This is a genomic window from Aeromicrobium sp., from assembly GCF_023146395.1.
Taxonomy (GTDB): domain Bacteria; phylum Actinomycetota; class Actinomycetes; order Propionibacteriales; family Nocardioidaceae; genus Aeromicrobium.
Genome location: NZ_JAGLCD010000001.1, coordinates 1 through 113120 on the forward strand (window position 1 = coordinate 1; position 113120 = coordinate 113120).

110 protein-coding genes, 2 tRNA genes and 1 riboswitch (1 of these 113 running past the window's edge) are annotated in these 113120 nt (G+C 71.2%); of the genes, 79 read left to right on the top strand and 33 right to left on the bottom strand.

What is annotated here, in order from left to right; genetic code table 11:
• Nucleotides 1–274: 274 nt before the first annotated feature.
• A complete protein-coding gene (locus KAG51_RS00005) occupies nt 275–1225 on the bottom strand; it encodes a L,D-transpeptidase family protein (RefSeq protein WP_290579337.1) in 951 nt (316 codons plus the stop codon).
• A 28-nt stretch (nt 1226–1253) separates the two neighbouring features.
• Here KAG51_RS00005 and KAG51_RS00010 point away from each other — a divergent pair, with 28 nt between their 5' ends.
• From KAG51_RS00010 to KAG51_RS00020, 3 genes are all read left to right on the top strand, one after another.
• Nucleotides 1254–3809: a right-handed parallel beta-helix repeat-containing protein gene (locus KAG51_RS00010; RefSeq protein ID WP_290579339.1), complete on the top strand. Its 2556-nt coding sequence runs from the start codon at nt 1254–1256 to the stop codon at nt 3807–3809.
• A 145-nt stretch (nt 3810–3954) separates the two neighbouring features.
• Nucleotides 3955–4521, top strand: a complete 567-nt coding sequence (locus KAG51_RS00015) for a sigma-70 family RNA polymerase sigma factor (protein WP_290579341.1) — start codon at nt 3955–3957, stop codon at nt 4519–4521.
• A complete protein-coding gene (locus KAG51_RS00020; protein ID WP_290579343.1) occupies nt 4518–5156 on the top strand; it encodes an anti-sigma factor in 639 nt (212 codons plus the stop codon). Before KAG51_RS00015 ends, KAG51_RS00020 begins: the two co-directional genes overlap by 4 nt.
• Nucleotides 5157–5192: 36 nt before the next feature.
• On the opposite strand, the gene KAG51_RS00025 is transcribed toward KAG51_RS00020, so the two are convergent.
• The 4 genes from KAG51_RS00025 to KAG51_RS00040 form a co-directional block, all read right to left on the bottom strand.
• On the bottom strand, nt 5193–6188 hold the full coding sequence (locus KAG51_RS00025) for a DUF4349 domain-containing protein (protein ID WP_290579345.1): 996 nt from the start codon (nt 6186–6188) through the stop codon (nt 5193–5195).
• Nucleotides 6185–6736: a sigma-70 family RNA polymerase sigma factor gene (locus KAG51_RS00030; protein WP_290579347.1), complete on the bottom strand. Its 552-nt coding sequence runs from the start codon at nt 6734–6736 to the stop codon at nt 6185–6187. The genes KAG51_RS00025 and KAG51_RS00030 overlap by 4 nt, the downstream gene beginning before the upstream one ends.
• 85 nt (nt 6737–6821) lie before the next feature.
• The gene (locus KAG51_RS00035) at nt 6822–8417 is read right to left on the bottom strand and encodes a pilus assembly protein TadG-related protein (protein ID WP_363316117.1); all 1596 of its coding nucleotides are present in this window, start codon (nt 8415–8417) and stop codon (nt 6822–6824) included.
• Complete coding sequence (locus KAG51_RS00040) at nt 8414–8899, bottom strand: TadE/TadG family type IV pilus assembly protein (RefSeq protein ID WP_290579351.1); 486 nt, start codon at nt 8897–8899, stop codon at nt 8414–8416. The genes KAG51_RS00035 and KAG51_RS00040 overlap by 4 nt, the downstream gene beginning before the upstream one ends.
• Before the next feature lie 338 nt (nt 8900–9237).
• Between KAG51_RS00040 and KAG51_RS00045 the strand changes: the two genes are divergently transcribed.
• The 11 genes from KAG51_RS00045 (at nt 9238) to KAG51_RS00095 (ending at nt 17503) form a co-directional block, all read left to right on the top strand.
• On the top strand, nt 9238–9399 hold the full coding sequence (locus KAG51_RS00045) for a hypothetical protein (RefSeq protein WP_290579353.1): 162 nt from the start codon (nt 9238–9240) through the stop codon (nt 9397–9399).
• A gap of 142 nt (nt 9400–9541) precedes the next feature.
• The gene (locus KAG51_RS00050; RefSeq protein WP_290579355.1) at nt 9542–9745 is read left to right on the top strand and encodes a Flp family type IVb pilin; all 204 of its coding nucleotides are present in this window, start codon (nt 9542–9544) and stop codon (nt 9743–9745) included.
• Between the two features lie 147 nt (nt 9746–9892).
• Nucleotides 9893–10573, top strand: a complete 681-nt coding sequence (gene cpaB / locus KAG51_RS00055; RefSeq protein WP_290579357.1) for a Flp pilus assembly protein CpaB — start codon at nt 9893–9895, stop codon at nt 10571–10573.
• Nucleotides 10570–11766 (top strand): P-loop NTPase, encoded by a 1197-nt coding sequence (locus KAG51_RS00060; protein ID WP_290579359.1) that lies wholly within the window; start codon nt 10570–10572, stop codon nt 11764–11766. Before cpaB ends, KAG51_RS00060 begins: the two co-directional genes overlap by 4 nt.
• Nucleotides 11766–13160 carry a CpaF family protein gene (locus KAG51_RS00065; RefSeq protein WP_290579361.1) on the top strand — a complete coding sequence of 465 codons (1395 nt, stop codon included), beginning with the start codon at nt 11766–11768 and terminating at the stop codon, nt 13158–13160. The genes KAG51_RS00060 and KAG51_RS00065 overlap by 1 nt, the downstream gene beginning before the upstream one ends.
• Before the next feature lie 2 nt (nt 13161–13162).
• Nucleotides 13163–14101, top strand: coding sequence for a type II secretion system F family protein (locus KAG51_RS00070; RefSeq protein WP_290579695.1), 939 nt, complete (start codon nt 13163–13165; stop codon nt 14099–14101).
• Nucleotides 14102–14110: 9 nt separating this feature from the next.
• A complete protein-coding gene (locus tag KAG51_RS00075; protein ID WP_290579363.1) occupies nt 14111–14989 on the top strand; it encodes a type II secretion system F family protein in 879 nt (292 codons plus the stop codon).
• Nucleotides 14990–15147: 158 nt separating this feature from the next.
• Complete coding sequence (locus tag KAG51_RS00080; protein WP_290579365.1) at nt 15148–16425, top strand: alkane 1-monooxygenase; 1278 nt, start codon at nt 15148–15150, stop codon at nt 16423–16425.
• A gap of 1 nt (nt 16426) precedes the next feature.
• A complete protein-coding gene (locus tag KAG51_RS00085) occupies nt 16427–16702 on the top strand; it encodes a rubredoxin (RefSeq protein WP_290579367.1) in 276 nt (91 codons plus the stop codon).
• Nucleotides 16699–16866, top strand: coding sequence for a rubredoxin (locus KAG51_RS00090; protein WP_290579369.1), 168 nt, complete (start codon nt 16699–16701; stop codon nt 16864–16866). Before KAG51_RS00085 ends, KAG51_RS00090 begins: the two co-directional genes overlap by 4 nt.
• 31 nt (nt 16867–16897) lie before the next feature.
• Nucleotides 16898–17503 (top strand): TetR family transcriptional regulator, encoded by a 606-nt coding sequence (locus tag KAG51_RS00095; RefSeq protein WP_290579371.1) that lies wholly within the window; start codon nt 16898–16900, stop codon nt 17501–17503.
• 12 nt (nt 17504–17515) lie between these two features.
• On the opposite strand, the gene KAG51_RS00100 is transcribed toward KAG51_RS00095, so the two are convergent.
• Together KAG51_RS00100 and KAG51_RS00105 are read right to left on the bottom strand one after the other, a co-directional pair.
• Nucleotides 17516–17830 carry an SMR family transporter gene (locus tag KAG51_RS00100; protein ID WP_290579373.1) on the bottom strand — a complete coding sequence of 105 codons (315 nt, stop codon included), beginning with the start codon at nt 17828–17830 and terminating at the stop codon, nt 17516–17518.
• An 11-nt stretch (nt 17831–17841) separates the two neighbouring features.
• A riboswitch (guanidine-III (ykkC-III) riboswitch) is annotated at nt 17842–17905 on the bottom strand.
• Nucleotides 17906–17933: 28 nt separating this feature from the next.
• The gene (locus tag KAG51_RS00105; RefSeq protein ID WP_290579375.1) at nt 17934–19412 is read right to left on the bottom strand and encodes a phospholipid carrier-dependent glycosyltransferase; all 1479 of its coding nucleotides are present in this window, start codon (nt 19410–19412) and stop codon (nt 17934–17936) included.
• A 191-nt stretch (nt 19413–19603) separates the two neighbouring features.
• On the opposite strand from KAG51_RS00105, the gene KAG51_RS00110 reads away from it, so the two are divergent.
• From KAG51_RS00110 to KAG51_RS00145, 8 genes are all read left to right on the top strand, one after another.
• A complete protein-coding gene (locus tag KAG51_RS00110) occupies nt 19604–20548 on the top strand; it encodes a hypothetical protein (protein ID WP_290579377.1) in 945 nt (314 codons plus the stop codon).
• A 165-nt stretch (nt 20549–20713) separates the two neighbouring features.
• Nucleotides 20714–21541 carry a 16S rRNA (cytidine(1402)-2'-O)-methyltransferase gene (gene rsmI, locus KAG51_RS00115; protein ID WP_290579379.1) on the top strand — a complete coding sequence of 276 codons (828 nt, stop codon included), beginning with the start codon at nt 20714–20716 and terminating at the stop codon, nt 21539–21541.
• 27 nt (nt 21542–21568) lie between these two features.
• Nucleotides 21569–23158, top strand: a complete 1590-nt coding sequence (gene metG / locus KAG51_RS00120; RefSeq protein WP_290579381.1) for a methionine--tRNA ligase — start codon at nt 21569–21571, stop codon at nt 23156–23158.
• A complete protein-coding gene (locus KAG51_RS00125; RefSeq protein ID WP_290579383.1) occupies nt 23155–24078 on the top strand; it encodes a TatD family hydrolase in 924 nt (307 codons plus the stop codon). Before metG ends, KAG51_RS00125 begins: the two co-directional genes overlap by 4 nt.
• A 76-nt stretch (nt 24079–24154) precedes the next feature.
• Entirely contained in the window at nt 24155–25321 is a 1167-nt protein-coding gene (locus KAG51_RS00130; RefSeq protein ID WP_290579385.1) for a resuscitation-promoting factor, read from the top strand.
• 20 nt (nt 25322–25341) lie between these two features.
• Nucleotides 25342–26196 (top strand): 16S rRNA (adenine(1518)-N(6)/adenine(1519)-N(6))-dimethyltransferase RsmA, encoded by an 855-nt coding sequence (rsmA, locus tag KAG51_RS00135; RefSeq protein WP_290579387.1) that lies wholly within the window; start codon nt 25342–25344, stop codon nt 26194–26196.
• A 120-nt stretch (nt 26197–26316) separates the two neighbouring features.
• The gene (locus KAG51_RS00140) at nt 26317–27231 is read left to right on the top strand and encodes a 4-(cytidine 5'-diphospho)-2-C-methyl-D-erythritol kinase (RefSeq protein WP_290579389.1); all 915 of its coding nucleotides are present in this window, start codon (nt 26317–26319) and stop codon (nt 27229–27231) included.
• On the top strand, nt 27228–29021 hold the full coding sequence (locus KAG51_RS00145; protein ID WP_290579391.1) for an ABC-F family ATP-binding cassette domain-containing protein: 1794 nt from the start codon (nt 27228–27230) through the stop codon (nt 29019–29021). The genes KAG51_RS00140 and KAG51_RS00145 overlap by 4 nt, the downstream gene beginning before the upstream one ends.
• Before the next feature lie 33 nt (nt 29022–29054).
• Here the strand turns inward: KAG51_RS00145 and KAG51_RS00150 are convergent, their stop codons facing one another.
• On the bottom strand, nt 29055–29591 hold the full coding sequence (locus tag KAG51_RS00150; RefSeq protein WP_290579393.1) for a MarR family transcriptional regulator: 537 nt from the start codon (nt 29589–29591) through the stop codon (nt 29055–29057).
• A gap of 76 nt (nt 29592–29667) precedes the next feature.
• Here KAG51_RS00150 and KAG51_RS00155 point away from each other — a divergent pair, with 76 nt between their 5' ends.
• The 4 genes from KAG51_RS00155 to KAG51_RS00170 all read left to right on the top strand — a co-directional run bounded on the left by KAG51_RS00155 (nt 29668) and on the right by KAG51_RS00170 (nt 32783).
• Entirely contained in the window at nt 29668–31023 is a 1356-nt protein-coding gene (locus tag KAG51_RS00155) for an amidase family protein (protein ID WP_290579395.1), read from the top strand.
• Nucleotides 31020–31790: a methyltransferase domain-containing protein gene (locus KAG51_RS00160; protein WP_290579397.1), complete on the top strand. Its 771-nt coding sequence runs from the start codon at nt 31020–31022 to the stop codon at nt 31788–31790. Before KAG51_RS00155 ends, KAG51_RS00160 begins: the two co-directional genes overlap by 4 nt.
• Nucleotides 31791–31805: 15 nt before the next feature.
• A tRNA-Gln gene (locus KAG51_RS00165) sits at nt 31806–31887 on the top strand.
• Nucleotides 31888–32090: 203 nt separating this feature from the next.
• Nucleotides 32091–32783 carry a type II CAAX endopeptidase family protein gene (locus KAG51_RS00170; protein ID WP_290579697.1) on the top strand — a complete coding sequence of 231 codons (693 nt, stop codon included), beginning with the start codon at nt 32091–32093 and terminating at the stop codon, nt 32781–32783.
• Between the two features lie 27 nt (nt 32784–32810).
• Here KAG51_RS00170 and KAG51_RS00175 read toward each other — a convergent pair whose 3' ends face one another.
• Complete coding sequence (locus KAG51_RS00175; protein ID WP_290579399.1) at nt 32811–33725, bottom strand: NAD(P)H-binding protein; 915 nt, start codon at nt 33723–33725, stop codon at nt 32811–32813.
• Nucleotides 33726–33784: 59 nt separating this feature from the next.
• On the opposite strand from KAG51_RS00175, the gene glmU reads away from it, so the two are divergent.
• From glmU to KAG51_RS00195, 4 genes are read left to right on the top strand one after another with little or no spacing between them, the layout of a single operon-like run.
• Nucleotides 33785–35239, top strand: coding sequence for a bifunctional UDP-N-acetylglucosamine diphosphorylase/glucosamine-1-phosphate N-acetyltransferase GlmU (gene glmU, locus KAG51_RS00180; protein WP_290579401.1), 1455 nt, complete (start codon nt 33785–33787; stop codon nt 35237–35239).
• A 2-nt stretch (nt 35240–35241) separates the two neighbouring features.
• Nucleotides 35242–36246: a ribose-phosphate diphosphokinase gene (locus tag KAG51_RS00185; RefSeq protein WP_290579699.1), complete on the top strand. Its 1005-nt coding sequence runs from the start codon at nt 35242–35244 to the stop codon at nt 36244–36246.
• 7 nt (nt 36247–36253) lie between these two features.
• Nucleotides 36254–37204, top strand: a complete 951-nt coding sequence (locus KAG51_RS00190; protein WP_290579403.1) for a glycoside hydrolase family 6 protein — start codon at nt 36254–36256, stop codon at nt 37202–37204.
• 58 nt (nt 37205–37262) lie between these two features.
• Nucleotides 37263–38306 carry a response regulator gene (locus tag KAG51_RS00195; RefSeq protein ID WP_290579405.1) on the top strand — a complete coding sequence of 348 codons (1044 nt, stop codon included), beginning with the start codon at nt 37263–37265 and terminating at the stop codon, nt 38304–38306.
• 57 nt (nt 38307–38363) lie between these two features.
• Here KAG51_RS00195 and KAG51_RS00200 read toward each other — a convergent pair whose 3' ends face one another.
• The 4 genes from KAG51_RS00200 to KAG51_RS00215 form a co-directional block, all read right to left on the bottom strand.
• Nucleotides 38364–39101 carry a hypothetical protein gene (locus tag KAG51_RS00200; RefSeq protein ID WP_290579407.1) on the bottom strand — a complete coding sequence of 246 codons (738 nt, stop codon included), beginning with the start codon at nt 39099–39101 and terminating at the stop codon, nt 38364–38366.
• Nucleotides 39102–39154: 53 nt separating this feature from the next.
• The gene (locus tag KAG51_RS00205) at nt 39155–40570 is read right to left on the bottom strand and encodes a glycosyltransferase family 2 protein (RefSeq protein WP_290579409.1); all 1416 of its coding nucleotides are present in this window, start codon (nt 40568–40570) and stop codon (nt 39155–39157) included.
• Nucleotides 40571–40673: 103 nt separating this feature from the next.
• Nucleotides 40674–41798 (bottom strand): diguanylate cyclase, encoded by a 1125-nt coding sequence (locus tag KAG51_RS00210; protein WP_290579411.1) that lies wholly within the window; start codon nt 41796–41798, stop codon nt 40674–40676.
• Complete coding sequence (locus tag KAG51_RS00215) at nt 41795–43453, bottom strand: PAS domain-containing sensor histidine kinase (RefSeq protein WP_290579413.1); 1659 nt, start codon at nt 43451–43453, stop codon at nt 41795–41797. The genes KAG51_RS00210 and KAG51_RS00215 overlap by 4 nt, the downstream gene beginning before the upstream one ends.
• A gap of 206 nt (nt 43454–43659) precedes the next feature.
• Between KAG51_RS00215 and KAG51_RS00220 the strand changes: the two genes are divergently transcribed.
• From KAG51_RS00220 to KAG51_RS00260, 9 genes are all read left to right on the top strand, one after another.
• The gene (locus KAG51_RS00220; RefSeq protein ID WP_290579415.1) at nt 43660–44319 is read left to right on the top strand and encodes a 50S ribosomal protein L25/general stress protein Ctc; all 660 of its coding nucleotides are present in this window, start codon (nt 43660–43662) and stop codon (nt 44317–44319) included.
• Entirely contained in the window at nt 44316–44882 is a 567-nt protein-coding gene (gene pth / locus KAG51_RS00225; protein ID WP_290579417.1) for an aminoacyl-tRNA hydrolase, read from the top strand. Before KAG51_RS00220 ends, pth begins: the two co-directional genes overlap by 4 nt.
• Before the next feature lie 36 nt (nt 44883–44918).
• A complete protein-coding gene (gene mfd, locus KAG51_RS00230) occupies nt 44919–48458 on the top strand; it encodes a transcription-repair coupling factor (protein WP_290579419.1) in 3540 nt (1179 codons plus the stop codon).
• Between the two features lie 49 nt (nt 48459–48507).
• Nucleotides 48508–49140 (top strand): MazG family protein, encoded by a 633-nt coding sequence (locus KAG51_RS00235; RefSeq protein ID WP_290579421.1) that lies wholly within the window; start codon nt 48508–48510, stop codon nt 49138–49140.
• Between the two features lie 87 nt (nt 49141–49227).
• Nucleotides 49228–50505 carry a phosphopyruvate hydratase gene (eno, locus tag KAG51_RS00240; RefSeq protein WP_290579423.1) on the top strand — a complete coding sequence of 426 codons (1278 nt, stop codon included), beginning with the start codon at nt 49228–49230 and terminating at the stop codon, nt 50503–50505.
• 199 nt (nt 50506–50704) lie between these two features.
• On the top strand, nt 50705–51118 hold the full coding sequence (locus KAG51_RS00245; protein WP_290579425.1) for a septum formation initiator family protein: 414 nt from the start codon (nt 50705–50707) through the stop codon (nt 51116–51118).
• Between the two features lie 26 nt (nt 51119–51144).
• Nucleotides 51145–51660 (top strand): DUF501 domain-containing protein, encoded by a 516-nt coding sequence (locus KAG51_RS00250; protein ID WP_290579701.1) that lies wholly within the window; start codon nt 51145–51147, stop codon nt 51658–51660.
• Nucleotides 51661–51863: 203 nt separating this feature from the next.
• Nucleotides 51864–52793: a Ppx/GppA phosphatase family protein gene (locus tag KAG51_RS00255; protein ID WP_290579427.1), complete on the top strand. Its 930-nt coding sequence runs from the start codon at nt 51864–51866 to the stop codon at nt 52791–52793.
• A 28-nt stretch (nt 52794–52821) separates the two neighbouring features.
• A tRNA-Leu gene (locus KAG51_RS00260) sits at nt 52822–52895 on the top strand.
• Nucleotides 52896–52908: 13 nt separating this feature from the next.
• Here the strand turns inward: KAG51_RS00260 and trmB are convergent.
• Nucleotides 52909–53643: a tRNA (guanosine(46)-N7)-methyltransferase TrmB gene (gene trmB, locus KAG51_RS00265; protein WP_290579429.1), complete on the bottom strand. Its 735-nt coding sequence runs from the start codon at nt 53641–53643 to the stop codon at nt 52909–52911.
• 49 nt (nt 53644–53692) lie between these two features.
• Between trmB and KAG51_RS00270 the strand changes: the two genes are divergently transcribed.
• Together KAG51_RS00270 and KAG51_RS00275 are read left to right on the top strand one after the other, a co-directional pair.
• Complete coding sequence (locus KAG51_RS00270) at nt 53693–54220, top strand: DinB family protein (RefSeq protein WP_290579431.1); 528 nt, start codon at nt 53693–53695, stop codon at nt 54218–54220.
• A gap of 139 nt (nt 54221–54359) precedes the next feature.
• Nucleotides 54360–55226, top strand: a complete 867-nt coding sequence (locus KAG51_RS00275) for a Bax inhibitor-1/YccA family protein (RefSeq protein ID WP_290579433.1) — start codon at nt 54360–54362, stop codon at nt 55224–55226.
• A 73-nt stretch (nt 55227–55299) separates the two neighbouring features.
• Here the strand turns inward: KAG51_RS00275 and KAG51_RS00280 are convergent, their stop codons facing one another.
• Nucleotides 55300–56214, bottom strand: coding sequence for an SGNH/GDSL hydrolase family protein (locus KAG51_RS00280; RefSeq protein WP_290579435.1), 915 nt, complete (start codon nt 56212–56214; stop codon nt 55300–55302).
• Between the two features lie 63 nt (nt 56215–56277).
• On the opposite strand from KAG51_RS00280, the gene KAG51_RS00285 reads away from it, so the two are divergent.
• The 5 genes from KAG51_RS00285 to KAG51_RS00305 all read left to right on the top strand — a co-directional run bounded on the left by KAG51_RS00285 (nt 56278) and on the right by KAG51_RS00305 (nt 60921).
• Nucleotides 56278–56973 (top strand): tyrosine-protein phosphatase, encoded by a 696-nt coding sequence (locus KAG51_RS00285; protein WP_290579437.1) that lies wholly within the window; start codon nt 56278–56280, stop codon nt 56971–56973.
• Nucleotides 56970–57893, top strand: coding sequence for a pirin family protein (locus tag KAG51_RS00290; protein WP_290579439.1), 924 nt, complete (start codon nt 56970–56972; stop codon nt 57891–57893). The genes KAG51_RS00285 and KAG51_RS00290 overlap by 4 nt, the downstream gene beginning before the upstream one ends.
• A 258-nt stretch (nt 57894–58151) precedes the next feature.
• On the top strand, nt 58152–58979 hold the full coding sequence (locus tag KAG51_RS00295; protein WP_290579441.1) for an SDR family NAD(P)-dependent oxidoreductase: 828 nt from the start codon (nt 58152–58154) through the stop codon (nt 58977–58979).
• Between the two features lies 1 nt (nt 58980).
• Nucleotides 58981–60492 carry a cytochrome P450 gene (locus tag KAG51_RS00300; RefSeq protein WP_290579443.1) on the top strand — a complete coding sequence of 504 codons (1512 nt, stop codon included), beginning with the start codon at nt 58981–58983 and terminating at the stop codon, nt 60490–60492.
• Nucleotides 60493–60591: 99 nt separating this feature from the next.
• Nucleotides 60592–60921, top strand: coding sequence for a Uma2 family endonuclease (locus KAG51_RS00305; protein WP_290579445.1), 330 nt, complete (start codon nt 60592–60594; stop codon nt 60919–60921).
• Nucleotides 60922–61111: 190 nt separating this feature from the next.
• Here the strand turns inward: KAG51_RS00305 and KAG51_RS00310 are convergent, their stop codons facing one another.
• Nucleotides 61112–61582 carry an Hsp20/alpha crystallin family protein gene (locus KAG51_RS00310; RefSeq protein ID WP_290579447.1) on the bottom strand — a complete coding sequence of 157 codons (471 nt, stop codon included), beginning with the start codon at nt 61580–61582 and terminating at the stop codon, nt 61112–61114.
• A 176-nt stretch (nt 61583–61758) separates the two neighbouring features.
• Complete coding sequence (gene msrA / locus KAG51_RS00315; RefSeq protein ID WP_290579449.1) at nt 61759–62394, bottom strand: peptide-methionine (S)-S-oxide reductase MsrA; 636 nt, start codon at nt 62392–62394, stop codon at nt 61759–61761.
• Nucleotides 62395–62467: 73 nt separating this feature from the next.
• On the opposite strand from msrA, the gene KAG51_RS00320 reads away from it, so the two are divergent.
• Together KAG51_RS00320 and ilvA are read left to right on the top strand one after the other, a co-directional pair.
• Nucleotides 62468–63589, top strand: coding sequence for an AI-2E family transporter (locus tag KAG51_RS00320; RefSeq protein WP_290579451.1), 1122 nt, complete (start codon nt 62468–62470; stop codon nt 63587–63589).
• On the top strand, nt 63586–64791 hold the full coding sequence (ilvA, locus tag KAG51_RS00325) for a threonine ammonia-lyase (RefSeq protein WP_290579453.1): 1206 nt from the start codon (nt 63586–63588) through the stop codon (nt 64789–64791). Before KAG51_RS00320 ends, ilvA begins: the two co-directional genes overlap by 4 nt.
• A gap of 47 nt (nt 64792–64838) precedes the next feature.
• Here ilvA and greA read toward each other — a convergent pair whose 3' ends face one another.
• Nucleotides 64839–65342, bottom strand: coding sequence for a transcription elongation factor GreA (gene greA, locus KAG51_RS00330; RefSeq protein ID WP_290579455.1), 504 nt, complete (start codon nt 65340–65342; stop codon nt 64839–64841).
• A 67-nt stretch (nt 65343–65409) separates the two neighbouring features.
• Nucleotides 65410–65787 carry a DUF4307 domain-containing protein gene (locus KAG51_RS00335; RefSeq protein ID WP_290579457.1) on the bottom strand — a complete coding sequence of 126 codons (378 nt, stop codon included), beginning with the start codon at nt 65785–65787 and terminating at the stop codon, nt 65410–65412.
• A 68-nt stretch (nt 65788–65855) separates the two neighbouring features.
• Between KAG51_RS00335 and mca the strand changes: the two genes are divergently transcribed.
• Genes mca through KAG51_RS00350 form a run of 3 tightly spaced genes read left to right on the top strand, consistent with a single transcriptional unit; the run spans nt 65856 to nt 68999 of the window.
• Nucleotides 65856–66728, top strand: coding sequence for a mycothiol conjugate amidase Mca (gene mca, locus KAG51_RS00340; protein WP_290579459.1), 873 nt, complete (start codon nt 65856–65858; stop codon nt 66726–66728).
• A 4-nt stretch (nt 66729–66732) separates the two neighbouring features.
• Nucleotides 66733–66999 carry a hypothetical protein gene (locus tag KAG51_RS00345; protein ID WP_290579461.1) on the top strand — a complete coding sequence of 89 codons (267 nt, stop codon included), beginning with the start codon at nt 66733–66735 and terminating at the stop codon, nt 66997–66999.
• 8 nt (nt 67000–67007) lie between these two features.
• Nucleotides 67008–68999, top strand: a complete 1992-nt coding sequence (locus tag KAG51_RS00350; RefSeq protein WP_290579463.1) for a thioredoxin domain-containing protein — start codon at nt 67008–67010, stop codon at nt 68997–68999.
• Between the two features lie 123 nt (nt 69000–69122).
• Here KAG51_RS00350 and KAG51_RS00355 read toward each other — a convergent pair whose 3' ends face one another.
• A complete protein-coding gene (locus tag KAG51_RS00355; protein WP_290579465.1) occupies nt 69123–69821 on the bottom strand; it encodes a hemolysin III family protein in 699 nt (232 codons plus the stop codon).
• Nucleotides 69822–69839: 18 nt separating this feature from the next.
• Here KAG51_RS00355 and KAG51_RS00360 point away from each other — a divergent pair, with 18 nt between their 5' ends.
• The 7 genes from KAG51_RS00360 to KAG51_RS00390 all read left to right on the top strand — a co-directional run bounded on the left by KAG51_RS00360 (nt 69840) and on the right by KAG51_RS00390 (nt 77935).
• Nucleotides 69840–70598: an isoprenyl transferase gene (locus tag KAG51_RS00360; protein ID WP_290579467.1), complete on the top strand. Its 759-nt coding sequence runs from the start codon at nt 69840–69842 to the stop codon at nt 70596–70598.
• Nucleotides 70599–71015: 417 nt separating this feature from the next.
• Nucleotides 71016–72323, top strand: coding sequence for a PhoH family protein (locus KAG51_RS00365; protein WP_290579469.1), 1308 nt, complete (start codon nt 71016–71018; stop codon nt 72321–72323).
• Nucleotides 72324–72395: 72 nt separating this feature from the next.
• On the top strand, nt 72396–73637 hold the full coding sequence (locus KAG51_RS00370; protein WP_290579471.1) for an extracellular solute-binding protein: 1242 nt from the start codon (nt 72396–72398) through the stop codon (nt 73635–73637).
• A complete protein-coding gene (locus tag KAG51_RS00375) occupies nt 73634–74491 on the top strand; it encodes a sugar ABC transporter permease (RefSeq protein ID WP_290579473.1) in 858 nt (285 codons plus the stop codon). Before KAG51_RS00370 ends, KAG51_RS00375 begins: the two co-directional genes overlap by 4 nt.
• Nucleotides 74488–75471: an ABC transporter permease subunit gene (locus KAG51_RS00380; RefSeq protein WP_290579475.1), complete on the top strand. Its 984-nt coding sequence runs from the start codon at nt 74488–74490 to the stop codon at nt 75469–75471. Before KAG51_RS00375 ends, KAG51_RS00380 begins: the two co-directional genes overlap by 4 nt.
• Entirely contained in the window at nt 75468–76625 is a 1158-nt protein-coding gene (locus KAG51_RS00385) for an ABC transporter ATP-binding protein (RefSeq protein WP_290579477.1), read from the top strand. Before KAG51_RS00380 ends, KAG51_RS00385 begins: the two co-directional genes overlap by 4 nt.
• The gene (locus KAG51_RS00390; protein WP_290579479.1) at nt 76622–77935 is read left to right on the top strand and encodes a DUF2079 domain-containing protein; all 1314 of its coding nucleotides are present in this window, start codon (nt 76622–76624) and stop codon (nt 77933–77935) included. Before KAG51_RS00385 ends, KAG51_RS00390 begins: the two co-directional genes overlap by 4 nt.
• A gap of 174 nt (nt 77936–78109) precedes the next feature.
• On the opposite strand, the gene KAG51_RS00395 is transcribed toward KAG51_RS00390, so the two are convergent.
• Complete coding sequence (locus KAG51_RS00395) at nt 78110–79495, bottom strand: class II fumarate hydratase (RefSeq protein ID WP_290579481.1); 1386 nt, start codon at nt 79493–79495, stop codon at nt 78110–78112.
• Between the two features lie 14 nt (nt 79496–79509).
• Nucleotides 79510–80124, bottom strand: a complete 615-nt coding sequence (locus KAG51_RS00400) for a hypothetical protein (protein ID WP_290579483.1) — start codon at nt 80122–80124, stop codon at nt 79510–79512.
• A gap of 164 nt (nt 80125–80288) precedes the next feature.
• Between KAG51_RS00400 and KAG51_RS00405 the strand changes: the two genes are divergently transcribed.
• From KAG51_RS00405 to KAG51_RS00430, 6 genes are read left to right on the top strand one after another with little or no spacing between them, the layout of a single operon-like run.
• Nucleotides 80289–81074, top strand: a complete 786-nt coding sequence (locus tag KAG51_RS00405; RefSeq protein WP_300233030.1) for an ABC transporter ATP-binding protein — start codon at nt 80289–80291, stop codon at nt 81072–81074.
• Nucleotides 81071–81946 carry an ABC transporter ATP-binding protein gene (locus KAG51_RS00410; RefSeq protein WP_290579487.1) on the top strand — a complete coding sequence of 292 codons (876 nt, stop codon included), beginning with the start codon at nt 81071–81073 and terminating at the stop codon, nt 81944–81946. Before KAG51_RS00405 ends, KAG51_RS00410 begins: the two co-directional genes overlap by 4 nt.
• Nucleotides 81943–83859 carry an AMP-binding protein gene (locus KAG51_RS00415; RefSeq protein ID WP_290579489.1) on the top strand — a complete coding sequence of 639 codons (1917 nt, stop codon included), beginning with the start codon at nt 81943–81945 and terminating at the stop codon, nt 83857–83859. Before KAG51_RS00410 ends, KAG51_RS00415 begins: the two co-directional genes overlap by 4 nt.
• Nucleotides 83856–84743, top strand: coding sequence for a branched-chain amino acid ABC transporter permease (locus KAG51_RS00420; protein WP_290579491.1), 888 nt, complete (start codon nt 83856–83858; stop codon nt 84741–84743). Before KAG51_RS00415 ends, KAG51_RS00420 begins: the two co-directional genes overlap by 4 nt.
• Nucleotides 84740–85921 carry a branched-chain amino acid ABC transporter permease gene (locus KAG51_RS00425; protein ID WP_290579493.1) on the top strand — a complete coding sequence of 394 codons (1182 nt, stop codon included), beginning with the start codon at nt 84740–84742 and terminating at the stop codon, nt 85919–85921. Before KAG51_RS00420 ends, KAG51_RS00425 begins: the two co-directional genes overlap by 4 nt.
• A gap of 31 nt (nt 85922–85952) precedes the next feature.
• Nucleotides 85953–87245, top strand: a complete 1293-nt coding sequence (locus KAG51_RS00430; protein WP_290579495.1) for an ABC transporter substrate-binding protein — start codon at nt 85953–85955, stop codon at nt 87243–87245.
• Between the two features lie 154 nt (nt 87246–87399).
• Here the strand turns inward: KAG51_RS00430 and KAG51_RS00435 are convergent, their stop codons facing one another.
• The 3 genes from KAG51_RS00435 to glpX are packed head-to-tail and all read right to left on the bottom strand — an operon-like array spanning nt 87400 to nt 89981.
• Nucleotides 87400–88005, bottom strand: a complete 606-nt coding sequence (locus KAG51_RS00435) for an FMN-binding negative transcriptional regulator (RefSeq protein WP_290579497.1) — start codon at nt 88003–88005, stop codon at nt 87400–87402.
• Nucleotides 88006–88025: 20 nt separating this feature from the next.
• Complete coding sequence (locus KAG51_RS00440) at nt 88026–88967, bottom strand: alpha/beta hydrolase (RefSeq protein ID WP_290579499.1); 942 nt, start codon at nt 88965–88967, stop codon at nt 88026–88028.
• Nucleotides 88968–88997: 30 nt separating this feature from the next.
• Entirely contained in the window at nt 88998–89981 is a 984-nt protein-coding gene (glpX, locus tag KAG51_RS00445; RefSeq protein ID WP_290579703.1) for a class II fructose-bisphosphatase, read from the bottom strand.
• Nucleotides 89982–90128: 147 nt separating this feature from the next.
• Between glpX and ftsE the strand changes: the two genes are divergently transcribed.
• The 7 genes from ftsE (at nt 90129) to KAG51_RS00480 (ending at nt 96264) form a co-directional block, all read left to right on the top strand.
• Complete coding sequence (gene ftsE / locus KAG51_RS00450) at nt 90129–90818, top strand: cell division ATP-binding protein FtsE (RefSeq protein WP_290579501.1); 690 nt, start codon at nt 90129–90131, stop codon at nt 90816–90818.
• 7 nt (nt 90819–90825) lie between these two features.
• Nucleotides 90826–91737, top strand: a complete 912-nt coding sequence (gene ftsX / locus KAG51_RS00455) for a permease-like cell division protein FtsX (RefSeq protein WP_290579503.1) — start codon at nt 90826–90828, stop codon at nt 91735–91737.
• Nucleotides 91738–91868: 131 nt separating this feature from the next.
• Entirely contained in the window at nt 91869–93152 is a 1284-nt protein-coding gene (locus KAG51_RS00460; protein ID WP_290579505.1) for a M23 family metallopeptidase, read from the top strand.
• Between the two features lie 41 nt (nt 93153–93193).
• Nucleotides 93194–93667, top strand: coding sequence for an SsrA-binding protein SmpB (gene smpB, locus KAG51_RS00465; protein WP_290579507.1), 474 nt, complete (start codon nt 93194–93196; stop codon nt 93665–93667).
• 2 nt (nt 93668–93669) lie between these two features.
• Entirely contained in the window at nt 93670–94563 is an 894-nt protein-coding gene (locus tag KAG51_RS00470) for an amidohydrolase family protein (RefSeq protein WP_290579509.1), read from the top strand.
• A 77-nt stretch (nt 94564–94640) separates the two neighbouring features.
• Entirely contained in the window at nt 94641–95675 is a 1035-nt protein-coding gene (locus KAG51_RS00475) for a MaoC family dehydratase (RefSeq protein ID WP_290579510.1), read from the top strand.
• A 16-nt stretch (nt 95676–95691) separates the two neighbouring features.
• Nucleotides 95692–96264, top strand: a complete 573-nt coding sequence (locus tag KAG51_RS00480; RefSeq protein WP_290579511.1) for a histidine phosphatase family protein — start codon at nt 95692–95694, stop codon at nt 96262–96264.
• Nucleotides 96265–96273: 9 nt separating this feature from the next.
• Here the strand turns inward: KAG51_RS00480 and KAG51_RS00485 are convergent, their stop codons facing one another.
• Nucleotides 96274–96576 (bottom strand): hypothetical protein, encoded by a 303-nt coding sequence (locus tag KAG51_RS00485; protein WP_290579513.1) that lies wholly within the window; start codon nt 96574–96576, stop codon nt 96274–96276.
• A 24-nt stretch (nt 96577–96600) separates the two neighbouring features.
• On the opposite strand from KAG51_RS00485, the gene KAG51_RS00490 reads away from it, so the two are divergent.
• Nucleotides 96601–97428, top strand: a complete 828-nt coding sequence (locus KAG51_RS00490) for a PHP domain-containing protein (RefSeq protein ID WP_290579515.1) — start codon at nt 96601–96603, stop codon at nt 97426–97428.
• Between the two features lie 103 nt (nt 97429–97531).
• Here the strand turns inward: KAG51_RS00490 and KAG51_RS00495 are convergent, their stop codons facing one another.
• Together KAG51_RS00495 and KAG51_RS00500 are read right to left on the bottom strand one after the other, a co-directional pair.
• Entirely contained in the window at nt 97532–98365 is an 834-nt protein-coding gene (locus tag KAG51_RS00495; protein ID WP_290579517.1) for an alpha/beta hydrolase, read from the bottom strand.
• Nucleotides 98362–99120 (bottom strand): SDR family NAD(P)-dependent oxidoreductase, encoded by a 759-nt coding sequence (locus tag KAG51_RS00500; protein ID WP_290579519.1) that lies wholly within the window; start codon nt 99118–99120, stop codon nt 98362–98364. Before KAG51_RS00500 ends, KAG51_RS00495 begins: the two co-directional genes overlap by 4 nt.
• A 49-nt stretch (nt 99121–99169) precedes the next feature.
• Here KAG51_RS00500 and KAG51_RS00505 point away from each other — a divergent pair, with 49 nt between their 5' ends.
• Nucleotides 99170–99931, top strand: a complete 762-nt coding sequence (locus tag KAG51_RS00505) for a ParA family protein (RefSeq protein ID WP_290579521.1) — start codon at nt 99170–99172, stop codon at nt 99929–99931.
• A gap of 70 nt (nt 99932–100001) precedes the next feature.
• Here the strand turns inward: KAG51_RS00505 and KAG51_RS00510 are convergent, their stop codons facing one another.
• A complete protein-coding gene (locus KAG51_RS00510) occupies nt 100002–101504 on the bottom strand; it encodes a DEAD/DEAH box helicase (RefSeq protein WP_363316120.1) in 1503 nt (500 codons plus the stop codon).
• 140 nt (nt 101505–101644) lie between these two features.
• On the opposite strand from KAG51_RS00510, the gene KAG51_RS00515 reads away from it, so the two are divergent.
• Entirely contained in the window at nt 101645–102364 is a 720-nt protein-coding gene (locus KAG51_RS00515) for a ferritin-like fold-containing protein (RefSeq protein WP_290579523.1), read from the top strand.
• Nucleotides 102365–102408: 44 nt separating this feature from the next.
• Here the strand turns inward: KAG51_RS00515 and KAG51_RS00520 are convergent, their stop codons facing one another.
• Nucleotides 102409–102642, bottom strand: a complete 234-nt coding sequence (locus tag KAG51_RS00520) for a DUF3107 domain-containing protein (protein ID WP_290579524.1) — start codon at nt 102640–102642, stop codon at nt 102409–102411.
• Between the two features lie 74 nt (nt 102643–102716).
• Nucleotides 102717–103364, bottom strand: a complete 648-nt coding sequence (locus tag KAG51_RS00525) for a TetR/AcrR family transcriptional regulator (protein ID WP_290579525.1) — start codon at nt 103362–103364, stop codon at nt 102717–102719.
• A 183-nt stretch (nt 103365–103547) separates the two neighbouring features.
• Between KAG51_RS00525 and moeZ the strand changes: the two genes are divergently transcribed.
• The 4 genes from moeZ to KAG51_RS00545 are packed head-to-tail and all read left to right on the top strand — an operon-like array spanning nt 103548 to nt 111349.
• A complete protein-coding gene (gene moeZ, locus KAG51_RS00530; protein WP_363316123.1) occupies nt 103548–104708 on the top strand; it encodes an adenylyltransferase/sulfurtransferase MoeZ in 1161 nt (386 codons plus the stop codon).
• 7 nt (nt 104709–104715) lie between these two features.
• Nucleotides 104716–105021, top strand: a complete 306-nt coding sequence (locus tag KAG51_RS00535; protein WP_290579528.1) for an MGMT family protein — start codon at nt 104716–104718, stop codon at nt 105019–105021.
• Nucleotides 105022–105059: 38 nt separating this feature from the next.
• Entirely contained in the window at nt 105060–108185 is a 3126-nt protein-coding gene (locus KAG51_RS00540; RefSeq protein WP_290579530.1) for an ATP-dependent DNA helicase, read from the top strand.
• Entirely contained in the window at nt 108182–111349 is a 3168-nt protein-coding gene (locus KAG51_RS00545) for an ATP-dependent DNA helicase (RefSeq protein ID WP_290579532.1), read from the top strand. Before KAG51_RS00540 ends, KAG51_RS00545 begins: the two co-directional genes overlap by 4 nt.
• On the opposite strand, the gene KAG51_RS00550 is transcribed toward KAG51_RS00545, so the two are convergent.
• On the bottom strand, nt 111339–111899 hold the full coding sequence (locus tag KAG51_RS00550) for a mismatch-specific DNA-glycosylase (protein ID WP_290579534.1): 561 nt from the start codon (nt 111897–111899) through the stop codon (nt 111339–111341). The genes KAG51_RS00545 and KAG51_RS00550 overlap by 11 nt on opposite strands.
• Nucleotides 111900–111943: 44 nt before the next feature.
• Between KAG51_RS00550 and nudC the strand changes: the two genes are divergently transcribed.
• On the top strand, nt 111944–112810 hold the full coding sequence (nudC, locus tag KAG51_RS00555) for an NAD(+) diphosphatase (RefSeq protein ID WP_290579536.1): 867 nt from the start codon (nt 111944–111946) through the stop codon (nt 112808–112810).
• 135 nt (nt 112811–112945) lie between these two features.
• Here the strand turns inward: nudC and KAG51_RS00560 are convergent, their stop codons facing one another.
• On the bottom strand, nt 112946–113120 hold the 3' portion of the coding sequence (locus tag KAG51_RS00560; RefSeq protein ID WP_290579538.1) for a DUF4235 domain-containing protein. Its footprint extends 131 nt past the window's final position; the window shows 175 of its 306 coding nt (coding positions 132–306); its start codon lies beyond the right edge, outside the window; it ends in the stop codon at nt 112946–112948.

A 113120-nucleotide genomic window follows, 5' to 3' on the forward strand; every position in this document is an offset into this window, starting at 1 on the left:
GGGGTCTCGGTACGCCGCTCGCAGAGCTCGCGTGCACTCGACCAGCGGGATGGTGCGCCCCCGGTGGTCGAGTGGGCCCGAGGAACGAGGGCCCGTATCGAGACCCGGCCAGGTGGCGGTGCCCGGAGGTGCCGGCCGGTGGCGGGCGGGTGCCGTGACCTGCGGGGGTCTCGGTACGCCGCTCGCAGAGCTCGCGTGCACTCGACCAGCAGGGTGGTGCTCGCCAGTGGAGGGGAGTCGTCGACCGGTCGGGTGGTGGCGCCGGACGGGAGCGTCAGGCGCGGATGGTGACGGGGGTGCCGAGGGGGAGACCGATCGTCTCGACCAGGGCGGTGATCTGCTCGTTCGGCAGCCGGATGCATCCCGAGCTCGCGTCGGAGCCGACCAGCTCCGGTTCGTTCGTCCCGTGCACGCCGATGACCCCCTCGCCGCCGGCGAACTCGGTCAGGACGTTCGAGTATCCCGACAGGCCGTAGGCGTACGGCCCGTAGACACCGTTCGGGTCGGGTGGCTGCAGGAGCTCCTTGATGTAGTAGTCGCCGCCCGGCGTCGGTCGATCCGTGCGTCCCACGCCCACGGGCGTGCGCAGCACCTCCTCGCCCGCCTGCGTCACGACCAGCTCGTGGTCGGTGAGCGCGATCTCCATCGCGAAGGAGTGGTTGCTCAGCCGGACGTCGCGGGCTCGGACGTAGCCGGTCGTGCCGTTCGGTCGGACCGGAAGCTGGACGTGCAGCCACGCACTGCCCACCTCGAGCGCCAGCAGCACGACCTCGCCGGAGGCCTCGTCGCCACGGTTCAGCACCATGGCCTCGGCGCCCTCGCCGCCGGGGGTGTCCAGATCGCCCGGGGCGTCGTACACCTGGAGGGCGGGAACGATCGACGTCGCGACCGAGGTCACGTCCGGGTCGCTCGTGGCGGTGGGGGACGGGCCGGGCTTGGCGTCGGACTCGGAGTCGTCGGAGCAGCCGACGAGCGAGACGAGCGCCAATCCACCGGCAGCCGCGAAGAGCGAACGACGCGTCAGCCGCGGCACGGGGGTCTCGGTCATGGCCCACACGCTACGACCCGGCACCTCAACCTGCTGGTCAGTGATCCGCTCGTGGACGATCCGCAGATTCACGTGTGACGAACCGGCCCCGACGGTCATGTAGGTCGTGAGGGCGCGACCGCCGTCCTTGCCCAACGTCGAGAGGGTCAAGTCAATGCGCAGATGGATGTTCGCCACGGGGGTAGCCGCCCTCGTCGGAGGAGTCATGACCGCGATACCGACGACGGCGAGTGCCGCGTCGTTCACCGCGTCGAGCACCGCCGACGACCCGGCCGACCCGACCACGTTGCGCGGCGCGATCGCCGTGGCTGAGGCGAACGGCGAGGCCGACGTCATCACGCTCCAGAGCGGGGCCACCTACACGCTGACGGACGCCGAGGGCGACCTCGACATCACGACCGAGATCACGATCGAGGGCAACGGGGCGACGATCGACGCCTCGGGCCTCGGCGATCGAGCCTTCCACGTGCTCGCCGGTGGCGACCTGACCATCTCGGACGTCACGGTGACCGGTGGCCGTCCCGGTGACGCCCCGTCGGCCGCTGGCGGCGGCTCCGGCGGCGCCTTCCTGAACGCCGGCACGCTGTCGATCTCCGGCTCCGTCCTGGACGACAACTCGGCCGATCGCGCCGGTGGCGCGATCGAGGCCTCGGCCGGCAGCACCACGACCCTGGCCAACACCGACCTGACGAACAACGCCACCGGCGCGGCGCCGGGCAACGGCGGTGGTCTCCACCTGACCGGCGCGGGCACCGTCTCGATCACGGGCGGAACCGTCTCGGGCAACACCGCGGCCGCCGAGGGTGGTGGCCTGTGGAACTCCGGCGCCGGCACGATGACGGTCGACGGCACCACCGTCACCGGCAACACGGCCTCCGGTGCCACCGCCGACCAGGGCGGCGGCGGCCTCTTCCAGGAGGCCGGGGGCGGAACGCTCACCGTCCGCAACGCGTCGATCACCGAGAACGTCGCCGATGGCGCCGCTGGATCGGGCGGCGGAATCCTGAACGACCAGAGCGCCGTCACGGTGCAGAACTCCACGATCTCCGGCAACACCTCGGTGCGAGCCGGCGGCGGCATCGAGGCCAACGTCGGCACGACCAACCTGTCCGGTGTGACGCTCGACAGCAACAGCACCGGCGGATCGCCGGGCAACGGGGGCGGACTGCACATCACGGGTGCCGGCAATGCCGAGATCACCGGTTCGACGGTCACGGGCAACACGGCGACGCTCGAGGGCGGCGGCCTGTGGAACGGATCGGGCACGATGACGGTCTCCACCACCGAGATCACGGGCAACACCGCATCCGGTGCCGGCGCGGACGACGGCGGCGGCGGACTGTTCAACAACGGTGGCACGCTGCAGATCTCCGGCAGCACGATCGAGGGCAACGAGGCTGACGGCGCTGCCGGTTCCGGAGGTGGCGTGCTCACGCTCGGCGGCACCCTCGAGGTCACGAGCTCCTCGATCGACAACAACACCGCGGTGCGCGCCGGCGGTGGCATCGAGGCCACCGAGGGCAGCACGACGACGATCTCGGGCGGCAGCCTCAGCGAGAACGTCGCGGGTGCCGGACCGGGCAACGGCGGTGGCCTTCACCTGACCGGCGCCGGCACGGTCGACGTCGACGGTGTCGTCGTGGCGGGCAACCTGGCCGCCAACGAGGGCGGCGGACTGTGGAACTCGGCCACCGGCACGATGACGGTCACGTCGTCGACGATCAGCAACAACACCGCCTCGGGCGCCCCCGCGGATGCAGGCGGCGGTGGCCTGCACAACGACGGCGGCGAGCTGTCGGTCGAGGGCTCGGTCATCGAGGGCAACAGCGCCGACGGTGCAGCTGGCTCGGGCGGCGGCATCCTCAACGCCGGCGGCGGAACCCTGACGGTCACCGGTACCGACATCCTCGGCAACGACGCGGTCCGCGCCGGCGGTGGCATCGAGGCCACGGGCGACGGGTCGGTCACGACGGTGAGCGACGTGCTGCTGCAGGGCAACTCGACGGGCTCCGGCCCCGGCAACGGCGGCGGCCTGCACCTGACCGGTGCCGGCACGGTCACCGTGGACGCCTCGCTGGTCAGCCAGAACAGCGCCACCAACCAGGGTGGCGGTCTGTGGAACTCCGGTACCGGGACGATGACGGTCACGCGCACCACGCTGACCGCCAACACGACCGCCGGCCAGGGTGGCGCGCTGTACAACGTCGGTGGTGACCTCACCGTCGAGGGCAGCACGATCAGCGCGAACACGGCTGCCGTCGGCGGCGGTGTGGCGACCGATCCCGGCGCTGCTGACGACGCCACGACGTTGATCCAGGTGACCGTCACGGACAACTCGACCGGTACGGCCGGACCCGTGACGCTGGGCAACAGCATCCTGTCGGGCAACGACGGTGACGACGCCGTCACCGCCGTCACATCCCTCGGCGGCAACGTCGTGGGCACGGCCGTCGACACCGACGACGACAGCGACGTGCAGACCGACGACCCGCGGCTCGGGGCGTTGGCTGACAACGGTGGTCCGACCCCGACCCACCTGCCCGCAGCCGGTAGCCCGGCGATCGAGGCGGGCGTCGACGGTCTGGGTGACCTCGACACCGATCAGCGTGGGTTCGCCCGCGTGGTCGGTGCGGCGCCGGACGCCGGTGCCGTCGAGGTCGGCGCGGCCGCTGACGGCGGCGGCGACCGAGCCGGCAACGACGGTGGCGCGCCGGCGGCTCCGGCGCGGGCCACCACCCGCCAGCCCACCTACACGGGCTGACTCCACGAGGTCGGCGTGCGTCAGGGCCAGGGGACTGGTCGTCACGTACGCCGACCTCGTGACGGCGTGGTCGGACGCGCCGAGCATGAGGTGCCGGAGCGTGCGGCGGAGGAAGGGAGCAGCGCGGGTGCGTATCATCGGGTCCGTGGAGTCAGGCACGTCGGAGCGTGACCTGCTGACCCGGTTCCGCGATCTCGATCCTGACGCCTGGGAGACCGTCTACCGACGGTCGTACTCGCGCCTCGTGGAGTACGCGCGCCGCCGGCTGCCCAGCGGCTACGACCCGCACGACGCGGTTAGCGAGTGCCTGGCCCGCGCGGTCGACCGGATCGACGACCTCGCCGACCAGGGGGCCCGGGTCGAGGCCTGGCTCTACGGGATCCTGCGCCTGGTGGTGCTGGAGCAGATTCGGCGCTCGGGCCGACAGGAGCGGGAACGTCCGGTCGCCGGAAGCCCGCTCGGACTGGCCGAGGTGGCGGACGACCGAGGTCCGCTCGAGCACGTGCTGCGCGATGAACAGGTCGGGTCGGTACGGACGGCCTTCGAGAGACTCTCGGTCGACGACCAGGAAGTGCTCTGGCTCCGGCAGGTCGCCGAGCTCTCGGTCGCCGAGGTGGCCGCGGTCCTGAAGAAGGGGCACGGCGCGGTCAGGCAGGCTAATTCCCGGGCGCTCGCGCGCCTCCGGACGCTCATCGAGGAGGTGGACGCATGACGCACGAGGACGAAGGCCCGGCCGACGACATGAATGACGCCGAGGCGGAGCTCGAGCGCTTCCTCGGTGCGGAGCTTCGGCGGGCGTTCCCCGACTCGGGCGCCGGACCGACCTCGGAGCAGGTGGCCGCGTTGCGCGACCACGTGGCCGCCTCGCGTCGTCGACCGGCGCGCGGCGGGTGGCGTCTGCTTGCCGCAGCCGTGGCACTCGTCGTCGCGGGTGCCGGCATCGGCGTGGGCGTCGCCACCTCGATCCGTGGTGGTGACGACGGTCTCCTGGCTCGCGGCTCGGACGAGTTCGTGGCCGAGCTGAGCGGCCCGGCCGGGGCGCGCGTCGCGATCGAGGGTGCCGCAGCACCTGAGGGACGCATCATCACGCTGAGCTCCGACACGTTGCCGGTCGTGCCGTACGAGCAGTACTACGAGCTGTGGTTCCTGAGCGACGAGAGCGGCTCGACGTGGGTCTCGGCGGGCACGTTCCATCCGGACGACGAAGGCAACACCGTCGTCGTGCTGCACGCCGCGGTCGATCCCCGCACCACGAGCGAGATCCGGATCACGCGTGAACCGCGCGACGGGTCACCGGCTCCGTCCGGCGACCTGGTGGCGTCGGGCCCGGTCGACCTGATCGACTGACCGACTCCCGCCAGGGTGGTGAGCCCGTGAACGTCCTCAGTGCGTCCGCCGACGACGGGCGATGACCCACGCACCGACACCGAGCACGAGCACGATCGCGAGCCACGGGGTGGCCACGCCAGCCGCAGTGACGACGCCGTTGACGGTCCCCACGACGCTGTTCCAGCCGGTGCGCAGACCGCCGAGGAAGCCGTCGGGCTCGACCGTGGCGGTCGTCGGCGTCTCCGCGAAGCTCACCGAGAGGGAGGCGAGGTCGACCTGCTCCCCCAGGGCACTGCGCTGGGCGACCAGCCCGTCGAGCTCGGCCTGGCGCTGCGTCAGGTTCGACTCGGCCGCGACGACGTCGGCCGTGGTCGTCGCCTCGCTGAGGATCGCGGTGAGGCGGGCGATCGAGGTCTGCAGCGCCGCGATGCGTGCATCGAGGTCCACGACCTGGGCGGTGACGTCGACGCGGTCGAGCGACGACGACTCGAGCTCGCCCAGGTCTCGCAGCTCGTCCAGTGCGCCGTTGACACCACCGGCGGGCACCCGCACGGTCAGAGACGTGCGGGCCTTCTGGTCCGACCGGCTGTCGATCCGGCCCCCTGCGCCCTCGACCCACGTGCCGAAGTCGGTGGCGGCGCCCGCCGGGTCGTCGACGACGACGGCTGCGGCGCCGGTCGTGACGACACTCCGCTCGGCTGCTGTTCCCGGCTCGGCCGGGAGCACCTGCGGTCCCTGGCCCTCGGTCGCCGTGAGGTCGCTGAGGTCGGCCGGTACCGGGGTGTCGTCGCGATAGCTCAGGACGTCCGGCGAGATCTCGGGCCCTGACGCCGGTGCGGGGAACGACGAGAATTCGCTCGTCGCCCCGGTCTCGGTGGTGATCGCGGCGGTGCCCACCACCAGTCCGACCGCGACCACGGCAGCGGCAACGCCACCGGCGGCGACGCGAGTGCGGCGGCCGCGCCGGCGGATGTCGGCGTCGACATCGGCCATGACGCGGGTGCGGATGTCGTCGATGCGCTGGTCGTCGAGGACGGTGCCGGTGCTCATGCGGTCTCCCGGAGGGCTCGAAGGTCGGAACGCAGCCGGGCGCGCAGGCGGGAGAGCCGGTTGCGGACGGAGGCATGGGTCAGGCCGAGCCGCTCGGCGGCCTCGGCGTAGGTCAGGCCGTCCTCGAGACACAGCTCGTACAGTGCGCGGTCGGTGTCGGCCAGCCCCGCGACGGCGCGGTCGATCTCGGCCCGCACGTCGGCGGCCTCGACGATGGCAGGCACGTCGTCCGCGGCCACGATCTCGTCCGGCAGCTCGGTCGTGCGCCGCTCGCGTCGGACGGTGCCCCGGCGGGCGTTGAGGGCGACGTACCGTGCCGTGACCAGCAGCCAGGGGAGCGCCGACCCGGCGGTCGAGATCGCGCCGAGCCGCCGCCAGGCGGTCACGAAGGTCTCCTGGGTCGCGTCCTCAGCGGCCGAAGCGTTGCCGAGCACGGCGTACGCCTGCCAGTACACGGGGCGCACGTGGCGGTCGTACAGCTCGCCGAACGCGCCACGGTCGCCCGTGCGGGCGCGACGGATCAGCGTCGCGTCGGTCACGTCGTCCACGGCACACCTTCCGTCAGGTCGATCTGACCATAGGTGTCCGGAGGGCACCGGGCCGTCTCACCCGAGACGAAGACGGTCCGGACGCTCACCCGACCAGGCGAACGCCGTTGCACGAGGGGCGGCCGAGCATCGTGACGTCCATCGTTCCGAGGCGAATGCCGAGCAGGGACAGGACAGGGTCCAGCAGGGGTTCGACGACCGAGTTGGCCAGTGAGAGCACCGGGTTGACGACGAGACCGAGGAGGGTCCCGAGGCCCAGCAGGCTGTCGTCGGTGATCCGAAGCTTGAGGTTCACCGCGCTGCCGTAGGTCCGCATGCCGGGGGAGGACCCATCGGCCTGAGGAGGGTAGGTGAACGACTGCTCGGAGCTCGATTGGGCGACTCCACCCGTGAGGCCGACCTGGATCGCAGGCAGCGGCCAGAGCTGCAGCACCGTGAGCCGCGCGCTGCCCGTGCCGCCGTAGCCGACGACACTCGCCACGGAGGTGTCTCCCACGATGGATGCGCTCGGGTTGCCGCTGCAGTTGAGCCGGCTCAGGGTGGCCGTGCCCGACGCGACCCTGACCCCCAAGGACAGGTTGGCCGCCTGGATCCCCAGCCCGCCGGTGCTGAGTCCGGTCTGCAGGTCGACGCGGACCTGCGCGGTCTTGGCCTGTACCCCGACCTTGCCGCACGCGATCTGGGGCGGTTCGATGACCGTGATCTTGGCGTCGGCGAGGCTGACCGGTCCGACGGACAGCCCGAGGCTGGAGATGTTGAGGGCATTCTTGCCGTTCGACGCCTCCACTGCGGCGCTCACGATGGCCGAACCCACGAGGTCGAGGGCGTCGACCGTCGTGGTCAGGCCTGACGCGCCGCTTGTGCCCAGGTTGAGGATGTCGGTCACGCTGATCGTCAGCGCCCCGACATTGGCGGCGAGGGTCCGGAGCACCTGCGCCCGGACCGCGTTGCCGTGCTGCTCCAGGACGGAAGCACTGGCGAGGAGGAACCCGCCGAGCGAGACGTTCGCGTTGTCGACAAGGGCGTGACCAGTGCCGGCCTTGAGCGCCGTGTCCAGCTCGGCGATCGGGATCGAGAGGCCGTGGAGGCCGACGAGACCGCTGTCGTAGCCGACGAGTCCGAGGTTGATCGTGAGGATGTTCCTGAGGATCGGTCCGAGCGCGCTCTGGTTGGTGTTCAGCACCAGGGCCGTCGTGCCCGCGGAGAAGCAGACGGCGGGCGCGTCGGTCGACCCGACGGCCGCGCGGGAGGCGCGGCCGGAGTCGGTGCCGATCACCGGGGCGAACGCGAAGTCGACCGTGGTCGCGGCCACGATGCGGACGGCGTCGCAGGCGCCGGCATTCGACCCGGCGACGAACTGCCGGGTGGTGGGATCGAGATGTCCGGGGGTCACGACCAAGGGCGAGGACCGGCCGATCGATGTCCCCTGCCGCGCCAGGCTCTTGGTCGCCGCTGCTGTCAGTGCCGTCTGGTCGCAGCTCGTCAGCCCCGGATCGCGGGCCGTGTCGAGCGCGACGGCATCGGCGACGGCCTGCATGTCGCGGACCGCCGCGCGTTGCAGCCCGAGATCGACCGCGAAGGCCGTGAAGGCGAGGACCACGACCATCAGAAGGGCGGCCATCGGGACGATGGCTCCGCTCTCGTCCCGATCGTGGCGACGCGAGAGTCGCGGAGACCTCATGAGTTGACCTGCACCGTGGTGTTGTAGATGAGGGTCTCAGGCAGGACGACGCCCAGGCCGGGGAATGACGGGATCAGCGGATTCGCCCGGTACGAGTAGCGGAGGTCGACCTTGACGCACTTCGTGGCGGCGTTGTTCGTGCACGCGGTAGCCGTCGACGGGACCGAGCACGTGCCGACGGTCGCCCCGTTCCTCGTCAGGGTGCCGGCCGCCGTGCACGTGACGCTGTACGAGCTGAGGCTGCGGTTGATCGCCGCGATGGCGGCATCCTTCGTGCTCAGGCTTCCGGTCGTGCTGACGCCGACCGTCGGAGCCACGGCGAAGACCCGCGCTCCTTCGGCTGCCGCCTGACTCATGCCCTGGCGAAAGCTCAGCATGTAGCCGTAGCTGATGATGCCGAAGACGAGGGCGATGAACAGTGGCGCGATGAGGGCGAACTCCACCGCTGCCACGCCGTCCTCACGATGGCGTCGTCGAGTCATGACAACTCTCCCTGTGTTGTCTGCTCCGCTCCTGTCTCTCCTCAGGGGCGGGTCGCAGGTCGTGCTCCGTGGGCGGTCTCCCCACCGCTCACGGGACCTACTACCCGCCCGATACTAGGTACTGAGGTGAGGAGGGTCACTGGTCCTTTGGGACTAAACCACCGGAAACGACTGGGGCTCCCGGGTTCGGGCGACCAGGTCCAGGTCAGTGGTGATGACCAGGTGCGCGGCGCGTGCTGAGTCCCGGGCTGTGACGGGACCTTTCGCAGGAGCGCGAATCGGCGGACACCGCCCCAGCTCGGGTCTACAGTCGAGTCGACCGAGGGAGGAGGGACCCCATGGAACCCTCGCAGGGCTCGAGCCCCGACGATCGTGGTGCCAGCGCCCTTGAGTACGCGCTCCTGGTCGCATTCGTGGCCGGCGTCGTCGTCGGTGGCGTGATGCTGCTCGGCGAGCTCGTGCCGGCGCTGTACGAGGTCGCCTTCCCCGTCGGTGGGTGACGTGGGTCACATCATCTAGTCGCAACGGACTACGCCAAGATGGCCCGTAACTTCTATGGCCGACGAGTCGTTAGTCCCCCTACGTTTCTTCCCAGGGAGAGTCACCACACGGTGACTGGAACAACACTGAGGGAGAAATATCATGACCAAGCTCTACGCCACGATGCTGTCGTTCATCGCCACCGCGCCGAAGCGTGACGAGAAGGGTGCGACCGCCGTCGAGTACGGCCTGCTGGTCGCCCTGATCGCCGCCGTGATCGTCGCCGTCGTTGCTCTGCTCGGCACGCAGATTCGGACCGCCTTCACCACCGTTCTCACGAACATCGGTGGCACGGCCCCGGCCTGATCGACATCCTGGCCGGGGCGTGGCGGGCAGCTGCCCGCCACGCCCCGGCAGCTTTTTGGGACTTCGAGTCCCCGACCGCCCTCGCGCGGTCACCCCGCTGGCGTAGGGAGACGCCGGCGGTTCCACTTCAGATCTGAGGGAGCAGAGATGAAGAAGCAAGTCATCGCCATCATCGTGGCGGCGGTCCTGGCCCTGCTGGCCGTCGTCGCACTGGTCGTCTACGCCAATAACGCCGATGACCGGGCCCTGGAGGGCACCGAGACCGTCGAGGTCCTGCAGGCCACGGAGGACATTCCGGTCAAGACGCCGGCCAGCGAGCTCGCCGGCAAGGTCGAGCTGGTCAAGATCCCCAAGTCGGTCCAGGTCCCGGGCGCGCTCGCCTCGCTCGACGACCTCGAAGGGCAGGTCACCGCCGTCGCGATGGTGGCCGGTGACCAGCTGTCCGAAGCGAAGTTCGACGACCCGGAGTCGGTCAAGGGCCCCGCCGCGCTGCCGGACGGGATGCAGGAGCTCACGATCCAGATCGACGGCGCGCGGTTCGTCGGCGGTGCCGTCAAGGTCGGCGATCGCGTGGGTGTGTTCACGTCGTACCAGGCCGGCCAGGTCACCTCGAACCCGATCAACCAGCTGTTGGTGCTGCGGGTCGACACCGGTGTGGCCGGGTCAGAGGCCGCCACCGGGACGCTCGTGACGGTCGCGGTCGACACGCTGCAGGCGCAGCAGATCGTGAACGCGTCGGAGTTCGGCACGATCTGGATGACCCTCCAGAACGACACGACCGACGTCAACGGCCCCGGCACGATCAACCAGACGGGGGTGGCCCCGTGATCGGCATCGTGCTGGTCGTCGGCACGGACGACGAGACGGCCGAGAACATCGGCGCCGCCATCGGCTACCGCGCGGTGGCTCTGAGCGCGGCCTCGGTCTCGGCTCCGAGCGTGAGTCTGCTGCGGGGCATGGACGCCGCTCAGCTGCCGGGCGTCATGGTGTTCACCGACGAGGTGCCCTTCGAGCGGTCGATCTCGATGGCGGCCGAGGTGCACGCGGTGCGACCCGACATCGTGATGGTGCTCGTCTCGAACGGCGAGGCCCCGGTGCTGATCGAGGCCATGCGCGCCGGCATCCGTGACGTCGCGTCGTCGCTGGAGGACGCGACGTTCCTGTCCAACCTGCGGGCCACGCTCGACAGCCAGGGCGGCGCGAACGCCGCCGGCCTGGCGCCGTCGCGCCCGTCGCAGCCCGTCGACTTCACGTCCCGCACCATCACGGTGCTCTCGCCGAAGGGCGGCGTGGGCAAGACCAACATCTCGGTCAACCTCGCGGTGGCCCTGGCCGAGCAGTCGCCGATGGACGTCGTGCTCGTGGATCTCGACCTGATGTTCGGCGACGTGTCGACGGTGCTGGACCTGCACCCCACTCACACCTTGGAGGACGCCTTCAAGGCGGGGGGGCGCGACAGTTTGCTCCTCAAGACGTTCCTGACGGTGCACGACCGGGGCTTCTACGTGCTGTGCGGTGCCGAGTCGCCCGCCGCGAACGACAACGTGTCGGGCGCAGACGTCGCCGAGCTCATCCGCCAGCTGCAGTCGCAGTTCCGCTACGTCGTGGTCGACACCTCGGCCGGCCTGGACGACGCGACGCTCGCGGCGCTCGAGGTCAGCCACGACGCCGTGGTCGTGACCACGATGGACATGGCGTGCCTGCGCAGCGTGCGCAAGGCCGTGGAGCTGCTCGGAGAGCTCACCCTGCTGCCCGCCTCGAAGTACGTGGCCGTCAACTTCGCCGACAAGCAGTCGGGACTGCGGATCAAGGACGTCGAGGCCGTCATCGGCCTGCCGGTCGACATCGTGCTGCCGCGCACGCCCGAGGTGCAGGCGGCCGCCAACCGCGGGGTGCCGGTCCTGACCGTCATGAAGAGCGGTCCGTTCGTGAAGTCGATCCGCAGCCTGGCGAAGCGGATCTTCGACCGTGCGCGGGAGATGGAGTCCAAGCCCGGTCACAAGAGGTTGGAGGTGGCCTGATGGCGCTCAGTGACCGGCTCGCGACAGCGCGCGAGATGAGTGCGGCCCGGCTCGAGGCCGTGGAGGTCGAGGACGCGCCGGACCTCGATGGTTCGATCGCGGCGATGTCGGCGGCCAACGAGGCCTTCGCCGAGATCAAGACCCGGACCTCGGTAGCTCTCTTCGAGCGACTCGGCACGCGGGTCAACGACTCGTCCCTGACCGACGAGCAGCTGCACGAGATCGTGCGTGACGAGCTGACCGAGATCATCGAGGAGGACCAGCAGCTGCTCTCGCCCGACGAGCGGCGGCGGCTGGTGCGTGACGTCGAGAACGACGCGCTCGGCCTCGGCCCGCTCGAACGCCTGCTGGCTGACGACAGCGTCACCGAGATCATGGTCAACCGCTACGACCAGGTGTACGTGGAGCGCGGCGGAAAGCTCACGCTCGCGGCGATGCGGTTCACGTCCGAGGACCACCTGCGCCGCGTGATCGACCGGATCGTGTCGCGCATCGGGCGCCGCGTCGACGAGTCGTCGCCTCTGGTCGACGCGCGTCTGGCCGACGGCTCGCGCGTCAACGCCGTCATCCCGCCCCTCGCGGTCGACGGCTCGTCGCTCACGATCCGCAAGTTCTCCAAGACGCCGCTCCAGGTCAGCGATCTCGTGGCGTACGGCAGCATGACCGAGCAGATGGCCAGGCTGCTCGAGGCCTGCGTGCTCGCGAAGCTCAACATCCTGGTGAGCGGTGGTACCGGCACCGGCAAGACGACCCTGCTCAACGTGCTCTCGGCCTTCATCCCGCCGGGGGATCGCATCGTGACGATCGAGGACGCGGTGGAGCTCAACCTCCAGCAGCCTCACGTGGTGCGTCTCGAGAGCCGGCCCCCCAACATCGAGGGCGCCGGCGAGGTCAAGATCCGTGACCTCGTGCGCAACTCGCTGCGCATGCGACCCGACCGCATCGTCGTGGGCGAGGTCCGTGGCGGGGAGGCGCTCGACATGCTGCAGGCCATGAACACGGGCCACGACGGCTCGCTCTCGACCCTGCACGCCAACAGCCCGCGGGACGCGATGGCGCGCTTGGAGACTCTCGTGCTGATGGCCGGCATGGATCTCCCGCTGCGGGCGATCCGCGAGCAGGGAGCCTCCGCGGTCGACCTGATCGTGCAGATCGCCCGTCTGCGCGACGGCAGCCGGCGCATCACCCACGTCACGGAGGTGCTCGGCATGGAGGGCGACACCGTGGTGCTCCAGGACGTGTTCACGTTCAACTTCGCCGCCGGTGTCGACGAGCACGGCAAGTTCCTCGGCCACGCGAAGCCGACCGGGGTCCGGCCGCGCTTCAGCGAGCGGTTCGCCGACGAGGGCATCCACTTCGACCTCGCCAACCTCTCCGACCACGGGGGGTGGTGACGATGCTGGTCGTCCTCGCCTTGCTCCTGATCATCGGGGCTCTCACGTCGTTCTGGATCGGCCTCTCCGGAGGTCCCGTGCGGCGCGTCGACCGGCAACGGGTCGCGGCCTACGCCGTGGTCGAGCAGCCGACCGTGCTCAATCGCGTCGCCACGGCGGTCGAGGGCAAGGTCGACACGGCCATGAAGCAGAGCGGGGGTCGCCTGTTCACGGCCGAGGAGCTCGCGATGGCGGGCATCGCGATGCCGGTGCCGAGTCTCGTGGTGCTGATGGGGTGCGGAGCGGTCGTGGCGATCGCCGCCGGCCTGCTGCTGCTCGGCAGCATCGTCATCGGCGTGCTCCTGGCCGCGGCCGTCCCGATCATGACGAAGATCGCGGTGCGGTGGCGCACGGCGCGCGTTCGCCGCCGGTTCTCCGACCAGCTGCCGGGCACGCTGCAGATGATGGCGGCCTCGCTGCGGGCCGGGCACAGCTTCCCGCGGGCGCTCGACGCGGTGGCCAAGGAGTCGGACGCGCCGATGGGACCCGAGCTGGCCCGCGTGGTCAACGAGACCCGCGTCGGTCGCGACATCCTGGTCTCCTTGGACGAGGTGGCGATGCGCATGCAGAGCGAGGACTTTCGGTGGGTGGGCGCCGCGATCGGGGCGCAGCGCGAGACCGGCGGCAACCTCAACGAGATCCTCGACCAGGTCGCCGCGACGATCCGCGACCGTCAGCACGTGCGCATGCAGGTGATCTCGCTCTCGGCCGAGGGTCGGCTCTCGGCCATGATCCTGATGGCCCTGCCGGTGCTGATCGGCGGCTACTACACACTCGTGGCCGGCGACCAGATGGCGGTGTTCATCGACTCCGGGATCGGGAAGTTGCTGCTCGCCGGGAGCCTCGTGGCCTACGTCCTCGGCGGCTTCTGGATGCGCTCCATCGTCCGGATCGAGTTCTGAGGAGATGTCATGATTCTCATCGCCGCCGTCCTGCTGCTCGGTTCGCTCTCGGCCCTCGCCGTGGGTCTCGGTGTCGTCGCGACCCCCAATGGCGAGGTCCAGCGTCGCGCCCGCGCCCTCGCCGAACGCCCCGAGAAGAAGAAGGCCTCGGGCAAACGCGTCATGACGGTCAACCGCCTGCCGCGCGGCTTTCTCGCCAGCCTCACGCCGCAGCGGATGCTCGACAAGGTCGAACGCAACCTCGTGCTGGCGGGCCGGCCTGACTCGTGGTCGCTCGACAAGGTCGTGCTCTACAAGCCGATCGGCCTGGCCTTCGGGATCTTCTTCTTCCTGGTCATGGTCGCGAACGGGTCGGCCATGCTGGTGCTGTTCGGGCTCGCGATGGTCCCGCTGGGCTACTTCGTGCCCGACCTGCTGATCCACAACCTGGCGATCAAGCGCCAGCACCTGATCCAGAAGGAGCTGCCCGACCTGCTCGACCAGATCGTCATCTCGATCGAGGCCGGCGTGGGATTCGAGCAGGCCCTGGGGCGCGCGGCCGAACGCAACTCCGGTCCCCTGGCCGAGGAGATCCTGCGGCTGACGCAGGACATGACCGTGGGCCTGTCGCGGCGGGAGGCCTACCTGGCCCTCGCCGACCGCACGACCGTCGACGACCTGCGCAACTTCTGTCGGGCCGTCGTGCAGGCCGAGGAGTACGGCATCTCGATCTCCTCAGTCGTGCGGAGCCAGGCCGTGGAGCTGCGGCACGCGCGGAAGATGCGGGCCGAGGCCCAGGCCCAGAAGGTTCCCGTCAAGATCCTGATTCCCTTGATGCTCTGCGTCCTGCCGGTGCTGTTCGTCATCGTGCTCGGACCTGCCGTGGTGTCGGCGTACGCACAGAACTGACCCACGCCCCATGAACCCGCTCCCTCGGGGGCACGGCCCGGACCCATCCTGTGAGGGAGGTGGGTTCGGGTTCGTGTCGTTGCGGGCGATCTGTGGCTCGCTGCCTCGCTCCGCTCGGCGCATTTGACAGATCACACACTCTTGTCAAGTCGCTTGACATGTCATACCTTGGTGTCAAGCGAGCCGAGGAGATCAACATGACGGTGTCAGCCGTGGTCGACGGTCAGAAGATCGAGTGGACCGACAAGAAGCGATACCTCTGGATCATGGGAGCGGTCATCCCGCTCATCCCCATGATGATCTGGGGGCTGGTCGCCGCGACGGAGTGGCACGTCTGGTGGTACTTCGGCCCGTTCTTCGTGTTCGTGCTGATCCCGCTGTTCGATCTCGTGGCGGGTCTCGACCCGAACAACCCGCCGGACGAGCTCATCGAGGCGCTCGAGGAGGACCGCTACTACCGCTGGGTGACGTTCGCGTTCATCCCGCTGCAGATCGCGGGCTTCCTCTGGGGCTGCTTCCTGCTGGGCAACGGCACGATCTTCGGCTGGGACCCCTTCGCCACGTCGGTGCTCCCCGGGATCGCCGAGAACCTCACGTGGTACGACAAGGTCGGCCTCGCCACGGGCATGGGCATGGTGGCCGGCATCGGCATCAACACCGCCCACGAGCTGGGCCACAAGAAGGAGGAGCTCGAGCGCTGGTTCGCCCGCGTCGCCCTCGCCCAGACCGCGTACGGGCACTTCTACATCGAGCACAACCGCGGTCACCACGTCCGCGTCGCCACCCCCGAGGACCCGGCGTCGAGCCGCATGGGCGAGACGGTCTGGGAGTTCATGCCGCGCACCGTGGTGGGCAGCCTGCGCAGCGCGTGGGAGCTGGAGAAGAAGCGCTTCGCCCGCCTCAAGAAGTCGCCCTACAGCCTCAAGAACGACCTGATCAACGCCTGGATGTTCACGGTCCTGCTCTGGGGCTTCGCGATGGCCGCCTTCGGCCCGGAGATCTTCCCCTACCTGATCATCCAGGCCATCCTCGGTATCTGGCTGCTGGAGAGCGTCAACTACCTCGAGCACTACGGCATGAAGCGCGCCAAGCTCGAGTCCGGCCGGTACGAGCGGGTCAACCCCTCGCACTCGTGGAACAGCAACAACATCGGCACGAACGTGCTGCTCTACCACCTGCAGCGTCACAGCGACCACCACGCCAACCCGACGCGTCGGTACCAGGCGTTGCGCGACTTCAAGGAGGCTCCGGTGCTGCCCACCGGGTACGCCGGCATGATCGTGGCCACCTGGGTGCCGCAGATCTGGCGCAAGGTCATGGACGACCGGGTCCTGTCGCACTACGACGGCGACGTCACGCAGGCGAACGTGCACCCGCGCCTGAAGCAGAAGTACTACGCCCGCTACGGTGCGACGCCCGAGGAGGTGACGGTCTGACATGGCGAAGTTCATCTGCCCCAACTGCGAGTTCGTCTACGACGAGGCCGCGGGCATCCCCCGCGAGGGCTGGCCGGCCGGCACGCCGTTCGACGAGGTCGACCCGGACTGGACCTGCCCGGACTGCGGCGTGCGCGAGCAGGTCGACTTCCTCCCGATCGAGGAGTTCGTCCGCAATGATCAGGACGGCAACGTCATCAGCCAGGAGACCCGCGAGCAGGCGCTCGCCCGTCAGCGGGCCGAGCTGCAGCGGGAGAGGGACGAGGAGAACGCGTGAAGGTCTGGGAGTGCCAGCAGTGTGGATTCATCTACGACGAGGCGCAGGGCTGGGAGGAGGAGGGCTTCCCACCGGGCACGAAGTGGGAGGACATCCCCGATGACTGGACCTGCCCCGACTGCGGTGCTGCGAAGGTCGACTTCGCCATGACCCAGGTCGGCTGATGCGCGACCGAGTGCCGGGTACGGTCACGGCATGACCGTCACGACGTTCCGGGCCTCGGTGCAGGGCCAGCTCCGCGATCGTCTGCTCGACTCCGCCCAGGCGCAGATCGAGAAGCGCGGCTGGTCGTCGGTCACGATGTCGCGCATCGCCGACGAGGTCGGCGTCAGCCGTCAGACGGTGCACAACGAGCTCGGCACCAAGCGGCAGCTGGCCGAGCACCTCGCGATGCGCGAGCTCGCCCGGTTCCTCGAGGTCGTGCGCGATCGTATGGCGGGGCAGGCCGATGTGGTCGACGCCGTCGTGGCGGCCTGCGAGGGCGCGCTCGAGCTGGGGGAGCGCAGCCTGCTGGTCCGGACGATCGTCGGATCGGTGCCGGGCGAGCACGACCCCGACCTCCTGGCGATCCTCACGGTCGAGTCCGGCGAGATCATCGAGACAGCCAGTGCGGCGGTCAAGCAGTGCATCGCCGACGGTGCGTTCGACCTGCCGCTGACCGATGCCGAGGTCGACGTCGCGGTCGAGAGCGTCGTCCGCCTCGTCCTGTCGGCGATCACCCGCCCCTCGAAGCCGCCGGCCGAGGCAGCCGCCGACATCGGCTGGATCCTTCGGCTGGCGCTCAGGGGCGCGCGCGGCTGAGCGTGCGGGCGCTCAGTGCGCGAGCTTGAGTCCCACGACGCAGGCGACGATGCCGAGCAGCAGCAGGATCTTCGCGACCGAGACCGCCTCGTCGCCGCTGGCCATCGCGTAGCCGGCGGTCAACGCGGCCCCGATGCCGACCCAGACCGCGTAGGCCGTCCCGACCGGCAGCGTGCGCATGGCCCAGGCGAGGCCGGCCATGCTCGCGACGAGCGCCGCGGCGAACACGACGCTGGGCGTCAGCCGGGTGAATCCCTCCGTGCGGCCGAGGGCCGTGGCCCACACGGCTTCCAGCACACCGGACACGATCAGGACGATCCAGGGCATGGCGACGCTCCTTGGCATCGTCTTGTCGCTGGCCGGGTACGACGCGCCTCGTCCGGGTGCCCGTGCGGGCAGGTGTGACGCTAGCAAATCGCGACGACGGGGGTCAGATCCAGGACCGGAACCACATGCGCGCCTCCCACGCGGACCGCGGGATGACCTCGCCGGTCAGGATGGGGTGGAACCACCAGAACAGGCCCACCGTGACCGCGACGTAGGCCAGCACCCCGCCCACGAGAACGCGCCGGGCGAGCGGGCCGGCGCTCTGCCAGACATCGCCCAGCACGAGGCAGATCGCCGCGATGAGGAAGGGCAGCATCGCCACGGCGTAGAACGAGAAGATCGGGCGGTCGTCGAACCGGAACCACGGAAGCCAGAGGGCCGCGAGCATCGTCAGCACCAGTCCGTGCTTCCAGGACCGCTCCCAGAGCCACATCGCGGCGCTCGCCACGACGGCGGCCGAGCCGAGCCACCACACGAGCGGGTTGCCGAGCAGCGTGATGACCGCGATGCAGGAGTCGCCGTCGCTCGCGCCGCACATCGACGCCGGGAGGTCGTTCTGCGCGTCGACGGCGACCGGACGGCTCAAGATCGTCCACCCCCAGGCGTCCGACTGGTACGGGTGGGTCTGGCCGGCGAGGTAGTCGCCGGTGTGGAAGCGGTAGTCGAGCAGGTGGAACTGCCAGAGCTGGCTGAAGCGGTTGCCGTCGCCGAGGTCGAAGCGTGCGGCGTAGATCTCGTGGTGCATCAGCCAGCCCGTCCACGTGGCGACGTAGACGACGAGGGCCACCACGACGAGCGAGACGAACGCGGGCCCGCCCACGAAGACCAGGGCCCGGGCCCACCAGGCGGCCCGCGGCGCCTCCGGATCGCGCAACGGCGAGCGCCAGCGGAGCAGGAGCTCCCAGCCGACCACGAGGAGCCCAGCGACCGCGAGGGGAAACAGGCCGCTCCACTTCGTGGCGACGGCCATGCCGAAGCAGACGCCGGCCAGCAGCTGCCAGGGGCGCAGGGGGCGCCAGGCGAGGCTCGTCTCGAGATGCCGCGCGAGGTGGTCGCGATCGGCGACGAGACAGGCGACGGCCGAGACGATCCAGAAGGTCAGGAATCCGTCGAGCAGCGCCAGGCGCGACATCACGAAGTGCATCCCGTCGACGCACAGCAGGAGTCCGGCGAGGCAGCCGAGCCAGGTGGAGCCGGTCAGGCGCCGCACCAGGCGAGCGAGCACCAGGACCGTCAGGGCCCCCACGACCACCGCGCTGATGCGCCAGCCGAAGCCGTCGAGACCGAAGAAGTGCTCGCCGAGGGCGATCATCCACTTGCCGCCCTCGGGGTGGGCGACCTGGGTCGGGAGCTCGCCGAAGAGCCGGGTCGTCTCGCCCGCGGCGATCCTGCCGTCGGCGCCCTCGGTGGCCTCGCGCGCGTAGCCGACCTGCAGCATCGACCATGCGTGCTTGGCGTAGTACGTCTCGTCGAACAGCAGGCGGTTGGGGGATCCCACGTTCCACACCCGGGTGACGAAGGCCAGGAGGGCGACCCCGATCGGACCGAGCCACCCCCACACGCGTTCGTCGACCCCTCGCACCCGATCACCCTAGCGACGCCGCGTGGGGCGGTGAGTGTTCCACATTCGAACGAGGGGCGGTGAGTGTTCCACCGCCTGGGCGCTGGGGCGGTGGAACACTCACCGCCCGCCGCGCATCCACAGGTCCGCGCCATCCACGGGTCGGGGTACAGCTCTTCGATTTCGCAACCGATCTCACCAGCGTGTGATCCATGCATCGTCCGACGCCCGTCCCCGACCACCTGGCTCGCCGTGCCTTTCACCGCAGGGAGGCCCGCGCCGCCGGATTGAGCGACCGGATGCTCGACCACCCGAGGTTCGTCCGCGTCCATCCGTGCGTGTTCCGTCTGGCGTCGACCGAGCTCGACCGGGCGGGTCTGATCGCAGCGGCGCAGCTGGCGGTTCCCGGAGATGCGGTGCTCAGCCACACGACCCGGCTCGAGGTCGCGGGGGTCGATGTGGGGGACCCGCTGATCCACTTCACGATCGGTCGTGAGCTCCATCTGGAGTACGACGGCGTGATGCTGCATCGCACCGTGAAGCTGCCTCCGTGTGACGCGACGGGTGTCGCACTGTCCGCGGCGTGGCTTCAGTCGGCTTCCGTGCTGCCTCCGATCTGGGCCATTGCCGCCGCCGACCAGCTGATCGCGAAGAAGCTCACGACGACCGCGGCCCTCGCTGAGGCGGCTCTCCTCGATCCGTGGCGGCCGGGGGCCGAGCTGGTCGAGCACCTGGTGCCGTGGGTCGATGCGAGGTCGGCGTCGTTCCCGGAAAGTCGCACGCGGGTGTTCCTCCGGGCAGCCGGTCTCGAGCCGCCGGAGGTCAACGCCCCCATCACTGACGGGCCCGACCTGCTGGCCATCGGCGACCTCGTGTTTCGCCGCTGGCGTCTGGTCGTGGAGTACGAGGGCCGCCAGCACGCGTTCGACGCACGGCAGTTCGAGTGGGACATCGAGCGGTACCGGCGACTTCGGGAAGCGGGGTGGACGTACCTGCGGCTCACCGCGCGTGACCTGGCCAACCCGCGGCGCATGGCCCGGCTGGTGCACCGCGCCTTGGTGGGGCAAGGGTACGACGGACCGGCGCCCGACTTCGGGACGGTCTGGGCGTGGACGACGAGCACCCCACGGCTCCAGGTGCCCGACAGGATCCGATGAGCGTTCGGACGGACTCTCCCTCCCCTGGGGCGGTGAGTGTTCCACCGCCCCAGCGCTGAGGCGGTGGAACACTCACCGCCCCGCCGCCTCGGTGGAACACCCACCGCCCACCCACCCACCGCCCACCCGCCGGCCGGTGGGCTGGGCAGATGGCACGATGCAGGCATGCTGATCCTCGCGGGCACCTCCATCGGTCAGGTCTCGGACGTGTCTCGCCGCCTCGGTCCGGCGTTGTCGAGCGCCGACGTCATCGCCGCGGAGGACACCCGGCGCCTCGCGCGCCTCACGAGCGAGCTCGGGGTCGAGACCCGCGGGCGGATCGTGTCGTTCTTCGAGGGCAACGAGCAGTCGCGCACGTCCGAGCTCGTCGACCTGCTGCGGGTCGGGTACTCGGTCGTGCTCGTGACCGACGCGGGCATGCCGAGCATCTCCGATCCCGGCTACCGCCTCGTCTCGGAGGCCGTGGAGGCCGGTGTCGAGGTCAGCGTGATCCCGGGCCCGTCCGCGGTGCTCACAGCGCTCGCGATCTCGGGCCTTCCGGTCGACCGCTTCACGTTCGAGGGCTTCCTGCCCCGCAAGCCGAGTGGTCGCGACCGCTTCCTCAAGGACGTGGCCGACGAGCCGCGCACGATGGTCTTCTTCGAGTCGCCGCACCGCACCGAGGCCACCTTGCGGGCCATGCGCACGATGTTCGGCCCGGAGCGTCGCGCCGTCGTCTGCCGCGAGCTCACCAAGACCTACGAGGAGGTCGTCCGTGGCACGACCCACGATCTCGTCGTCTGGGTCGAGGGCCTGGAGCAGGGAGTACGGGGCGAGGTCACGCTGGTCGTGGAGGGTGCCGCGCCGTCCGAGGTCGAGCTGGACCCGGACGTGCTGGCCGACCTCGTCGACCGGGCGGAGGCCACGGGCCTGAGTCGCAAGGACGCGATCGCGGCCGTCGTGCGGAGCACGGGCGCCCCCAAGAACCTCGTGTACGACGCGGCCCACGCCTGACGCAGGGCCGCTCACTAGGATCGCGGTATGGCTGATCGGACGTTCTACGTCACCACGCCCATCTTCTACGTCAATGACGCGCCCCACATCGGGCACGGGTACACGCAGACGATGGGCGACGTCCTGACCCGCTGGCACCGGCAGCGCGGCGAGCGCGTCTGGTACCTCACGGGGGTCGACGAGCACGGGCAGAAGGTGCTGCGCAAGGCCGACGAGAACGGCGTGGCGCCGCAGGACTGGGTCGACGGCCTGGTCGAGCGCGAGTGGAAGCCCATGCTCGAGACGATCGACCTGGCCAACGACGACTTCATCCGGACCTCCGAGGAGCGCCACGAGACCGGCGTGCAGGCGTTCTGGCAGAAGCTCAACGACAACGGCGCGGTCTACCAGGGCGAGTTCTCCGGCTGGTACTCGGTCGGGTCCGAGGAGTTCGTGGGCGACGACGACGTCGCCGACGGCGAGGGCGACGACGAGGGCCACCAGGTCTCCAAGCTCGACGGCTCCCGGGTCGAGCACATGACCGAGTCCAACTACTTCTTCCGGTTGAGCGAGTACCAGCAGCAGCTGCTCGACTTCTACGACGCCAACCCGGACTTCATCCAGCCGGCGTCAGCGCGCAACGAGGTCGTCTCGTTCGTCTCGCGCGGCCTGACCGACCTGTCGATCTCGCGGTCCACGTTCGACTGGGGCATCCCGGTGCCGTGGGACTCCGACCACATCTTCTACGTGTGGATCGAGGCGCTCCTCAACTACGTCACGGCGGCCGGGTACGGCAGCACCGACCCGGCCGACGCGCAGAGGTTCGAGGACCTCTGGCCCGCCGACGTCCACATCGTCGGCAAAGACATCGTGCGGTTCCACGCGATCATCTGGCCCGCGATGCTGATGGCCGCCGGCCTGCCGACGCCCCGGCGCGTCTTCGCGCACGGCTGGATCCTCGTCGGCGGGCAGAAGATGTCCAAGAGCAAGGCCAACGGCATCCACCCGACGCAGATCGTCGACACCTTCGGCTCCGACGCCTACCGCTACTACTTCTCGCGGGCCCTGACGTTCGGCAACGATGGCTCGATCTCCTGGGAGGACATCGGCGCGCGGTACCACGCGGAGCTCGCGAACGGCCTGGGCAACCTCGCCTCGCGCGCGGCCGCGATGGTCGGCAAGTACTTCGACGGCCAGCTCCCGCCCGCGGGCGAGCACGGCGAGGCCGAGCGTGCGATCGTCGACCTCGTCGCCTCGGCCACGGCCGAGGCGGACGCCGCGATCGAGGCGATCGCCCCGCACGACGCCGTCGCCGCGATCTGGCGGATCGTCGACGGCCTGAACGGCTACGTGACCGAGCAGCAGCCGTGGCAGGTCGCGAAGGACGACGCGCAGCGCGAGCGTCTCGGCACGATCCTCAACACGACCGTCGAGGGCCTCCGAGCGCTGGCCGTCCTGCTGCACCCGGTCATGCCGAAGGCCACCGTCATCCTCTGGGACTCCGTCGGAGGCGCCACGATCGGCGACCTGGCCGACCAGCGCGTGGCCGACGTGCCGCGGTGGGGCCAGGTGCCGCCGGGCACGCCGATCGTCAAGACAGCGGCGCTGTTCCCGCGCATCGACCTCGACGAGGCATGAGCGTGGCAGGCCACGGCACGAGCCAGGCCGATGACTGGCCCTGGCCCGACGCTCCGGAGCCGTTGCCGGCGCCCGTCGTCGACAACCACTGCCACCTCGACGTCGGCATTCGCGGGGGTCACCGGATCGAGGTCGCCGAGGCGCTCGACCGCGCCGCGGCCGTCGGCGTGTCCCGGATCGTGCAGGTCGGCTGCGACCTGGAGGACTCGCGGTGGGCCGTCGAGGTCGCCCGCGAGTTCGACGCGATCGTCGCCGCCGTCGCGCTCCACCCCAACGAGGCGCCCCGGCTGGCCGAGGCCGGGAGCCTCGACGCCGCGCTGACCGAGATCGACGCCCTCGCGTCCGACCCCGCCGTGCGCGCCGTGGGGGAGACCGGGCTCGACTACTTCCGCACGGGTCCCGAGGGGCGCGAGGCGCAGCACCACTCCTTCCGTGAGCACGTGCGCATCGCCAAGAAGCACGGACGCGCGCTCGTGATCCACGACCGCGACGCCCACGACGACGTGCTCGCGATCCTCGACGACGAGGGCGTCCCTGACCGCACGATCTTCCACTGCTTCTCCGGTGACGCGGCCTTTGCGCGAGCGTGTGTCGAACGCGGCGCGTTCCTCTCGTTCGCGGGCACCGTGACGTTCAAGAACGCCCCGGACCTGCGTGATGCGCTCAAGGTCACACCGGCCGATCGTCTTCTGGTGGAGACGGACGCACCGTTCCTGACCCCCGAGCCCCATCGCGGTCGTCCGAACGCGTCGTTCCTGGTGCCATTCACCCTGCGAAACATGGCAGAAACGCGGGGCGACGACCTGCTGGACCTGTGCCGGCAGGTCGAGGCCAACACCGACCGCGCGTTCGGTGGGGCGTGGCCGCGCCACGAGCCCCCAGCAGGTGAAAACCCTGAGAATCCGGGCATTGAGGTTTGACCGCGCCCGAATCGTCGTTACGGTGGCACGGCTGACCGAGCGCGTGAAGCGTGTGCCAACAGACGAGGAAAGCAGCTTGAAGTTCCCCCACCCCCGCATCCACCGACCGGACCTCCTGGCGAAGTTCCGCCGGGACGAGGACGGAGGAGCGAAGGCCCCCTGGGTCATCGCCCTCAACGTCTTCCTGCTCCTGGTCCTCTCCGGAGGTGCCGCGGCCTACGCCGCGATGAGCACCACCGTCGAGATCACGGTCGACGGCACGTCCGAGACGATCCGCACGTTCGACGACACGGTCGAGGAGGTCCTGGACTCCCAGGGCATCGACCTGAAGGCGTCCGACAAGATCAACGTCGCCCTGGACTCGGCCCCGTCGTCGGACCACCCGGTCGTCATCAAGTACGCCAAGCCGGTCACCGTCACGGTCGACGGCACCAGCACCGAGCAGGTCACCTACGCACCGACCGTCGGTGAGCTGCTCGACGAGCACGCCGTCGACCCGCCCAAGGACGCGTACGTCTCGGCCGACCACGACGAGCAGATCCCGCGCAAGGGCCTCGACGTCGTCGTGAGCACGCCGAAGAACCTCACCGTCGTGGCCGATGGCCAGACCCAGCAGCTCCAGACGTCGGCCCCCACGGTCGACGAGGTCCTGGACGAGGCCGACGTCAAGCTCGGCGACGACGACGAGGTCACGCTCGGCAAGGACGCGTACGTCACCCCGGACGCGGTCCTGCAGGTCGTGCGCATCGTCAAGGAGCAGCGCACCGAGGAGGTCGCGGTGCCCTTTGAGACCCAGGTCCAGGAGGACCCGGACGCGTTCGAGGGCGAGAAGTCCGTGGTGTCCCCCGGCGTCGCCGGTGCGGCCACCGAGAAGGTCGACGTCGTGATCGCCGATGGTCAGGTCCGCGACCGGGTGGTGCTCGAGCGCACCGTGACGCAGGAGCCCGTCGCCCAGGTCGAGAAGCACGGCACCAAGCCGAGGCCGGTCGCCACGGGCGTCGCCCCTGACGGCGTGTGGGGCGCGCTCGCCCAGTGCGAGTCGGGCGGCAACCCGGCCACGAACACCGGCAACGGGTACTACGGCCTGTACCAGTTCTCCGCCAGCACCTGGCGTTCCGTGGGCGGCACGGGTCTGCCGTCCGAGGCATCCGCCGAGGAGCAGACCATGCGCGCCCAGATGCTGCAGCAGCGTTCGGGGTGGGGCCAGTGGCCGCACTGCTCGTCGAAGCTGGGTCTGCGATAAACGACCGACCGCCTCACACCGTGCGCCTCCTCGGCGCGTCCGACGTCCGTCGGCTCGCCGAGGGGGCGCAGGTGCGTCCCACGAAGCAGCGGGGACAGAACTTCGTCGTCGACGGAAACACGGTTCGCCGCATCGTGCGGGTCGCGGGCGTCGTGCCCGGTGACGTCGTGCTCGAGATCGGTCCGGGGCTCGGGTCGTTGACCTTGGCGCTGGCCGAGGTGGCACGCCGGGTCGTCGCGGTGGAGATCGACGAGGTCCTGGCCGCGCTCCTGCCGGCGACGCTCGCGGAGCACGCCCCGGGGCGCGACGTGGAGGTCGTGCTGGCCGATGCGATGCACGTCCACGAGCTGCCGGGCCCCGCGCCCACGGCCTTGGTGGCCAACCTGCCGTACAACGTCTCGGTGCCCGTGCTGCTCAACGTCCTGCAGCGCTTCGGATCGATCGACCGTGCCCTCGTGATGGTGCAGGCCGAGGTGGCCCACCGCCTCGCCGCCGGGCCGGGCTCGCGCACGTACGGCGTGCCCAGCGTCAAAGCCGCCTGGTACGGCACCACCTCGGCGGCCGGCACGGTGGGCCGTAGCGTCTTCTGGCCCGTGCCGAACGTCGAGTCCGAGCTGGTCGGCTGGCGGCGTCACGACGAGCCGCTCGGCGACGAGGCGATGCGGCTCCGGACGTTCGCGGTCATCGACGCCGCGTTCGCCCAACGCCGCAAGACCTTGCGGTCGGCGCTCTCGGGGCTCGCCGGCTCCGGCGCCGCGGCCGAGGACGCCCTCGTCGCTGCCGGCGTCGACCCGCGCACGCGCGGGGAGCAGCTCGACGTCCTCGCCTTCCGCGCGATCGCCGACGGGCTGGTGCTTCCGCCCACTGCCGACTGAGGCCCCCTGCGCAGTCAGGAGTCCGCGGTCAGAGGTCCTCGGGACGACGGAGTCTGAGGGGTTGAGGGTGCCCCGGCACCCTCGACCCCTCGAGCTCCTCGCCACGGCTAGGTTGGTGCGGTGACCACGGCCGTCGTGCGGGCTCCCGCCAAGATCAATCTCGGTCTGTCGGTCGGTCCGCTCCGCGAGGACGGGTTCCACGAGCTCGCCACGGTCTACATGGCGCTCGACCTGCACGACACGGTGCGGGTCACGGCCCGCGACGACGACCAGGTCACCGTGACCGTGCAGGCCGATGCCCGCGAGGGCGACGAGGCCGTCGCCGTCCCGGTCGGGCCGGACAACCTCGCGGTGCGGGCGGTCGAGCTGCTGCGCGGAGCGGCGGGATTCACGGGGGGCGTCGACCTCGCGATCCGCAAGGTCATCCCGGTGGCGGGCGGCATGGCCGGTGGGTCCGCCGACGCCGCGGCGGCGCTGGTCGGCGCCAATCACGTGTGGGGTCTCGGGTGGGAGCGTGACGCGCTGGCCGACCTCGCGGCCGACCTGGGCAGCGACGTGCCGTTCCTGCTGCACGGCGGCGTCGGCATCGGCACCGGTCGCGGGGAGAAGATCTCACCGGTGCTGTCGCGCGGGCGCTATGGATTCCTCGTCGTGGTGGCACGCGAGGGACTGTCGACCCCCTCGGTCTACGCCGAGTTCGACCGGCTCGAGCCCGATCCGGAGGTGCCCCACGTCGCCCCCGAGCTCATGGCCGCCCTCCGCGGGCACGACACCGAGCGGCTCGGCGAGCACCTCGCCAACGACCTCGAGCCGGCCGCGCTCTCGCTGCGTCCCGAGCTCGATCGCGTGCTGCAGATCGGCCTGGACGCCGGCGCGCTCGCCGGCATCGTGTCCGGCTCCGGCCCCACGTGCGTGTTCCTGATCGAGGACGACGCCGACGCGGCGATGCTGACCGCCGCGCTCTGGGCGTCGCCGGGCTGTGCCGACGTGATCCACACCCACGGCCCTGCCGCCGGGGCGAGGGTCATCGCGTGAATCCGCTCATCGTCGGTGAGGGCGTCGTGGTCGACGTCCCCGCGAAGCGTGTCCTGGACGGCGTCACGGTCGGCATCGGCGAGGGCGACAAGATCGGCGTGGTGGGACGCAACGGCGACGGCAAGTCGACGCTGATGGGTGCCCTGGCCCGCAAGCGTGAGCTCGACGCCGGACGCATCACGTGGCGCCGCGACCTGCGGGTCGGGTTCCTCGACCAGGCCGACTCGCTGCCCGACGGGGCGACGGTGGGCACGGTCGTCGTGGGTGACCGCCCCGATCACGAGTGGGCTGGCGACCCCCGTATCCGTGACATCGTCGAGGGCCTGCTGGGCGACGTCGCCTGGGACGCCTCGATCGGCTCGCTGAGCGGTGGTCAGCGCCGGCGCACCGCCCTCGCGGCCTTGCTCGCGGGGGAGTGGGACGTCCTGTTCCTCGACGAGCCGACCAACCACCTGGACGTCGAGGGGATCGACTGGCTCGCGCGCCACCTCAACGGCTGGGCCGTGCGCGACCGGGCCCTGGCCGTCGTGACCCACGACCGGTGGTTCCTGGACGCGGTGTGCACCACGACGTGGGAGGTGCACGACGCGATCGTCGAGGCCTTCGAGGGCGGGTACGCCGCCTACGTGCTGCAGCGCGTCGAGCGCGACCGCCAGGCGGCGGTCATCGAGGGTCGGCGGCAGAACCTGATGCGCAAGGAGCTCGCGTGGTTGCGTCGCGGTGCGCCGGCGCGGACGTCGAAGCCGAAGTTCCGCATCGACGCGGCGAACGAGCTGATCTCCAACGAGCCGCCGCCGCGCGACACCGTCGCGCTCACCAAGATGGCCACCTCGCGACTCGGGCGCGACGTCGTCGACCTCCTCGACGTCTCGGTGTCGTACGGCGACAAGCAGGTGCTCGACCGCGTGGAGTGGCGCATCGGGCCGGGGGAGCGGGCCGGGATCCTCGGTCGCAACGGGGCCGGCAAGTCGACCCTCCTGGGGCTCGTGACCGGTGAGGTCGAGCCGACCGGTGGGCGCGTCAAGCGCGGCAAGACGGTCAAGATCGCCACGCTGACCCAGTCGCTGCAGGAGCTCGACGCCGTGGCGAACGACCGGGTCACCGACGTCATCTCGCGGCAGCGGACCTCGGTGCTGGCCGGCGGCAAGGAGCAGACCCCGACCCAGCTGCTGGAGCAGCTCGGCTTCCGCACGGGGCAGCTCTCGACGCCCGTGAAGGATCTCTCCGGGGGGCAGCGGCGGCGTCTGCAGCTGCTGCTGGTGCTCCTCGAGGAGCCGAACGTGCTGATCCTGGACGAGCCCACCAACGACCTCGACACTGACATGCTCGCGGCGGTCGAGGACCTGCTCGACACGTGGCCCGGGACCCTGCTCGTGGTCTCCCACGATCGCTACCTGCTCGAGCGCGTGACCGATCACCAGTTCGCGGTCGTGGGCGGCCACCTGCGCCACCTGCCCGGCGGGGTCGACCAGTACCTGCAGCTCGCCGGCGGGTCTGGTGCGGGCAGCTCGGAGTCGTCGACCAGGCCCGACACGGCAGGTGCCACGGCCGGCGGCGGTGCTCCGGCGCGTGACGCGCAGCAGGACCGCGAGCTGCGCAAGGAGCTCGCGCGCGTCGAGCGCTGGATCAAGCAGTCCGACGCCCGCACGAAGGAGCTCGAGGTCCTCATGGCCGAGCACGCCTCGGACGGCCCGCGGCTCACCGAGCTCGCCGCGGAGCACGCCGAGGTCGCGACGCGGCTGACCGAGCTCGAGGACCGCTGGCTGGAGATCTCCGAGACCCTTGCCTGAGGAACGGCGGCTGACCACCTGGGCCCTGACCGGTCAGGTCGTGTGGAACGGGCGCATCAGCGTGCGCAGCGCCGTGGCCAGGGCCTCGGCCTCGGCGGGGGACAGGTCCTCCAGCAGGCTGGCCTCGCTGCGCATGAGCTCGGCGATCGCGCCGTCGACCTGCTCGCGCCCGGGGCCGGTCAGCTGCACGAGGACGCCACGACGGTCGCCCGGGTCAGGCTGGCGCTCGACCAGTCCACGCGTGGCCAGCCGGTCGACGCGGTTCGTCATCGTGCCGCTCGTGACGTGGGTCTGGGCGACCAGCCGGCCGGGGGAGAGAGCGTAGGGCTCGCCGGAGCGACGCAGGGCCGCCAGCACGTCAAACTCCCACGACTCCAGCCCGTGCGCCGCGAACGCGGCCTTGCGCACGCTGTCGACGTGGCGCGCCAGACGGGAGACGCGGCTCAGGACCTGCATCGGCGTGACGTCGACGTCCGGTCGCTCGCGGTGCCAGGCCTCGACGATCGCATCGACCTCGTCCGGGTCGTCGATCGACCCGGCGGATGGGGTGGGATCCGGGCCGGGGGACATGCTCTGACGGTAGCGCTCAAGATTCTTGATGTCGAGATACTTCCGCTGGGTGTGAGTTGCGACATACGGTGCTCCCATGACCCTCGACGCTGTCGTCGCCGCCGGTGCGGCCCACCAGTCCGCCCTCCTCACCGCCGGTGAGCTGAGCTCGCGCGAGCTCACCGAGGCCACGCTCGCGGCCATCGACCGGGAGAACCCGCGCATCAACGCGGTCGCGGAGGTGCTGCGTGACGAGGCGCTGGACGCGGCTGACGCGGCCGACCGGAGTCGAGCCGCCGGTGAGGCTGGGCCGCTCACGGGCGTGCCGATCGCCCTGAAGAACGACCTCGACGTCGCGGGTCACGTCACGACCCTCGGCAGCCGGGCCGTCACGCGAGCGGCGGCAGCGGACGGGGAGCTCGTCACCGTTCTCCGCCGGCTCGGCGCGGTGCCCGTCGCGACCACGACCCTGCCCGAGCTCATGATCGTCGGCTTCACGCAGCCCGAGATCACGGGCGTCACGCGGAACCCGATCGACCCCGGGCGCACGAGCGGTGGGTCGTCGGGCGGATCGGCGGCACTCGTGGCGGCCGGTGCTGTCGGCATCGCCACGGCCTCTGACGGGGCGGGCTCGATCCGGATCCCGGCGGCCGCGTGCGGGCTCGTCGGCTTCAAGCCCACCAACGGCACGGTTCCCGGCTCGGGCGGCTGGTGCGGGCTGTCGACGCAGGGCTGCGTGACCCCCACGGTGGCCGACACCGCGCTCTACCTCGACCAGGTCGGCACGTTCTCCGGCTCGCTCGTCGAGGCCGCCGCGACCGCCGCTCCGGGATTTCTGCGGATCGGGCTGACCCGCAGCGCCGCCGCAGCGACCCGCGCCGAGAAGCTCGATCCCGAGGTCGACGCCGCACTCGAGCGGGCGGCGGGCGTCCTGCGGGCGGCGGGCCACACCGTCGTGGAGGTCGACGTGCCGTACGGGCTGCGGGCCAAGTCGGCGACGCTGCGCTACCTCGGCGGCATCGCCCAGTCGGTCGACAGGCTCGACGACCCGTCGCTGCTCGAGCCGCGCACCCGGGGGATCGTGCGGCTCGGCGCGCCCGTCGGGCCGCGGGCCATCGCGTGGGCTCGTCGTGCAGGGGAGCGCTTCGCGAGCGAGGTGCACCGCGACCTGGGCGTCGACGTCATCCTCTCGCCGGTCATGTCGTCGACAGCGCTGCCCGTGGGCCGCTGGGACGAGCTGGGCGCCCTGCGTCTGATCCTGGCGATGAACGCGTTCTACCCGTACACCGTGCAGTGGAACCACGCCGGTGTGCCGGCCGTGTCGGTCCCGGCGGGTCTGGCCTCCGACGGGCTCCCGCTCGCGGTGCAGCTCGTGGGGCAGCGTGACGACGACGTCCGGCTCATGGGGCTCACGTCCCAGCTGGAGGGCTTGATCCGAGGCGGGCTCGCGTGACCCGCTGGGATCCCCAGACCTATCTCCGGCACGCCGACGAGCGGGGCCGGCCGTTCGTCGAGCTGCTCACCCGGGTGCCGGCCACCGCGCCGGCGCGGGTCCTCGACCTCGGCTGCGGGGCGGGCAACCTGTCGTCGGTCATCCGCGACCGATGGCCCGGGGCCGACGTGCTCGGCGTCGACTCCTCGGCCGAGATGATCGCCCACGCCCGCGAGGTCGATCCCGATGGTCGCTACGAGGTCGGCGACGTCGCCACCTGGATCCCGGACGCGCCGTATGACGTCATCGTCTCGAACGCGATGTTCCAGTGGGTCCCGGACGCCTTCGAGGTCATCGCCCGGCTGCTCCGGGCGGTCCAGGACGGCGGCGCCTTCGCGGTGCAGGTTCCGGACAACCAGGATGCGCCGAGCCACGTGCTGATGCGGGAGGTCGCGGCCCGTCCGGCGTTCGCCGACCACACGGCCGGGGTCCGGCGGTTCTCGCGCACGGACGCCGCCTCGTACCTGGAGCTCTTCGCGGGTCTCGGCTGGTCCGCCGATGTGTGGACGACTGAGTACCTCCACGTGCTGCAGGGCGACGACGCCGTGTGGGGCTGGGTCGCAGGCACGGGCGCGCGCCCGTACGTCCAGGCCCTGCCCGACGGCCTGCGCGAGGACTTCATCCAGCAGTACCAGGCGGAGCTGCGCACCGCGTATCCCCAGCGCCCGTGGGGCACGGTGCTGCCCTTCGCCCGGACGTTCGCGGTGGCGACGCGCCCGGCGCGATAGCCTTGCTGCGCACGTTCCCCGGTTGGTCTGCCGGCAGGGCCCGCCTGACTTTGAATCAGGACAAGCGACGCAGGTTCGACTCCTGCCCGGGGAGCCAGGTCAGTTCTCGTCGATCGGATCGCTCATGCCCCCATCGTCCCCGACCAGCCAGATGTGGACACTTCGGCACGCAATGGGAGCCGAATCGCGTGCGGACGTGTCCACATCTGGGCGGTGACGTGGAGCGGGCACGCCGTGCGGCTCGGTGCGGTCGCCCGTAGATTCGGGCGCGACGGTGGAACCTGAGGAGGGGGAGTGGCGATGCGCTGGGTCCGCAGGTCGATGTGGGACGTCGTGCCCCGCGACCAGCAGGACACCGCCGAAGGGCTTCGTCGGCGCCAGGTGGTCGTGATCGCCACGATCGTCGTCGGTGCCGTGCTGCTGGGCGTGTCCCTCCGGCTCGAACCGGGCAGCGTGAGGTTCTACCTCGCGACGCTCGCCCTGGCCGGTGTGTGGTCCGCGGGCGCGTTCGTGTCGGGCCGGCTGCACGTCGGCCGCATCGCGTCGCGACCGACCCCCGAGGTGACCGTGCGCCCGGTCGTCGCCCCGATCGTGATCGGGCTCGCCCTGGCGCTGCTGTTCGTCGTGGGCGGCCTCGTGGTGCGGGAGATCCCCTGGCTGTACGACCAGGTGCGCTCCGTGACCGACTTCGCCGACCAGGGTGCGCTCTGGCTCGTCGTGATCGTCACGGCCGTGAACGGCATCGCCGAGGAGCTCTTCTGGCGAGGCGCCGCCTACGCCGCCATCCCGCGGAACCCGGTCGCGTGGACCACGATCGCCTACGTGCTGGCCACGCTCGGCACCGGAAACGTCATGCTCGCCTTCGCGGCGATCCTGCTCGGCGTCGTGGTCGGTCTGGAGCGTCGTGCGTCCGGTGGGGTGCTCGCGCCGATCCTCACGCACTGCACGTGGTCGATCTCGATGCTGTTCGTGCTTCCGCTGCTGTTCGCCTGAGACGTGGGGCCGCGAGTCAGGCCGAGGTCAGGACCCGGCGGCCAGGGCGGCCGTGCGCTCGGCCAGGGCGCGGCGCACGGCCTCCTCGTACGTGAGCGGGTCGCCGGGCACGATCTCGCGGATGCGCTGCTCGGTCACGACGACCTCCACGCCCATCGAGTCGATGAGATTGCGTCCGGTGGTGGCGTCGACGTCGGTCACCAGGGCGAGCCAGCGCGAGGACAGCCCGGGCGAGAGGACCGGCACCGTGACCATCGGCGTGCGACGCCCCTGGATCTGCTCGCCGGCGATCTGCAGCATGTCGCGATAGGTCATGGCGTCCGGGCCACCGATCTCGAAGGTCTGCCCCAGCGCGTCCTCGTGGCCGATCACCCCTGCGAGATAGCGGATGACGTCGTCGATCGCGATCGGCTGGGTCCGCGTGGCGGTCCACTTCGGCACGACCATGGCCGGGAGGTTCTTGACCAGCTGGCGCGTGAGCTCCCACGAGATGCCCCCGTGCCCCACGACGATCGCGGCCCGCAGCACCGTGACCGGGACGCCGCCGATGCCCAGCAGACCCTCGACCTCGCGCCGCGACCGCAGGTGGGACGAGAGGTCGTCGCCGTCCGCCCCCAGGCCGCCGAGGTAGACGATCTGCCGGACGCCGGCCTCCGCCGCGACGGTGCCGAACGAGGCGGCCGCGTCGGCATCGATGCGTTCGAAGTCGTCACGGTCGAGCGAGTGGACGAGGTAGATCGCGACGTCGACCCCCGCCAGCGCCTCCGCGAGCGAGGCGGCGTCGCCCACGTCCGCCCCCACGGGCGTGCCCTCGCCGTCGTACGCCTCGGGGCGCCGAGTCATCGCGCGGACCGCGTGACCGCGCTCCACGAGCTCGGACACGAGGCGGCGGCCGACGAAGCCGGTGGCCCCGGTGACCAGGACGGTGTGGGGCTGGGTCATGCCGCGAGCGTAGGTCGGCAACGGCCCGATGGCATCCCGACGTCCCTACACTGTCGGGCGTGCCACTTCATGACTCCCCTGCAGAGCCCACCGCCGTCACGGCGATCGTGCTGGCGGCGGGCGCCGGGACCCGCATGCGGTCCGAGCTGCCCAAGGTGCTGCACGAGATCGCGGGCCGTCCGCTCGTCGGTCACGCCCTGGCGGCCGTCGCGGGACTCGGTGCGACCCGCACCGTGGCCGTGATCGGCCACGGGCGCGACGAGGTCTCGGCCGCGATCACCGCGATCGACCCCTCGGTCGTCCAGGTCGTCCAGGCCCAGCAGCGCGGCACCGGGCACGCCGTGAAGGTCGCCCTGGAGGCGCTCGACGCGCCGCCCGCGGGCACGGTCGTCGTCACGTACGGCGACGTCCCGCTGCTGACCAGCGCGACCCTGAGCGAGCTCGTCGAGTCCCACCGCGCCGCGAGCCGCGCCGTCACGATCCTGAGCGCGGAGCTCGCTGACCCGGCCGGCTACGGTCGTATCGTCCGCGGCGGCGACGGCGAGGTCCAGGCGATCCGCGAGCACCGGGACGCGTCCGAGGACGAGCTCCGGATCCGCGAGATCAACAGCGGGGTGCTGGCCGTCGACGCCGACTTCCTGCGGCGCGCGGTCACCGCCCTGCGCGACGACAACACCCAGGGCGAGCTGTACCTGACCGACATCGTGGCGCACGCGGTCGGCGACCGCCTCCCGGTGGGGGCGCACGTGCTGGAGGACGTGTGGCAGACCGAGGGGGTCAACGACCGAGTGCAGCTGGCCCAGCTCGGCCGCGTCATGAACGACCGTCTCGTCGAGCACTGGATGCGGCAGGGCGTGACGGTGGTCGACCCGGCGACGACGTGGATCGACTCCGCGGTCGAGCTCGCTCCCGACGTCACGGTGCTGCCCGGCACGCAGCTGCTGGGGGCCACGATCGTGGCCACCGGCGCCACGATCGGCCCCGACACGACGCTGCGGAACGTCGAGGTGGGTGCCGCGGCCACGGTCGTACGCACCCACGGGTCCGACTCCGTCGTCGGTGAGGGGGCGACGGTCGGGCCCTTCGCCTACCTGCGCCCCGGGACGCTGCTCGACGCCGGCGGCAAGATCGGCACGTTCGTCGAGACCAAGAACGCCCACATCGGGCCCGGCGCGAAGGTCCCGCACCTGAGCTACGTGGGCGACGCCGAGATCGGCGCGGGCGCCAACATCGGAGCCGGCACGATCACGGCCAACTACGACGGCGTCGCGAAGCACCGCACGACGGTCGGCGAGCATGCGCGCACGGGGTCCGACAACGTCTTCGTCGCACCGGTCACGATCGGCGACGGCGCCTACACCGCGGCCGGTACCACGCTCCGCGACGACGTCCCGGCGGGGGCGCTCGCGATCGGCGAGGGGCGACAGAGGATGATCGACGGGTGGGTCGAGGCGAAGCGACCCGGCACCTCGTCCGCCGAGGCAGCACGTCGATCACGGGAGACCCGCGAGTGAGCATCGAGCCCACCACCACGTCCGCGCAGCCGAGCTCCTCGAGCAAGCGCACGCCGACCAAGAACCTCATGCTGTTCTCGGGACGCACGCACCCGACCCTGGCGCGCGAGGTGGCCGAGCTGCTCGGTGTCGACCTGGTGCCCACGACGGCGTACGACTTCGCCAACGGTGAGATCTACATCCGTTTCGACGAGTCGGTGCGGGGCTGCGACGCGTTCGTGATCCAGAGCCACGCGGCGCCGATCAACCAGTCGATCATGGAGCAGCTCATCATGATCGACGCGCTGAAGCGGGCCTCGGCCAAGCGCATCACGGTCGTGCTGCCGTTCTACGGGTACGCGCGCCAGGACAAGAAGCACCTGGGGCGCGAGCCGATCTCCGCCCGGCTCGTCGCCGACCTGTTCCTGGCCGCCGGGGCCGACCGCCTCATGACGGTCGACCTGCACACTGCGCAGATCCAGGGCTTCTTCGACGGCCCGGTCGACCACCTGCTGGCCATGCCGATCCTGACGCGCTACGTGCGCGAGAAGTACGCCGACCGGTCCTTCGCGGTCGTCTCGCCCGATGCCGGTCGCATCAAGGTGGCCGAGGCCTGGGCCAACTCCCTCGGCGGCGCCCCGCTGGCCTTCATCCACAAGACCCGCGACGTCACCCGGCCCAACGAGTCCAAGGCGAATCGCGTCGTGGGCGAGGTGGCCGGACGCACCTGCATCCTGGTCGACGACCTGATCGACACCGGCGGCACGATCGTGCAGGCGGCTGACGCCCTGATGGCCGACGGCGCGGCGGAGGTCGTGATTCTCGCGACGCATCCGGTGTTCTCCGGCCCTGCGGTCCAGCGACTGCGCGACTCGGTGGCGACCGAGGTCATCGTCACGAACACGCTGCCGCTCGAGCCGGAGCAGATGTTCGACAAGCTCACGGTCCTGTCGATCGCACCGCTGTTCGCCCAGGCGATCGCCGCTGTGTTCGAGGACGGCTCGGTCACGAGCCTGTTCAAGGGCTGACCTGCCCGTGCTGCGCCTCGACCGCCGGCGAGTCGTGGCGGTGTCGATCGCGGTGCTCGTCGTCGTGGCCGGGGTCGTGATCGTGACGCGCAGCTCTCCGCAGGACCACAACCCCTTCGCCGGTCGCGACCTGTTCGTCTGGTCCGGTTCCGCAGCCGCTGCGGCCGCCGACCGCGCGTCGGGCACTGACGCCGCTGACCTGGAGGATCTCGCGGACACCCCGACCGCGGTGTGGCTCACGCCCGAGGCGCACGGCCCGGACACGATCGGATCCTTCGTCGAGGACGTCCTCGCGGGCGCCGACGGTCGCGCCGTCGTGCTGGTCGTCTACGGCATCACCGATCGCGACTGCGTGGGGGAGGAGTCCCAGGGCGGTCTCGTCCCCGGGCTCTACACGATCTGGGTCCGCACGATCGCGGCCGCCCTCTCGGGCACGGTCGCGGTGGTGCTCGAGCCCGATGCCCTGGCCACGGTCGAGGAGTGCTCGAACCCGGCCGAGCGGTACGCGCTGCTGCACGAGGCGGTCGCGGCGTTCCACGACCGGGCCACCGTGTACCTCGACGCCGGCCACTCGAACTGGATCGAGCCGCAGGTCATGGCCGAGCGCCTGCAGCGCTCCGGGGTGGAGGACGCCCGGGGGTTCAGCGTCAACGTCGCGAACTACCAGACCGATGCCGACGAGCTGGCGTACGCCGAGCAGATCCGCGAGGTCGTGCCGGAGGCGCACTACGTCGTCGACTCCGGCCGCAACGGGGCCGGCTCGACCGACGACTGGTGCAATCCGCCAGGACGCACCCTGGGAGTCCGGCCGGCGGCGGTCGACGACGACTCGGCCCTGGACGCGCGCCTGTGGATCAAGCCGCCGGGCGAGAGCGACGGGACGTGTCACGGAGGACCCGCGGCGGGACAGTTCTGGCTCGAGCGTGCCCTCGAGCTCGCCGACGGAAAGCGTGAGTGACGTCACAACTGGCGTCCGCGCCGTGAAGGGTGACCCTCGAGTTCGTTAGCGTTCTGGCATGGAGCATACGGCGGAGCAACGCATTGCCGTCGTGATCGAGGACGATGCCGACATCCGCAACCTCCTGCGGACGATCCTGGTCCAGAGCGGATTCTCCCCGATCCTGACGAGCAACGGCGAGGACGGGATCGAGGCCGTGCGGGTGCACGAGCCGCTCCTGACCACGCTCGACGTGCAGATGCCCGGCATGGACGGCTTCGCGGTGGCCAAGCGGCTGCGCGAGTTCAGCAGCACCTACATCATCATGCTGACGGGCCAGACCGAGGAGATCGACGTGATCCAGGGTCTGGACTCTGGCGCCGACGACTACCTCGTCAAGCCCTTCCGCCCGCGTGAGCTCCGGGCTCGGGTCGACTCGCTGCTGCGACGACCGCGCCAGGTGGCGGGCGAGTCCGACGCCGCCCGACCTGCCGCGTCGGGCGCGGTGCCGACGGGAGCCACCGCCGACGCGGCGTCGGCGACGCCGGCCGTGGAGCAGGCGCCAGCGCCGCAGGCCCAGCCCTTGCAGCCGCCGGCCCAACCCGCCCAGCCCACACAGCCGCAGGCCCAGCCGGTGCAGCCCGTGCAGCCGACCCCCGTGCAGCAGCCCGCCGCCCCCGTCGAGGTCATCGCGCACCAGGCCCCGCCCGCCGCGGCCACCCCGCCGGTCCAGCACTCCGCGCCCCTGCCCGGGGCGGGATCGGCCGGCATCAGCCCGGCCGGCGAGGGCTCGAGCCAGGAGGTGCTCGACTGGAAGGGGCTCCGGGTCGACCGGGCGACGCGCGTGGCCACGGTCGACGGATCGATGATCGACCTCACCCGCAGCGAGTTCGACCTCCTGGCCGCCCTGCTGGCCTCCGGCCGTCGGGTGCGGTCCAAGGCCGACCTGGTGCTGACGCTGCGCGGCGAGGGCTACGTCACGACCTACTACGTCAACGACGCCGACAAGCGCGCCGTCGAGGTCCACATGGCCAACCTGCGACGCAAGATCGGTGACTCGAGCACGACCCCGCGCTGGATCGAGACGGTCCGCGGAGTCGGCTACCGCCTCGCCGCCGACTGATCGATCTCGGCACCGCCCCGGACCCTCCGCTGGAGCGGCGGGTCCGGGCCGCGCCCCTCAGTCGGCGTCGGGGTTCTCGACCGTCGTGGTGTCCTTGGTCGACGGGAAGATCACGATCGGGACCTCGGTCGAGATGCTCTGACGGTTGACCTGGGCCGAGCCGGCGGAGTTCTGGGCCCACACCGTGGCGTGGAACGACAACGTCACCTTGCGGACCTTGGGGTCGAGCGTCCCGATGACCTGGTCGCGCAGCTCGAACGCGCCCTTGGGCGAGGTGATGACCATCCCGTAGACCGGATCGGCGAGCGGCTCGGGATCGAGTGTGACGCGCGCGGCCTGCTCGTCGAGCCGGTAGGGCTCGACGCTGATCGTGTTGCCCGACTCGTCGCTCGCGACAGAGCTGACCGACACGCGGTCGAGGAACACGACACGCTTGCTGGCGAACGGATCGCGCTCGGCGCGGTCGGTGTCGTAGGCCGTCATCGACATTGTGAACAGCTTGTCGCCACCGGGATACCACTGGTGGGTGAAGGGGGTCCTGGCCGTGGGGTAGATCGACAGGACGTACTCGATGCCGTCGATCGAGGTGGAGGACGTGAAGGTGCCGTTGTCGGTGAACATCGAGCCCGTGGGCTCCTCGGCACCGGTGTCGGTCGCGGTCGGGGTGGGCACCGGGGTGGGCTCGCCCGAGGGGGACTCGCTGCTGCAGGCGGCTGCGCTCAGCGCGAGCCCCAGGGCGAGCACCGCCGCTCCCGCGCGGCGACGGTGGGTGTGGCGGGGACGGACTGATCGCATGGAGGAGCTCTTCTCGGGAGTCGAGGGATGGATCGGGCGGGGTGCGGGGGTGCTCACGCGCGGAACCCGCGGTGGCGGCGCAGGGCGCGCAGCAGGAGCCAGGCGGTCTGGGCGATCGTGACGATGCCCAACGTGGTCCAGCCGACCACGAGTGCGTCGGACTTCAGGGCGTCGGGCAGCTGCCACCAGGCGGCGATCAACGCGGCGATGACGACCGCGACGATCGCGAACGGCATCAGGTACGCCGCGCCGGCGCCCCCGCTCTCGGCCTTGGCCTGCAGCGCCCAGTTGTCGGTCTGGGACCGGGTCGCGAACTTGAACCACGAGCGGGAGAAGTGGCCGAGGCGGATCCACATGTAGACCTCGGCGGGGACGAGCGCCATCGCGAACACATAGTCCTTGCGGTTCGCGTCGTGCATCGCCAGGGCCACGCGCGTGTTCAGCAGCGTCGCGATGAAGGGCGGGATGAGCCACAGCGGGCTGAACTCGAAGGCGTTGAACGACACCGAGCAGACCAGCAGCACGAGGAAGCCGAGGCGGGTGAAGCCGTTGACGACCATGGAGATGTTCTCGAACCACCGCAGTCGCAGATTCGGGTGGAAGGGCTGACCCTTCGTGTCACCGCGCTGGCCGGGCCACATCAGATCGATCGCGCCGGTGTTCCACTTGACCTGCTGGGCGTCGAGGGAGCGCAGGTCCGCCATGCCGCCCACGTTGGCCCGGGCCGCCGCGCTGATCTTGGTGAGGTAGCCCGCGCTCTTGATCTGCAACGAGAGCAGCGAGTCCTCGATCTCGCTGTCACGCACCCACGGGAAGCGCTGGTGGGTCTGCTCGACGACCTTGTGCAGCGCCTCGACCGCGAAGATCGAGTACTGCCCGCCGAGGACCGCCATGTTGCGTCCGCGCAGCAGGTTCTGCAGGTTGAATGCGGCGAACTGTGCACGCTGCCCGGCGATCAGGAACTTCGCGAACCGGCTCTCGACGTCGGTGTCGTCGATGCTGTAGATCGCCGAGATGCCGCCGATCCGGTCGTCGTCCTCGATCTCGGCCACGAGCAGCTCGACCGCCCGGGGGTCGCCCGTCGTGTCGCCGTCGACGCCGAGCAGGTAGTCGAGCCCCTCGACCAGGGTGAAGCCGTAGTTGAGCGCACCGACCTTCTTGTCGGGGTTCTCGCCGATGTCGTGGACGAAGATCTCGGTGCGCTGCATCTGCGGTCCCTCGCCTCGCACGTGCATGCCGGCGTAGTGGCCGGCGATCTCGGCGGTGGCGTCGGTCGTGTTGTTGACCACGACGTGCACGACGTCGGGGAGCCGGGTCTGGGAGAGCAGCGAGTCCAGGACGCCCGCGATCGTGCTCTCCTCGTTGTAGGCCGGGATGATGCACCCGATCGTCGAGCGACGGGTCGAGGGAGCAGTCATGCCCTGCAGCAGGTCGACGGCCCAGCCGGCGTCGCCAGCGGGGGCGGTCATCGCCGGTGCCGTTCAGGCGCGGTGGATCGTGGCATGGCAGAAGTCCACCAGCGCCACCTCAGGTGCATGGACCGTGGAGCGTCAGTTTCGGCTCAGGATTGGCTCAAGACGGGCTCGGGGTGGCGCGATTGCGGCGGGCCCAGTACTGGGCCTCGGCCATCATCGCCTCGAGACCGGGCGCACCGAGGCTCTGCACGCTCGTGCCGATCTGGCAGCCGACCTGCAGGGGGAGGTCGTCCGGTCGTTCGTCCAGTCCCGTGCGCACCGCATTGGCGACCCGGTCGATCGGTCGGCGAGCGCGGGCGGTCGTGAGCACCACGAACCGGCCACCGCCGAGGTGTCCGAGGAGCGCGAACGGCGGCACCTTGGACCTGACGACCCGTCCCACGTGCACGATCGCGCGGTCGCGGACGCCCGGGCCGTAGGCCTCGGCCAGGTCGTCGAGATCCTCGATCTCGATCCAGACCAGACCGACCGGCTGGCCCGTCATGGCCGATCGCTCGATGCGGTCGGCCGCGTCGCGCCGGAACGCCCCGGTCCCCGGGACGTCGAAGTCGGCGAGCATGCCACGAGAGTCGTCGCCCCACCACGTCGAGCGCGCGTCCTCGGCGCGCAGGGCGGTGATGCACAGCGCCGCGACGCCGAAGGCGGTCGTGGTGCCGATCGCGATCACGACGTCGACCGGTCCGTTCCAGCTGATCGCGCCGCCGACGATCAGCATCGAGGTCGCCACGATCGCGACCGTCACGAGCAGCATGACCGCCTGGAGCACCCGCGCCGACGGACGCTCTGCGGCGGGGGCTCGGAGCGAGTCGAGCGCGGTGGCGAGCGCGAAGGCGGCCGAGAACACGACCGAGAGTGCGAGCGGCACGGAATCGGTGTCGACGACCGGATCGAGGACGACGGAGGCGACCGTGACCGCGGCAGCGCCCATCGCCAACGAGACCTGGGGGGAACGGCCCAGCTGCTGCAGTCGCAGACCGGATCGGAGCAGACCGAACGCCAGCGTGATCCCGCCGGCCGCCACGGCGCCCAGGATCTCCTGGGTCCCGTCACCCGGCAACGAGGCGGTCAGGACGCCGGTGCCCGTGACGGCGACGTAGGCGACCGAGATGAGGCGCCCGGCCTTGGTGTCGTACTGCAGGACCGTCGTGAGCAGGAAGTAGGTCGTGATCGCGGCGATCACGATCGAGCTCGTGAACTGAGCGGTCGTGGCGTCGGGGGTCACCGGCTCACTCCCGTCTCGCGCGGCAGCACCAGGATCGCGGTGGTGCCGCCGCTGTCGGCGCTCTCGAGGCGGATCGTGCCGCCGTGCCGCTCGGCGATCTCGCGGGAGATCGCCAGGCCCAGCCCGGTGCCGGTCACGCTCGAGACGACCGCGTCCGCCGTGCGGTGGTACGGCTGGAAGACCTCCTCGTGGTCGCGCTCGCTCATCCCGTGTCCCGTGTCGGTGATCGCGAGGGTGACCTGGTCGGCGCTGCCCACGAGCTCGATCGAGACCGACCCGCCCTCGACGTTGTACTTGATCGCGTTGGTCAGGAGATTGTCGACGACCTGGCGCAGCCGGAAGGCGTCGCCGGTCACGATCTGCGCGTCGGGCGCGTCGAGGGTCAGGGCGATGACACGGTCGGCCGCCAGCGGTTGGAGGGCCGTGGCCGACTCCGTGACGATCTCGGTGAGGTCGACCCGGGCGAGCGACATCGGCACTGCCGAGTGGGGCGTCCGACCCCGGGTGGCGAGCAGGTCGTTGACCAGGGTGAGCAGCCGCGTGGTGTTGCGCTCGGCGACCGCGAGGTGGTCCACGGCCTCATCGGGCAGGCCCGGGCAGTCGGCGGCCAGCTCGATGTAGCCGAGGATCGAGCTGAGCGGCGTCCGGAACTCGTGGGACACCGAGCTGAGCGCCTGGTCACGAGCGGCCTCGGCTTCGATGGACTCGCCGACGTCCCGGAACACCACGACCAGACGGTCGACCGTGCCGTCGGCGTCGAGCACCAGGCGGGCACTGACCTCCACCGCGACGCGGGTCCCGTCGGGGTGGCCGACCCAGTACGTCTCGGCGTCGACCGCGCCGCCGCTCAGGCCCCGCAGGTGCGGCAGCTCGTCGCCGACCACGGGCGTCACCCCGTCGAGGTGGTACAGCGGCAGGGCCTGGGGGCTCGTGGAGAGTGGGAGCCCCAGGTGGCGCATCATGGCACGGGCGGCCCGGTTGCTGCCCCGGTAGGTGCCAGCGGGATCGAGCGAGACCACGCCGAAGGGCACCGCGTCCATCACGGCGTTGAGCACGCCCTCGTCGCGGCGCGCCTGGCGGTAGGCATGGGCCGACCGCCGGGCCTGGGTCGCCAGGAGGCGTCGCTGAGCCGCCTCGCGGGCGCTCGACATCGCCACGACACCTCCGACGACGACGACCGAGACGTTGAGACTGGCCGTCGCGGCGACCGACGGGGTGCCGACCTGGCCCGGGTTGAACCCCAGCGCCTGCAGGACGAGAGGAGCCCAGGCCGTCAGGGTCGCCCCCACGATCCCGATGACCGCGCCGGCCCGGCCCGCGTTCAGGGCGAGCCACGCGACGGGCAGCACGACCAGGAAGCCGAATCCGCTGGAGGGGGTGGCCGATCGGAGCTGGTTCAGCGCGAACAGGTCGATGAGCGGGATCGCGATGGCGACGGCGCGCGACCCGGGGCGCTCCCACGGCGCAGCGCCGACGAGCACGGTCACGAGCACCAGGATGGTCAGCCCGAACGCCAGACGCCGGTCGGCGGTGGGCAGACCGGCGGCGAACGTCAGGACCGTCACGATGACGGCGGCGATCAGCAGCGCGGTCTGGGTCGCGAAAAGTCGGGCCGGTGAGACCGGTACCCGGACGGCGTCCGCTCCCAACGGCATGCGCGCAGTCTACGGCCGGCGGGGTCGACTCCGGACGCCTCGTCAGGATTTCCGGGCGGGGTGGTCGCTGCGCTAGGATCGCCAGGTTGCCTCGGCGAGGGTCGGCGTGTCCGACCGTGATCGACAGGGCGCTCGACCTGAGTGCTGTGTCGCGCGCCGCTGGCCCGCCCGAACCCCGCATTCGTTCCAATCGAGGAGAAGTTCCCGTGGCTGAGATCACGATCGCCGCCGAGGCCCGCACCGAGTTCGGCAAGGGCGCCGCCCGCCGCATCCGCCGGGCCGACAAGGTTCCCGCCGTCCTGTACGGCCACGGGACCGACGCCCTGCACGTGACCCTGCCGGGCCACTCGCTGATGCTGGCGCTGAAGAACTCCAACGCGCTGCTCACGATCGAGCTGGGCCAGGACAAGCACCTCGCCATCCCGAAGCAGGTGCAGCGTGACCCGCTCAAGGGCTTCCTCGAGCACGTCGACCTGCTGATCGTCAAGCGTGGCGAGAAGGTCACCGTCGACGTCCCGCTGAACGTCACCGGCGAGGCCGTGCCCGGTTCGCTGATCGGTGTCGAGAACACGGCGGTCGCCATCGAGGTCGACGCCACCGCGATCCCGAACGAGATCGAGGTCAGCATCGAAGGTGTCGAGATCGGCGAGCAGCTGCTCGCGAAGGACCTGCAGCTCCCCTCGGGTTCGACCCTTGCGGTCGACGAGGACCTGCTCATCATCAACGTCACCGCGGCGCCCACCGCGGCCGAGGTCGACGCGGAGCTCGCCGAGGCCGAGGCCGAGGTCGGCATCGAGCACGACGAGGCCGACGGCGACGCCGGCGAGTCGGGCGATGCCGAGGCCGGGGACGCCGAGTCGGAGTGACCTGGCTGATCGCCGGGCTCGGCAACCCGGGCCCGGCGTACGCCTCCACCCGGCACAACGTCGGGTACCTCGTGACCGACGTCCTCGCCGCCCGCATGGGCGGAAAGTGGTCGTCGCACCGCAAGAGCCGCACCGACGTCGTCGAGGGCAGGCTCGCGGGCGAGCGTGTCGTGCTCGGTCGCTCCCGGTCGTACATGAACGAGTCGGGCGGACCGCTGAAGGCGCTGGGTGGATTCTTCGACGTCGTGCCGGAGCAGTACGTCGTGATCCACGACGAGCTCGACATCGACTTCGGCCGCCTGCGGGTCAAGCTGGGTGGCGGCGACAACGGGCACAACGGTCTGAAGTCGCTGCGGAGCTCGCTCGGCACGGGTGACTTCCACCGAGTCCGGGTCGGCATCGGTCGACCGCCCGGTCAGCAGACCGTGCACGACTTCGTGCTGAAGTCGTGGTCGCCCGTCGAGCGCAAGGAGCTCGACGTCAACGTCGAGGAGGCGGCCGACGCGGTCGAGTCGCTCATCACCCGCGGACTCGTGGAGACGCAAAGTGCCTTCAACCGCTGAGCCCGGTCCCGGTCGCCACCTCCCTGGCGTGGGTCGATGAGCGCGCCGCTGCTCCGGCGGCTGGCCGACCGCGTCGCGGGGCTTCCGGGCCTGACGAACGCGCTGCGCGACAGCGCCGACGGCGTGCAGTCCCAGTCGGTGCGGGGCCCCGCTGCCCTGCGCCCGTTCGTGGCGCACGCCCTCGCGGGGCGCGCGGGGCCGGTCCTGGTCGTCACGGCCACGGCTCGGGAGGCCGACGACGCGGCGGCGGTGCTGGCCGAGACGCTCGGGTCCGAGGCGGTCGCCACCTTCCCGGCGTGGGAGACGCTGCCGCACGAGCGCCTCTCGCCGCGCTCCGACACGGTCGGCCGTCGCCTCGCGACGTTGCGCCGACTCGTGCACCCGGAGTCCAGTGCGGGGGGCACGCCGCTGCGCGCCGTGGTGGCGCCGGTGCGATCGATCCTGCAGCCGCACGTCCGTGGCCTGGCCGATCTCACGCCCGTCGAGCTGTCGGTCGGTGACGACTACGAGCTCGACGCCCTCGTGCGCGATCTCGCGGGTGCCGCCTACTCCCGGGTCGATCTCGTCGAGCGGCGGGGCGAGTTCGCGGTGCGCGGCGGCATCGTCGACGTCTTCCCGCCCACGGCCGATCATCCGGTGCGCATCGAGTTCTGGGGCGACACCGTCGAGGAGATCCGGCAGTTCTCGGTGGCCGACCAGCGCTCCCTCGAGCCGGTCTCGCGGGTGTGGGCGCCGCCGTGCCGTGAGCTCCTGCTCACCGACGACGTCAGGGCGCGAGCCAAGGCCCTGGCCGAGGGACACCCGTCCCTGGTCGAGATGCTGACCAAGATCGCCGAGGGCCATGCGGTCGAGGGCATGGAGTCCTTCACCCCGGTCCTGGTCGACGAGATGGAGCTCTTGGTCGACCTCCTGCCGGAGCACGCCTCGGTCCTGCTGTGCGATCCGGAGCGCGTCCGCGCCCGGGCGCACGACCTCGTCGCCACGAGCGAGGAGTTCCTCCAGGCGTCGTGGGCCGCAGCGGCCACGGGCGCCGAGGCGCCGATCGACCTCACGTCGGCGGCCTTCCACACGCTCGACCAGGTGGCCGAGCACACCGTGTCGCTCGGGCACCTCTGGTGGGGCATCACGCCGTTCGGCCTCGACGCCGAGACGACGGCTGGTGGTGAGTGGGACCTGGAGGTCGAGGAGGCGCCCGAGCTGCGCGGCGACCTCGACGGTGCGGCCACCGTGATCCGCAACTGGCGCACCGAGGGGCTCGAGGTCGTGCTCGTCGTCCCCGGACAGGGCCAGGTGCAGCGCACGCTCGAGTGGCTCGCCGAGGTCGACCTGGCGGGCACCGAGATCAGGGCCGTTCAGGGCGAGGGCCAGGGCGCCGACGACCCGGAGCCCGCCGACGGAGTCGTGCGCGTGCTGTGCGCCGAGCTGCCGCACGGATTCGTCGCGCGTCCGCTCGGCCTGGCCGTCCTGACCCACGACGACCTCGTGGGCCAGCGCGCGGCCGAGAAGCAGTCGAGGTCGATGCCGGCTCGGCGCCGCAAGCAGGTCGACCCGCTCGAGCTCACGCCCGGCGACCCCGTCGTGCACGAGCAGCACGGCGTCGGCCGGTACGTCGAGCTCGTCAATCGCGTCGTGCAAGGCGCCGCGCGCGAGTACCTCGTGATCGAGTACGCGCCGGGCAAGCGTGGCCAACCGGGCGACCGGCTGTTCGTGCCGATGGACCAGCTCGACCAGGTCAGCCGCTACGTCGGTGGCGAGAACCCCACGCTCGACAAGATGGGCGGGGCCGACTGGACCCAGCGCAAGGCCAAGGCCCGCAAGGCCGTCCGCCAGATCGCCGGCGAGCTCATCAAGCTGTATGCGGCGCGTCAGTCCACCCAGGGCTACGCCTTCGGTCCCGACACTCCGTGGCAGCGCGAGCTCGAGGACTCCTTCGCCCACGTCGAGACCCCCGACCAGCTCGTCACGATCGAGGACGTCAAGCGCGACATGGAGCGCACCGTCCCGATGGACCGCCTGGTGTGCGGCGACGTCGGCTACGGCAAGACCGAGATCGCGGTGCGCGCCGCGTTCAAGGCGATCCAGGACGGCAAGCAGGTCATCCTGCTCGTGCCCACGACCCTGCTCGTCCAGCAGCACCACGCGACCTTCGCCGAACGGTTCGGACAGTTCCCCGTCACGATCCGCCCGCTCTCGCGCTTCCAGTCCGAGAAGGAGTCGAAGGAGACGATGGAGGGGCTCGCCGACGGCACGATCGACATGGTCATCGGCACCCACCGCCTCCTGCAGCCGGGCGTGCACATCAAGGACCTCGGACTCGTCATCGTCGACGAGGAGCAGCGCTTCGGCGTCGAGCACAAGGAGGCGCTCAAGCACCTGCGCGCCGCCGTCGACGTGCTCTCGATGTCCGCGACGCCGATCCCGCGCACGCTCGAGATGGCGATCACCGGCATCCGCGAGATGTCCACGATCGCGACCCCGCCGGAGGAGCGGCACCCCGTGCTGAGCTTCGTCGGGGCGTACGAGGATCGCCAGGTCGTGGCGGCGATCCGGCGTGAGCTGCTGCGCGAGGGGCAGGCGTTCTACATCCACAACCGGGTGCAGAGCATCGACAAGGCGGTGGCCCGGCTGCAGGAGCTCGTGCCGGAGGTCCGGGTCGCCGGCGCCCACGGCCAGATGAGCGAGTCCGAGCTCGAGCGGGTCATGGTCGACTTCTGGGAGAAGCGCTACGACGTGCTGGTGTGCACCACGATCGTCGAGTCGGGCCTGGACGTCTCCAACGCGAACACCATGATCATCGAGCGGGCCGACGTCCTGGGCCTGTCGCAGCTGCACCAGCTGCGCGGCCGGGTCGGGCGCGGCAGCGAGCGCGCCTACGCCTACTTCCTGTACCCGCCCGACAAGCCGCTCACCGAGACCGCCCACGACCGGCTCGCCACGATCGCCCAGCACTCCGAGCTCGGTGGCGGCATGGCCGTGGCGATGAAGGACCTCGAGATCCGCGGTGCAGGCAACCTCCTCGGCGGCGAGCAGTCCGGCCACATCGCCGACGTCGGGTTCGACCTGTACGTGCGTCTCGTCGGCGAGGCCGTCGCGGAGTTCCGCGGCGAGACCGAGCCGCAGCGCAAGGACGTCAAGATCGAGCTGCCGATCGAGGCGCACCTGCCGACCGACTACGTGCCGAGCGAGCGGCTCCGGCTCGAGGTCTACAAGCGCCTCTCGGCCGTCGCCGACCTCGCCGAGATCGACGAGCTGCGTGCCGAGCTGGTCGACCGCTACGGCGAGCCGCCGGCCGAGACCGAGACGCTGCTCGAGGTCGCGCGGCTGCGGGTCGCGGTGTCTGCCGCCGGTGTCGAGGAGATCACGAGCGCCGGACCCAACGTCCGGTTCGGCGGCATCAAGCTGGCCGACTCGGCCCAGATGCGGATGCGTCGCATCTATCCCAAGAGCCTCTACAAGCCCACAACCGACACCTTGCTCGTGCCGCGACCGCGGGAGGCCCAGGTCGGTGGCAAGCCGCTGGCCGGGCGCGACCTGCTGGAGTGGACGCGCACCGTGATCGACACCCTCGCCGCCTGAGCCGCCCCCGCTCCAGGCCGGGCGGTGAGGACAGGTGGAGAATGGGTGCATGAGCGACGAGCCACGCAGGACGGGCGAGGCGCTCCTGGAGCTCGTCGAGGTCATGGACCGGCTGCGCCGGGAGTGCGCCTGGACCGCCGAGCAGACGCACGAGACCCTCGCGCGCTACGTGCTGGAGGAGACCCACGAGGTGCTGGAGGCGCTCGACGCCGGCGATCCCGCACAGCTGCGCGACGAGCTGGGCGATCTGTTGATGCAGGTCGTGTTCCACGCGCGCATCGGGGCCGAGCGCGCCGGTGCCGACCGCTTCGACGTCGACGACGTCGCCCGGGGCATCACGGAGAAGCTGCGCCGGCGCAACCCGCACGTGTTCGGTGACGGCACCGCCCGGACCCCCGCGGAGATCGACGCGGCGTGGCAGGCGGTCAAGGCGCAGGAGAAGCGCGAACGGGGAGGCCGAGTCTCCGTCCACGACGGCATCCCGTCCTCGCTGCCGGCCCTGGCCTACGCCGACAAGGTCCTCAAGCGCCTGGGGGAGCCGGCCGTGGCCGATGCCGTCGACGATGCCGGCGACATCGGCGCCCGCCTGCTCGCGCTCGTGGCCGAGGCGCGCGCCGCGGGCGTCGACGCCGAGGAGTCGCTGCGCCGCACCGTCCGTAGCCTCCCCGACGCGCCGGCCTGACCGTCGTACCGACGAGCCTCTCCGGTCCGGGGCGCCCGTGGCTCTAGGCTGGACCCCGCACGTGACCCCCTTTCTCTGAGGAGACCCATGGCCAGCATCGAAGCCGTCGGAGCACGCGAGATCCTCGACTCGCGCGGCAACCCCACCGTGGAGGTCGAGGTCGCGCTCGACGACGGCAGCATCGGCCGTGCGGCGGTGCCGTCGGGCGCCTCGACCGGCCAGTTCGAGGCGGTCGAGCTGCGCGACGGCGGCGACCGCTACCTCGGCAAGGGCGTCCTCAAGGCGGTCGAGGGCGTCAACGGCGAGCTCGGCAGCGCCATCGTGGGCTTCGACGCCGACGACCAGCGGGCGATCGACAACGCGATGAGCGACATCGACGGCACCCCGAACAAGGCCACCTACGGCGCCAACGCGATCCTCGGCATCTCGCTGGCCACGGCGCACGCGGCGGCCGACTCGGCCGGCCTGCCCCTGTTCCGCTACATCGGTGGCCCGAACGCCCACGTGCTGCCCGTGCCGATGATGAACATCCTCAACGGTGGAGCCCACGCCGACTCCAACGTCGACATCCAGGAGTTCATGATCGCGCCGATCGGCGCCCCGACCTTCGCCGAGGCTCTGCGCCAGGGCACCGAGGTCTACCACGCGCTGAAGGGCGTCCTGAAGGCCGAGGGCCTCTCCACCGGGCTCGGCGACGAGGGCGGCTTCGCCCCGAACCTGTCGTCGAACCGCGCGGCGCTCGATCTCATCGCCCAGGCGGTCGAGAAGGCCGGCCTGAAGCTCGGCACCGACATCGCGCTGGCCCTCGACGTCGCCGCCACCGAGTTCCACTCCGGCGGTGCCTACACCTTCGAGGGTCAGTCCCGGACCGCCCAGGAGATGACCGACTACTACTCCGAGCTGGTCGGGGCCTACCCGATCGTCTCGATCGAGGATCCGCTCGACGAGGAGGACTGGGCCGGCTGGACCACGATCACCGCCGAGCTGGGCGACCAGGTCCAGCTCGTCGGCGACGACTTGTTCGTCACCAACGTCGAGCGCCTCGCCCGAGGCATCGCGGAGGGTGCCGCCAACTCGATGCTCGTCAAGGTCAACCAGATCGGCTCGCTCAGCGAGACGCTCGACGCCGTCGACCTCGCGCACCGCGCCGGTTTCACCAACATGATGAGCCACCGTTCCGGCGAGACCGAGGACACCACGATCGCCGACCTGGCCGTGGCCACGAACTGCGGCCAGATCAAGACCGGTGCCCCCGCGCGCTCGGACCGTGTCGCCAAGTACAACCAGCTCCTGCGCATCGAGGAGCTGCTGGGCTCGGCCGCGGTGTACGCCGGCGCCTCGTCGTTCCCGCGTCTGTCGGTCTGAGTCGATGGCGGGACCGCGCGGATCCACGGGACCGGGCCGGGGGAGGACCTCCGGCCCGGCCTCGCGGGCGCGCGGTGCCGCCGGCCGCCCCACCCGGCCGTCCCGCTCGACGACCTCGTCGTCGGCCACACGCCGTCCGGGGCAGCGTGCCCCCCGCCTGTCCGACGGTGCCGGTGGCTCGCGATTCACCACCCGGGCGATGGTGCTGCTCGCCGTCATGGTCCTGCTGATCGCGTCGTACACCGCCTCCTTGCACACCTGGTGGCAGCAGCAGCAGGAGATCCGCGCGACCGAGGCGAAGATCGAGGCCCAGAAGACCGCGATCGCCGAGCTCGAGGACGACGCCGCGCGCTGGGAGGACCCCGCCTACATCGAGCAGCAGGCTCGCGCCCGGTTCGGGTGGGTGCTGCCCGGGGAGGTCGGCTACCGCGTCGTCGACGCCGACGGTCAGGTCGAGGGCGACGTGCCGCAGCTGGCCGAGCCGCCCCGCGAGACGGCACCGGGCTGGTCCGAGAAGCTCTGGGACAGCACCAAGGTGGCCGGCCAGGAGCCGGTGAAGCCCACGGCGCCCCCGGAGGACCCGAACGAGCCCCTGCAGCCGGAGAGCCAGTGACCAGTCAGTTCACCCGTCCCGCGGGCGTGGTGCCGCCGACCGAGGTCGATCTCCGTGCGGTCCGCGACCAGCTCGGGCGGCCCGCCCGTGGCGTCGTGACGATCGCGTCGCGCTGCCCGTCCGGCCATCCGAACGTGGTCATGACCGAGCCCCGTCTGCCGGACGGCACTCCGTTTCCCACGCTGTACTACCTCACGTGTCCCCGGTTGGCCGGGGCGATCGGCACGCTCGAGGCCGCCGGGGTCATGGCCGACATGAGCCAGCGTCTCCGCCAGGACGAGGAGCTGGCCGCGGCCTACCAGCGCGCGCACGAGGCCTACCTCACCGAGCGCGAGGCCATCGGGCACGTGCCCGAGATCGACGGCATCTCGGCCGGCGGCATGCCGACCCGGGTCAAGTGCCTGCACGTGCTCGTGGGCCACGCGCTCGCGAAGGGGCCTGGCGTGAACCCGCTCGGCGACGAGGCCGTCGTGATGCTCGGCGACTACTGGGGCAGCTCGAGCTGCGCGCCCGAAGGCGCCGGGGAGCCGGTCGCAGACTGATCTCGGTGGTCGAGTGGGCTCGAGGGACGAGAGCCCGTATCGAGACCGGTCCAGGTCCTCTGGGCCGGGTCGCGGGCTGGTTCCGGTGGTCGAGTGGGCTCGAGGGACGAGAGCCCGTATCGAGACCGCTCCAGGTCCTCGGAGCCGTGGCCACCCGCGGGGGTGACCTCACGACCCGACCTCCCGCAACTAGGGTGGACGCCATGAGACGCGTCGCGGCGATCGATTGCGGGACCAACTCGATCAGGCTCCTGGTCACCGATCTGGGACCGGACGGCACGGCCCACGACGTCGTCCGCGACATGCGTGTGGTCCGGCTGGGGGAGGGCGTCGACCGCACGGGTCGGCTCGATCCTGCCGCGATCGAGCGCACCGTCACCGCGACGCGCGAGTACGCCCTGACGATCGGCGAAATGGGGGTCGACGTGGTCCGGTTCTGCGCCACCTCGGCCGCCCGTGACGCCGAGAACGCGGGCGAGTTCCGGGCTGCGATCCACGCCGTGCTGGGGCAGGACCCGGAGATCCTCACGGGTGACGCCGAGGCCCGCGCCTCGTTCCTTGGCGCGACCTCGGAGCTCGGCCCCGACGACGCGGTCGTGGTCGACATCGGGGGAGGCTCGACCGAGCTCGTGCGTGGTGTGCACGGCGAGATCGGCTCGGCCGTCTCGCTCGACATCGGGTCGGTCCGGCTGACCGAGCGGTTCCTCGCCAGCGACCCGCCGTCGATCACCGAGATCACCGACCTCGTCGACCACCTCGACGCACTGCTCGCCCCGGCGGTCGCCGGCTGGGAGCCGGTCGAGCGGTTCATCGGTGTCGCGGGCACCGTCACGACGGTCGCGGCCCATGCGCTGCAGCTCTCGTCCTACGACAGCGAGCGCATCCACGGAGCGCGTCTGCCGGTCGACCAGGTGCGCGAGGCCTGTCTCTCGCTCGTGCAGATGCCGGTCGTCGATCGCCGCCACCTGCCCTTCATGCACCCGGGACGCGCCGACGTCATCGGCGCCGGGGCCCTGATCCTCGACCGCCTGCTCGAGCTCGCCCCGCTCGCGACCGATGAGGTCCTCGTGAGCGAGCGCGACATTCTCGACGGCATCGCCCGGAGTGCGGCCGAGGCGTCGCCCGCGTCGTGACGGCCGTGGCCTTGACTAGGCTGACGCCGCTCCCGTAGCCCAATCGGCAGAGGCAGACGGCTTAAACCCGTCCCAGTGTGGGTTCGAGCCCCACCGGGAGCACGTCACGTCGGGCTCAGCCGACGCGCACCGCCGTGAGGTCGTGGATCTCCCGGCCGGCGGCGATGCCCTTGGCCTCGAACCGGGTCAGCACGCGGCCGCCCCACCGTTCGCTCGGGCCGCCCTCGAAGTCGGGGGAGCCGGCCACGACGTCGGCCATCTGCGCGGCGTACTCGGCCCAGTCGGTGGCCAGGCGCCACACGCCGCCCGGCTTGAGCACCCGCGCCGCCAGCGCCGCGAACTCCGGGGTCACGAGCCGGCGCTTGTGGTGCTTCTTCTTGTGCCACGGATCGGGGAAGTTGACCCAGAGCTCGTCCACGCTGGCCTCGGGGATCATCGTGGTGAGCGCCTCGGCGGCGTTGACGACCGCGAGCCGGACGTTGGTGAGCTCGCCGTGCCGCACGCCGATCAGCGTCTGCGCGACGCCGGGCACGTAGACCTCGAGCCCGAGGAAGTCGGTCTCGGGCGACTCGCCGGCGGCGTGCAGGATGACCTCGCCGCGACCGCTGCCGATCTCCACCACGAGCCGGCCGGCCCGGCCGAACTCCGCCGCGGCGTCGAACCGGTGGGCCGGGTGCACCGACGTCGAGGGGCCGTCCTGCGGGACGTCGAGCACGACCCGATCGGCGAGCAGGTCCCAGGCCTTCTGCTGGCGCGGGTTCAGGCGGCCACCGCGCCGGGTGAACGAGACCGGCTCGGTCCGGAAGCGCCGCTCGGCAGGATCTGGACGGGTGTCGGCCGAATCGGACATGGTGCGCACCTTATCCAGCACGTCACGATGGGCCGATGAAGGCCACGACATGACGAGCGACGCGATCGAGCCCGACGAGAAGGACTGGACCTGGGTCCTGCGCGAGCCGTGCCCGGAGTGCGGGTTCGTCGCCGCCGCCGCGGACCCGGCGGGCGCCGGCTCCGCGATCGGTGCGCACGTCGAGCGGTGGCAGCGGGTGCTCGTGCGTCCCGACGCGGCACGGCGGTCGCGCCCCGATCGCTGGTCCGACCTCGAGTACGCGTGCCACGTCCGCGACGTCTTCGCGGTCTTCACGGGACGGATCGACCAGATGATGGCCGAGGACCCGGCGCACTTCGCCAACTGGGACCAGGACGCCGCAGCCCACGACGGCGACTACGCCCACGCCGACCCGGCGCGCGTCGCCGGAGACCTGGCGGTCGAGGGCGACCGCTTGAGCGGGGCGTTGGCTCGGGTGGGCGACGGCGACTGGCAGCGCCGCGCCGTGCGCTCCAACGGCTCGACGTTCACGACCGCGACGCTCGTGCAGTACCTGCTGCACGACCTCGAGCACCACCTGGTGGACGTCGGCGCCTGAGCGATCGGAACGGGCGCCAGGACGCCCGGATCAGTTGCGCACAGCAACGGCACAGGCGGGAGCAAAACGTCGGTATCGTGCGTTGTATAGGGTGAACCCATCAGGCTCGATGATGCGAGCCGACCTCCCGGAGGGAATCATGCACAGCTCGAACCCCGTCTTCTCCCGCAACGAGAGCTTCAACGGCCGCTCGTCGTCGGTCCAGACCGACCCGTCGCAGTGGACCATCGACACCGGCGCCCAGCCCGGCTACGCACCGCCGACCGCTGCGTCGAGCGATCGCATGACGATCGACTCGGTCGTCGAGAAGACGGCCGTCACGCTCGGCATCGTCATCGCGGCCGCCGCCGTCGCGTGGGTCGTGATCGGTCAGATCTTCGTCGGCGAGAACTCGATCGGCCAGCAGGTCGTCGACCAGTCGGCCGTCAACACCGCCTACGGATTCGCGATCGGCGGCGCGCTCGTCGGCTTCGCCCTGGCGATGGTCAACTCCTTCAAGAAGGTCATCAGCCCGGCCCTGGTCATCGGCTACGCGGTCGCCGAGGGTGTCTTCGTCGGAGCGTTCTCGAAGATCGTCGCGACCTTCGTCGGCGACACGAGCATCGTCTTCCAGGCGATCGTCGGCACGTTCGTCGCCTTCGGTGCGACCCTCGCGGCCTACAAGTTCTTCAACATCCAGGTCACCGACAAGTTCCGCAAGGTCGTCACGATCGCGATCTTCGCCTTCGCCGGTGCCACGATCGTCAACCTGCTGCTGTCGCTCACCGGCGTCGTCGACAACGGCGGCATCCGTGGCTTCAACACCCTCGGCCTGGTCGTCTCGGCCTTCGCCGTCGTGCTCGCGGTGCTGATGCTCGTGCTCGACTTCGACTACATCGAGAAGGGCGTGCAGGCCGGTCTGCCCCGTCGTGAGTCGTGGCGCGCGGCCTTCGGCCTGACGGTCACGCTGGTGTGGCTCTACATCGAGATCCTGCGCATCCTGGCGATCCTGCGCGGCGACAACTGACGCAGTCCTGACAGAACGCCCCCGACCGGTACTCCGGTCGGGGGCGTTCTGCGTGCCGCGTGGATGCAGCTGGTCAGCGCAGGCGCCGCAGGACGCCGGCCCAACGACCGGCTCGGCGCACCTCGGTGCCCGACCGCTGCGAGGCCTCCTCTGCGGCCTCGGTGACCGGCATCATCTCCTCGGCGTCGCCCGTGCGCGCCTCGAGCGGCTCGCTGCGCCGCTCGTGGATCGCGTCGGCGAGCGAGGGCAGCAGAGCGCCGACCATGCTCGCGTAGCCCGACGCCGACGGGTGGAACCGGTCGTCACCGAAGAAAAGCTCGTGGTACTCCGAGAACATCGGGGCCAGGAGCGAGCCGAGGGAGACCGTCCGTGCCCCCGCCTCGATCGCGCCCACGGTCTGCTTGCGCGCCATGCGCCGGCTCTGGAGGCGCGCGATGCTGCGCAGGGGCTGCATCAGCGGCTTGACCGTGCCGAGGTCGGGGCACGTGCCGAGCACGACATCGGTGCCGGCGGCCACGAGCCTGCTGATGGCGACCTGGAGCTCGTCGACCGCGTGGGTCATCGACTTCAGGTGGGTCACGTCGTTGGCGCCGATCACGATGACCGCGACGTCGGCGCCGAAGCCGAGGCCGCGGTCGACCTGCTCGGCCAGGTCGCTGCTCTCGGCGCCCACGACGGCGACGCTGCGGACCTCGACCGGGCCCTGCACCATCTGGGCAAGCCCCCAGCCCAGGAGCGCCGGGGGCGTGGTCATCTGCGTCTGCATGCCGTAGCCGACCGCGGCCGAGTCGCCCAGCACCAGCAGGCGCACGGTCTCGCCGGGAAGGTTGTCGCCGTAGAGCCCGTCGGGTGACGGCGGGCGGGCGTCGGTGACGCCGATGAGCCGCCGCGCCAGCACCGTCTCGCCGAACAGGAAGCCCACCGACGCGCCGACGGCACCGGCGGTCCCGAGGGCAGTGGTGGTGGCCACCCGTCGACTGACACGCATGGGGCCAGCCTAGTGACCGGGCCCGTTCGGGGCCTGTCGGCGCCATGACCGATGATGGGTGACATGCCTGACACCGTGCCGAACCTGCGTGACCTGCACGGCATCCCGGTCGAGGGCGGCGTCGTGGCGCCAGGTCGCCTGCTCCGCAGTGCCGCACCCGCTGTCGGTGACCTCGCCCCCGTGGGAGTGCCCTGGCCGCCCACAGCCGTCGTCGACCTTCGCTCGGCCAGCGAGATCGAGCCGGAGCATCCGTTGGCCGACCACGCCGCGATCCATCGACTTCCGCTCCTGGGAGCGCTGCGGCCGGGGGCGGCGCGACCGAGCGACCTGACGGGCCTGTACCGCGTGGTCGTGGAGTCGGCCGGCCCGATGCTCGTCGACGTCGTGCGTGCGGTGGCCACCTCGCCCGGCCCGGCCCTCGTGCACTGCGCGGCGGGCAAGGACCGCACGGGCATCTCGGTCGCCCTGGCGCTGCTGCTGGCCGGCGCCGACGTCGACGACGTCGTCGACGACTACCTGGAGACCGGACGCCACCGCGAGGCGATCGACGCTCGGCTCACCGCCATCGCGGGCCACGACCACCGGCAGACGCTCCCGGCGGCCTTTTTCGAGACCAAGGCGGAGGCCGTGCTCTCGGTCGTCGAGGTCTGGAGCGCGCACGACGGCGGGGTCCACGGGTGGTTCCAGGCGGCCGGCGGCACCGTCGACGACGTCGAACGGCTCCGCGGTCACCTGCGCGGTGACACGATGGGTGCATGAGCGGGACGCTGCGGCTGGACGACTCCGGCGCCGAGACCTTGGAACCGCGCGAGGTGCCGCTGGGCGGTCTGCGCGGCATCACCGTGCACCGCACCCTGCCGCACCGGTCGCGCCCCACGATCGGCGCCTGGTGCTTTGCCGACCACTTCGGCCCCACCGACGCTCGCATGCGCGTGCTGCCGCACCCGCACACGGGCCTGCAGACTGTCACCTGGCCCATGGCCGGACGCATCCGCCATCGCGACAACCTCGGGTCCGACGTCATGCTGCGGCCCGGTGAGCTGAACCTCATGACGTCGGGCGATGCCGTGTCGCACTCCGAGATCAGCGACGCCGACGACCCCACTCCCATGTCGGGGGTCCAGCTGTGGGTCGCCCTGCCCGACTCGCGGCGCCTCGGGCCCGCCGACTTCGAGCACGTCCCCGACCTGCCAAGGGTCGAGGGGCGGGGCTGGGACGGCCTCCTCGTGGTCGGCGACTTCGCGGGGGAGTCCTCGCGCGCGAAGGTCCACACGCCGCTCGTGGGCGTGCAGATCTCGCTGCACGATCCCGATGTCGTGCTCGATCTCGACCCGTCGTTCGAGTACGGCGTCCTGGCGCTCGACGGTCCGGTCGACGTCGACGGCATCGCGGTCGCCCACCGGGCCCTGCGCTACCTCGAGCCCGGCAGCCGGGTGCACCTCGACGGCCCCGGTCGCACGGTGCTGCTGCTCGGGGGCGAGCCGTTCACGGAGAAGCTCGTGATGTGGTGGAACTTCATCGCCCGCGACCACGACGAGATCGTCCAGGCTCGAGACGACTGGATGTCGCAGCCCGTCGGCGGTCGGTTCGGTCGCGTCGAGGGTCACGCCGACGACTTCATCCCGGCGCCCGAGCTCCCGAACGTCCGCCTCCGCCCCCGCGTCCGCCTCAAGTCCTGAGGGGCCGGGCCGCCGATGGTTACCCCTCACGGGGCATGTTCCCTCCTCGCTGGCGCCTCACGGGGTGGGTTCCGTCCGCCACGCGTGGATCCACGGGCCGAGCGGAGGCGAGGCAAGGTGCCCGGGCGCAGCCCGGCAGCGGTGAGGAACGAACCGCTGAAGCGGTGAGGAACGAGTCGCGCACCGCTCGACATACAGTCATGCATTGAGATACCGTCGGTATCGCAATGATGTGACGTGGAGCACCGAGGAGCACCCATGGGCTGGATCAACGGCAAGGTCGCGGTCGTGACGGGCGCGGGCTCAGGCATCGGCCGGGCCCTGGCGCTGGAGCTGACCAGACGGGGCGCGACCGTGGCGATCAGCGACGTCGACGTCGCCGGGCTCGAGGCCACTGCCGAGCAGGTCCGCCAGCTCGGCGGCACCGTCCGGTCGGACGTCATCGACGTGTCTCAGCGCGAGGTCGTCGAGCACTACGCCGACGAGGTGGTCGCCGACCTCGGACGGGTCAACCTCGTGATCAACAACGCGGGCATCGCCTACTTCGGCAACGTCACGGAGATGCCCTACAAGCACCTCGAGCGCGTCATGGACGTCGACTTCTGGGGCGTGGTCAACGGCACCAAGGCATTCCTGCCGCACCTCGAGGCCTCGGGCGACGGTCACGTCGTCAACATCTCGAGCGTGTTCGGCCTCTTCGGCGTGCCGTCCCAGAGCGCCTACAACGCGGCGAAGTTCGCGGTCCGCGGCTTCACCGAGGCGCTCGCCATGGAGATGAAGATGGCGAACAAGCCCGTGTCGGTCACGTGCGTCCATCCCGGTGGCATCAAGACCAACATCGTCCGCAACGCGACCTCGGTCGACGAGCGCGCCGACGAGAAGAGTGCGATGAGTGCCCACTTCGACAAGGTGCTGGCCCGCACGACGCCCGCGAAGGCGGCCACGGTGATCCTCGACGGGGTCGAGAAGAAGAAGGTGCGTGTGCTGATCGGCGCCGACGCCAAGGTCATCGACGCCTTCGTCCGCGCCGCCGGTCCCCGGTACCAAGGGGTCGTGCGCTGGGCGTCAGGCAAGTCCGGGCTCTGACATGCACAACGACTGGGGCGGGCAGTCCTTCACGCATCCCCCGGGCCGTCTGCCGATCGTGGGCGATGGCCGGTCGGTCGATCCCTCCCGTCCCCTGAAGAGCATGGTCGGTCACGCCGAGAAGCTCGGCGAGCCGATCTTCGAGATCCAGGTCTTCGACCAGAAGTTCGTCTTCGTCGCGAGCGCCGAGCTCGCGGCCGAGCTGTGCGACGAGCAGCGGTTCGTCAAGGTGCTGCCGCCCGCCGTCGACGCCTTGCGGGAGTTCGCGGGCGACGGGCTGTTCACGGCCCACTCCCACGAGCACAATTGGCGCCTCGCCCACGACCTGCTCCGGCCCGCGTTCACCCGGACGGCGATGCAGTCCTACCACCCGGTCATGGTCGAGACGCTCGACGAGCTCTTCGCCTACTGGGAGCGACTCGACGGTCCGGTCGACGTCGCGCGCGACATGACCAAGCTGACCCTCGAGACGCTGGCGCGGGCCGCGCTGAGCCGCGACTTCTCCTCCTTCGACGGCATCGACCCGCATCCCTTCGTGGCCGCGATGATCCTGGCCCTCAAGAGCGGGCAGCGCATCGCGACGCTGCGCACCGCGCCGGGTGGTCGCCTGGCCGTGCGGCGCATTCGCAAGCGGACCCAGGCCTCGCAGGACTACGTCGACGAGCTGCTCGACGACATCATCGCGACGCGCCGCGCGCAGCCGCCCTCGGAGCACGACCTGCTCGGCATCATGCTCAGTGCTCGCCACCCCGAGACCGGCGAGCAGCTCGACGACACCAACATCCGCCACCAGATCCTCACGTTCCTGGTGGCCGGTCACGAGACCACCTCGGGGGCACTGTCGTTCGCGCTGTACTACCTCTCGCGCGACCCCGAGATCCTCGCCCGGGCCCATGCCGAGGCCGATGCCGTGCTCGGCCCCGACCGCGACACGGTGCCGACCTTCGAGCAGGTGCCGCAGTTCCGCTACCTGCGCCGCGTGCTCGACGAGTCGCTGCGGCTGTGGCCCACGGCGCCCGGCTTCGGCCGGGGCCCGCGCGAGACCACGACGCTGTCGACCGGTCACGTCATGCGACCGCAGGACTGGGCCATCGTGCTGCTGCCCGCGGTGCACCGCGACCCCGCCGTGTGGGGTGACGACGCCGAGCGCTTCGACCCCGACCGGTTCCTGCCCGAGAACTCCCGCGGCCGGCTGCCCCACAGCTACAAGCCGTGGGGCACGGGGGAGCGGTCGTGCATCGGACGCCAGTTCGCCCAGCAGGAGGCGATCCTCGTGCTGGCCCGGCTGCTGCACCGCTACGAGATCACGGGCGACCCCGACTACGAGCTCGACATCGCCGAGCGGCTCACGATCGTGCCGAAGGGATTCGAGCTCCGGCTGACCCCGCGCACGCCGCAGCGGGTCGCGCCGGATCGGCCGCACGGCGATCCGGAGTCGGACGGCTCAGAGCCGCCAAGCGCCACGTGCCCTCACGCGTCGGCTCACGCGGACGGTCTCGACGCCCAGGCCTGAGCGGCGGTCGTCCACAGGCGACGTCGGCGTGGCTGGTCCGCGTGGGCGGGCGGCGCTTGGCTGTGGTCTTGACCGAGGAGGCGACCTACCATGAGCGTCATGGCGACCGAGGTGTCCACCGGCTTGCCGCGGGGTCGTGCGCTGACGCGCGAGGACCTGGCGGAGATGCCCGATGACGGGCACCGTTACGAGCTGCTCGATGGGGTGCTCATCGTGAGCCCGGCGCCGTCGACTCGGCATCAGCGTGCGCTTCGGAACCTGTTCCGCGTGATCGATGCGGCGTGCCCGGAGTCGCTCGAGGTGTTGTTCGCCCCACTTGACGTCGTGCTCGCCGACGACACCGTGATGCAGCCCGACCTCGTGGTGGCGCGGGTCGAGGACCTCACCGAGCGTGAGCCCTGTCGGCCTGACTCCGGCCGTGACTCCTAGCCGGAGAATCCGCCCCGCTCGGTTTCGGTCGCGGGCTTCGTGACCGTGCCGCCGGCGTAGCCATGCGGCCCCGACGCTGTGCGCCCAGATGCGCACTTCCTCCGGTCAGGAAACGCACATCTGAGCGCACATCTGGGTCGGACGTGCGCGAGCCCCGGCAGTCGCGTGGCTGCCGGGGCTCGCCGCGGGCTCAGGCCTGCTCGACCTCGGCGGCTGCGGGGCCCTCGTTGATCGCGATGCGCGTGGGCTCGGTGCCCGCGTAGACCCCCGCGACGCGGACGTGCAGCACGCCCTTGTCGTAGTGGGCGCTGACGGCGTCGGCGCCGACGTGGCCCGGGAGACCGAACGATCGGCGGAAGCTGCCGTACCGGACCTCGCGGACCGAGCGACCCGTGGACTCCTCCGCCCGGTCGTCCTTGCGCTCGCCCGCGATGACGAGTCGGTTGTTGGTGACCTCGACCGAGACGTCCTCGGCGACGTCGACACCGGGCAGGTCGAGCCGGACCACGACGTCGTCGCCCTCACGGACGGTCTCGGCGGTGGGTGTGAACGCCAGGGACTCGCCGGACGGGACGGTCTGGCCGCCGAACGTGGAACGCACGAGCGAGTCGAACTCGGCGAAGAACGGGTCGCGGCCGCGGAAGCGGGTGATGGTGCTCATGTGGAACCTCCGATGAGTAGTGGCCGACCACCGTGGTCGGTACCAGTCACAACTTGAGTCTTACTGACTCAATTCCCTTGAGCAAGATGTGTTCACCATCAGCGAACGAGTCCGCGCCGACAGCAGCGCCCCGCCCTCCGGTGCGGAGGACGGGGCGGGGGTCGCCGAGGCCGTGATCAGGCGTAGCTGACGCCTGTCGCGTGCAGCGGACAGTAGCCGTGCGGGTTCCGCACGAGGTACTGCTGGTGGTAGTCCTCGGCGTAGTAGTACTCCGCGAGCGGCTTGATCTCGGTCGTGATCGTGCCGTAGCCGCTGGCCGTCATCTTCTGCTGGTAGTGATCGCGCGACGCCTCGGCCTTGGCCTGCTGCTCGGGCGTCGTGGTCAGCAGGACCGAGCGGTACTGCGAGCCGCGGTCGTTGCCCTGCCGCATGCCCTGGGTCGGGTCGTGGTTCTCCCAGAAGGTCGCGAGCAGGTCGTCGTAGGACAGCACGTTCGGGTCGAAGACGATCCGCACGACCTCGGCGTGACCCGTGCGGCCGGTGCAGACCTCCTCGTACGTCGGGTTCGGGGTGTACCCGCCGGCGTAGCCCACCGTCGTGGACCAGACGCCCGGCAGCTGCCAGAACGTCTGCTCCTCGCCCCAGAAGCAGCCGAGTCCGACCACGGCGACCTCGAAGCCCTCCGGCCCGTCGGTCTCGAGCGGGTTGCCGGTGACGAGGTGCCGGTCGCCGACGAGGTGGGTGCGGGAGGCGCGGCCGGGCAGAGCGTCCTCGCGGGCGGGCATCTCGGTCTTGCGGGTTCCGAAGATCATGGGGTCCATCCTTCCGTCTCGACACCGTCAACGCCGTTCGGGGCGTCGGTGTTCCGCGAGTAGGGTCGACCCCATGAGTGCCCGCTACCAGGTCCCGGTCGGGATGGAGATCGCCACGGCCTGGGCCTGGCGCCTGATCGTGATCGCGGCGGCGGGGTTCGGCCTGCTGTGGCTCCTGCAGTACTTCTCCGAGATCACGGTGCCGATCACGATCGGCCTGCTCGGCACGGCGCTCACGATCGGCGTCGTCGACGCGCTCGAGCGGCGCGGCGTGCCGCGGCTCCTCGCGACCCTGCTGGTCACGATCCTGATGCTCGTGACCCTGGTGGGCCTGGTGACCCTGGTGGGGCAGCAGCTCTCGACCCAGTTCGACGAGCTCCGCTCGAGCATCGTGGCCGGCATCGGCGAGCTGCGTGACTGGGCCCGGAACGGCCCGCTGGGTCTGAGCGACGACGACCTCAACGGGTACGTCACGCAGGTGCAGGACGCGATCGCCGGCACCGGGCGCCAGGCCGTGATCGACCAGGCCACGGCCGTCGGCATCTCGCTGGCCCACTTCGTGACCGGCTTCTTCATCGCCCTGTTCGCGGCCGTGTTCTTCCTGTACGAGGGCGACCGGATCTGGGCCTGGGTCGTCACGCTGTTCCCCCGCGACGCCCGTGGCAAGGTCAGCTCCTCCGGCTACCGGGCCTGGGAGTCGCTGACGAGCTTCGTGCGGGCCACGGTCATCGTCGCCCTGGTCGACGCGGTCGGCATCGCGCTCGGGGCGTGGCTGCTCGGGGTGCCCCTGACCTTCGCGATCGGCGTGATCGTCTTCCTCGGGGCGTTCGTGCCCATCATCGGCGCGTTCGTCTCCGGCATGGTCGCGGTGCTGGTCGCTCTCGTGGCCCAGGGGCCCTGGACGGCGCTGTTCATGCTGCTCGTCGTGATCGCCGTCCAGCAGCTCGAGTCGCACGTCCTCCAGCCGTTCCTCATGGGTCGCCTCGTGGCGGTGCACCCACTCGCGATCATCGCCGCGATCGCGGCCGGCATCACGGTCTCCGGAGTCGTCGGTGCCCTCGTGGCCGTGCCGCTCGTCGCCTGTCTCAACGGGGTCGTCAAGCACCTCGCCGAGGAGGCGGGCAACCCCCTGCAGCCCGACGGGCTCCCCGAGGACGTGCCACCGGACGCCGAGCACTCGGCGGAGCCGGCATGAGCGAGACCACCCCGACCTGGGCCGGGGTCGAGTCCGCAGCCGCGCTGCTCGACGGCATCGCGGAGGAGACGCCGCTCGCGCACTCGCGCTGGCTCAGCGAGCTCACCGGCACCGAGGTCATGCTCAAGTGCGAGAACCTGCAGCGCACCGGGTCGTTCAAGCTCCGGGGCGCCTACACGCGGATCTCGCGCCTGTCGCCGGCCGAGCGCCGGGCCGGAGTCGTGGCCGCCTCGGCCGGGAACCACGCCCAGGGCGTCGCGCTGGCGGCACAGATGCTCGGCATCCCGGCCCGGATCTACATGCCCGAGGGCGCCGCGCTGCCCAAGGTGCAGGCCACGCAGGGCTACGGCGCCGAGATCGAGCTCGTCGGGGTCGACGTCGGGGCCAGCATCGCAGCCGCGCAGGAGTACTCAGCCGAGACCGGTGCCGTCATGATCCATCCGTTCGACCACGTCGACATCGTCGCCGGCCAGGGCACGGTGGGCCTCGAGATCCTGCGCCAGCTGCCCGAGGTCGGCACGATCCTCGTGCCGGTCGGCGGGGGCGGACTCGTGGCGGGCATCGCGCTCCTGCGGGAGGTGCGACCGGACGTGCGCATCGTGGGCGTGCAGACCTCCGCGGTGAGCCCCTACGTGCCCTCCCTGAGCGCGGGGGCCCCGGTGCAGGTGCAGGGTCTGCCCACGATGGCCGACGGCATCGCGGTCGCCGCGCCGGGAGCCGTGCCGTTCGCGGTCGTGGCCGAGCTCGTCGACGACGTCGTCACGGTCAGCGAGGAGTCGCTCAGCCGGGCCCTGATCGGCCTGCTCGAGCGCGCCAAGCTGCTCGTGGAGCCGGCCGGGGCGGCCGGGGTGGCGGCGCTGCTCGACCGTCCGCGCGACTTCCCGGGCCCGGTCGTGCCGGTGCTGTCCGGAGGCAACATCGACGCGCTGCTGCTGCTGGAGGTCATCCGCCACGGCCTCAAGGCTGCCGGTCGCTTCCTGAGCTTCCGCGTCCACCTCACCGACCGCCCGGGCGAGCTCATGCGCCTGCTCACCGACCTGGCGTCGATGCAGGTCAACATCCTCAACGTCGTGCACGACCGGGCCTCGGAGTCGCTCGGTGTCGGCGAGGTGGAGGTGCGCCTCCAGGTCGCCACCCGAGGAGCGCGCCACGCCGACACGGTGCTCGACCAGCTGGCCAGCCGGGGCTATCGGTCGGTCTGACCCGCTGCCTCGGTGGCGAAGGGCCCCGGTGTCACTCTGCGGTCAGCTCAGAACGGAATGGCCTCGACGATCTCGACCGTGATCGACGAGCCGTTGGGTGCCTCGTAGGTGGCGGTGTCGCCGGCCTTCTTGCCCAGCAGGGCTGCGCCGAGCGGCGACGTGGGGGAGAAGACGTCCAGGTCGACCGCGCTGTCGAGGCTCAGGACCTCGCGCGAGCCGAGCAGGAACGACTCGGTGTCGTCGTCGCCCTCGAACCGGATCGTGACCTTCATGCCGGCCTCGACGACGCCGTCGTCGGCGGGCTTGTCGCCCACCTCGGCGCGCCCGAGCATGTCCTCGAGCTGGCGGATGCGCGCCTCGGTCTTGCCCTGCTCCTCGCGAGCGGCGTGGTAGCCGCCGTTCTCCTTGAGGTCGCCCTCGTCGCGGGCGGCGGCGATCTTGGCCGTGATGTCGGCGCGCACCTCACCCTTGAGGTGCTCGAGCTCCTCGCGGAGACGGTCGAGGGACTCCTGCGTGACCCAGAGGGTCTCGGTGCCAGTCGGCTGCGTCATGGCGAACTCCTTCAAAACGTACGGAACCCCGAGCTCCCGGCTCGGGGTGAAGTTCCCATCTTAACACTCAGTCAGTGACTTCGCACGAACGAACGACGGCGGTGACCGCGCGGGCCGTGGTGGTCAGACTCAGCTCGTGGCGCACGATCTCACGGTCGGACGGCGGGATCTCGACGGTCTTCTCGCCGACGATGGAGTGATCGAGAGCCTGCGCGTACACACTGCACGAGATGCGGGTCGGCTCCGGCCGGATGACCTCGAGCTCCACGTCGATCTGCGTGTCGGAGACCGCCACGAAGGAGTAGACCTCGGTCGAGACCGGGCGGGGCTGGAGGGCGATCCAGGCCGCCCAGGCGATCCCCACGCCGATGCCGGCACCGGCGACGACCCACCACAACCAGCGCGGCGAGGTGCGGGTGCCGTAGCGGTCGGCGAGGTCGGTCATGCGTCCAGTGTCTCAGGGTCGACCCACCCGCGACGCCCCTGCCTTCCTCGCGTGGGGATACTGGGGCCGTGGAGGAACAGCTGCGACTGATGCACGTGCACGCCCACCCCGATGACGAGTCGAGCAAGGGAGCCGCGTCGACGGCCCGGTACGTCGCCGAGGGCATCGACGTCCACGTCGCCACGTGCACCGGCGGTGAGCGTGGCTCGATCCTCAACCCGAGCTTCCAGCACCCCGGTATCGAGGACGACCCCGAGCTGATCACCGAGATCCGCCGCGAGGAGATGGAGCGCGCCCGCGACATCCTCGGCATCACGCAGGACTGGCTCGGCTGGGTCGACTCCGGCTGGCCCGAGGGCGACCCGAAGCCGCCGCTGCCCGAGGGCTGCTTCGCGCTCGTGCCGCTCGAGGAGGCCGCCGCACCGCTCGTGCGACTCATCCGCTCCTTCCGGCCGCACGTCCTCACGACGTACGACGAGAAGGGCGGCTACCCGCACCCCGATCACATCAAGTGCCACGAGATCAGCGTCTTCGCCTACGAGGCGGCGGCCGACCCCGAGCTCTACCCCGATCTCGGCGAGCCGTGGCAGGTCAGCAAGCTGTACTACCAGGGCGGCTTCACCCGCGGGCGCCTCGAGGCGATCGGTGCGGCCATGGTGGAGCGCGGCCTCGAGAACCCCTATGCCGAGTGGCTCAAGGACCGCGATCCCGACCGCCTGCGCGACGACCGCATCACGACGCGGGTCGAGTGCGCCGACTACTTCCACGTGCGGGACGCGGCCCTGATCGCGCACGCCACGCAGATCGACCCCGACGGCTTCTTCTTCTCGGTGCCGCAGGAGGTGCAGGCCGAGGCCTGGCCCACCGAGGACTTCGAGCTCGTCGACAGCAAGGTGCCCACGACCCTGCCCGAGGACGACTTGTTCGCGGGCCTACGCTGATCGCATGTACGACATCGCGAGCAGCATGCTCGACGCCGCCAGCGCCCTGGTCACCGCCACCGGTGGCGAGCGGCGCGAGCTGGACCCTGACATCGTCAAGCCCGGCTGGGTCGCGCTCGGGATCTTCCTGGCGATGGCCGTCGCGCTCGCCCTGCTGATGTGGTCCTTCGCCCGGGTCTCGCGCCGGGCCCGCGAGCCGTGGGACGGCGAGGAGCCGGAGTCGGCCGGGGAGTCTCCCGCCGGACGCACCGGCGCCGACCGCGACGCCTGACCCCGGGCATGGTCAACCGGCTCGCCGCCGCCCAGTCCCCGTATCTCCAGCAGCACGCCGGCAACCCGGTCGACTGGTGGGAGTGGGGCGAGGAGGCGTTCGCCGTCGCGCGCGAGCTCGACCGGCCGGTGCTGCTGAGCGTCGGCTACGCGGCGTGCCACTGGTGTCACGTCATGGCGCACGAGTCCTTCGAGGACCCCGCCACGGCCGACTTCATGAACGCGCACTTCGTCAACATCAAGGTCGACCGCGAGGAGCGCCCTGACGTCGACGCGGTCTACATGCGGGCGACCCAGGCCATGACGGGCCAGGGCGGCTGGCCCATGACGTGTGTGCTCACCCCCGAGGGTGAGCCGTTCTTCGCCGGCACCTACTTCCCGCCCGAGGCCACGGCTGGCAGCCCCGCGTTCACCCAGGTCCTGCAAGCCCTGGCCGAGGCGTGGCGCGAGCGGCGCGACGAGGTGCTCACGGTGGGCCGCGACGTCGTGGCGCACCTGCGGGACGCCCGCGACCCCGTGGGCGATCTGCTGACCACCGACGACCTCGACGAGGCCGCGGCGACGCTCGCCGGCACGTACGACGACGAGGCCGCCGGATTCGGCACTGCGCCCAAGTTCCCGCCGTCGATGGTGCTGGAGTTCCTGCTGCGCCACCACGACCGCACCGGCTCGCCCGAGTCCCTCGAGATGGTCGAGGCGACCTGCACCGCGATGGCGCGCGGCGGACTGTACGACCAGCTCGCTGGAGGGTTCGCGCGGTACAGCGTCGACCGCCACTGGCGCGTGCCGCACTTCGAGAAGATGCTCTACGACAACGCCCTGCTGCTGCGCGTGTACCTGCACTGGTGGCGGGCCACGGGGTCGGTGCTGGCCGAACGCGTGGCCCGCGAGACCGCGGCTTTCCTGCTGCGCGAGCTCCGCACCGACGAGGGCGGGTTCGCCTCCGCGCTCGACGCCGACAGCGCCGATGGGCGGGGCGAGGTCCACGAGGGCACGTACTACGTCTGGACCCCGAACGACCTGATGCGCCTGCTGGGGGCGAAGGACGGTGCCTGGGCCGTGGGCCTGCTGGGTGTCACCGGCCCCGGCACGTTCGAACGCGGCTTCTCGACGATGCAGCTGCGGGAGGATCCCGATGATCCCGAGCGGTGGGACCGCGTGCGCGCGGCGTTGCTCGAGGCCCGGGACCGACGCGCGCGGCCGGCCCGCGACGACAAGGTCGTGGCCTCGTGGAACGGGTGGACGATCACGGCGCTGGTCGAGGCCGGCGTCCTGCTGAAGGACCCTGCACTGACGGCCGCCGCGGTCGAGGCCGCCGAGCTGCTCGTGCGGGTTCACCTCGCGGGCGGTCGTCTCGTGCGGACCTCGCGCGACGGGGTCGCCAGCCGCAACGCGGGGGTCCTGGAGGACCACGCGGCGGTGGCTGAGGCGTTCCTGGCGGTGCTCGGGGTCACCGGCGACGCGGTCTGGCTCGGTCGGGCGCTCGCGCTGCTGGAGCGGGTCGTCTCGGACTTCGCCGATCCTGAAGGCGGCTTCGTCGATGCGCCCGGTGACGGGCTCGTCCTGGCGCCGCGCGACGTCGCCGACAACGCCTATCCCTCCGGGGTCAGCGCGGCGGCCGGCGCGCTGCTGGCCGCTGCCGCCGTCACGGGCGACGCCCGGTGGCGTTCCGCGGCCGAGCGAGCCGTCGAGTCGGCTGCCCCCACGGCCCACGCCGCGCCACGCTTCGGCGGGCAGGCGCTGTCGGTGGCCGAAGCGATGCACGCGGGACCGGTCGAGGTCGCCGTCGTGGGCGCGGCCGGCGAGCGCGAGGAGATGCTGCGCGCCGCGTGGTCGCTCACCTCGCCCGGCGCCGTCGTCATCGGTGGAGAACCCGGCCTTGAGATTCCCCTGTTCGCCTCCCGCACGGTCCGCGACGACCTCCCGACCGCCTACGTGTGCCGCGGCTTCGTCTGCCAGGCCCCGGTCACCGACCCCGACGCCCTCCCCACCCTCACCTGATTGCCGCTCGCGAGCGACTTTGTTGGTGGCGAGGAGAGACTTTGTTGGCGCGACTGGCCAACAAACTCGCTCGTGACCACCAACAAACTCTCTCGCGAGCGGTACGGGGGTGGGTGGGGTGGGTCAGCGCTGGTTGTAGGCGAGCAGGCTGATGCCGACGTAGTGCACGACGAAGGCGGCGATCGTGAGGGTGTGGAAGACCTCGTGGAAGCCGAACCAGCGCGGCCACGGATTGGGCCACTTGAAGCCGTAGACGACGGCCCCGAGGGTGTACAGGCCACCGCCGACGACCATCAGCACGATCACGGCGGTCGGCGCCGCGTCGACGAACTCGTTCCAGTACAGGACTGCGGCCCAGCCCAGGGCCACGTAGAGCGGGACGTAGATCCAGCGCGGCGCGCCGACCCAGAACACCCGGAACGCGACGCCGAGCAGCGCGCCACCCCACACGATGCTGAGCATGATGATGGCGTGCTCGGTGCTGAGCAGCAGCAGCGAGAACGGCGTGTACGAGCCCGCGATCAGCAGGAAGATGTTGGCGTGGTCGATGCGCTTCCAGACGATCCGTGCCTCTTCGTTCCACGTGCGCGTGTGATAGATCGCGCTGCAGCTGAACAGCAGCAGGGCCGACACCATGAAGACCGCGGCCCCGGCGCGCACCACGACATCGTCGGCGATGACCATCATGACGAGGAACGAGACGAACGCCAGCGGCGCGACCGCGGCGTGCAGCCAGCCGCGGAGTCGCGGCTTGATCTCCTCCAGCGACGACGGGAAACGACCGAGGACGGGCTCGTCGGTGATCGAGCTGGTCTCCGGCATGGCGTTAGATTAGCCCCCATGGGTCTGAGCTCCCTGGCGTACGGGACGTACGAGCGCCGCCTCGCGCGGCGACTCGACCCCGAGCGCACCCCGCACCACATCGGGGCGATCGTCGATGGCAACCGGCGCTGGGCCAAGGATGCCGGGCAAGATCTCGAGAGCGGCTACCACGCGGGCGCGGCGAAGATCGACGAGTTCCTGGGCTGGTGCCACGAGCTCGGCGTGCGCATCGTCACGTTCTGGGTGCTGTCGACCGACAACCTCCAACGGTCCGAGGACGAGGTGCGCAGCATCCTGCGGGCCGTGGAGGACCTCGTCGACCGGCTCGCCGCGGACGGCCGCTGGAACCTGCGCCTGATCGGCAGCCTCGACCTGCTGCCCGCCGAGTCGGCGGCCCGGCTCAAGCGGGCCACCGAGTCCAGCACCGGCACCGAGCTGCAGGTCAACATCTGCGTCGGGTACGGCGGCCGCCAGGAGCTCACCGACGCGATGCGCTCGCTGCTGCTGGAGGAGTCGTCCAAGGGCCGATCGCTCGAGGAGGTCGCGAGCACCCTCGTGGTCGACGACATCGCCGAGCACCTCTACACGAAAGGGCAGCCCGATCCCGATCTCGTGATCCGCACGTCGGGGGAGCAACGGCTCTCCGGCTTCCTGCTCTGGCAGAGCGTGCACTCGGAGTTCTACTTCACCGACGTGCTGTGGCCGGCCCTGCGCCGGGTCGACCTGTTGCGGGCGGTGCGCTCCTACGCCAACCGGGAGCGTCGCTTCGGGGCGTAGCGCTCGTTCGGAGTCGGTGCGGCTCCGGTGAGGTCCCCGACAAGCGGCATGGACCTGGACGGGTGTCGGGTTCGCCACCCGTTGAACCGGGCACGGCTGGCAGTGACTTCCCACGGCACATGTCCCGTGGGAAGTCACCATGTCCCGTGCGAGGTGAAGCTGAGACCGCCCACCCCGCTCCCTCGTCCGTGCCTGCTTGTCCGCCACGACGAGCGGCGGTCGGCTGCGGGGCCGTGCTGGGCGCCCGCAAGTGTTCACCGGGGCGAAACACGCGCCTCAGCGTGTCGGCGCTCCCGGGCGCGGGCGCGGGCGTAACTTGCAAGGGTGTTGACGCTCGCCCCTGAGCCTGACCGCCCCACTCGCACCGACGACTAGGGCCGGCGCAGGGCGCGCGCGGGCTCGGTAGGGAGTACAGCCATGGCTGACCACGAGAGCTTGCGACGCACGTACGTCATCGACACGAGCGTGCTGCTGGCGGACCCGGGAGCCCTGACGCGGTTCCACGAGCACGAGGTCGTCGTGCCCGTCGTCGTCATCACCGAGCTCGAGGCCAAGCGGCACCACCCGGAGCTGGGCTACTTCGCCCGGTCGGCACTGCGGTACCTCGACGACCTGCGGGTCATGCACGGCACCCTCGACGCGCCTCTGCCGATCGGCGACGAGGGCGGCACGCTCCGGGTCGAGCTCAACCACATCGACGCCTCCTCCCTGCCGGCCGGGTTCCGACTCGGCGACAACGACACCCGCATCCTCAGCGTCGCCAAGAACCTCGCCGACGAGGGACGCACGGTCACGCTGGTCTCGAAGGACCTGCCGATGCGGGTCAAGGCCTCGGCCGTCGGACTCGCGGCCGAGGAGTACCGCGCCGAGCTGGCCCTGGAGTCGGGCTGGACCGGCATGCGCGAGCTCGAGGTCGACGCCGCGGATCTCGACACGCTGTACGACACCGGCTCGCTCGAGCTCGCCGAGGCGGCCGAGCTGCCGTGCCACACCGGACTCGTCCTCCTCAGCGACAAGGGCAGCGGACTCGGACGCGTCCTGCCCGACAAGAGCGTGCAGCTCGTCCGCGGCGACCGCGAGGCCTTCGGGATCCACGGACGGTCGGCCGAGCAGCGCATCGCCCTCGACCTGCTGCTCGATCCGGAGATCGGCATCGTCTCGCTCGGGGGCCGCGCCGGCACCGGCAAGTCGGCGATGGCGCTGTGTGCGGGGCTCGAGGCGACCTTGGAGCGCGGACTCCACCAGAAGGTCGTGATCTTCCGCCCGTTGTACGCCGTCGGCGGGCAGGAGCTCGGCTACCTCCCGGGCAGCGAGTCCGAGAAGATGGGGCCCTGGGGGCAGGCCGTCTACGACACGCTCGGTGCCGTCACGTCGCCCGCCGTGATCGAGGAGATCCTCGATCGCGGGATGCTCGAGGTCCTGCCGCTGACCCACATCCGGGGGCGCTCGCTCCACGACTCGTTCGTCATCGTCGACGAGGCGCAGTCCCTGGAGCGCAACGTGCTGCTGACGGTGCTCTCGCGGATCGGGGCCAACTCGAAGGTCGTCCTCACCCACGACGTCGCCCAGCGCGACAACCTGCGCGTCGGACGCCACGACGGCGTCGTCGCGGTGGTCGAGAAGCTCAAGGGGCACCCGTTGTTCGCCCACGTCACGCTGACCAGGTCCGAGCGCTCGCCGGTCGCCGCGCTGGTGACGGAGATGCTCGAGGACGTCACGCTCTGACCCTGCGTGCCCGCACGACACGGCCCGTCCATGCAGTCTCGACGGGCCGTGTCGTGTGCCACAGTGGTGCCCGTGACCAGCCGAGGGAGGGGGCACGTCGCCGCCATGACGGCGGGCGCGCTCATCTGGGGGAGCCTGGCGGCGTGCGGCTCCGGGGCGCGCGACGCCGGTCCTGGCGAACCCGCGACCGTGCACTGGTACGTCGCGGAGGCGAGCCGGTACGCGGCACTCGCCCGCACCTGCAGTGACGACTCCGGCGGCGACTACCGCCTCGAGCTCGTCGAGGCGCCCCTCGACCCGAGCGAACGGCGCGTCGACCTCCTGCAGCGCCTCAGGACGGGCGACGACCTGGACGTGGTCGGACTCGACACCGCCCTCGTCGCCGAGGTCGCGGCCACGGGCCTGCTCGCCGATCTGTCGGATGGCGAGGTCGACGATCTCACGCAGGGGCGCACCGCGGCGTCGGTCGACGCCGTCACGGTCGAGGGCGACGTCGTCGCGGCGCCGTGGACCTACGAGCCGCAGGTCCTGTTCCATCGAGGTTCGAGCGGCGAGCGTGCCGGGCTGGACATGACCGCCCCCGTGACCTGGGACCGGCTGAGCGCCGGAGCGGCGCTGATCGGCGGATCGCTCCAGGTCGCCGGCTCCACGACCGACTGGGTCCGTGCGCTGGTGGTCGGTGCGACCGGCGAGACAGCGCTGGACCTGGACGATCTGGTGGCGGCACTCGGCGGCGAGGCGGGGGAGGCCGCGGGGAGCGTCGTTCGCACCTACGCCGCGTCCGTCGTCGGGTCCGGGCCCTCGCCGGACGCTGCCGCGTCGTTCGCGGCACCCGGTGGCGCGTTCCTGGTCGGACCCGTCTCACTGCGGCGCTCGCCCGAGCTCGCCCCGGTGCTGGGGGAGCTGCAGATCGCGCCGTACCCGATGGTGTCGGCGTCGTCCGGGGTGTCGCGGTCGCCGTTGGCGGGCACGGCCCTGGCGCTCACCCGGTCGGCCCAGGAGGACACCGCCCTCGAGGCGATCTCGTGCCTCACGGCCGCCCCCGCGCAGGCGACGCTGGTCGCGGGCACGGGCCGTCTGCCGACCCTGACCGAGGTGCTGGGATCGACCGAGGTCGCCGAGGCCCTCGGCGACGACGTCCAGGTCGTCGTCGAGGCGCTCGCCGAGGGGATCGCGGAGCCGGTCTCGCCCGACCTGCACCTCCTCACGGCGGCGATCGAGGCGACCTGGGAACCCGTCACCGACGTCCGGCCGGACACGCCGGTCGACTCGTCGCGCGAGGCGCGGCGCCTGCTCGACGGCGGGCTCGCATGAGCACGCTCGAGCTCGTCGCCGGACGCCGGCGCGCGACCCGCGCCCAGCTGGCGCGCGCGACCCCGGGCCTGGTGCTGCTCGCCGTCGTCGTGCTCGTGCCGCTGGGGTGGCTGGTGTGGCTCTCGCTCCACGACGCCGGTCCGACCTCGACGGGCCCGTGGGTCGGCGCCGACCACTACGCCGCGGTGCTCGGGTCGTCCGACTGGTGGACCGCGATCGCCACGACCGCCGTGGTCACGGGCGTGCTCGTGGCCACCCAGCTCCTGCTCGCCCTGGCGTTCGGCGTCGCGCTGTGGCACCTCTCGGTGCTGTGGTGGCCCCTGCGGTTTCTGGCACTCGTTCCGGCCGGGATCGGCCTGGTCGTCGGCGCCCAGGCGGGCCGCGCCGCGGTCGACGGCGGCTTCCTCGCGACCTGGTTCGACATCGACGGCAGCGGCGCGACGGCGGCGCTGGCGGGCGTCGTGCTGGGTGAGCTCTGGCGCACGACCGGCCTGGTCGTGGTGCTGGTGCACGCCGGGCTCCTGCGGGTGCCGGCGCCGCTCCTGGACGCAGCGGTGGCCGATGGCGCCAGCTCCTGGCAGCGCTGGCGCCGGGTCGTCTGGCCGGCGCTGACCCCCGCGCTCGTCGCGATCGTGGTCTTCCGGCTGCTGGACTCGTGGCGGCTGCTCGACGGCCCGTGGCTCGTGCGCGAGGACGGCTCGTTCCGCACGACCGGGTCGGCCGTCGTGGCCGACAACGCCTTCGCGACCTTCGCCACCGGCCCGGCTGCGGCCGCCGGGGTCGTGCTCGTGCTGCTCGCCCTGCTCGTCGCCGGCCTCGCGCTGGGTGTCGCACGTCTGGTGCGGGCCCGATGACGCCCACGATCCCGTCGGTCCGCTCGCGGCTGTCGGGGGCGCTCGTCGCCTTCGTGCTGGGCTTCGGCCTGGCGAATCTCGCGATCTTCACGATCCCGCCCCCGGACCAGGTCCTCTGGGTCGTCGTGGCCGGCGTCCTGATGCTCACGAGCGCCTGGGGCGTCCTGGTGGCGGACTCGCCGCGGCGGGTCTCGGTGTGGGCGGTGCTCGGTGCCGAGGCCTTCCTGGTCTTCACCCTGGTGCCCCTGCTGTGGCTGGTCTCGCTCGCGACGGGCGGTGGCTCGACCCCGACGACGCTGTGGCCCGAGGCGTGGAGCGGGAGCGGGTTCGGCGAGCTCGGCGACGACGACGCCCTGCGCGAGGCCGCGGTGCTCTCGGCCTCGGCCGCGGGGCTGGCCACCCTGGTGGCGGCCCTGCCGGCGCTCGGTCTCGCGCTGCTGCTGGCCCGTTCGCGCTGGCGACCCCGCCGCTTCGTGCAGGTCGTGGCGATCACCGCGGTCCTGCTCCCCACCGTCGCGCTCGCGATCGGAGCCGGCGACCTGGTCCTGCGCGTGGGGGCCGTCGACTCACCGCTCGCCCGGGTCACGATCGTCCAGCTGGCCATCGCGGTGCCGTTCGCGACGTGGGTCTTCACCGCGGCCCTCCGCGCGGCCCCGTGGAGCCTGGTCGACGCGGCGCGGGTCGACGGGGCCTCGGGTCGCGACGTGCTCGTGCGCGTGCTGCTGCCGACGGTCGGGCCGGCCCTGCTCGTGGGTCTCGCGCTCACCGTGGTCGTCACGGCCCAGGACCTGGCGTTCGCGACCTCGGTCACCGGTCCGCAGGCCACGACCTTGCCCGCGATGCTGCTGGACCGCGCCGGCGACCCCGGGGGCGGGGCCGTCGTGGCGGCCGCGGGCCTGTGCTGGGGCGTGCCCGTCGCGCTGCTCGCCCTCGTGGCACCCCGCACCATCACCCGTCTTCTGGGAGGGTCGTACCGATGAGTTCCCTGCAGCTGCGCGGCCTCACTGTCGCCGGACCCACCGGTCCGCCACTTCTCGACGGCGTCGACCTCGACGTGGCCGACGGCGAGTCGGTCGCGGTCATCGGCCCGTCGGCGGCCTCCCGGACGGCCCTGCTGCGCACCATCGTGGGCCTGCAGGCCCCCGACGCGGGCGAGATCCTGATCGACGAGGTCGACGTCGTCGGGCGCGCCCCGCGGCGCCGCGACGTCGCGATGGTCTTCGCCGACCATGCGCTCCATCCGCGGCGCGACGTGCTCGACAACCTGACGTTCGCCGCCACGCTGCGCCGCAAGCACGACCGGGCCGAGCTCGCCGGGCGGGTCGAGCAGGTCGTGGACGACCTCGCCCTGCGCGATGTGCTCGACCTCCGGCCGCACCGCCTCGGCACCGACCAGCAGCAGCGTGTCGCGATCGGGCGCAGCCTCGTGCGCGACGCCAGCGTGTGGCTCTTCGACGACCCCTTCTCGGCCCAGTCCGAACGGGTCCGGCCGCACCTGCGATCGGTCGTCCTGGGTTGGCAGACCGAGCGGGGACGCACCTCGGTCATCACGACCTCGTCGGTCGACGAGGCCCTGAGCCTCGCCGGCCGGGTGGCGGTGCTCCACCAGGGCCGCGTCCGGCAGGTGGGCTCGCCGCAGGAGCTCTACGAGGACCCCGCGGACATGTTCGTGGCGGGCTACCTCGGCTCGCCGCCGATGAACCTGCTGCCCGCCTTCCGCGACGGTGAGCAGCTCGTGACCCCGCTCGCCACGATCCTGGTCGACGAGCGCCTCGAGCGCGCGATCGGTGACCGACCCGTCGTGATCGCGGGAATCCGGCCCGAGCACTGCCTCGACGCGACCCGAGGCGCGGTGGACGTCGTCGGGGGCGTCGAGTTCACGACCCGGGTCGACGACGTCGAGTGGCGGGCGCGGTCGCAGTACGCCTTCCTCGGGTTCGACCTCGACCCGGCGCTCTCGGAGGTCCTCGACGAGGTCGAGGAGATGTTCGAGTTCGACCTCTTCCAGAACTTCCTCGTCGCCCAGGTGCCGACCGACGTCCCGGTCCGGGCCGGTCAGTCGTTGCACGTCGTCGTGCCGCACGAGGCCGTCGTGCTGTTCGATCCCGACACGGGCGAGAACCTGACGCGGTGAGGCCGAGGCTCGTCGGTGGGGCCGTGGCCACGGTGTCGGCCGTGGCGTACGGGGTGCTCGCGCTGCGGCATCACGCACGCTTCGAGGTGCGGTCGTGGGACCTGGCGATCTTCGAGCAGGCCATCGCGGGGTACTCCCGGCTCGCGGCCCCGGTCGTCGACGTCAAGGGCCCGGGGTTCAACATCCTGGGTGACCACTTCTCGCCCGTCACGGCGCTCGTCGCACCGGTGTACCGACTCTTCCCGGGGCCGCGGACGCTCCTGCTGACCCAGGTCGTGCTCGTGGCCTGGGCGCTGTACGTCGTGACGGCGCTGGCGGTGCGACGGCTCGGCTCACCGCTCGGTGCCGTGGTCGGCGTGCTGTGCGCGACGTCGTTCGGCGTGCAGTCGGCGATCGACGCCGAGTTCCACGAGGTCGCGTTCGCCGCACCACTCCTGGCGCTGGCCGGCGCGGCCTGGGTCGAGCGGCGCTACACCGCCGTCGCGGCGTGGTCGGTGCCGCTGGTGCTCGTCAAGGAGGACCTCGGCATCACGGTCATGGTCATCGGTGCGCTGCTGTGGTGGGTGGGGGAGCGGCGGCTGGGCGTGCTGACCGCGGTGGCCGGACTCGTCGGTTTCGTCGTGGCGGTGTTCGTCGTGCTGCCAGGCGTCAACGACGCCGGAGCGTACGCGTACACCGGCAACCTCGGCGGTGAGACCGGGCTGCTCGACACGGTGCTGGCCGAGCCGGGCACCAAGCTGGGGGCACTCGTCCTGACCTTCGCGATCACGGGATTCGCCGCGCTGTGGTCGCGCTGGGTGCTCGTCGTCGTGCCGACGTTCCTGTGGCGCTTTGCCGGCGACGTCCCGACGTACTGGGGCATCGAGTGGCACTACTCCCTCGTGCTGATGCCGGTCGTGTTCTGCGCGGCGGTCGAGGCGATCGACCGGGCGCCACGACTGCGGTGGCTGGTCCCGGTCGGGGTGGGCGTCTCGGCGCTGCTCCTGGTCGGCTCCCCGCTGCGTGAGCTCGCGAGCCCCGAGCTGTACCGCGACACCCCGCGCGCCGCCGCCGCGCGGGAGGCGATCGCGCTGCTGCCGCCGGGCGCCTCGGTCGAGACCGACATCGCCCTGCTCAGCCACGTCGTGACCGACCACCAGGCCTACTGGACCGGCACGATCGGCGAGGTCACGCCCGAGTACGTCCTGTTCGACACCCGAGTCGGGATCGGCTCGCCGCTCGAGCCGACGACCTGGGCCGAGAACGTGCACGGCGGACCGTGGACCACGGTCTACTCCGACGAGGGGATCGTGCTGGCCAAGCGCGAGTGACCGCCCCCCGCGAGCCCCACCGCAGGGGGGGACCGAATCTGAGGGTTTGTGGTGGCGCGGCCGACGAAGTCTGAGGGGTTGAGGGTGCTCCAGCACCCGCAACCCCTCGTCCTTGCCTCCGGGGCCGCCACAAGCCCTCAGATTGCGTCCCCGCGGCCTGAGGGCGGCCTGCGGTCAGGGGTGGGTCATGCTCATGACGTCGAGGGCGGTGTCGAGCTGCTCCTCGGTGAGGTCTCCGCGCTCGACGTAGCCCTCCTGGAGCACGACCTCGCGGATCGTCTTGCGCTCCTTGACGGCGATCTTGGCGACCTTGGCCGCGTTCTCGTAGCCGATGTGGCGGTTGAGCGGCGTGACGACCGACGGGCTCGACTCGGCGAGCTCGAGGCAGCGCTCCTCGTTGGCCGTGATGCCGTCGATGCAGCGGTCGGCCAGGACGCGCGAGGCGTTGCCGATCAGCCGGATCGACTCCAGGATGTTGCGTCCGATGACCGGCAGCATGACGTTGAGCTCGAACGAGCCCGAGGCGCCGGCCGTCGCGATCGTCGCGTCGTTGCCGATGACCTGGGCCGCGACCATGAGCGTGGCCTCGGGCAGCACCGGGTTGACCTTGCCGGGCATGATGCTCGAGCCGGGCTGCAGGTCGGGCAGGTTGATCTCGCCCAGGCCCGTGCGCGGACCCGATCCCATCCAGCGCAGGTCGTTGCAGATCTTGGTGAGGCTGACCGCGATGGTCCTGAGCTGGCCCGAGAGCTCGACCAGCCCGTCACGCGCGCTCTGTGCCTCGAAGTGGTCGCTCGCCTCGGTGATGGGCAGTCCGGTGCGCTCGGCGAGCAGCTCGATGACGCGCTGCGGGAAGCCGATCGGGGTGTTGATGCCGGTGCCGACGGCGGTACCGCCCAGCGGGACCTCGGCCGCCGCCGGCAGGGCCGACTCGACGCGGCCGATGCCCTTGCGGATCTGGGCCGCGTAGCCGGCGAACTCCTGGCCGAGGGTGACCGGCGTGGCGTCCATCAGGTGCGTGCGGCCGGACTTGACGACCTGGGCGAACTCGGTGGCCTTGCGCTCCAGGCTCTGCGCCAGGTGGTCCAGCGCCGGGACGAGCTCGTTCGTGGCCGAGGCCGTCGCGGCGACGTGGATCGAGGTCGGGAAGACGTCGTTGCTCGACTGGGAGGCGTTGACGTGGTCGTTCGGGTGCACCTCGCGCCCCAGCGACCTCGTCGCCAGGGTCGCCAGGACCTCGTTGGTGTTCATGTTGCTCGACGTGCCGGAGCCGGTCTGGAAGACGTCGATCGGGAACTGGTCGTCGTGGACGCCCGAGGCGACCTCGTCGGCCGCAGCGACGATCGCCTCGGCGAGGTCGGCCTCGAGGATGCCGAGCTCGGCGTTGGCCGAGGCGCAGGCGGCCTTGATCTGGGCCAGGGCCTTGATCTGGGCGGACTCGATGGGGGTGCCGGAGATCGGGAAGTTCTCGACGGCGCGCTGCGTCTGGGCTCGCCAGAGAGCGTCGGCCGGGACCCGGACCTCGCCCATGGTGTCGTGCTCGATGCGGTACTCAGTCATGAGCCGCACCCTACTCAGGCCGTCGCGGCGACGCCCGAGAGGATCCAGTACGTCTCGTCGCGCCCCTGCAGCGGCACCGGCACCGCGATCGCCTCGACGTCGTCGAGGTGCTCCGCGAGGGCCCGGCGGAGCTGGGGGGAGTCGGCCATCGACCACACCGCGAGGACGCCGCCCGGGCGCAGCGCCGCGGTGCACCGCGCGATCGAGTCGGAGCCGTAGATCGCCTCGTTTCCGGCGTGCACCAGGAAGTCCGGGCCGTTGTCGACGTCCAGGCAGATCGCGTCGAGGCTCCCGGCGGGCTGGGCCTGCACGACCTCGGCGATGTCAGCCACCACGACCTCCAGCCGGGGGTCGGCGATCGGTCCGGCGCCGGCGCCGGCCTCGACGGCCCGCGCGACCTCGGCGTGCAGCTCGGCCACCACGACGCGCGTGGCGCCTCCGTCGAGCAGGGCGCGGGCGGTGTAGCCCAGGCCCAGGCCCCCCACGAGGACCTCGCGCGCACCCGCCGCCAGGACGTGCTCGGCGAGGCGACGCTCGGAGCTCGTCTCGACGTCGTCCATCACGAACACGCCGTTGACGCGGAGCTCGGTGGCTCCGTCGGCCCGCCTGCGCACCACGACCTGACCCATGTTTCCAGCCTACGAGGACCAGATGGATGCATCAGGCAACGGGTGTTTTCAGAAAGTTGGCGCGAATCGGGCGATTCGCTTGCGGGTGGACTGTGGCGTGGGACACACTCTGGCCACGACGTGTGACGCCGGTCACGCGGCGAGGGAGAGGTGGGACTCCGAACGTGTTGAGCGTGAAGAATCTCGAGGTCGTCTACGACGACGTCGTGCTGGCCGCCCGCGGCGTGTCCCTGGAAGTGCCGGACGGCAAGATCGTCGCCCTGCTCGGCGCCAACGGCTCCGGCAAGACCACGGTCCTGCGCGCCCTCTCCGGGATGCTCGACATCCACGAGGGGTCGATCCGCAAGGGCACGGTGCAGCTCGGCGACGAGGACGTCAGCCAGCTCAGCCCGACGGCCCTGGCCAAGCGCGGGGTGCGCCACGTGCTCGAGGGTCGGCGGGTCTTCAAGGAGCTGAGCGTCGAGGAGAACCTGCGGGTCGGCGCGCACGTCGCGCGCAAGGACCTCAAGTCGAACCTGGCCCGCGTTTACGACCTCTTCCCGCGCCTGCACGAGCGCCGCTCCGGGCAGGCCGGCTACCTCTCCGGTGGCGAGCAGCAGATGCTCGCGATCGGCCGGTCGATGATGTCGGACCCGCGCTTCCTGCTGCTCGACGAGCCGAGCCTGGGGCTCGCGCCCCTCGTCGTGGCGCAGATCCGCGACATCATCGTGGAGATCAACGCCCAGGGCACGGGCGTCCTGCTGGTCGAGCAGAACGCCACGATGGCTCTGCAGATCGCGCACCACGGCTACGTCGCCGAGACCGGGCGCATCGTGATGGACCGGCCGGCCGCCCAGCTGCTCGCCGACGACGACATCCGTGAGTTCTACCTCGGCCTCGGAGCCGAGGGCGACCGCACGAGCTACCGCGACCTCAAGCACTACCGACGCCGCAAGAGGTGGGCCTCATGACCACGACCACGGCGCCCCCGAGCGCCCCCGGCGCCCACGCCGCGACCCGCGAACCCGTCCTGCGGGTCGAGGACGTCCAGCTGCGGTTCGGGCAGGTCACCGCGATCGACGGCGTGAGCTTCGACGTGCTCCCCGACGAGCTGTTCGCCGTGATCGGCCCCAACGGCGCGGGCAAGACCTCGATCTTCAACGTGATCTCCGGTGTCTACCGGCCCCAGCAGGGCAGCGTGACGCTCGACGGCAAGCGCCTCGACGGCGCTCGCCCGGCGGCGATCGCGCGCCGTGGCGTGGCGCGGACCTTCCAGAACATCGAGCTGTTCGCGAACTTGACGGTCATCGACAACCTGATGCTGGGGCGGCACCAGCACATCCACTACGGCACGCTCTCGGCGCTCGCCTGGATCGGCCGGGCTCGTCGGCAGGAGCTGGTCCACCGCCGTGCGGTCGAGGAGATCGTCGACTTCCTCGACCTCGCTGCCTGGCGGGCGATGCCGGTCGGCCTGCTGCCGTACGGCGTGCAGAAGCGGGTGGAGCTGGGCCGCGCTCTGGCGATGGAACCTCGCCTGCTGCTGCTCGACGAGCCGGTGGCCGGCATGAACCTGGAGGAGACCGAGGACATGGCGCGGTACATCTCCGACATCCGCGGCGAGCTGGGGGTCTCGATGATCATGGTCGAGCACGACATGGCGCTGGTCATGGACCTGGCCGACCGGGTCATGGTGCTCGACTTCGGTGTCCCGGTCACGACCGGCACCCCGGCGCAGGTGCAGCGTGATCCACGCGTCGTCGCGGCCTACCTCGGCGGCGAGCTCGACGCGGCCGGCGATCCCACCGACGCCACGGCCGCCGGAGCCGAGCAGGTGCGCCCGTGACCGCGGTACAGACGGCGCCCGACGCCGTGCACGTCGCCGACACGATCGTCACCCGCGTGCGCGACCGCGCCGCGCGCCACCCGCACGGGGTCGCGATGCGGCGCAAGGACTTCGGGGTCTGGCAGGAGATCACGTGGGCCGAGTACTGGGACCTCGTCGTCACGGTCGGCCACGGTCTGCTCGCCCTGGGCGTCGAGCCGGGTGACCGGGTCTCGGTCCAGTCCGAGAACCGTCCGGAGTGGCTCATCCTCGATCTCGCCACGGTCGCGGTGCGCGGCACGACAGTGGGGCTCTACCCCACCAACCCTGCGGCCGAGGTCGGCTACCTGCTGGGTCACAGCGGGTCCAAGGTCCACCTGGTCGAGGACCAGGAGCAGCTCGACAAGGCGCTCGACGTCACGGCCGAGACGCCGGACCTGCAGCACCTGATCCACCTCGAGACGCGCGGCATCGAGGGCCGCTACGACGAGCCGCGGCTGCGGTCGTGGTCGAGCCTGCTGGAGCTGGGGGAGCAGCACCGGTCCGCCCATCCGGGCGCGGTGGAGGCGCTGATCGCCGCCGCCCAGTCCGACGACGTCATGACGTTGGTCTACACCTCGGGCACGACCGGACCGCCGAAGGGCGCGATGCTCACGCTCGCCAACTGCGCCTTCGCGATGCACTCGGTGTTCGACCAGAGCAGCTTCGTCGACCCCGCCCCCGGCGAGCACGACCTGACGCTGTCCTACCTGCCGCTGTGCCACGTCGCCGAGCGCTTCTTCAGCACGTGGTTCAACGCCGGGGCGGGGGTGCAGACGAACTTCGCCGAGTCGATCGACACCGTGCCGGCGAACCTGCGCGAGATCCAGCCGACCCTGTTCTTCGCGGTGCCGCGGATCTGGGAGAAGCTGCTCGCCACGGCGCGGATCAAGCTCGACTCGGCCACCCCGGTCAAGCGCGCCTACGCCAAGTTCTGGCTGGGTCAGGCCGACAAGATCGGCGGCGTGCTCGTCGAGAACGGCGGCTCCCACACGACGAGCACGCGCATCCGGTACGCGATCGGCTGGCCGCTGTTCTTCCGGGCGCTGCAGAGCCGCCTGGGTCTGCGGCGCGTGCGGTACGCCTCGAGCGGTGCGGCACCGATCGCCCCGGACGTGCTGCGCTTCTTCATGGGCATCGGCGTCAAGGTCCACGAGGTCTACGGCATGACCGAGAACTCGGCCGTCGCCACCGCCAACCGGCCCGGCCGGGTCAAGCTCGGCACGGTCGGTGAGCCCCTGGAGGGCGCCGAGGTCCGCCTCGACGAGGAGACCGGGGAGGTGCTGACCCGGCACCCCGCGGTGTTCGCCGGCTACTGGCGCAATCCCGAGGCCACGGCCCAGGCCATCGACGCCGACGGCTGGCTCCACACCGGTGACGTGGGCACGTGGGTCGACGGCACGCACCTGGCCATCACCGATCGGATGAAGGACATCATCATCACCTCAGGCGGCAAGAACGTCTCGCCCTCGGAGATCGAGAACGCGCTCAAGGCCTCGCCCTTCATCAAGGAGGCGGTCGTCGTCGGTGACGGCCGCAAGTACCTGACCGCCCTGATCGGCATCGAGCTCGACACGGTCGGTGAGTGGGCGCAGCGCCGCGGGCTCGGCTTCACGACCTACCACGACCTGAGCGTGAAGCCCGAGGTGCGCGACCTCGTCAAGGGCACCGTCACGACGGTGAACGAGCAGTTCTCCAACGTCGAGAAGATCAAGGACTTCCGACTCCTGCCGAAGGAGCTCGACCACGAGGACGGCGAGCTCACCGCGACCCAGAAGGTCAAGCGCTCGGCCATCAACCAGCTCTTCGAGGAGCTGATCGCCGACATGTACCGCACCGGCTCGGGCGGGGTCGGCTCGGGCGGGGTCGGCACGGAGCAGGGGGGCACGGCATGACCGGCTTTCTGACCGCGGTCTCCGGCGGCCTGGGGCAAGGGGCGATCTACGTCCTGCTCGCCCTCGGGTTCGTCATCATCTACAAGTCCATGAAGGTCGTGAGCTTCGCGCAGCCGGCGTTCATGATGGCCGGCGCGATCCTCGTGAGCTACCTGACGCCGCGCTTCGGCTTCGCCGGCGCGGTCATCGTGGGCACGATCTCGATCGGGCTCGTGGCGCTCGCGGTGGAACGCATCGCGATCCGGCCCATGGTCGGCAAGGCGGTGTTCGTCATCGCGATCATCACGATCGGTGTCGACATCGTGGTGCGCGTCGTGGCCGGCGCCTTTGTCGGCACCGACCCGCTGCTCGTGGGCGACCCCTGGGGTCTGGACACGGTCTCGATCGGCGACGTGCAGGTGCAGCAGCGCCACATCGCTGCGCTCGTCGCGATGATCGTCGTGGTCGTGGCCCTCATGCTGTTCTTCCGGTTCAGCTCGATGGGCTTGGCCATGCGGGCTGCCGCGCTCGACCAGGAGGCCGCGATGGCCCAGGGCGTCAGCGTCGGCGCGGTGTTCGCCCTGTCGTGGGCGCTCGCGGGCGGCCTGGCCGCCCTGGCCGGTGTCTTCGCGGCGGCCGGCAATCCGATCGACCAGACGTTCTGGGTCGTGGCCCTCGCGGCGTTGCCCGTGATCATCGTCGGGGGCCTGGACTCCCTCGGGGGCGCGGTCGTGGCGGGACTGCTCGTCGGGGTCGTGGAGTCGCTCGTGCGGGCGTACCACAACGACCTCTTCCCGAACCTGGCCACGAACACCGGTCCGCTCGCCCCCTACGTCCTCATGATGGTCGTGCTGCTGGTCAGACCACACGGCCTCTTCGGCACCAAGGAGGTCGAACGGGTATGACGATGGTGTCTCCCCAGAAGGGTTCCCAGCAGCCGTCCGACCGCGGTGCGGCGCGGCCCACCGCGCCGCGCTCGCGCCGGGTGTGGGGTCGTCCCGATCTCTACACGTCGTACCGCCAGGACATGGCGATGCTCAACACCCGGCCGAAGCAGCTCGGGGTGCTCGCGATCGTCGTGGTCGCGGCGATCCTGCCCTTCGTCACGTCCGACGACCTGCTCAAGATCCTCGGCACCGGCCTGGTGCTGTCGATCGGCGCGATCGGCCTGAACCTGCTGGTCGGCTACGCCGGCCAGGTGTCGCTGGGGCACGCGTTCTTCGTCGGGGTCGGCGCGTACGCCGCCTCGGCGATCGCGGGCGACCCCGAGGGGCGCTACATCGGTTTCGGCGTCGACATCGTGCCGGTCTGGATCCTCGGCGGTGGCATCGCGGCGGCCGTGGCGGGCGCGATCGTGGCCCCGATCGCCACCCGGCTGCGGGGTCTCTACCTGGCGATCGTGACGCTCGGCCTCGTCGTGATCGGCGGCTACATCTTCACCGAGTGGCGCGATCTGTCCGGCGGCGCCCAGGTGGGGCGCGAGGCGCCGCAGCCGGTCATCCTCGGCTCCGACCTGACGGTCGACGGTGCGTTCACGCAGGAGCAGAAGCTGTACTGGCTCTTCCTGGTCGTGCTGGTCATCACGGCGGTCCTGGCGCGCAACGTCGCGCGCTCCCGCGTCGGCCGTGCGCTCGCGGCGGTCCGTGACCGTGACGTCGCGGCGGGGGTCATGGGCGTCGAGCTCGGGCGCTACAAGCTCATCGCCTTCGTGCTGTCGTCGTTCTTCGCCGGGGTGTGCGGGTCGCTGCTGTTCGTCGCCAACGGGGTGTTCGGCCCGGAGCGGTTCACCCTGCTCCTCTCGGTGCAGTTCATCGCGATGGTGCTGATCGGCGGGGTCGCGACGGTGTCGGGCTCGATCATGGGCGCGATGCTGATCGCCCTGCTGCCGCGCATCTCGGCCGAGCTGCCGTCGTTCCTGCCGTTCATCACCTCGGCGGCGAACGAGCACCCGAACATCTTCGAGGTCGAGATCGCCCTCTACGGGGCGCTGATCGTGATCTTTCTGCTGTTCGAGCCCCGAGGGCTCTTCGGGATCTGGGTCCGGATCCGGACCTACTGGAAAAGCTTCCCCTTCTCCTACTGAGTCGGGGCGAGTCAAAGATGGAGGAATCTGCATGAACCGATCAATTCGACGGCTCTCCGTGGCTGCCGTGGTGTCGGCCCTCGTCCTGACCGCCTGCGGGCGCGGGGGCGACGACGACAACGCCGGTGGCGACGGTGCGGTCGGTCCTGGCGTCACCGAGGAGCCGTGTCCCGACGCGGTCGACGAGACCAAGGGCTGCATCTACCTGGGCACGATCAGCGACCTGACCGGCGCGTTCAAGGGGGTCGGCGTCCCGCTGACGGCCGGTGGCGCCGCGTTCTGGCAGTACGTCAACGAGAACGGGGGCGTCGGCGACTACGAGGTCAACGTCACCGAGTTCGTGCGGGACAACGCCTACAACCCCGAGACCCATCAGCAGGTCTACTCCGAGATCAAGGACGAGGTCCTCGCGATGGCGCAGTCGCTCGGCACGGTCGCCACCGAGGCCATGCTGATGGACTCCGACGCCGAGAACCTGGTCGTCGTGCCGGCCACCCTCGGCTCGAACTGGTACTTCGAGGACCGTGTCCTCGAGATCGGCACGAGCTACTGCGCCGAGGCCATGAACGCGGTCGACTACGGCGTCGACGAGCTCGACGCCGACAGCATCGCCGCGGTGCACTTCCCCGGTGACTACGGCGATGACGCGATGGTCGGCGCCCGGATCGCCGCCGAGGAGCGCGGAGTGGAGTTCACCGACATCCAGACTGGACCCGGTGCCGACCAGCAGGCGGCCGCCGTGAAGGCGGTCGTCGACTCCGGAGCCGATCTCGTGGTCATCTCCACGGGTCCGCTCGAGGTCGCCGCGGTCGTGGGTGGCGCGGTCCAGGCCGGCTTCACCGGCAAGTTCGTGGGCTCCATCCCGACGTGGAACGCGGCGCTGCTGCAGTCCCCGGCGGGTCCGGCGCTCGAGGCGTCCTACCTGTGGGCCACGTCGTTCCCGCTCTGGGACACCGACAGCCCCGGCTTCGAGGCCATGCGCACCGCCAACGGCGATGCGACGCCGAACGACTACTTCGCGCTCGGCTGGACCGGCGGCTACGTCATGAAGGCCGCGCTGGAGCAGGCGATCGAGGACGGCGACCTGACCCGCGAGGGACTGCTCAAGGCCGCCACGTCGCTCGACGGGGTCGACAGCGAGGGCATGCTGCCCGACGGCAGCGCGAACTACGCCGGTGACGCCAACGAGGCTGCGGTGCGTGCCACCCAGCTCGGCATCCCGCAGTCAGGCACCAGCACCGGGATCGCGCCGTCGGTCGACTTCTTCACGGGTCCGACCGCCGAGGAGTACGACTTCCAGGAGGCCTGCTACCTGCAGAAGTAGCGCACGTCCATCGCGGCCGCGGTGCGTCTTCGGACGCCCCGCGGCCGTGGTGCGTCCGCCGGCTCGACGCAATCTGAGGGTTCATGGTCGCGGAGGGGGCAAGGTTGAGGGTTCATGGGTGCCCCGGCACCCTCAACCCCTCAGGCCTCGCCCCTCAGTCCTTGTCCCGCGTCCGCTCCATGTCGTCGGCCAGGTCGGGGTGCGAGTACGGGCCGGGGGCGCGCAGGTGGTCGATGACGCGCTGCACCGACTCCGGGTCCTTGTCCTGGCTCAGCTTCGCCTTGACGTCGAACCGGGTCACCGGGATCCGCAGACCCACCGTGCCCCGGGCCACGGGGGCCGCCCAGTCGCGGTCGAGCCACATCGGCTCGTCGACGTGCTGCTCGAAGTGCGCCACGAGGCGCACGAGCGTGTCGAGATTCTCCTCGGGCGTCAGCACCTCCGGCACGCCCCACAGGTGCGCCACCGTGAAATTCCAGGTGGGTGCCCGCGACGACCCCGGCGCGTACCAGCTGGGGGAGACGTACCCGTGGTGGCCCTGCACGATCACGAGCAGCTCGCGCCCCTGCGCAGCGGCAGCGTCGAGCTCGTGGATGCGCTCGTCGGGCCGGCCGACGTGGGTCAGCACCACGAGCTCGTCGGTCCCGTCCTCGAGCACGACGGGGTAGTGCGAGGCCACGGGTCCGGCCGAGGTGCTGCTGACGATCGTGGCGAATCCCGTGCGGAGCACGAGCTCGCGCACGGCCGCGACGTCGGTCACCGCGTGGGCCGGGCTGGGCCTCACGACGCGCGGGCGGCGGTGTCGGTGATCGCCGCGACGAGCGTGTCCCACAGGGCCGGTGGCAGGTCGTGGGCCATGCCCTCGACCATCCGCAGCTCGGCCCCCGGGATGGCCTCGGCCGTGGCGCGGCCTCCGGACGGGTTGACCAGGCGGTCGGCCGTGCCGTGCACCACGGTGGCCGGGACCGAAAGACGTCGCAGTGCCGCCGTGCGGTCGGGCTGGGTCAGGATCGCCATCATCTGGCGCACGACCCCGCTCGCGCTGTAGCCGCGGTCGTAGGTGATCTCGGCCCGCCGGCGGGCGGCCTCCGGGTCCGGCGGAAAAGCGGGCGAGCCGATCAGCGCCGAGGACTCCACGGACCGGGCGACGTAGGCGTCGCGGGTCGGCTTGGTGCGCTTCAGCAGGTGCGGGATCAGACGAGGATCCTGCCAGCCGACCGTGCGTCGTCCTGTGGTCGACATGATCGAGGTGAGGCTCAGCACGCGGTCGGGCTCCTGGATCGCCAGCGTCTGCGCGATCATGCCGCCCATCGACGCGCCCACGACGTGCGCCTGGTCGATGCCCAGGGCGTCGAGCAGGCCGGCGGCGTCCTCCGCGAGGTCGCTGATCGAGTACGGCGCGCGGACCGCGAGGTCGACCGGGCCGAGCTTGAGCGGTGGCACCCCGAGGAACGCGCGCACCAGGTCGGTGCGCCCCATCGCGTGCTGGCGCACCTTGGTGGAGCGCCCGGTGTCGCGGTTGTCGTACCGGATCACGAAGAAGCCGCGGTCGGCGAGCAGGCGGCACAGCTCCTCGTCCCACCAGCCCATCGGACCGCTGAGCCCCATGATCAGCAGTATCGCGGGATCGGTGTCGTCGCCGAAGGTCTGGTGGCACAGGTCGATGCCCGACGGGAGGCTCGCGAACAGCTCGTCAGAGCTCGTGACGGACGAGGTGGTCATGCGGGGCCCTTCGGGAGGTCGGGGCGAGCCTCAGTGCTCGTAGTCGATCGAGGAGTAGGCCTTGAGCTTGGACAGCTTGTGCTCGCTGTGGATCTTGCGGATCGTGCCGCTGCGCGAGCGCATCACGAGCGACTCGGTGATCGCGGCGCCCTTGGTGTAGCGCACGCCCGCGAGCAGGTCGCCGTCGGTGATGCCGGTCGCGACGAAGAAGCAGTCGTCGGCCGTGACGAGGTCGTCGGTGTGCAGGATGCGCTCCAGGTCGTGGCCGGCGTCGACCGCGCGCTGGCGCTCCTCGTCGCCCGTGGGCCACAGGCGGGTCTGGAGCACGCCGCCCAGGGCCTTCATGGCGCACGCCGTGATGATGCCCTCCGGCGTGCCGCCGACGCCGACCATGAGATCGACGCCGGTGTCGGGGCGGGCGGCGCTGATGGCGCTGGCGACGTCCCCGTCGGTGATGAACTTGATGCGGGCCCCGGCGGCGCGGACCTGCTCGACCAGGTCCTCGTGGCGTGGACGTTCCAGGATGCACACCGTGACGTCGCTGTGCGAGACGCCCTTGGTGCGGGCGATGATGTCGATGTTCTCGGCGACCGGGAGCCGGATGTCGATCAGGTCGGCGAACTCCGGCCCGGCGGCGATCTTCTCCATGTAGAACACCGCCGAGGGGTCGTACATCGACCCGCGGGGGGCGACGGCCATGACGCTGATCGCGTTCGGCATGCCCTTGGCGGTCAAGGTGGTGCCGTCGATCGGGTCGACCGCGACGTCGCACTCGGGGCCGTTGCCGTCGCCGACCTGCTCGCCGTTGAACAACATGGGCGCCTCGTCCTTCTCGCCCTCGCCGATCACGACGACACCGTTCATCTCGACGGTGTTGATCAGGGTGCGCATGGCGTTGACCGCGACCCCGTCGGCTCCGTTCTTGTCGCCGCGGCCGACCCAGCGACCGGCGGCCATGGCCCCGGCTTCGGTGACACGGACGAGGTCGAGGGCGAGATTGCGGTCGGGCGCCATGTCGGCGGGCTGAAGGCTCTCCACCCGAGCATCCTAGTGGCACCGGGACGTCCGACGCGGGCGCGACCGTCCCGGCGGTGCGCGCGGTCGCCGCGCGGGAACTGTCGGGTCCGCGGGCGCTGGGCATGTTCTGCCTAGACTCGTCGGGTGATCCGCTTCGACCACGTCACCAAGACGTACTCCGGACAGAAGCGACCTGCCCTCGACGGTCTCGACCTGGAGATCGCCAAGGGCGAGTTCGTGTTCCTCGTCGGTGCCTCGGGCTCCGGCAAGTCGACGTTCCTGCGCCTCGTGCTGCGCGAGGAGCGGCCGAGCGAGGGCCGGGTCTTCGTGGCGGGCAAGGAGATCGACAAGCTCTCGAGCTGGAAGGTCCCCAAGCTGCGTCGCCAGGTCGGCACCGTGTTCCAGGACTTCCGCCTGCTGCCCAACCGCACCGTCAACGAGAACGTCGCCTTCGCCCTGCAGGTCATCGGCAAGTCGCGCGCCGAGATCGACAAGGTCGTCCCCGAGACGCTCGAGCTCGTGGGCCTGGAGGGCAAGGGCCACCGGCTCCCCAACGAGCTGTCCGGCGGCGAGCAGCAGCGCGTCGCGGTCGCCCGGGCGTTCGTCAACCGCCCGAAGATCCTCATCGCGGACGAGCCCACCGGAAATCTCGACCCCGCCACCAGCGTCGGCATCATGAAGCTGCTCGACCGCATCAACCGCACCGACACGACGGTCGTGATGGCCACCCACGACTCCTCGATCGTCGACCAGATGCGCAAGCGCGTCATCGAGCTCGACGACGGGCGCGTCGTGCGCGACGAGGCCCGCGGCATCTACGGGTACCAGAGCTGAGGAGCGCATGAATCTCACGCTGCGGGAGCTGGGCACCAGCCTGTCCCGAAACAAGTCGATGACGATCTCGCTCGTCGTCACGATGACGGTCTCGCTGCTGCTGGCGGGGCTGGGCCTGCTGATCCAGGCCCAGGCCGACCGCACCGAGGAGTACTTCGGCAACCAGCTGCAGCTGCAGGTCAGCCTGTGCACCGGCACGTCCAAGGCGCCGACCTGTATCGGCGGCGCCGCCACCGACGCCCAGAAGGAAGCCGTCGAGGAGGCCCTGCGCGACAACCCGGAGGTCGAGAGCTTCGAGGTGCGCACGGCCGAGCAGAACTTCGAGCGCGCCAAGGAGCGCATCGGCGACTCCGACACGGGGCGCAAGCAGCTCGAGGTCGTCGGCGTCGAGGACTTCGCCGACTCGTACTTCGTCACGCTGGTCAACCCGCAGGAGTACGACGGCGTGCTGAGCCAGGTCAGCGGGATGGACGGCGTCAACAGCGTTCTCTCGCTCGAGGACCTGCTCAAGCCGCTCTTCGTGGCACTCGAGAAGCTGCAGTGGGCCTCGATCGGCACGGCGCTGCTACTGATCCTCGCCGCGATCCTGCAGGTCTCCAACACGATCCGGATGACGGCCCATGCGCGCCGCCGCGAGATCAGCATCATGCGCTACGTCGGCGCGTCCAGCTGGCACATCCAGCTGCCGTTCATCCTGGAGTCGCTCGTGGCGGCGGTCGTCTCGGCCGCGCTGGCCTCGGCCGGCATCGCGGCGTTCATGGGTTTCGTGGTCTACGGCTTCCTGCGGGAGAACCTGCAGATCACGACGTGGGTGCGCTGGCAGGAGGCGCTCGGCGTGATGGGTCTGACCTCGTTGCTCGCCGTCGCCCTCGCGCTGCTGCCCACCCTGCTGCTCACGCGCCGGTACCTCAAGGTCTGACCAACGCGCCCGGGATGTCGGCGGGGGTAGCCGTGACCCTCAAGGTGAACTAGAGTCTCTCTCGTCACACTGGTTCACTCACGTCGCACTCGCCTGCCCGTCAGGGCACTTCCCCAGGTCGAGGTTTTCCTATGAGATCCACCCCGCGGTCCGCTCTGCTGGCGTTCACGCTGACCTTCGCGCTGATCGCCGCGCTCGCAGGTCCGTCGCTGGCCGAGTCCAAGGACGATCTCGAGCGCAAGAAGAACGGGGTCAGCTCCGAGATCAACGGCGCCCGGCAGTCCTACGACGAGTCGAGCAAGGCGGCGGCCGACGCCGCCTACGCGCTGCAGGCCTCGCAGGCCCAGCTCGCGGACGCCCAGGCCCAGCTCGGCAACGTGCGAGGTCAGCTCGTCGCCGCCCGGGCGCTCGATGCCCAGAAGCAGGTCGAGCTCGCCCAGAGCGAGGCCGACCTGGCCCAGGCGGAGGCCGACCTCGCGGCCGGCGAGCAGCAGGTCGACGCGTCGACCCAGGAGGTCATCGCGTTCACGGTCGAGTCCTTGCAGGACGCGGGCTCGGGGCTTCGCGCCTTCAACGACCTCGTGAGCGGCGCCGACCCGACGGAGTTCACCGAGCAGGTCGCGATCAACAACACGATCGCCGACTCCCAGCTGAGCAAGCTCGACACGCTCGACGCGACGCGCGTCATGCTCGACCTGAACGAGCAGAAGGTGCAGGCGCTGCGCGACCAGGTCAAGGTCGAGCGCGACGAGGCCGCGGCGAACCTGGCCAACATCACGGTGCTGGAGCAGCAGGCCGCCGCCCAGGAGGCCTCGGTCGCCCAGCTCGTGCAGACGAACTCCGCGAACAAGTCCGCCGCCGACGCCGCCGTGGCGGCCGACGCGGCCGACATCGCGGCGCTCGAGGCCGAGCGCAACCGGCTGGAGGCCCAGATCCAGGCCGAGATCGCCCGGTCCACCCCGCCGCCGGCGTCCGGAGGCGGTGGCGGCGGCGGAGGTGGCGGCAGCAGCAGCGGCAGCGGCCTCTCCTACCCGCTGAGCTCGATCCGCATCACCTCGCCCTACGGCTACCGGATCCACCCGATCACGGGCAAGCGGCGCCTGCACGACGGCATGGACTTCGGCGCCGCCTGCGGCACGCCGATCAAGGCCGCGGCCGACGGCACGATCATGAGCCAGTACTACAACAGCGGCTACGGCAACCGGGTCATCCTGAACAACGGCACGATCCGGGGCGCCAACATCGTCACGACCTACAACCACCTCTCGCGTTTCGCGGTGAGCGCGGGCCAGCGGGTCTCGCGCGGTCAGACGATCGGCTACGTGGGCACGACGGGATCCTCCACGGGGTGCCACCTGCACTTCATGGTCCTGGTCAACGGCTCGCACACGAACCCGGCCAACTGGATCGGCTGACGCCCGGCCCCTTCCTCCCGTCCAGGTGAGAGAATGGACAGATGCCCAAGGAGACCGGCCGCAAGGTCATCGCGCAGAACAAGAAGGCGCGCCACGACTATCACGTCGAGGACACCTTCGAGGCTGGTCTGGTGCTGGTCGGCACGGAGGTCAAGAGCCTGCGTGAGGGCCGCGCGTCGCTCGTCGACGGATTCGCCGAGATCGACCGCGGCGAGGCGTGGCTCCTGCAGGTCCACATCCCGCAGTACGCGCAGGGCACCTGGACCAACCACGAGGCCCGGCGCCGCCGCAAGCTGCTGCTCAACCGTTCCGAGATCGACAAGATCGAGCGCAAGCTCATGGACAAGGGCGTCACGCTCGTGCCGCTCAGCCTGTACTTCAAGGACGGCCGGGCCAAGGTCGAGATCGCGGTGGCCAAGGGCAAGAAGGCCTACGACAAGCGGCACACGATCCGCGAGCGCGACGCCCTGAACGAGGCCCGCAACGTCATGGGTCGCAAGCTCAAGGGCCTGTAGGAGTGGGGGCCGCCACGACGACCGGGCCCGCGACCGATGCCGGGCTCCCGGAGTACCTGGCGACGCTCGGTCTCCCGGGGATCTTCGACGTGCACGTGCACTTCATGCACCCGCGCGTGCTGGCGAAGGTGTGGGCCTACTTCGACGCGGCAGGCCCGAAGCTGGGCCGCCCGTGGCCGGTCCGGTACCGGACGAGCGACGAGGACCGGGTCGCCACGTTGCGGGCCATGGGCGTCGCGCACTACTCGGCCCTGTCGTACGCCCACAAGCCCGGTGTCGCGACCTTCATGAACGCCTGGTGCACCGAGTTCGCGGCCCTGCACCCGGAGTCGCTGCACTCGGCGACGTTCTACCCCGAGCCGGAGGCCGACAGCTACGTGGCGGAGGCGCTCGAGCAGGGGGTCGAGGTCTTCAAGGCCCACGTGCAGGTGGGTGAGTTCTCGCCCGACGACCCGCTCCTCGACCCCGTCTGGGCGCGACTGGAGCGCCATGCCGTGCCGATCGTGCTGCACGCGGGCTCCGGGCCCGCCCCGGGGCGCTACACGGGGGTCGAGCCGGTGCGCCGTGTCCTCGCGCGGTTCCCCGACCTGCGGCTCGTGATCGCCCACCTCGGCACGCCCGAGACCCGGGGCTTCGTCGAGCTCGCCCGGGCCCATGCCCACGTGCGCCTCGACACCACGATGGCGTTCGTCGACTTCTGGGACGACGACCCGTCCTTCGAGGTCGTGGACCATCTCGTCGACCTGCAGGCGAAGGTGCTCTTCGGCAGCGACTTCCCGAACATCCCGTATCCGTACGCCCACCAGGTCGAGGCCCTCGCCCGGCTCGGTCTCGGTGACGACTGGATGCGCGACGTCCTCTGGCACAACGGCGCGCGCCTGTTCGGTCGAGCCTGATCGGGCGACCCGGTCTCCCCGGTCGCACGCCTCGTCGGCCATGATGGGGCCGCACGCCACCGCCTGTGAGGAGCCCCATGAGCAAGACGAACCCCGGCCACTTCTTCGAGGACTTCCGGGTCGGGCAGGTCTTCGAGCACGCCACCCCGCGCACGATCACCGAGGGTGACCGTGCGGTGTACGGCGCGATCTACCCCACGCGGTTCGCGATCGCGTCCTCGGCGCAGTTCGCCGCCGCGGTGGGCCTGGCGGCTCATCCCGTCGAGGAGCTCATCGCATTCCACGTCGCCTTCGGCAAGACCGTGCCGGACATCTCGCTCAACGCCGTGGCCAACCTCGGGTACGCCGAGCTGCGGTTCCACCAGCCGGTCGTCCCGGGCGACACGCTGCGCACGAGCTCGGAGGTCATCGGCCTCAAGCAGAACTCCAACGGCAAGAGCGGCGTCGTCTACGTCCGCTCGACCGCGGTCAACCAGCGCGGCGAGGTCGCGCTCGACTGGGCCCGGTGGGTCATGGTGCACAAGCGTGACCAGTCGCTCCCCGCGCCCGAGACGGTCGTGCCCGAGCTCGCGTCCGTCGTCGCGCCGGAGGATCTCGTGCTCCCCGCCGGCCTGGACTTCTCCGACTACGACGCCGCGGCCGCGGGTGAGCCGCACCGCTTCGACGACTACGCGGTCGGGGAGAAGATCGACCACGTCGACGGGGTCACGCTGAGCGAGTCCGAGCACATGATGGCGACCCGGCTCTGGCAGAACACCGCCAAGGTCCACTTCAACACCCAGGCCCGGCCCGACGGCCGGCGCCTGGTCTACGGGGGCCACGTGATCTCGATGGCGCGGGCGCTGTCGTTCAACGGTCTGGCCAACGCGCAGCTGATCGCCGCGATCAACGGCGGCTCGCACACCGCCCCGGCCTTCGCCGGCGACACGGTGTACGCCTGGTCCGAGGTGCTCGACACGGCTGAGACGCAGGCGCCCGGCGTCGGAGCCCTGCGGCTGCGACTGGTCGCCACGCGGGACCGCGACGAGTCCATGACGCTCAAGGGCGAGGACGGCAAGTACGCCCCGGGCGTGCTGCTCGATCTCGACCTCTGGGCGCTCGTCCCGCGCTGAGCCGGGACGACTCGCCATGTCAGCGCGCCTGATCCTCGTCCGCCACGGCGAGACGGAGTGGAGCCGAACCGGCCGCCACACGTCCACCACCGACCTGCCGTTGACCGAGGCGGGGGAGCAGGAGGCGCGGGCGCTCGCGCCGGTGCTCGCCGAGCTCCCCGTCGACCACGTGCTGTGCAGCCCGCGGCTCCGGGCCCGCCGTACCGCCGAGCTCGCGGGTCTCGCCGATCCGGAGATCTGTGCGGACCTGGCCGAGTGGGACTACGGCGACTACGAGGGCGTCACGACGCCGCAGATCCGCGAGACGGTGCCCGGGTGGACCATCTGGTCCTCGCCCGTGCCCGGGGGCGAGAGCGCCGCGCAGGTCGCGGAGCGGCTGGACCGGGTCGTCGCACGGGTGCGTGCCTCCGGCGGCACGACGTTGGCCGTGGCGCACGGCCACTCGCTCCGGGCCCTGGTCGCCCGCTGGTTGGGCCTGCCAGTGGCCGAGGGTCGCCACTTCGTGCTCGACACGGCGACGTGGAGCGAGCTCGGTGACGACCGCGGTACGCCGGCCGTGCTGACGTGGAACGTGGGACGGCGGCGCTAGGTTCTCGGGCTAGGTTCGCGGAGTGCCGTCGCCGTGGATGCGCAGGGTTCGAGGACGCGCGACGAACGACGAGAACAGGCTCACGAGCAGTCCGGCGGCGAAGCCGATCGCGACGATCGTCGTCGTGAGCGTCCCACCGGCCACCGCCACGCCGAAGGTGAAGGCCACGCTGCCGACGACCGCGATCGGCAGGCACCACAGCAGCCGCAGCGGCAGCGGTCGGGCGACCGACTGGGCCATGCGGCGCAGTGCTTCGTCGGAGGGGCCCCTCCGGTCGCGCGGGTCGTCGGGTTCGGGCTGGCTCGCGGTCATGCCCCCTGACGCTAGCCTGACCCCATGCGGATCGACCTGCACACCCACTCGAACCGGTCCGACGGCACTGACAGCCCGGCCGAGCTCGTGCGGAACGCGGCGGAGGTAGCCCGGCTCGACGTCGTGGCGCTGACCGACCATGACGCCACGACCGGGTGGGACGAGGCGCAGGCCGAGGCCGACCGCATCGGGATCCGGCTCGTGCGGGGCATCGAGATCTCGACGCGCTACCAGGGCGAGAGCGTCCACCTGCTCGGCTACGAGTTTGATCCCGAGCACCCGGCCCTCGTCGCCGAGCTCCGCCGGGTGCTCGACGGTCGCGACAACCGGCTGCCCGACGTCCTGCGCAAGCTCGCCGAGCACGGCGTCGACATCACGCTCGAGGACGTCGCGGCCCAGTCCGGCGACGCCGCGGCCTCAGGACGGCCGCACATCGCCGACGCGATGGTCGCGAAGGGCTACATCGCCCACCGCGACGAGGCCTTCAACGGCTGGCTCAACACCGGCGGACGGGCCTACGTCGACCGCTACGCGGCGCCCTTGTTCGCGACGGTCGAGCTCGTGAAGGCGGCGGGCGGGCGTGCCGTCGTCGCCCATCCGTGGTCGCGGGGCAGTGACCGGGTGCTGTCGGCCGACACCTTCGGACGCCTGCAGGAGGCGGGGCTGGACGGCATCGAGGTCGACCACCACGACCACGGCGCCCCGGCCCGCGACCAGCTCCGCGCGATCGCCGCCGACCTCGACCTCGTCGTGACGGGGTCCAGCGACTACCACGGCACGGGCAAGAGCTCGGCGTTCCGCCTCGGTGCGCATCTCACGGCCCCCGACCAGCTCGACCGCCTCCTCGGCTGAACGCTGCCGAGAGACTTTGTTGGTGCACAGGAGAGAGTTTGTTGGCGATCAGCCGCAACAAAGTCGCTCGTGACCACCAACAAAGTCTCTCGCGAGCGGAACGTCAGGTGGCGGTGAGGAACGGGAGCCAGGCGGCAGCGAGGGCTGCGGGGTCCTCCACGCCGGGGGAGTGGCCCAGGCCAGGCAGGACCGTCGGCTCGACCCCGAGGCGGTGCGCCATGTCGGCCTGCGCCGCGAGCGGCCAGGCGTCGTCGAGCTCGCCGTAGCCGACCCAGACGGGCAGACCCGTCGCGGCCACCTCGGCCACGCGGTCGGGCGCCTCGAGCAGGTGCAGGGTCATGGCCCGCAGGGAGTCGGGGGAGTTCGCGACGAACCGGCGCTCGAGGAACGCGGCGATCTCGGGCGGACGGGGCGCGTCCGCGGCACGCTCCCCGATGCGGTGCAGCTCCAGGAGCGGGACGGTCAAGAGGGCATCGGCGAGGTGGCGGAGCGGTCGGGTCGGGGAGTCGCCGAGCGCGCCGGGACCCGTGCAGAGCAGGCTCAGGCTGCGCCACCGCTCCGGGCGCTTCGCCGCCGCCGTCTGGGCCACGAGACCCCCGAAGGAGTGGCCGAGCAGGTGCACGGGATCGCCCGACGCCGCCCGCGCCACGGCGCCGGCGTCAGCGGCGAGCGCCTCCAACGCGTAGTCGTCGTCGGCGGTGCCGGGGGTCTCGAACTGCCCGCGCTGGTCGTAGGCGGTCGCGTCGAACCCGGCCTGCGCGAGCAGCGGCAGGAGCTGGGTGAAGTCCTCCTTGCTGCCGGTCCAGCCGGGCACCAGCAGCACGTGGCCGAGCGGGGCGTCGACCCGCGCGACGTGCGCCGCGAACGAGCCACGCGGGGTCTCGATGCGCGTCGCCGCGACGCCCTCGGGCACGGCGAGGGTCTGGGGCGTGCTCATCGTCCGCGCTTGGCCGCGCGGGCCACGAGCGAGGTGGGGGCGTGCTGGGCAAGGAAGGCCAGGACCTTGTAGCGCTTGGACGGCACCGACAACGACTTGCCGCGCTCGAGGTCGCGCAGGCCCTCGGCCACGACGCGGTCGGACTGGAGCCACATCCACTTCGGCACCCCGGAGATGTCCATCTCGCCCCGCTGGTGGAACTCGGTGCGCGTGAAGCCGGGAGCGAGCGCCATGACCTTGACGCCGGAGGCTCCGTGATGCCAGCCCGCCCACAGCGAGAGGTTGGTGAGCCACGCCTTGTGCGCCGAGTACGCGCCGCGTGGGGTGAACGCCGCGACGCTCGTGACGTTGACGATCGCGCCGTGGCCCCGAGGGGTCATGGCCTTGATCGCGGCGTCCATCAGGTGCATCGGCGCGCGCACGAGCAGGTCGAGCTGGCGGTCCTCGTCGGCGATCTCGGTCGACCCGAACCAGCCGGCCAACGAGGCGCCAGCATTGTTGACCAGCAGGTCGACCGGGCGGTCCGGGTCGGCGAGGACGGCCGCGACCCGGTCGACGTCGGCCGGACTCGTGAGGTCGGCCGTCAGGACGTCGACCGTGACCCCGTGCTGGGCCCTGAGGTCGGCCGCCACTTGCTCGAGGCGAGCCGTGTCGCGGGCGACCAGAACGAGGTCGTCACCGCGGGCGGCGAGGGCGCGGACGAAGGAGTGGCCGATGCCGGCCGTGGCACCGGTGACGAGAGCGCGAGAGGACATGCGTCCAGCATGCCGCACACGCCGCGGCCGCGGCATCGCCAGTGGCACAATGGCCGACGTGACGACGACGATCAGCGTGGTGAACCAGAAGGGCGGGGTCGGCAAGACGACGACCGTCGCCTCCCTCGGCGCGGCGCTGGTCGAGCTCGAGCAGCGTGTGCTGCTCGTCGACCTCGATCCGCAGGGCGGTCTGACGTTCTCGTTGGGCATCGACCCCGAGGACCTCGACGTCACGGTGGGCGACGTCCTGCTGGGCACGCACCGGGCCGACGACGCGATCGTCGTGACCGACGACAACGTGCACCTGCTGCCGTCCAACATCACGGTCACGCAGGCCGAGGAGGGTCTGGTGACCCGTACCGGCCGCGAGCAGCGCCTGCGGGTCGCGCTCGACAAGGTCGCCGGCGATTACGACGTCGTCATCATCGACTGCCCGCCCACGCTGGGGGTGCTCACGGTGGGGGCCCTCGCGGCCTCCGACAAGGTGCTGATCCCGCTCCAGGCCGAGACCCTCGCGCACCGCGGGGTGGGCCAGCTGCTCGAGACGATCAGCGACGTGCAGCAGTTCATCAACTCCGGGCTCGTGGTCTGGGGCGTCCTGCCCACGATGTACGACGGTCGCACCAAGCACGCCCAGGCGGTCGTCGACGCGATCGGGTCCACCTACGAGCTGCCGATTATCTCCCCGGCGATCCCGAAGTCGATCCGGTTCGCCGAGGCGCCCGCGATCGGTCGCACGATCCTCGGGACGCACCGCACTCACAAGGGTGCCGAGGCCTATCGTGCGGTGGCCGCCCAGCTGCTGGACTGACGCGCCGACGTCCGCGACGACCTGAGGCCCGACGCGGTGCGTCGGGCCTCAGGTCGTCGTGCATGGATCGTCAGGAGCTGCTGGGCTCGCCGGTGGACTGACCACCGGACGGCGCGCCGCTGCGCGTGCGGCGCCGGCGGCGCCGGTTGCGGTTCGCCGAGCCCTCGCCCTGAGCCGCGTCGGAGGACGTGGTGCCGCCGTCGCGCGGACCGCTGGAACGCTGGCCGCTGGGGCGACCCGCGCCCTGGCCGCCACGTCGGCCCGCCTGGTCACCGCGTCCGCCGGCGGGCTTGTCCGCCTTGGGACGGGGCGAGGCCGGCTTGAGCCGGCCCTTGACGTCGCGGGGGATGCCCAGGTCGTGGAACAGGTGCTCGGAGCTCGAGTACGTCTCCTGCGGGTCCTCGAACGGCAGGTCGAGGGTCTTGTTGATGAGCTTCCAGCGCTGGATGTCGGCCCAGTCGACGAACGTGACGGCGATGCCGGAGAGCCCGGCGCGGCCCGTGCGGCCGATGCGGTGGACGTACGTCTTGTCGTCCTCGGGGCACGTGTAGTTGATGACGTGGCTGACCCCGGCCACGTCGATGCCGCGCGCCGCGACGTCGGTGGCCACGAGGGTCTTGACGCCGCCCTCGCGGAAGCGCTGGAGCGCCTTCTCGCGAGCGTTCTGCGCCATGTCGCCGTGCAGGGGCGCCGCCGGGAACCCGCGGTCGGCGAGATCGTCGGCGAGTCGCTGCGCCTGGCGCTTGGTCCGCGTGAACACGATGACCTGCGTGACGTCCTCGGCCTGCAGGATGCGCGCCACGATCTCCGGCTTGTCCAGGTCGTGGGCCTGGAACACGAACTGCGCCGTGGTGGGCACGGTCTGGTTCGACTCCGAGCTCTCGGCCCGGATGTTCATCGGGTGCCGCATGTGCTTGCGGGCCAGGGACACGATCGCGCCGGGCATCGTGGCGCTGAACAGCATCGTCTGGCGCTCGGGGGAGGTCTTGGCGAGGATCGACTCGACGTCGGGCAGGAAGCCCAGGTCGAGCATCTCGTCGGCCTCGTCGAGCACGACGGACGTGACGTGCGAGAGGTCGAGCGCGCGGCGGTTGGCCAGGTCGAGGATGCGTCCGGGGGTGCCGACGACGATGTCGACCCCGGTCTCGAGCGCCTCGAGCTGCGGCTCGTAGGGCACGCCGCCGTAGATCGTGAGGTTGCGCGTGCCACGGTTCTTGGAGGCGAGCTTGACGTCGCCCGCGACCTGGAGCGCGAGCTCGCGGGTGGGGGCCACGATGAGCGCCTGCGGCTTGCCGGGCGCGGCGAGCTCGCCGTAGGCCTCGTCGGCCGGCGCGGCGACGCGCTGGATGACGGGGATGGAGAACGCCAGCGTCTTGCCGGTGCCGGTACGGGCCTGGCCGATGAGATCGGTGCCGGCGAGGGCGACCTGGAGCGTCATCTCCTGGATGGGGAACGGGGAGGTGATGCCGACGTCGCTGAGCGCGTCGGCGATCTCGGGCATGACGCCCAGATCGGTGAAGGTAGTCAGTGTCTTCTCGAATCGTGAGGTGGTGAACGGGATGAATCGGTGCATGTCGTGATGGGCAGACGACGTCGTCCGATGTGCTCACGACCCTGATACGGCCCGAAGGGGCAACCCCAGCGTACCGGCCCGCCGGCGGTCGGGCCGCATTCGCCGGGCCCGCCCGGCGTGGGCGCTACGCTGCGGACATCATGAGTGACGCAGACCAGGACCCCTCGTCGAGCTCGGTCACGAGCAACCCGGCCTTCGACGACCCCGACTACCGCAGCGGCATCGTCGAGCTGCTCGGGCTGCTCTCCTCCGGCGAGATCATCGCGTGCGAGCGGCTGGCCGAGGACGCCAAGATGGCCCCTGACCTGCGCACCAAGGTCGAGATCGCGGCCATGGCCACCTCGGAGTTCGGTCATTTCGTCCAGCTGCGCGACCGGCTGGTCGAGCTCGGCGAGGACCCGTACGCGCGGATGGCCCCGTTCGCGGCGACGTTCGAGGCGTTCCACGCCAAGACCCGCCCGGCCGACTGGCTGGAGGGCCTGGTCAAGGCCTTCGTGTTCGACGGCCTGGCCGCCGACTTCTACCGCGAGATCGCGGCGTTCCTGGACGCCGAGACACGTGAGCTCGTGCTCGAGACGATGAGCGGCACCGGCTCGAGCGAGTTCGTGATCGACGCCGTGCGCGGCGCGATCGAGGTCGACCCGAAGGTCGGCGGACGCCTCGCACTGTGGGGCCGGCGGCTCATGGGCGAGGCGCTGAGCCAGGCCCAGATGGTGGTCGCCGAGCGGGACGAGCTCAGCGCGCTGCTCGTCGGAGGGGTCGACTCACCGGGCCTGGACCTCGCCCAGATCGGACGCATGTTCACGCGGCTGACCGAGGCGCACGCGGCCCGCATGGACCGCCTCGGCCTCGCCAGCTGACCCCCGGGTCAGGGCGGAACGGCCAGCGTCCCACCCTGACTGGGTCACATGGCCGAGATCTGGCCGAATCCGACCGGACGGCCGGCGTCGGCCGTGAAGTTCAGGTAGGCGATCTTGTCGGCCGGGACCGCGACCGTCGTGCCCTTCTCGTCGGTCAGGGTGAAGAGCGAGTCGTCCTTGATCGACTTCGCGAGCTCCTCGAGCAGGTGCTCGGGGCTGCTGGTCGTCTCGACCGACAGCTCGCGGGCGGCGTTCTGGACACCGATCTTGACCTCCATGGAGGGGTCCTTCCGTTCTTCGGGGTGTGCGTGGGTGGAAACGGTGGCGACGGGGCGGGAATTCCCGGGCCAGGTCAGGCCGTGTGCGGCTCGTCCTTGGGGAAGCCGCCGATGCCGCGCCACGCGAGGGTCGCGAGCATGCGCACGGCGTCCTCGCGCGAGACGGTGGACGCGGAGTCGAGCCAGTGCCGGGCACTGACCTGACCCATGCTGACCAGGGCCACGGCGAGCAGGTGCGAGGCCTCGTCCGACAAGCCGGCGTCCTCGCGGATGACCTCGGCGATCGCGGTGGCCGACTCGGTCGTGACGCGGTCGAGCTGGTCGCGCACCTCCGGATCGCTCGTCAGGTCGGACTCGAAGACGAGCCGGACCGGGGCGTCGTCGCGGGCGACGTAGTCGAACCAGAGCTCCATCGTGGCGCGGACCCGCCGCCGGTTGTCGTGCGTCGAGGCGAGCGCGGTGCGGACGCCTTCGATGACGGTGTCGCAGGCCGTGCCGATCAGTGCGAGGTAGAGGTCGAGCTTGCCCGGGAAGTGCTGGTACAGCACCGGCTTGGACACCCCGGCGCGTTCGGCGATCTCGTCCATCGAGGCGGCGTGGTAGCCCTGCTCGACGAACACCGTGAGGGCGACCTCGAGCAGCTGGGCCTTGCGGGCGGAGCGGGGGAGGCGACCCGATCGGGGTCGGCCGTCCTGGCTCGGCACAGTCGGGGCGTCGGTCACGTCGGCGATGCTACCTGGGCCGTCATCTCAGGACACGGACATCGGTCGGCGGGTCCGCCTCGTCCCGGGACAATGGAGTCATTCTGGTGGTGGCGTCACCCCCGCTCGCGGAACACTTCGGCGGGCGACGGCGTTGACACCAGCGACATCGAGACCGATTGAGGAGTTGCCGTGGTCGCGCCCCTGGTGGAACCCGCCGACGAGCTGACGATCGACGAAGTGCGTCGCTACAGCCGTCACCTGATCATCCCCGACGTCGGGATGATCGGTCAGAAGCGTCTGAAGAACGCCAAGGTGCTGGTCATCGGCGCCGGTGGCCTCGGCAGCCCCGCGCTGCTCTACCTGGCGGCGGCCGGCGTGGGCACGCTCGGCATCATCGACGACGACGTCGTCGACGAGTCGAACCTGCAGCGCCAGATCATCCACGGTCAGTCCGACATCGACCGCCCCAAGGCCGTCAGCGCCGCGGAGTCGGTGGCTGAGACCAACCCGTACGTCACGACGATCGTGCACAACGAGCGCCTCGACAACGACAACGTCCTGGAGATTTTCAGCCAGTACGACCTGATCGTCGACGGCACCGACAACTTCGCGACGCGCTACCTCGTCAACGACGCCGCAGTCATCCTCGGCAAGCCCTACGTGTGGGGCTCGATCTACCGCTTCGAGGGCCAGGTCAGCGTCTTCTGGGCCCAGGAGGGCCCGCAGTACCGCGATCTCTATCCCGAGCCGCCGCCGCCGGGCATGGTCCCGTCGTGCGCCGAGGGCGGCGTGCTGGGCGTCCTGTGCGCCTCGATCGGCTCGATCATGGTCACCGAGGCGATCAAGCTCATCACCGGTACCGGCGACCCGCTGATCGGCCGGCTGATGACGTACGACGCGCTCGAGATGCGCTACGCGACGCTCAAGATCCGCCGTGACCCCAACGGCGTGCTGCCGACCGCGCTGCTCGACGACTACGAGGCGTTCTGCGGCGCGATCAGCGACGAGGCCGCCGAGGCCGCCGCCGACTCCACGATCAGCGTCGTCACGCTCGACGGCTGGCTCAAGGAGCGGTCCGACGGCGGACGCGACTTCGTGCTGGTCGACGTGCGTGAGCCGGTCGAGCGCGACATCAACCACATCCCGGGCTCGATCCTGATCCCCAAGGGCGAGTTCCTGAACGGCAACGCGTTCGCGCAGCTGCCGCAGGACACGCAGGTCGTCCTGCACTGCAAGTCCGGCGTGCGCTCGGCCGAGGCCCTCGCGGTGCTCAAGGGCGCCGGCTATGCCGACTCGGTGCACGTCGGTGGCGGGGTCGTGGCGTGGGTCAACCAGATCGACCCCAGCCAGCCCTCGTACTGAGCCGGACGTGGCCAGCGAGGAGTTCGCCGAGGCGGTGCTGCGCATCGTCGAGGCGATCCCTCCTGGTCACGTCATGACCTACGGGCTGATCGCCGAGGAGATCGGTCGGGGCGGCCCCCGTCAGGTCGGGGGCGTCATGGCGCGCGACGGCCACGCCGTCCCGTGGTGGCGCGTCGTCCGGGCCGACGGCTCGCTCCCCGCGCATCTGGTGCTCGACGCGCAGCGGGAGTGGCAGCGTGAAGGCACTCCGGTCAGGCGTGGTCGGGTCGACGTCACCCGCGCGGTGGCGCCCGGGGACGACGCAGAGCGGTAGCGGCTCCCGATGTCAGTGACGTCTGGTTGCATGATCGCGTGACCCTCCAGTACGAGCTCCGGCGACCACGGCAGGCCGGCGTCGTGGTGCCCGAGCTCGACGCCTCCCAGCAGGCGGTGGTCGACCACCGGGGGAGCCCGCTCCTGGTGCTGGCGGGCCCGGGCACGGGCAAGACCACGACGGTCGTCGAGCTCGTCGCCCAGCGCATCGCGGCGGGCGAGGTCACGCCCGACCAGGTCCTCATGCTGACCTTCAGTCGCAAGGCCGCCGAAGAGCTGCGCGAGCGGGTCGCCGCCCGCCTCGGCGGGGGCGCCGTGGTCGAGGCCCGCACCTTCCACTCCTGGTGCTACGGGGTGCTGAAGTCGGCCCAGGACCGCACGTCGGTCGGCGCACCCCCGACCTTGCTCAGCGCCCCCGACTCCGATGCGTTCCTGGCCGAGCTGCTCGCCGGCCACGAGGCCGAGTCCTGGCCGGCGGGCCTGCGGCCCGCCCTGCGCACCCGCGGCTTCGCGACCGAGCTCGGCGCGTTCCTCGGGGCGCTCGCCACGGGCACGCTCACGACTGACGACCTCCGTGCGCTGGCGATCAGCCAGGAGCGTCCGTGGTGGACCCGGGTGGCCGACGTGCTCGACGAGTACCGCGACGTCGCCAACCTGGCCAACGTCACCGACTACGCCGAGCTGGTGGTCGGCACGTCGGGCCTGCTCGACGACCCTGACGAGCTCGACCGGCTCCGCGGCCGTCTCCGGCTCGTGGTGGTCGACGAGTACCAGGACACCGATCCGGCCCAGGTCGAGGTGCTGCGCAAGCTCGTGGGCCCGAAGCAGCAGCTCGTCGCGGTCGGCGACCACGACCAGTCGATCTACGCCTTCCGCGGTGCCGATGCCGAGGCCGTCGCCCTGTTCCCCCGCCACTTCGCCGGCGCGGAGGTCGCGGTCCTGGACACCACGCGCCGGTTCGGCCCGCGCATCCGCGACGCGGCCGTCGCGGTGCTGCCGCCGCTCCAGGCCCGCGGTCTCCCGGTCGACGTCGTGCGCCGACACCGCGACCTCACGTGCGTCGCGCCCACCGAGGGCACGGTCGAGGTCGTCAGCTTCACGAGCGAGACCGCCGAGGCCGAGCACGTGGCCGAGGTCCTGCGCCGCGAGCACCTGCAGGAGGGGCGTTCGTGGTCCGACATGGCGGTCCTCGTGCGCACCTCCGCCCAGCTCTCGCGCCTCCAGCGTGCCCTCGTCGAGGCCGACGTCCCCTGCGAGGTCTCGGGCGACGAGGTCCCCCTGGTCGCCGAGCCGGCGGTCCGTGTGCTGCTCGGGGCCCTGTCGGCCGCCGACGCCCTGGCGTCCGGGCACGACCTCGAGCCGGACGTCGCGCACACGCTGCTCACGGGTCCGCTCGCAGGCGTCGACGCCCCCGATCTGCGGGCCCTGGGCCGCCGCCTGCGCACCGACGACCGCGAGACGCCGTCCCGGGTCCTGCTCGCGCGCGCCGTCTCGACCTTGACCGAGGCCGGGGCCGAGGTGGGCACGGCCGAGACGGTCGTGCGGCGTCTGGCGCGGTTGCTGGCCCGTGCGGCTCAGATGATTCGCGAGAACCAGGCTCCCGAGCAGGTCCTGTGGGCCCTGTGGGACGGCACCGACTGGCCCTCGCACCTCGAGCAGGCCTGGGAGTCCGGCGGCAGCGAGCGCGTCGCGGCCGACCGTGACCTCGACGCCCTGGTCGCGCTGTTCCAGCACGCGGCGCAGTCCGAGGAGCGCCACCGGCGACGCTCGGTGGCGGGATTCGTCGCCGACCTGCGGGCGCAGCGGCTCCCCGCCGACCGGATGGCCGAGAGCACCGCGCGGCCGGCCGCCGTGCGGCTCATGACGGCGCACCGTGCCAAGGGGCTGGAGTGGCCGGTCGTCGTGGTCGCGGGGGTGCAGGAGGACGTCTGGCCCGATCTCGCGGCCCGCCCGTCGCTGCTGCGGCCCGATCTCCTGGGCGGGCCGGCCCCCACGACCCGCGAGCGCCTCCACGAGGAGCGCCGCGTCATGTACGTCGCGCTGACCCGGGCCCGCGAGCATCTCGTGGTCACCGCGGTCGACTCCGGCTCCGACGAGACGGGAGGCCCGTCGCGCTTCCACGACGAGCTCCGAGCCGCGGGGTTCGACCGCGGTGCCGCGGTGGGGCGTCCGGCCCGCCCGCTGTCGCTGCGGGGCATCGTCACCGAGCTGCGTCGGGCGGCCGACGACCCCGACCCGGCGGTCCGGGCCTCGGCCGCGAGCCTGCTGGCGCGCATCGCCCGCAGCGATGCAGGGCGGGCCCGCGCCGCGCACCCCGACACGTGGTGGGGACTGGCTGACCTCACGGTCTCCGAGGTGCCGCTGCGCGACCCCGATCAGCCCCTGGGCCTGTCGGGTTCGAGCCTGACCAGCATCACCGGCTGCTCGCTGAAGTGGTTCCTCGCCAGCGAGGCCCAGGGATCGCGCGGTTCCACCACCGCCCAGGGCTTCGGTCTCGTGGTCCACGCGGTCGCGGCCGATGTCGTCCGGCGCGGCCTGGAGCGGCCCAGCGTCGCCGAGCTGCAGGCCCATCTGGACGCGGTGTGGCACCGGCTCGGCCACGAGACGGCGTGGATCAGCGAGCGGGAGAAGGCCGACGCCCACCAGGCGCTCGTCCGGTTCGCGACGTGGCACGTCAGCCACGGCCGCACGCCGATCGCCGCGGAGCACGAGTTCACCGCCGAGCTGCAGATCGACGGCGAGCCGGTCGTGCTCCGTGGGTCGATGGACCGCGTCGAGCTCGACGCCGACGGACGGGTGCACGTCGTCGACTTCAAGAACAGCAAGCACGCCCCGTCGGCGGCGGAGGTCACCGAGCACCCGCAGCTCGGTGTCTACACCCTCGCAGTGCGCACGGCGGGCGTCGACGGCCACCACGACGTCGGCGGCAGCGAGCTCGTGCAGCTGCGCATCCCGGAGGGGGCCAAGGCCCCTGACGCGCCGAAGGTGCAGCACCAGGCCGCCCCGGTCGAGGAGGGGGAGTTCTTCGTCCACGACCTGATGCGTCGAGCCGTCCGCACGATGCGCTCGGAGAACCTCGCCGCCACGCCGGCCACCTGCACGTTCTGCGAGTTCGACGTGGTCTGCCCGGCCAAGACCACCTTCACGATCGGGTCGGCCCGGTGACGGGCCCCGCGGTCGCCGGCGCGATCCGGGACGTCGAGCACCTGTGCGCCGTCCTGGAGGTCCCCTTCAGCCCGGAGCAGCGCGCGGCGATCACCGCTCCCCGTGAGGGCACGTACTCGATCATCGCGGGGGCCGGCTCGGGCAAGACGGCGGTCATGGCGGCCCGCGTCGTGTGGCTCGTGGGCCACGTCGGTGTCGACCCCGAGCGCGTCCTCGGTCTCACGTTCACGGCCAAGGCCGCTGGCGAGCTGGCCGGACGAGTGCGGGAGTCGCTGCGGCGAGTTCCCGACCTCGAGCACGCGGTCGGGCACGGCGGAGGCGAGCCCACCGTCTCCACGTACCACGCGTTCGCAGGCCGGCTGATCGCCGAGCACGGCCTGCGCCTGGGCCTCGAGCCCGACCTCGAGGTGCTCACCGACGCCCGTCGGCACCAGCTCGTGGTGCGGATGCTGCGCGCGGTCGACGAACCCCTGCAGCACGTGTCGACCCACCTGCCGAGCCTCGTCGCCGACGTCCTCGCGCTCGACGGGCAGCTGTCGGAGCACCTCGTCTCGCCGGAGGACCTGCGCGCGTTCGACCGCGACATCGTGCTCGAGATGCAGAACCAGCCCAAGATCCTCAAGCTGCACACCAACATCGCGAACGCCTCGCTCAAGCGCACCGAGCTGAGCCACCTGGTCGAGCGCTACCGCGCTGCCAAGGCCGAGGCCGGCGTCATGGACTTCTCCGACCAGATGGCGTGGGGCACGCGGCTCGCCCAGCTGCCCGAGGTCGCCGCCGAGCTGGGGGAGCGTTTCGACGTCGTGCTGCTCGACGAGTACCAGGACACCTCGGTCGCGCAGCGCGATCTGCTCGCGGCGCTGTTCCAGGGCCGGGTCACGGCGGTGGGCGACCCGGCCCAGGGCATCTACGGCTGGCGCGGCGCCGCCACGGGCAACCTCGAGGGCTTCATCGAGCAGTTCACCCCCGAGGGCGTGCCGCGCACGGAGCCGTTCACCCTGGCCGTCAGTCGCCGGTGCGGCCACCGCATCATCGACCTCGCGGGCCACGTCGCCCGCGAGTTCTACGCCGACTCCCGCGTCGTCCGGCCCTTGGAGGCTGCGCCGGGCAATCCCGAGGGCGAGGTCACGGTGGCGTTGCACGCCACCGTGCGCGACGAGGTGGAGGCCGTCGCCGACGCCGTGGTCCGGGCCGGTCGCCGGCTCGATCCGCCGGTCTGGAACGAGATCGGCGTCCTGGTCCGCACCAAGAACGAGAACGCCGAGATCGTGCAGGCGCTGCGCTCGCGCGACGTCCCGGTCGAGATCGTCGGCCTGACCGGTCTGCTGGCGCAGCCGGAGGTCCTCGACGTCGTCTCGGTCCTCGAGGTGCTCGACGACATGACCGCCAACCCCTCGATGCTGCGGCTCCTGGCAGGCCCGCGCTGGCGGGTGGGCGACCGCGACCTGGCGCTGCTCGGGCGCCGGGCACGCCGTCTGGCCGAGTCGCACCACACGGGCGACGATCCCGACGCGGGCGACCTCGACGCGGTGCTGGCCGCCGACCTCGACCGCGCCACGACCGGCGTCGACCCCACCGAGGTCGTCTCGCTCGCCGAGGCCGTCGCCGACCTGGGCGGTGGTCCGTACTCCGCGGAGGCGCGGCGTCGGTTCGCCGACGTCGCGGCCTTCTTCGCCCGATTGCGCCGGTTCGTGCACGAGCCCCTGACCGACCTGGTGCACCGCGTCGTGCGCGAGCTCCAGCTGGACGTCGAGCTGGACGTCGCCGGCATCGGCACCGACACGCTCTCGCTGCTCCACGAGGCCGTGGCGAGCTACGCCTCGAACGACCCGCACGCCTCGCTCGGCGGGCTCATGGCCTACCTCGCGGCCGAGCGCGAGCACGCCGACGGTCTCGACGTCAGCACGCCCTCGCAGGCCAACTCGGTCAAGGTCCTCACGGTGCACAAGGCCAAGGGGCTGGAGTACGACGAGGTCTTCGTCCCGTTCGTGGCCGATGGCGTGTTCCCGTCACGCTCGGCCCGCAGCCGCTGGACGTCGGTCGCCTCGGCCCTGCCCACGGCGCTGCGCGGCGACGGCGAGACGCTGGCCGACCTCCACGACTTCACGACGGCCGGCGACAAGGAGTACCGCGCCGCGACCCTGCGCGAGTCGTACCTGGAGGAGGTGCGGCTGGCCTACGTCGCCCTCACGCGCGCGAAGTCGCGACTGCACCTGAGCGGCCACCGCTGGGGCCGCACGCAGAAGCGTCCCCGCGACCCGTCGCCCTTTCTCGCCGATGCCGCGGTGTGGCTCGCCGAGCACGGTGGCGAGCCGCTCGTGTGGGCGCCGGAGCCGGCTCCCGACGAGACCAATCCGCTGGTCGACGACGTCGCGTTCGCGTGGCCGCACCCCGTGGTCGGCATGGAGCAGCGACGGGCCTTTGCGGCCGAGGTCCGGGCCGCCCTCGACTCCTCGGAGCCGGCCGACCTCCATCCGTCGCACCTCGAGCTCGCCGAGGAGCTCGAGCTCGTGCTCGCCCAGGCTGAGCGCGCCGAGAGCGCGGTCGTCGAGGTCACCCTGCCGTCGGTCCTGTCGGCCACCCAGACCCTGTCCCTCGTCGGCGACGAGGCCGCCTTCGTCCGAGACCTCGCCCGGCCGATGCCGCGCCGTCCGTCGGCCGCTGCGCGCTTTGGCACCGCCTTCCATGCGTGGGTCGAGCAGCAGATCCCGGTCAACGCCCAACGCTCGATCCTCGACCCGTCCGACCTGCCCGGGGCCGACGCCGAGGTGGCCGACGACGCCGAGCTCGCCGCGCTGATGCAGGCGTTCGCCGCGGGACCGTTCGCCGATCGCACGGCGTTCTCCGTCGAGGAGGCGTTCTCGGTCCAGCTCGGCGCGCAGCGGCTGATCGGCCGCATCGACGCCGTGTTCCCCGCGCGGCTGGCCGATGGCACCGAGGGCTTCGAGATCGTCGACTGGAAGACCAACCGCACCACGAGCGCCGACCCCCTGCAGCTCGCGGTCTACCGCACCGCGTGGGCCGAGCAGCACGACGTCGACCCCGCCCGTGTCGTCGCGTCGTTCCACTACGTCCGGCTCGGCGAGACCGTCACCTACGACGACCTGCCAGGCCGCGAGCAGCTCGAGCAGATCCTCGCGGGTGGCTCGCCCGTCAGCCGGTGAGAACCCCGGCCGCGCGCGCCGGCTCTGCATAGGCCCCGGCGAGCGATGCCACCGTCTCGTGCGCATTCAGGCCGCTCGGGTTCGGCACGACCCAGAGCTCCGCGTCGCCCAGGTCGAGGGGTTGTCGACCCGGGACCGCGCCCCGCTCGCCGAACGCGGTCCGGTAGGACGTGATGCCGGCGACGGCCACCACCGGGGGCCGCGCCTCGGCCACGAGCCGCTCGAGCCGGGCTCGCCCGGCACGCACCTCGTCGTCGTCGAGCTCGTCGGCGCGGGCCGTCGCCCGCGCGACGAGGTTGGTGATGCCGACGCCGGCGCTCAGCAGCTCGCGCTGAGCCTCCTGGGCCGTGGCCGAGGTGATGAGGCCGGCTGCCTGCAACGCGGGGTAGAAGCGGTTGCCCGGGCGGGCGAAGTGAAGGCCCGTCGCGGCGCTGACGAGCCCGGGGTTGATGCCCACGAACAGCAGGCGGAGCGGGTCGGGCCGCAGATCGGGGATCGTCCGCCCGACGTACGACTCCAGCTCGGCCCGGCTCAGGCGCGGGGTGCTCACCGCCCCAGCCTAGGACGCGTGGTCGTCAGGTCTAGCCTGACGACGTGAGCCGATTCGCCTTCGACGGAGCCCGCCACGACCGCGCCGCGCTGCACCGGGCCGACAGCCGTGAGCTGGACGACGTCCGCGTCATGGTGCTCGGCGGCGAGCACGTCGCCACGGTCGACGGTCCGGCCCTCGCGTGGGTGCCGGCGTCCGAGGCTCCCGAGGGGGAGTGGATCTGGCTCGGCGAGCAGCACGGTCGCCGGCACGCCGCCGTCGTGGTCGACGGTCGCGTGCCCGCCGAGCTGACCCCGACGAGCATCCGCGTCCTGGCCCCCCAGCTCGCTCCCGACGAGCTGTCGCTCGCGGTGCACGCCGTCGCGATCGCTCGCTGGCTGGGCGCGACGCCCTTCTGTCCGCGCTGCGGCGCGCGCACCCAGGTGCAGCAGGCCGGACACCTGCGGCACTGCCCCGAGTGCGGCGCCAGCCACTTTCCGCGCACCGACCCGGCCGTCATCATGCTCATCACCGACGATCAGGACCGCGCCCTGCTGGCCCGCAACCCCGCCTGGCCGGAGGGCCGGTTCTCGACCCTGGCCGGCTTCGTCGAACCCGGCGAGTCGCTCGAGGACGCGGTGCGGCGCGAGGTGCGCGAGGAGGTCGGGGTCACGGTCGGTGACGTCACGTACGGCGCGAGCCAGCCGTGGCCGTTCCCCGCGAGCCTGATGCTGGGATTCTTCGGCACCGCCACGGAGACGACGATCGAGGTCGACCACGACGAGATCGCCGAGGCCGCCTGGGTGACCCGCGACGAGCTGATCCGCTACGGGGAGGCCGGCACGTTGCTGCTGCCGCCCAGCGGGGTCTCGATCTCGAGCTGGCTCATCGAGTCCTGGCTCGGCAAGGACCTCACGGCGAGCTGGTTCTGAGGCCTGGGGAAACGTCTGCCACCGGCCTAGCGGTAGAAGCCCTCCCGCAGGTTGATGCACCGCTGCGATCGAGTCTCGGTGAGCCAGCAACCTCAGGCCCCTGCGTGAGGTTGCCTGCTCACCGCCTCGGGCGGGTCAGTCGCCGGGCCACTCTCCGGTCCACTTCTGGAACAGGCGGGCTCCACCGCGGTCGATCAGGGCCTTCACGACCGAGTAGATCGCCCCTTGGGCCAGCGCCGCGAGCACGATCTTGGGCAGCCGGTACTCCGACTGCAGGGCCGTGGGCGGATCGTCCGAGGCCTGCGGATCG

Bases quoted from the DNA above. Each gene is read 5' to 3' on its own strand.
- KAG51_RS00310 (WP_290579447.1), bottom strand. From the start codon at position 61,582: ATGAGCACCATCACCCGCTTCCGCGGCCGCGACCCGTTCTTCGCCGAG.
- KAG51_RS00195 (WP_290579405.1), top strand. From the start codon at position 37,263: ATGGAGCATACGGCGGAGCAACGCATTGCCGTCGTGATCGAGGACGAT.
- ftsX (WP_290579503.1), top strand. From the start codon at position 90,826: ATGAATCTCACGCTGCGGGAGCTGGGCACCAGCCTGTCCCGAAACAAG.
- KAG51_RS00460 (WP_290579505.1), top strand. From the start codon at position 91,869: ATGAGATCCACCCCGCGGTCCGCTCTGCTGGCGTTCACGCTGACCTTC.
- KAG51_RS00155 (WP_290579395.1), top strand. From the start codon at position 29,668: ATGACCCTCGACGCTGTCGTCGCCGCCGGTGCGGCCCACCAGTCCGCC.
- KAG51_RS00335 (WP_290579457.1), bottom strand. From the start codon at position 65,787: ATGACCGACCTCGCCGACCGCTACGGCACCCGCACCTCGCCGCGCTGG.
- cpaB (WP_290579357.1), top strand. From the start codon at position 9,893: ATGAAGAAGCAAGTCATCGCCATCATCGTGGCGGCGGTCCTGGCCCTG.
- KAG51_RS00305 (WP_290579445.1), top strand. From the start codon at position 60,592: ATGGCGACCGAGGTGTCCACCGGCTTGCCGCGGGGTCGTGCGCTGACG.
- KAG51_RS00170 (WP_290579697.1), top strand. From the start codon at position 32,091: ATGCGCTGGGTCCGCAGGTCGATGTGGGACGTCGTGCCCCGCGACCAG.
- KAG51_RS00065 (WP_290579361.1), top strand. From the start codon at position 11,766: ATGGCGCTCAGTGACCGGCTCGCGACAGCGCGCGAGATGAGTGCGGCC.
- KAG51_RS00025 (WP_290579345.1), bottom strand. From the start codon at position 6,188: ATGAGCACCGGCACCGTCCTCGACGACCAGCGCATCGACGACATCCGC.
- KAG51_RS00020 (WP_290579343.1), top strand. From the start codon at position 4,518: ATGACGCACGAGGACGAAGGCCCGGCCGACGACATGAATGACGCCGAG.
- KAG51_RS00045 (WP_290579353.1), top strand. From the start codon at position 9,238: ATGGAACCCTCGCAGGGCTCGAGCCCCGACGATCGTGGTGCCAGCGCC.
- KAG51_RS00100 (WP_290579373.1), bottom strand. From the start codon at position 17,830: ATGCCCTGGATCGTCCTGATCGTGTCCGGTGTGCTGGAAGCCGTGTGG.
- KAG51_RS00380 (WP_290579475.1), top strand. From the start codon at position 74,488: ATGACGCCCACGATCCCGTCGGTCCGCTCGCGGCTGTCGGGGGCGCTC.
- KAG51_RS00290 (WP_290579439.1), top strand. From the start codon at position 56,970: ATGAGCGGGACGCTGCGGCTGGACGACTCCGGCGCCGAGACCTTGGAA.
- KAG51_RS00215 (WP_290579413.1), bottom strand. From the start codon at position 43,453: ATGCCGTTGGGAGCGGACGCCGTCCGGGTACCGGTCTCACCGGCCCGA.
- KAG51_RS00080 (WP_290579365.1), top strand. From the start codon at position 15,148: ATGTCATACCTTGGTGTCAAGCGAGCCGAGGAGATCAACATGACGGTG.
- KAG51_RS00110 (WP_290579377.1), top strand. From the start codon at position 19,604: ATGCATCGTCCGACGCCCGTCCCCGACCACCTGGCTCGCCGTGCCTTT.
- KAG51_RS00245 (WP_290579425.1), top strand. From the start codon at position 50,705: ATGGTGCTGCTCGCCGTCATGGTCCTGCTGATCGCGTCGTACACCGCC.
- KAG51_RS00350 (WP_290579463.1), top strand. From the start codon at position 67,008: ATGGTCAACCGGCTCGCCGCCGCCCAGTCCCCGTATCTCCAGCAGCAC.
- KAG51_RS00365 (WP_290579469.1), top strand. From the start codon at position 71,016: ATGGCTGACCACGAGAGCTTGCGACGCACGTACGTCATCGACACGAGC.
- KAG51_RS00050 (WP_290579355.1), top strand. From the start codon at position 9,542: ATGACCAAGCTCTACGCCACGATGCTGTCGTTCATCGCCACCGCGCCG.
- KAG51_RS00490 (WP_290579515.1), top strand. From the start codon at position 96,601: ATGCGGATCGACCTGCACACCCACTCGAACCGGTCCGACGGCACTGAC.
- KAG51_RS00285 (WP_290579437.1), top strand. From the start codon at position 56,278: ATGCCTGACACCGTGCCGAACCTGCGTGACCTGCACGGCATCCCGGTC.
- KAG51_RS00295 (WP_290579441.1), top strand. From the start codon at position 58,152: ATGGGCTGGATCAACGGCAAGGTCGCGGTCGTGACGGGCGCGGGCTCA.
- KAG51_RS00410 (WP_290579487.1), top strand. From the start codon at position 81,071: ATGACCACGACCACGGCGCCCCCGAGCGCCCCCGGCGCCCACGCCGCG.
- KAG51_RS00275 (WP_290579433.1), top strand. From the start codon at position 54,360: ATGCACAGCTCGAACCCCGTCTTCTCCCGCAACGAGAGCTTCAACGGC.
- KAG51_RS00205 (WP_290579409.1), bottom strand. From the start codon at position 40,570: ATGACCGCCCCCGCTGGCGACGCCGGCTGGGCCGTCGACCTGCTGCAG.
- KAG51_RS00360 (WP_290579467.1), top strand. From the start codon at position 69,840: ATGGGTCTGAGCTCCCTGGCGTACGGGACGTACGAGCGCCGCCTCGCG.
- KAG51_RS00035 (WP_363316117.1), bottom strand. From the start codon at position 8,417: ATGAGGTCTCCGCGACTCTCGCGTCGCCACGATCGGGACGAGAGCGGA.
- KAG51_RS00125 (WP_290579383.1), top strand. From the start codon at position 23,155: ATGAGCGTGGCAGGCCACGGCACGAGCCAGGCCGATGACTGGCCCTGG.
- KAG51_RS00400 (WP_290579483.1), bottom strand. From the start codon at position 80,124: ATGGGTCAGGTCGTGGTGCGCAGGCGGGCCGACGGAGCCACCGAGCTC.
- metG (WP_290579381.1), top strand. From the start codon at position 21,569: ATGGCTGATCGGACGTTCTACGTCACCACGCCCATCTTCTACGTCAAT.
- KAG51_RS00505 (WP_290579521.1), top strand. From the start codon at position 99,170: ATGGCCGACGTGACGACGACGATCAGCGTGGTGAACCAGAAGGGCGGG.
- eno (WP_290579423.1), top strand. From the start codon at position 49,228: ATGGCCAGCATCGAAGCCGTCGGAGCACGCGAGATCCTCGACTCGCGC.
- rsmI (WP_290579379.1), top strand. From the start codon at position 20,714: ATGCTGATCCTCGCGGGCACCTCCATCGGTCAGGTCTCGGACGTGTCT.
- KAG51_RS00495 (WP_290579517.1), bottom strand. From the start codon at position 98,365: ATGAGCACGCCCCAGACCCTCGCCGTGCCCGAGGGCGTCGCGGCGACG.
- KAG51_RS00085 (WP_290579367.1), top strand. From the start codon at position 16,427: ATGGCGAAGTTCATCTGCCCCAACTGCGAGTTCGTCTACGACGAGGCC.
- KAG51_RS00200 (WP_290579407.1), bottom strand. From the start codon at position 39,101: ATGCGATCAGTCCGTCCCCGCCACACCCACCGTCGCCGCGCGGGAGCG.
- KAG51_RS00010 (WP_290579339.1), top strand. From the start codon at position 1,254: ATGACCGCGATACCGACGACGGCGAGTGCCGCGTCGTTCACCGCGTCG.
- msrA (WP_290579449.1), bottom strand. From the start codon at position 62,394: ATGATCTTCGGAACCCGCAAGACCGAGATGCCCGCCCGCGAGGACGCT.
- KAG51_RS00235 (WP_290579421.1), top strand. From the start codon at position 48,508: ATGAGCGACGAGCCACGCAGGACGGGCGAGGCGCTCCTGGAGCTCGTC.
- trmB (WP_290579429.1), bottom strand. From the start codon at position 53,643: ATGTCCGATTCGGCCGACACCCGTCCAGATCCTGCCGAGCGGCGCTTC.
- ilvA (WP_290579453.1), top strand. From the start codon at position 63,586: ATGAGCGAGACCACCCCGACCTGGGCCGGGGTCGAGTCCGCAGCCGCG.
- KAG51_RS00375 (WP_290579473.1), top strand. From the start codon at position 73,634: ATGAGCACGCTCGAGCTCGTCGCCGGACGCCGGCGCGCGACCCGCGCC.
- KAG51_RS00500 (WP_290579519.1), bottom strand. From the start codon at position 99,120: ATGTCCTCTCGCGCTCTCGTCACCGGTGCCACGGCCGGCATCGGCCAC.
- KAG51_RS00255 (WP_290579427.1), top strand. From the start codon at position 51,864: ATGAGACGCGTCGCGGCGATCGATTGCGGGACCAACTCGATCAGGCTC.
- KAG51_RS00440 (WP_290579499.1), bottom strand. From the start codon at position 88,967: ATGACCACCTCGTCCGTCACGAGCTCTGACGAGCTGTTCGCGAGCCTC.
- KAG51_RS00430 (WP_290579495.1), top strand. From the start codon at position 85,953: ATGAACCGATCAATTCGACGGCTCTCCGTGGCTGCCGTGGTGTCGGCC.
- KAG51_RS00320 (WP_290579451.1), top strand. From the start codon at position 62,468: ATGAGTGCCCGCTACCAGGTCCCGGTCGGGATGGAGATCGCCACGGCC.
- KAG51_RS00475 (WP_290579510.1), top strand. From the start codon at position 94,641: ATGAGCAAGACGAACCCCGGCCACTTCTTCGAGGACTTCCGGGTCGGG.
- KAG51_RS00300 (WP_290579443.1), top strand. From the start codon at position 58,981: ATGCACAACGACTGGGGCGGGCAGTCCTTCACGCATCCCCCGGGCCGT.
- KAG51_RS00485 (WP_290579513.1), bottom strand. From the start codon at position 96,576: ATGACCGCGAGCCAGCCCGAACCCGACGACCCGCGCGACCGGAGGGGC.
- KAG51_RS00175 (WP_290579399.1), bottom strand. From the start codon at position 33,725: ATGACCCAGCCCCACACCGTCCTGGTCACCGGGGCCACCGGCTTCGTC.
- KAG51_RS00480 (WP_290579511.1), top strand. From the start codon at position 95,692: ATGTCAGCGCGCCTGATCCTCGTCCGCCACGGCGAGACGGAGTGGAGC.
- KAG51_RS00510 (WP_363316120.1), bottom strand. From the start codon at position 101,504: ATGCACCGATTCATCCCGTTCACCACCTCACGATTCGAGAAGACACTG.
- smpB (WP_290579507.1), top strand. From the start codon at position 93,194: ATGCCCAAGGAGACCGGCCGCAAGGTCATCGCGCAGAACAAGAAGGCG.
- KAG51_RS00070 (WP_290579695.1), top strand. From the start codon at position 13,163: ATGCTGGTCGTCCTCGCCTTGCTCCTGATCATCGGGGCTCTCACGTCG.
- KAG51_RS00075 (WP_290579363.1), top strand. From the start codon at position 14,111: ATGATTCTCATCGCCGCCGTCCTGCTGCTCGGTTCGCTCTCGGCCCTC.
- KAG51_RS00395 (WP_290579481.1), bottom strand. From the start codon at position 79,495: ATGACTGAGTACCGCATCGAGCACGACACCATGGGCGAGGTCCGGGTC.
- KAG51_RS00515 (WP_290579523.1), top strand. From the start codon at position 101,645: ATGAGTGACGCAGACCAGGACCCCTCGTCGAGCTCGGTCACGAGCAAC.
- KAG51_RS00280 (WP_290579435.1), bottom strand. From the start codon at position 56,214: ATGCGTGTCAGTCGACGGGTGGCCACCACCACTGCCCTCGGGACCGCC.
- KAG51_RS00420 (WP_290579491.1), top strand. From the start codon at position 83,856: ATGACCGGCTTTCTGACCGCGGTCTCCGGCGGCCTGGGGCAAGGGGCG.
- KAG51_RS00270 (WP_290579431.1), top strand. From the start codon at position 53,693: ATGACGAGCGACGCGATCGAGCCCGACGAGAAGGACTGGACCTGGGTC.
- KAG51_RS00095 (WP_290579371.1), top strand. From the start codon at position 16,898: ATGACCGTCACGACGTTCCGGGCCTCGGTGCAGGGCCAGCTCCGCGAT.
- KAG51_RS00345 (WP_290579461.1), top strand. From the start codon at position 66,733: ATGTACGACATCGCGAGCAGCATGCTCGACGCCGCCAGCGCCCTGGTC.
- KAG51_RS00355 (WP_290579465.1), bottom strand. From the start codon at position 69,821: ATGCCGGAGACCAGCTCGATCACCGACGAGCCCGTCCTCGGTCGTTTC.
- KAG51_RS00385 (WP_290579477.1), top strand. From the start codon at position 75,468: ATGAGTTCCCTGCAGCTGCGCGGCCTCACTGTCGCCGGACCCACCGGT.
- KAG51_RS00425 (WP_290579493.1), top strand. From the start codon at position 84,740: ATGACGATGGTGTCTCCCCAGAAGGGTTCCCAGCAGCCGTCCGACCGC.
- KAG51_RS00040 (WP_290579351.1), bottom strand. From the start codon at position 8,899: ATGACTCGACGACGCCATCGTGAGGACGGCGTGGCAGCGGTGGAGTTC.
- KAG51_RS00520 (WP_290579524.1), bottom strand. From the start codon at position 102,642: ATGGAGGTCAAGATCGGTGTCCAGAACGCCGCCCGCGAGCTGTCGGTC.
- mfd (WP_290579419.1), top strand. From the start codon at position 44,919: ATGAGCGCGCCGCTGCTCCGGCGGCTGGCCGACCGCGTCGCGGGGCTT.
- glpX (WP_290579703.1), bottom strand. From the start codon at position 89,981: ATGGCGCCCGACCGCAATCTCGCCCTCGACCTCGTCCGTGTCACCGAA.
- greA (WP_290579455.1), bottom strand. From the start codon at position 65,342: ATGACGCAGCCGACTGGCACCGAGACCCTCTGGGTCACGCAGGAGTCC.
- KAG51_RS00150 (WP_290579393.1), bottom strand. From the start codon at position 29,591: ATGTCCCCCGGCCCGGATCCCACCCCATCCGCCGGGTCGATCGACGAC.